Origin of the sequence: Streptomyces sp. NPDC051173 (assembly GCF_040689515.1) — a bacterium.
Lineage (GTDB): Bacteria > Actinomycetota > Actinomycetes > Streptomycetales > Streptomycetaceae > Streptomyces.
In genome coordinates, this window is record NZ_JBFBBD010000022.1 from 1 (window position 1) to 96,130 (window position 96,130).

The 96,130-nt window shown below is 72.5% G+C and carries 91 protein-coding genes, 1 pseudogene and 1 riboswitch; of the genes and pseudogenes, 30 read left to right on the forward strand and 62 right to left on the reverse strand.

The window, feature by feature from the left end:
* Positions 1-170: 170 nt before the first annotated feature.
* The 10 genes from lgt to hisI form a co-directional block, all read right to left on the reverse strand.
* Complete coding sequence (gene lgt / locus AB0435_RS14645; protein WP_366001981.1) at positions 171-1,049, reverse strand: prolipoprotein diacylglyceryl transferase; 879 nt, start codon at positions 1,047-1,049, stop codon at positions 171-173.
* 71 nt (positions 1,050-1,120) lie between these two features.
* Positions 1,121-1,903: a thioredoxin domain-containing protein gene (locus tag AB0435_RS14650; protein ID WP_366001980.1), complete on the reverse strand. Its 783-nt coding sequence runs from the start codon at positions 1,901-1,903 to the stop codon at positions 1,121-1,123.
* Positions 1,904-1,967: 64 nt separating this feature from the next.
* Positions 1,968-2,792 (reverse strand): tryptophan synthase subunit alpha, encoded by an 825-nt coding sequence (trpA, locus tag AB0435_RS14655; protein ID WP_366001979.1) that lies wholly within the window; start codon positions 2,790-2,792, stop codon positions 1,968-1,970.
* Positions 2,792-4,039, reverse strand: a complete 1,248-nt coding sequence (gene trpB, locus AB0435_RS14660; protein ID WP_366002178.1) for a tryptophan synthase subunit beta — start codon at positions 4,037-4,039, stop codon at positions 2,792-2,794. The genes trpA and trpB overlap by 1 nt, the downstream gene beginning before the upstream one ends.
* A 211-nt stretch (positions 4,040-4,250) precedes the next feature.
* Positions 4,251-5,060, reverse strand: coding sequence for an indole-3-glycerol phosphate synthase TrpC (trpC, locus tag AB0435_RS14665; RefSeq protein ID WP_366001978.1), 810 nt, complete (start codon positions 5,058-5,060; stop codon positions 4,251-4,253).
* Positions 5,061-5,239: 179 nt separating this feature from the next.
* Complete coding sequence (locus tag AB0435_RS14670; protein WP_366427180.1) at positions 5,240-5,674, reverse strand: DUF2752 domain-containing protein; 435 nt, start codon at positions 5,672-5,674, stop codon at positions 5,240-5,242.
* A gap of 136 nt (positions 5,675-5,810) precedes the next feature.
* Positions 5,811-6,041 carry an HGxxPAAW family protein gene (locus tag AB0435_RS14675; protein WP_361535860.1) on the reverse strand — a complete coding sequence of 77 codons (231 nt, stop codon included), beginning with the start codon at positions 6,039-6,041 and terminating at the stop codon, positions 5,811-5,813.
* A gap of 116 nt (positions 6,042-6,157) precedes the next feature.
* On the reverse strand, positions 6,158-6,859 hold the full coding sequence (locus AB0435_RS14680) for a TIGR02234 family membrane protein (protein ID WP_366001977.1): 702 nt from the start codon (positions 6,857-6,859) through the stop codon (positions 6,158-6,160).
* Positions 6,860-6,938: 79 nt separating this feature from the next.
* Positions 6,939-8,465, reverse strand: a complete 1,527-nt coding sequence (locus AB0435_RS14685; RefSeq protein WP_366001976.1) for an anthranilate synthase component I — start codon at positions 8,463-8,465, stop codon at positions 6,939-6,941.
* An 11-nt stretch (positions 8,466-8,476) separates the two neighbouring features.
* Complete coding sequence (gene hisI, locus AB0435_RS14690; RefSeq protein WP_366001975.1) at positions 8,477-8,848, reverse strand: phosphoribosyl-AMP cyclohydrolase; 372 nt, start codon at positions 8,846-8,848, stop codon at positions 8,477-8,479.
* A gap of 128 nt (positions 8,849-8,976) precedes the next feature.
* On the opposite strand from hisI, the gene AB0435_RS14695 reads away from it, so the two are divergent.
* Both AB0435_RS14695 and AB0435_RS14700 read left to right on the forward strand, forming a co-directional pair.
* Positions 8,977-9,816, forward strand: coding sequence for a hypothetical protein (locus tag AB0435_RS14695; protein ID WP_366001973.1), 840 nt, complete (start codon positions 8,977-8,979; stop codon positions 9,814-9,816).
* Between the two features lie 55 nt (positions 9,817-9,871).
* Entirely contained in the window at positions 9,872-10,504 is a 633-nt protein-coding gene (locus AB0435_RS14700; RefSeq protein ID WP_366001972.1) for a TIGR03085 family metal-binding protein, read from the forward strand.
* 177 nt (positions 10,505-10,681) lie between these two features.
* Here the strand turns inward: AB0435_RS14700 and hisF are convergent, their stop codons facing one another.
* From hisF to hisD, 8 genes are all read right to left on the reverse strand, one after another.
* Positions 10,682-11,437 carry an imidazole glycerol phosphate synthase subunit HisF gene (hisF, locus tag AB0435_RS14705; RefSeq protein ID WP_366001971.1) on the reverse strand — a complete coding sequence of 252 codons (756 nt, stop codon included), beginning with the start codon at positions 11,435-11,437 and terminating at the stop codon, positions 10,682-10,684.
* Positions 11,434-11,835, reverse strand: coding sequence for a Rid family hydrolase (locus AB0435_RS14710; protein WP_361529593.1), 402 nt, complete (start codon positions 11,833-11,835; stop codon positions 11,434-11,436). Before AB0435_RS14710 ends, hisF begins: the two co-directional genes overlap by 4 nt.
* The gene (gene priA, locus AB0435_RS14715; RefSeq protein WP_366002176.1) at positions 11,832-12,557 is read right to left on the reverse strand and encodes a bifunctional 1-(5-phosphoribosyl)-5-((5-phosphoribosylamino)methylideneamino)imidazole-4-carboxamide isomerase/phosphoribosylanthranilate isomerase PriA; all 726 of its coding nucleotides are present in this window, start codon (positions 12,555-12,557) and stop codon (positions 11,832-11,834) included. Before priA ends, AB0435_RS14710 begins: the two co-directional genes overlap by 4 nt.
* An 8-nt stretch (positions 12,558-12,565) precedes the next feature.
* Positions 12,566-13,207 carry an imidazole glycerol phosphate synthase subunit HisH gene (gene hisH / locus AB0435_RS14720; protein ID WP_366001970.1) on the reverse strand — a complete coding sequence of 214 codons (642 nt, stop codon included), beginning with the start codon at positions 13,205-13,207 and terminating at the stop codon, positions 12,566-12,568.
* Positions 13,204-13,368, reverse strand: a complete 165-nt coding sequence (locus AB0435_RS14725; protein ID WP_361529599.1) for a hypothetical protein — start codon at positions 13,366-13,368, stop codon at positions 13,204-13,206. Before AB0435_RS14725 ends, hisH begins: the two co-directional genes overlap by 4 nt.
* Positions 13,365-13,958, reverse strand: coding sequence for an imidazoleglycerol-phosphate dehydratase HisB (hisB, locus tag AB0435_RS14730; RefSeq protein WP_361529602.1), 594 nt, complete (start codon positions 13,956-13,958; stop codon positions 13,365-13,367). The genes AB0435_RS14725 and hisB overlap by 4 nt, the downstream gene beginning before the upstream one ends.
* Positions 13,959-14,070: 112 nt before the next feature.
* Positions 14,071-15,174 carry a histidinol-phosphate transaminase gene (locus tag AB0435_RS14735; protein WP_366001969.1) on the reverse strand — a complete coding sequence of 368 codons (1,104 nt, stop codon included), beginning with the start codon at positions 15,172-15,174 and terminating at the stop codon, positions 14,071-14,073.
* A complete protein-coding gene (hisD, locus tag AB0435_RS14740) occupies positions 15,171-16,484 on the reverse strand; it encodes a histidinol dehydrogenase (protein WP_366427161.1) in 1,314 nt (437 codons plus the stop codon). The genes AB0435_RS14735 and hisD overlap by 4 nt, the downstream gene beginning before the upstream one ends.
* A gap of 163 nt (positions 16,485-16,647) precedes the next feature.
* Here hisD and AB0435_RS14745 point away from each other — a divergent pair, with 163 nt between their 5' ends.
* The 3 genes from AB0435_RS14745 to ybaK all read left to right on the forward strand — a co-directional run bounded on the left by AB0435_RS14745 (position 16,648) and on the right by ybaK (position 19,656).
* Entirely contained in the window at positions 16,648-18,249 is a 1,602-nt protein-coding gene (locus AB0435_RS14745; protein WP_366001967.1) for an oxidoreductase, read from the forward strand.
* A gap of 147 nt (positions 18,250-18,396) precedes the next feature.
* Positions 18,397-19,134: an LON peptidase substrate-binding domain-containing protein gene (locus AB0435_RS14750; RefSeq protein ID WP_366001966.1), complete on the forward strand. Its 738-nt coding sequence runs from the start codon at positions 18,397-18,399 to the stop codon at positions 19,132-19,134.
* 18 nt (positions 19,135-19,152) lie between these two features.
* The gene (gene ybaK / locus AB0435_RS14755; protein ID WP_366001964.1) at positions 19,153-19,656 is read left to right on the forward strand and encodes a Cys-tRNA(Pro) deacylase; all 504 of its coding nucleotides are present in this window, start codon (positions 19,153-19,155) and stop codon (positions 19,654-19,656) included.
* A 43-nt stretch (positions 19,657-19,699) separates the two neighbouring features.
* Here the strand turns inward: ybaK and AB0435_RS14760 are convergent, their stop codons facing one another.
* The 4 genes from AB0435_RS14760 to AB0435_RS14775 all read right to left on the reverse strand — a co-directional run bounded on the left by AB0435_RS14760 (position 19,700) and on the right by AB0435_RS14775 (position 22,866).
* Positions 19,700-20,536 (reverse strand): thioredoxin domain-containing protein, encoded by an 837-nt coding sequence (locus AB0435_RS14760; RefSeq protein WP_366427162.1) that lies wholly within the window; start codon positions 20,534-20,536, stop codon positions 19,700-19,702.
* A gap of 38 nt (positions 20,537-20,574) precedes the next feature.
* Complete coding sequence (locus AB0435_RS14765; RefSeq protein ID WP_366427181.1) at positions 20,575-21,255, reverse strand: hypothetical protein; 681 nt, start codon at positions 21,253-21,255, stop codon at positions 20,575-20,577.
* Positions 21,256-21,354: 99 nt separating this feature from the next.
* Complete coding sequence (locus AB0435_RS14770; protein WP_366001962.1) at positions 21,355-22,179, reverse strand: thioredoxin domain-containing protein; 825 nt, start codon at positions 22,177-22,179, stop codon at positions 21,355-21,357.
* Positions 22,180-22,218: 39 nt separating this feature from the next.
* A complete protein-coding gene (locus AB0435_RS14775) occupies positions 22,219-22,866 on the reverse strand; it encodes a hypothetical protein (protein WP_366427163.1) in 648 nt (215 codons plus the stop codon).
* A gap of 125 nt (positions 22,867-22,991) precedes the next feature.
* On the opposite strand from AB0435_RS14775, the gene dnaE reads away from it, so the two are divergent.
* Positions 22,992-26,534 (forward strand): DNA polymerase III subunit alpha, encoded by a 3,543-nt coding sequence (dnaE, locus tag AB0435_RS14780; protein ID WP_366001960.1) that lies wholly within the window; start codon positions 22,992-22,994, stop codon positions 26,532-26,534.
* A gap of 99 nt (positions 26,535-26,633) precedes the next feature.
* Here the strand turns inward: dnaE and AB0435_RS14785 are convergent, their stop codons facing one another.
* Positions 26,634-26,804 carry a hypothetical protein gene (locus AB0435_RS14785; RefSeq protein WP_366001959.1) on the reverse strand — a complete coding sequence of 57 codons (171 nt, stop codon included), beginning with the start codon at positions 26,802-26,804 and terminating at the stop codon, positions 26,634-26,636.
* A gap of 253 nt (positions 26,805-27,057) precedes the next feature.
* On the opposite strand from AB0435_RS14785, the gene AB0435_RS14790 reads away from it, so the two are divergent.
* The 5 genes from AB0435_RS14790 to AB0435_RS14810 all read left to right on the forward strand — a co-directional run bounded on the left by AB0435_RS14790 (position 27,058) and on the right by AB0435_RS14810 (position 32,999).
* Positions 27,058-28,380: an NYN domain-containing protein gene (locus AB0435_RS14790; RefSeq protein WP_366427164.1), complete on the forward strand. Its 1,323-nt coding sequence runs from the start codon at positions 27,058-27,060 to the stop codon at positions 28,378-28,380.
* A gap of 83 nt (positions 28,381-28,463) precedes the next feature.
* Positions 28,464-29,474 (forward strand): ABC transporter ATP-binding protein, encoded by a 1,011-nt coding sequence (locus AB0435_RS14795; RefSeq protein ID WP_366427165.1) that lies wholly within the window; start codon positions 28,464-28,466, stop codon positions 29,472-29,474.
* Positions 29,475-29,541: 67 nt separating this feature from the next.
* Positions 29,542-30,378, forward strand: coding sequence for an ABC transporter permease (locus tag AB0435_RS14800; protein ID WP_366001956.1), 837 nt, complete (start codon positions 29,542-29,544; stop codon positions 30,376-30,378).
* A gap of 59 nt (positions 30,379-30,437) precedes the next feature.
* Positions 30,438-31,067, forward strand: coding sequence for a hypothetical protein (locus AB0435_RS14805; protein ID WP_366001955.1), 630 nt, complete (start codon positions 30,438-30,440; stop codon positions 31,065-31,067).
* A gap of 297 nt (positions 31,068-31,364) precedes the next feature.
* Positions 31,365-32,999 (forward strand): alkaline phosphatase D family protein, encoded by a 1,635-nt coding sequence (locus tag AB0435_RS14810; protein ID WP_366427166.1) that lies wholly within the window; start codon positions 31,365-31,367, stop codon positions 32,997-32,999.
* A gap of 136 nt (positions 33,000-33,135) precedes the next feature.
* Here the strand turns inward: AB0435_RS14810 and AB0435_RS14815 are convergent, their stop codons facing one another.
* Positions 33,136-33,762 (reverse strand): dienelactone hydrolase family protein, encoded by a 627-nt coding sequence (locus AB0435_RS14815; RefSeq protein ID WP_366427167.1) that lies wholly within the window; start codon positions 33,760-33,762, stop codon positions 33,136-33,138.
* A gap of 71 nt (positions 33,763-33,833) precedes the next feature.
* Here AB0435_RS14815 and AB0435_RS14820 point away from each other — a divergent pair, with 71 nt between their 5' ends.
* Entirely contained in the window at positions 33,834-34,898 is a 1,065-nt protein-coding gene (locus AB0435_RS14820; RefSeq protein WP_366001952.1) for a mechanosensitive ion channel domain-containing protein, read from the forward strand.
* 3 nt (positions 34,899-34,901) lie between these two features.
* On the opposite strand, the gene AB0435_RS14825 is transcribed toward AB0435_RS14820, so the two are convergent.
* The 5 genes from AB0435_RS14825 to AB0435_RS14845 all read right to left on the reverse strand — a co-directional run bounded on the left by AB0435_RS14825 (position 34,902) and on the right by AB0435_RS14845 (position 39,582).
* On the reverse strand, positions 34,902-36,491 hold the full coding sequence (locus tag AB0435_RS14825; protein ID WP_366001951.1) for a Na+/H+ antiporter: 1,590 nt from the start codon (positions 36,489-36,491) through the stop codon (positions 34,902-34,904).
* 211 nt (positions 36,492-36,702) lie between these two features.
* Positions 36,703-37,185, reverse strand: coding sequence for a GNAT family N-acetyltransferase (locus AB0435_RS14830; RefSeq protein WP_366001950.1), 483 nt, complete (start codon positions 37,183-37,185; stop codon positions 36,703-36,705).
* Positions 37,182-38,123 carry an RluA family pseudouridine synthase gene (locus AB0435_RS14835; protein ID WP_366001949.1) on the reverse strand — a complete coding sequence of 314 codons (942 nt, stop codon included), beginning with the start codon at positions 38,121-38,123 and terminating at the stop codon, positions 37,182-37,184. The genes AB0435_RS14830 and AB0435_RS14835 overlap by 4 nt, the downstream gene beginning before the upstream one ends.
* A gap of 61 nt (positions 38,124-38,184) precedes the next feature.
* Positions 38,185-38,742 (reverse strand): signal peptidase II, encoded by a 558-nt coding sequence (lspA, locus tag AB0435_RS14840; RefSeq protein ID WP_366001948.1) that lies wholly within the window; start codon positions 38,740-38,742, stop codon positions 38,185-38,187.
* An 87-nt stretch (positions 38,743-38,829) separates the two neighbouring features.
* Entirely contained in the window at positions 38,830-39,582 is a 753-nt protein-coding gene (locus tag AB0435_RS14845) for a TraR/DksA C4-type zinc finger protein (RefSeq protein ID WP_366427168.1), read from the reverse strand.
* A gap of 474 nt (positions 39,583-40,056) precedes the next feature.
* On the opposite strand from AB0435_RS14845, the gene ileS reads away from it, so the two are divergent.
* Positions 40,057-43,200, forward strand: a complete 3,144-nt coding sequence (gene ileS / locus AB0435_RS14850) for an isoleucine--tRNA ligase (protein ID WP_366427169.1) — start codon at positions 40,057-40,059, stop codon at positions 43,198-43,200.
* A 160-nt stretch (positions 43,201-43,360) separates the two neighbouring features.
* Here ileS and AB0435_RS14855 read toward each other — a convergent pair whose 3' ends face one another.
* From AB0435_RS14855 to rsmH, 16 genes are all read right to left on the reverse strand, one after another.
* Entirely contained in the window at positions 43,361-44,548 is a 1,188-nt protein-coding gene (locus AB0435_RS14855; protein WP_361533928.1) for a DivIVA domain-containing protein, read from the reverse strand.
* A 61-nt stretch (positions 44,549-44,609) separates the two neighbouring features.
* Complete coding sequence (locus AB0435_RS14860) at positions 44,610-44,894, reverse strand: YggT family protein (RefSeq protein WP_361533925.1); 285 nt, start codon at positions 44,892-44,894, stop codon at positions 44,610-44,612.
* 73 nt (positions 44,895-44,967) lie between these two features.
* A complete protein-coding gene (sepF, locus tag AB0435_RS14865) occupies positions 44,968-45,570 on the reverse strand; it encodes a cell division protein SepF (RefSeq protein WP_366005788.1) in 603 nt (200 codons plus the stop codon).
* 122 nt (positions 45,571-45,692) lie between these two features.
* Positions 45,693-46,412 carry a YggS family pyridoxal phosphate-dependent enzyme gene (locus tag AB0435_RS14870; RefSeq protein WP_366005789.1) on the reverse strand — a complete coding sequence of 240 codons (720 nt, stop codon included), beginning with the start codon at positions 46,410-46,412 and terminating at the stop codon, positions 45,693-45,695.
* Positions 46,409-47,152, reverse strand: coding sequence for a peptidoglycan editing factor PgeF (gene pgeF, locus AB0435_RS14875; RefSeq protein WP_366005790.1), 744 nt, complete (start codon positions 47,150-47,152; stop codon positions 46,409-46,411). The genes AB0435_RS14870 and pgeF overlap by 4 nt, the downstream gene beginning before the upstream one ends.
* Positions 47,153-47,197: 45 nt before the next feature.
* The gene (ftsZ, locus tag AB0435_RS14880) at positions 47,198-48,439 is read right to left on the reverse strand and encodes a cell division protein FtsZ (protein ID WP_366005791.1); all 1,242 of its coding nucleotides are present in this window, start codon (positions 48,437-48,439) and stop codon (positions 47,198-47,200) included.
* Between the two features lie 241 nt (positions 48,440-48,680).
* Positions 48,681-49,487, reverse strand: coding sequence for an FtsQ-type POTRA domain-containing protein (locus AB0435_RS14885; RefSeq protein WP_366005792.1), 807 nt, complete (start codon positions 49,485-49,487; stop codon positions 48,681-48,683).
* Positions 49,488-49,516: 29 nt separating this feature from the next.
* Entirely contained in the window at positions 49,517-50,611 is a 1,095-nt protein-coding gene (gene murG, locus AB0435_RS14890) for an undecaprenyldiphospho-muramoylpentapeptide beta-N-acetylglucosaminyltransferase (RefSeq protein ID WP_366005793.1), read from the reverse strand.
* A 6-nt stretch (positions 50,612-50,617) separates the two neighbouring features.
* Positions 50,618-52,012: a putative lipid II flippase FtsW gene (gene ftsW / locus AB0435_RS14895; protein ID WP_366005794.1), complete on the reverse strand. Its 1,395-nt coding sequence runs from the start codon at positions 52,010-52,012 to the stop codon at positions 50,618-50,620.
* A gap of 96 nt (positions 52,013-52,108) precedes the next feature.
* Positions 52,109-53,572 carry a UDP-N-acetylmuramoyl-L-alanine--D-glutamate ligase gene (gene murD, locus AB0435_RS14900; RefSeq protein WP_366427170.1) on the reverse strand — a complete coding sequence of 488 codons (1,464 nt, stop codon included), beginning with the start codon at positions 53,570-53,572 and terminating at the stop codon, positions 52,109-52,111.
* Positions 53,569-54,633: a phospho-N-acetylmuramoyl-pentapeptide-transferase gene (mraY, locus tag AB0435_RS14905; protein ID WP_361527074.1), complete on the reverse strand. Its 1,065-nt coding sequence runs from the start codon at positions 54,631-54,633 to the stop codon at positions 53,569-53,571. Before mraY ends, murD begins: the two co-directional genes overlap by 4 nt.
* Entirely contained in the window at positions 54,633-56,054 is a 1,422-nt protein-coding gene (murF, locus tag AB0435_RS14910) for a UDP-N-acetylmuramoyl-tripeptide--D-alanyl-D-alanine ligase (protein ID WP_366005797.1), read from the reverse strand. Before murF ends, mraY begins: the two co-directional genes overlap by 1 nt.
* A gap of 65 nt (positions 56,055-56,119) precedes the next feature.
* Positions 56,120-57,820: a UDP-N-acetylmuramoyl-L-alanyl-D-glutamate--2,6-diaminopimelate ligase gene (locus AB0435_RS14915; RefSeq protein WP_366005798.1), complete on the reverse strand. Its 1,701-nt coding sequence runs from the start codon at positions 57,818-57,820 to the stop codon at positions 56,120-56,122.
* A gap of 13 nt (positions 57,821-57,833) precedes the next feature.
* Positions 57,834-59,768: a penicillin-binding protein 2 gene (locus AB0435_RS14920; protein WP_366427171.1), complete on the reverse strand. Its 1,935-nt coding sequence runs from the start codon at positions 59,766-59,768 to the stop codon at positions 57,834-57,836.
* Between the two features lie 78 nt (positions 59,769-59,846).
* The gene (locus AB0435_RS14925; RefSeq protein WP_366427172.1) at positions 59,847-60,425 is read right to left on the reverse strand and encodes a septum formation initiator family protein; all 579 of its coding nucleotides are present in this window, start codon (positions 60,423-60,425) and stop codon (positions 59,847-59,849) included.
* Entirely contained in the window at positions 60,422-61,381 is a 960-nt protein-coding gene (rsmH, locus tag AB0435_RS14930; RefSeq protein WP_366005802.1) for a 16S rRNA (cytosine(1402)-N(4))-methyltransferase RsmH, read from the reverse strand. Before rsmH ends, AB0435_RS14925 begins: the two co-directional genes overlap by 4 nt.
* Before the next feature lie 427 nt (positions 61,382-61,808).
* Between rsmH and AB0435_RS14935 the strand changes: the two genes are divergently transcribed.
* The 4 genes from AB0435_RS14935 (at position 61,809) to AB0435_RS14950 (ending at position 67,511) form a co-directional block, all read left to right on the forward strand.
* On the forward strand, positions 61,809-62,369 hold the full coding sequence (locus tag AB0435_RS14935; RefSeq protein WP_366005803.1) for a carbonic anhydrase: 561 nt from the start codon (positions 61,809-61,811) through the stop codon (positions 62,367-62,369).
* A 149-nt stretch (positions 62,370-62,518) separates the two neighbouring features.
* Complete coding sequence (locus AB0435_RS14940; protein WP_366005804.1) at positions 62,519-63,544, forward strand: MoxR family ATPase; 1,026 nt, start codon at positions 62,519-62,521, stop codon at positions 63,542-63,544.
* Positions 63,544-65,055, forward strand: coding sequence for a DUF58 domain-containing protein (locus AB0435_RS14945; RefSeq protein WP_366427173.1), 1,512 nt, complete (start codon positions 63,544-63,546; stop codon positions 65,053-65,055). The genes AB0435_RS14940 and AB0435_RS14945 overlap by 1 nt, the downstream gene beginning before the upstream one ends.
* On the forward strand, positions 65,052-67,511 hold the full coding sequence (locus tag AB0435_RS14950) for a DUF3488 and transglutaminase-like domain-containing protein (protein WP_366427174.1): 2,460 nt from the start codon (positions 65,052-65,054) through the stop codon (positions 67,509-67,511). The genes AB0435_RS14945 and AB0435_RS14950 overlap by 4 nt, the downstream gene beginning before the upstream one ends.
* Positions 67,512-67,711: 200 nt before the next feature.
* Here AB0435_RS14950 and AB0435_RS14955 read toward each other — a convergent pair whose 3' ends face one another.
* Complete coding sequence (locus tag AB0435_RS14955) at positions 67,712-68,119, reverse strand: DUF3040 domain-containing protein (protein ID WP_116211259.1); 408 nt, start codon at positions 68,117-68,119, stop codon at positions 67,712-67,714.
* A gap of 235 nt (positions 68,120-68,354) precedes the next feature.
* A complete protein-coding gene (locus tag AB0435_RS14960) occupies positions 68,355-69,119 on the reverse strand; it encodes a methyltransferase (protein ID WP_366427175.1) in 765 nt (254 codons plus the stop codon).
* 280 nt (positions 69,120-69,399) lie between these two features.
* On the opposite strand from AB0435_RS14960, the gene AB0435_RS14965 reads away from it, so the two are divergent.
* From AB0435_RS14965 to AB0435_RS14975, 3 genes are all read left to right on the forward strand, one after another.
* A complete protein-coding gene (locus tag AB0435_RS14965) occupies positions 69,400-70,041 on the forward strand; it encodes a TetR/AcrR family transcriptional regulator (RefSeq protein WP_366005808.1) in 642 nt (213 codons plus the stop codon).
* A 320-nt stretch (positions 70,042-70,361) separates the two neighbouring features.
* Complete coding sequence (locus tag AB0435_RS14970) at positions 70,362-70,982, forward strand: DUF4126 domain-containing protein (RefSeq protein ID WP_366427176.1); 621 nt, start codon at positions 70,362-70,364, stop codon at positions 70,980-70,982.
* 44 nt (positions 70,983-71,026) lie between these two features.
* Positions 71,027-72,559 (forward strand): NAD(P)/FAD-dependent oxidoreductase, encoded by a 1,533-nt coding sequence (locus AB0435_RS14975; RefSeq protein ID WP_366005810.1) that lies wholly within the window; start codon positions 71,027-71,029, stop codon positions 72,557-72,559.
* Positions 72,560-72,619: 60 nt separating this feature from the next.
* Here AB0435_RS14975 and AB0435_RS14980 read toward each other — a convergent pair whose 3' ends face one another.
* From AB0435_RS14980 to AB0435_RS15000, 5 genes are all read right to left on the reverse strand, one after another.
* Positions 72,620-73,483 carry a hypothetical protein gene (locus AB0435_RS14980; protein WP_366005811.1) on the reverse strand — a complete coding sequence of 288 codons (864 nt, stop codon included), beginning with the start codon at positions 73,481-73,483 and terminating at the stop codon, positions 72,620-72,622.
* Between the two features lie 40 nt (positions 73,484-73,523).
* The gene (gene metF, locus AB0435_RS14985; RefSeq protein ID WP_366005812.1) at positions 73,524-74,441 is read right to left on the reverse strand and encodes a methylenetetrahydrofolate reductase [NAD(P)H]; all 918 of its coding nucleotides are present in this window, start codon (positions 74,439-74,441) and stop codon (positions 73,524-73,526) included.
* 174 nt (positions 74,442-74,615) lie between these two features.
* Complete coding sequence (gene thiE / locus AB0435_RS14990) at positions 74,616-75,269, reverse strand: thiamine phosphate synthase (protein WP_366005813.1); 654 nt, start codon at positions 75,267-75,269, stop codon at positions 74,616-74,618.
* Positions 75,270-75,371: 102 nt separating this feature from the next.
* Positions 75,372-75,740: an Rv2175c family DNA-binding protein gene (locus AB0435_RS14995; protein ID WP_366005814.1), complete on the reverse strand. Its 369-nt coding sequence runs from the start codon at positions 75,738-75,740 to the stop codon at positions 75,372-75,374.
* 118 nt (positions 75,741-75,858) lie between these two features.
* A complete protein-coding gene (locus AB0435_RS15000) occupies positions 75,859-77,028 on the reverse strand; it encodes an FAD-dependent oxidoreductase (RefSeq protein ID WP_366005835.1) in 1,170 nt (389 codons plus the stop codon).
* 232 nt (positions 77,029-77,260) lie between these two features.
* A riboswitch (TPP riboswitch) is annotated at positions 77,261-77,373 on the forward strand.
* Here AB0435_RS15000 and thiO point away from each other — a divergent pair.
* From thiO to AB0435_RS15025, 5 genes are all read left to right on the forward strand, one after another.
* Entirely contained in the window at positions 77,371-78,549 is a 1,179-nt protein-coding gene (gene thiO / locus AB0435_RS15005; protein WP_366005815.1) for a glycine oxidase ThiO, read from the forward strand. It overlaps the preceding riboswitch by 3 nt.
* Positions 78,546-78,785 (forward strand): sulfur carrier protein ThiS, encoded by a 240-nt coding sequence (gene thiS, locus AB0435_RS15010; protein WP_366005816.1) that lies wholly within the window; start codon positions 78,546-78,548, stop codon positions 78,783-78,785. Before thiO ends, thiS begins: the two co-directional genes overlap by 4 nt.
* A 9-nt stretch (positions 78,786-78,794) precedes the next feature.
* Positions 78,795-79,598, forward strand: a complete 804-nt coding sequence (locus tag AB0435_RS15015) for a thiazole synthase (RefSeq protein WP_366005817.1) — start codon at positions 78,795-78,797, stop codon at positions 79,596-79,598.
* Positions 79,599-79,903: 305 nt separating this feature from the next.
* The gene (gene pknB, locus AB0435_RS15020) at positions 79,904-81,859 is read left to right on the forward strand and encodes a Stk1 family PASTA domain-containing Ser/Thr kinase (RefSeq protein WP_366427177.1); all 1,956 of its coding nucleotides are present in this window, start codon (positions 79,904-79,906) and stop codon (positions 81,857-81,859) included.
* A gap of 2 nt (positions 81,860-81,861) precedes the next feature.
* A complete protein-coding gene (locus AB0435_RS15025; RefSeq protein ID WP_366005819.1) occupies positions 81,862-82,761 on the forward strand; it encodes a deoxyribonuclease IV in 900 nt (299 codons plus the stop codon).
* 19 nt (positions 82,762-82,780) lie between these two features.
* On the opposite strand, the gene AB0435_RS15030 is transcribed toward AB0435_RS15025, so the two are convergent.
* Positions 82,781-83,413, reverse strand: coding sequence for a sulfite oxidase-like oxidoreductase (locus tag AB0435_RS15030; protein WP_366005820.1), 633 nt, complete (start codon positions 83,411-83,413; stop codon positions 82,781-82,783).
* Between the two features lie 153 nt (positions 83,414-83,566).
* Between AB0435_RS15030 and bfr the strand changes: the two genes are divergently transcribed.
* Positions 83,567-84,055, forward strand: coding sequence for a bacterioferritin (bfr, locus tag AB0435_RS15035; RefSeq protein ID WP_366005821.1), 489 nt, complete (start codon positions 83,567-83,569; stop codon positions 84,053-84,055).
* A gap of 16 nt (positions 84,056-84,071) precedes the next feature.
* Here bfr and AB0435_RS15040 read toward each other — a convergent pair whose 3' ends face one another.
* Together AB0435_RS15040 and AB0435_RS15045 are read right to left on the reverse strand one after the other, a co-directional pair.
* A complete protein-coding gene (locus AB0435_RS15040; protein WP_366005822.1) occupies positions 84,072-84,341 on the reverse strand; it encodes a (2Fe-2S)-binding protein in 270 nt (89 codons plus the stop codon).
* 127 nt (positions 84,342-84,468) lie between these two features.
* Positions 84,469-85,818 carry a class II 3-deoxy-7-phosphoheptulonate synthase gene (locus tag AB0435_RS15045; protein ID WP_366005823.1) on the reverse strand — a complete coding sequence of 450 codons (1,350 nt, stop codon included), beginning with the start codon at positions 85,816-85,818 and terminating at the stop codon, positions 84,469-84,471.
* A 188-nt stretch (positions 85,819-86,006) separates the two neighbouring features.
* Here AB0435_RS15045 and AB0435_RS15050 point away from each other — a divergent pair, with 188 nt between their 5' ends.
* Together AB0435_RS15050 and AB0435_RS15055 are read left to right on the forward strand one after the other, a co-directional pair.
* Positions 86,007-86,063: a trp operon leader peptide gene (locus tag AB0435_RS15050; RefSeq protein WP_366005836.1), complete on the forward strand. Its 57-nt coding sequence runs from the start codon at positions 86,007-86,009 to the stop codon at positions 86,061-86,063.
* A 97-nt stretch (positions 86,064-86,160) separates the two neighbouring features.
* Positions 86,161-88,088: pseudogene (locus tag AB0435_RS15055) on the forward strand (anthranilate synthase family protein).
* 101 nt (positions 88,089-88,189) lie between these two features.
* Here AB0435_RS15055 and AB0435_RS15060 read toward each other — a convergent pair.
* The 4 genes from AB0435_RS15060 to AB0435_RS15075 are packed head-to-tail and all read right to left on the reverse strand — an operon-like array spanning position 88,190 to position 91,956.
* Positions 88,190-89,221 (reverse strand): 6-phosphofructokinase, encoded by a 1,032-nt coding sequence (locus tag AB0435_RS15060; protein ID WP_366005825.1) that lies wholly within the window; start codon positions 89,219-89,221, stop codon positions 88,190-88,192.
* A 43-nt stretch (positions 89,222-89,264) separates the two neighbouring features.
* Complete coding sequence (locus AB0435_RS15065; protein WP_366005826.1) at positions 89,265-89,936, reverse strand: response regulator transcription factor; 672 nt, start codon at positions 89,934-89,936, stop codon at positions 89,265-89,267.
* Positions 89,933-91,156, reverse strand: a complete 1,224-nt coding sequence (locus AB0435_RS15070) for a DUF5931 domain-containing protein (RefSeq protein WP_366005827.1) — start codon at positions 91,154-91,156, stop codon at positions 89,933-89,935. The genes AB0435_RS15065 and AB0435_RS15070 overlap by 4 nt, the downstream gene beginning before the upstream one ends.
* Before the next feature lie 26 nt (positions 91,157-91,182).
* Positions 91,183-91,956: a lysophospholipid acyltransferase family protein gene (locus tag AB0435_RS15075; protein WP_366427182.1), complete on the reverse strand. Its 774-nt coding sequence runs from the start codon at positions 91,954-91,956 to the stop codon at positions 91,183-91,185.
* 128 nt (positions 91,957-92,084) lie between these two features.
* Between AB0435_RS15075 and AB0435_RS15080 the strand changes: the two genes are divergently transcribed.
* Both AB0435_RS15080 and AB0435_RS15085 read left to right on the forward strand, forming a co-directional pair.
* Positions 92,085-92,864, forward strand: a complete 780-nt coding sequence (locus tag AB0435_RS15080) for an alpha/beta fold hydrolase (protein WP_366005828.1) — start codon at positions 92,085-92,087, stop codon at positions 92,862-92,864.
* Positions 92,857-93,450, forward strand: coding sequence for a hypothetical protein (locus AB0435_RS15085; RefSeq protein WP_366427178.1), 594 nt, complete (start codon positions 92,857-92,859; stop codon positions 93,448-93,450). The genes AB0435_RS15080 and AB0435_RS15085 overlap by 8 nt, the downstream gene beginning before the upstream one ends.
* Positions 93,451-93,658: 208 nt before the next feature.
* Here AB0435_RS15085 and AB0435_RS15090 read toward each other — a convergent pair whose 3' ends face one another.
* The 3 genes from AB0435_RS15090 to AB0435_RS15100 all read right to left on the reverse strand — a co-directional run bounded on the left by AB0435_RS15090 (position 93,659) and on the right by AB0435_RS15100 (position 95,989).
* Complete coding sequence (locus tag AB0435_RS15090) at positions 93,659-94,408, reverse strand: endonuclease/exonuclease/phosphatase family protein (protein ID WP_366427179.1); 750 nt, start codon at positions 94,406-94,408, stop codon at positions 93,659-93,661.
* A 123-nt stretch (positions 94,409-94,531) separates the two neighbouring features.
* Positions 94,532-95,473, reverse strand: coding sequence for an ROK family glucokinase (locus AB0435_RS15095; RefSeq protein ID WP_366005832.1), 942 nt, complete (start codon positions 95,471-95,473; stop codon positions 94,532-94,534).
* A gap of 57 nt (positions 95,474-95,530) precedes the next feature.
* Entirely contained in the window at positions 95,531-95,989 is a 459-nt protein-coding gene (locus AB0435_RS15100; RefSeq protein WP_366005833.1) for a DUF5304 domain-containing protein, read from the reverse strand.
* Positions 95,990-96,130 lie beyond the last annotated feature (141 nt).

Below are 96,130 nucleotides of genomic sequence, written 5' to 3' on the forward strand. Positions count from 1 at the left end.
GGCCGATCACCAGGAAGGTGTGGGGGCACCTCCCAGCGGTAGCTGGGGGAGTTTGAGGACAACGCGCGAAGCGTGTTGCGGGGGTCTGGGGCGCAGCCCCCCACGCGGCGGAGCCGCGCATCAGACGCAGCCGGGAAGGGGCGGGGCTGGGGAAAAGAAAGCGCCGTCGGTCAGACCTTCTTCGGGCTCTCCGAGCCATCAGGTTCCGCTGCCGTGCCCGCCTCCACGGCAGCGGCCGGTTCCACGACCTGCTCCCGGCCAGGGCACCGCTTCGCGGAGACGACCATGTAGGCCACCGCGGCGATGAAGACGACCATCGAGGTCCAGTCGTTGAGCCGCAGCCCCCACAGGTGGTGGGCGTCGTCGACGCGGAGGTATTCGAACCAGAAGCGCCCCACCGTGTACGCCGCGACGTAGAGCGCGAAGGCCCGGCCGTGTCCCAGCGTGAAGCGCCGGTCGGCCCAGATCACCAGGCCCGCGATGAGCAGGCACCACAGGGACTCGTAGAGGAACGTCGGGTGGTACGTCCCCGCGAGCCGCCCGATCGCCGGGTCCGCGTCGATCTTGAGGGCCCAGGGGAGGTCGGTCGGCTTGCCGTAGAGCTCCTGGTTGAACCAGTTGCCCCAGCGGCCGATGGCCTGGGCCACGGCGAGGCCGGGCGCGAGGGCGTCCGCCCAGGCGGGGAGGGGGATGCCACGGCGCCGGCAGCCGATCCACGCGCCGACCGCGCCGAGCGCGACCGCGCCCCAGATGCCGAGCCCGCCCTCCCAGATCTTGAAGGCGTTGACCCAGTCGCGCCCCGCACCGAAATACAGCTCGTAGTCGGTGATCACGTGATAGAGCCGGCCGCCGACGAGCCCGAACGGCACCGCCCACACGGCGATGTCGGCGACCGTCCCGGCCCGTCCGCCCCGTGCGATCCAGCGCCGGTTGCCGAGCCAGACGGCGACGAAGACGCCGATGATGATGCAGAAGGCATAGCCGCGCAACGGGATTGGTCCGAGATGGATCACTCCGGTGGACGGGCTGGGAATGTAAGCGATGTCCATGGCAGCACTGACGCTACCCTGCCGGGCCGCACGGACGGCAACCCACCCGGCACAACGGCTGCGTAACGCCCCTAGCCCTGGGCCGCCGCGACCATCTGCCGCAGCTTGTCCGGGGTCAGCGGATTGGCCTGGTCGCCGTAGACGCTCTTGCCGTCGAGGAGGATCGTCGGCGTCGCGTGGTAGGAGGACTTGCTGAAGGTCTCGTGGGACTTCTTGACCCAGCTGTCGTGGGTGCCGTCGTCGACGCACTTCTCGAAGGCGGGGCTCTTCAGCCCCTCGACCTGCCCGGCCAGCTCGATCAGGCGGGCCTTCTTGCCGTAGGCGTCGTCGGTCTCCTCCGGCTGGTTCTTGTAGAGCACGTCGTGGTACGCGGCGAACTTCCCGGCGTCCTGCGCGCACGCGGCCGCGTTGGCGGCGTTGAGGGAGCCCTTGCCGCCGAGGTTGTTGTCGATCAGGGTGACGAGGTGGTACTCGGCCTTCAGCTGGCCCTTGCCCTCCAGGTCGTGGACGGTGTCGCGGAAGGCGTTCTCGAACTGGCCGCAGCCTGGGCAGCGGAAGTCCTCGTAGACGGTCAGGGTGGCCTTCGCCGTGGACCTGCCGACCGGGATCATCACGTTGTCCTTGCCCATGGCGCCCTGGGGGGCGACCAGGGGACCCGCGGTCTCCTGCTTCTTGCCGCCCTTGCCGGAATGGGCCACCAGGGCGCCGATCCCGGCGCCCGCGCCGAGGACGGCGACCACGATCACGCCCGCGACGATGCCCCGCTTCCGTTTGGCGCGGGACTCCTCCCGCTGGCGCTGTTCCTGCAGCCGCTCACGGGCGCTGCGCTTCCCATCAGAGTTCTTCTGGCTCACGTCCCCGTAAACGAACCGGGGGCACGGCCTGCGCGCCCCCGGTCGTCCGGTTCCACCAAAAGTGTTAGCCGCGCTTGCGTACGCCCGCGGCCAGTTCACCCGCCAGGGTGCGCACGGCGGCGAGGCCCGCTTCGAGGTCGGGTGCCTCCAGCAGCCGCTTGACGAAGGCGGAGCCGACGATGACGCCGTCGGCGAACTGCGCGACCTCCTCCGCCTGCCGGGCGTCGGAGACGCCGAGCCCGACGCAGACGGGCAGTTCGGTGACCGCCCGGGTGCGCCGCACCAGCTCCTGCGCCTCCTGTCCGACGGACTCGCGGGTGCCGGTGACGCCCATCAGGGACGCCGCGTAGACGAAGCCGCTGCCCGCCGCCGTGATCTTGGCGAGCCGCTCGTCGCGGCTGCTCGGCGCGACCACGAAGACCGTGGCCAGGCCGTGCTGGTCGGCGGCCTTCCGCCAGACCTCGGACTCCTCGACCGGGAGGTCGGGCAGGATGCAGCCCGCTCCCCCGGCGGCGGCGAGATCGGCGGCGAAGCGCTCGACGCCGTAGGCGTCCACCGGGTTCCAGTAGGTCATGCACAGCACCGGGGCGCCTGTCGCGGCGTGCGCCTCGCGGACCGTGCGGATCACGTCGACGATCTTGACGCCGCCGCGCAGGGCGATGTCGTCTGCGGTCTGGATGACCGGGCCGTCCAGGACCGGGTCGCTGTGCGGCAGCCCGACCTCGACGATGTCGCAGCCGCCCTCGAGCATCGCGGTCACGGCCCGCACGCCGTCGTCGACGGTCGGGAAGCCGGCCGGGAGATAGCCGACGAGCGCGGCGCGGTTCTCCGCCCTGGCCGCCGTCAGCACCAAGCTCAGCAATTCGATGTTGCCCGCGTTGCCCGCCATCAGTTGGCCCCCTCGCCCGTCGCACCGTCGTACAGCCCGAAGTAGCGGGCCGCCGTGTCCATGTCCTTGTCGCCCCGCCCGGAGAGGTTGACCAGGAGCAGGCCGTCGGGGCCCAGCTCCTTGCCGATCTCCAGCGCGCCCGCGAGCGCGTGCGCGCTCTCGATCGCCGGGATGATGCCCTCGGTGCGCGAGAGCAGCCGCAGGGCCTGCATGGCCTGGTCGTCGGTGACGGCGCGGTACTCGGCGCGGCCGACGTCCTTCAGATAGGAGTGCTCCGGGCCGATGCCGGGGTAGTCGAGCCCGGCGGAGATGGAGTACGGCTCGGTGATCTGGCCGTCCTCGTCCTGGAGGACGTAGCTGCGCGAGCCGTGCAGGATGCCGGGGGTGCCCGCGGTGAGGGTGGCCGCGTGCTCGCCGCTGGCGACGCCGTGGCCGCCGGGCTCGCAGCCGATCAGGCGGACGCCGGTGTCGGGCAGGAAGGCGTGGAAGAGGCCGATGGCGTTGGAGCCGCCGCCGACACAGGCCACGGCGGCGTCGGGCAGCCGCCCGGCCCGCTCCAGGATCTGCCGCCGGGCCTCGACGCCGATCACCCGGTGGAAGTCGCGGACCAGCGCGGGGAAGGGGTGGGGGCCGGCGACCGTACCGAAGAGGTAGTGCGTGCGGTCGACGTTGGCGACCCAGTCGCGGAACGCCTCGTTGATGGCGTCCTTCAGGGTGCGGCTGCCGGACTTCACGGCGATGACCTCGGCGCCGAGCATCCGCATGCGGGCGACGTTCAGCGCCTGGCGCTGGGTGTCGACCTCGCCCATGTAGATGGTGCATTCGAGGCCGAAGAGCGCGCAGGCGGTGGCCGTGGCGACGCCGTGCTGGCCGGCGCCGGTCTCGGCGATGACGCGGGTCTTGCCCATGCGCTTGGTGAGCAGCGCCTGGCCCAGCACGTTGTTGATCTTGTGCGAGCCGGTGTGGTTGAGGTCCTCGCGCTTGAGGAACACGCGGGCGCCACCGGCGTGTTCGGCGAAGCGCGACACCTCGGTGAGGGCGCTGGGCCGGCCGGTGTAGTTGACCATCAGGTCGTTGAGCTCGGCCGCGAAGGCGGGGTCCGCCTTGGCCTTCTCGTATTCGACGGCGACCTCGTCCACCGCGGCGACGAGGGCCTCGGGGATGAACTTGCCGCCGAAGGCGCCGAAGTAGCCTTCGGCGTTCGGAACGTGACCCTCCGGGTCGGGGATGAAGAATCCGGAGGACAGATCGGAGGACATAGGGGTACTCCTCAGGCAGATGTGTGACGGTGCGAACGGTCAGGGCGCGCTCGCGCCGCACCATCGCATCCCGTTGATCTGCCCCGGCTCACAGCCGATGTGGTACCGCACGCGCCGGCCGAGGACGCGGCGCGCGGGCGCGCGGCAGCCCCGGGGACGGCATCCCCGGGCCAGGCGCGCGTACGTCCCCACGGTGCGGTCAGCTCCGCCCGTGCCGCAGGGCCGGGTGGGCGCCGGCGGCGACCAGGTCGGCCACCGCGCCCTTGGGGTCGCGCCCCGTCACCAGGGACTCCCCCACGAGCACCGCGTCGGCGCCGTCGTTGGCGTACGCGATGAGGTCGTGCGGGCCGCGGACACCGGACTCGGCGATCTTGATGATGTGGTCCGGGATCTCGGGCGCGACGCGGGCGAAGTTGCCGCGGTCGACCTCGAGGGTCTTGAGGTTGCGGGCGTTGACGCCGATGATCCGGGCGCCGGCGTCGACCGCGCGCTGGACCTCCTCCTCGTCGTGGACCTCCACGAGAGGGGTGAGGCCGATGGACTCGGCGCGCTCGATGAGGGAGACCAGGGCCTCCTGCTCCAGGGCCGCCACGATCAGCAGGACCAAGTCGGCGCCGTAGGCACGGGCCTCCCACAGCTGGTAGGCGGTGACGATGAAGTCCTTGCGCAGCACCGGGATGTCGACCTTGGCCCGGACGGCCTCCAGGTCGGCGAGCGAACCGCCGAAGCGGCGCTGCTCGGTGAGCACGCTGATGACGGCCGCGCCGCCCGCCTCGTAGTCCGCGGCGAGCCCCGCGGGGTCGGCGATCGCGGCGAGGGCGCCCTTGGAGGGGCTGGAGCGCTTGACCTCGCAGATCACGTTGACGTTCTCGCCGCTGAGGGCGGCCACCCCGTCCTTGGCCTGCGGAGCCTTGGCAGCCCGCTCCTTGAGCTCGTCGAGGGTGACGCGCGCCTGCCGCTCCGCGAGGTCGGCACGGACTCCGTCGATGATCTCGTCGAGCACACTCACGCGAGCGGCCCCCTTCCGGACTCGGATGGTCTGGGCTGGTGGGGCGGAATCTCCTCACCAGGCATTGTGATGGTACTTGCCACGGACCGAAGGATTCGCATCCGGTTGACGCCGGTGATGTCACATGGCGCGTTTCCCGCGTTTCCCTCGTTTCCCTTGTCTTCCCCCGGGCCCCTGCGCTAAGGCGCCAGCCAGGACCCGCAGGGCAGGTTCCGTACGGCAGTGAACGCCAGCAGGAGCGCGCCGACCGCCCACCAGTGGGGCGCGCGCAACGGCAGCCGTACGCCGTCCTGGCCCCGCAGGGCGGCGCGTACCCAGGCCAGCCACAGCAGGAGGAAGGCGGCGTACGCGGCCACGGCCGCCGCGTTCGCGCCCAGTGCCGCCGGGAGGTCGCCGTGGGCGAGCGCGTGGACGCCGCGCAGCCCGCCGCAGCCGGGGCAGTACAGACCGGTCCTGCGCAGCAGCGGGCAGGCGGGGTAGTGGCCGGGCTCGTTCGGGTCGACGGTGCCGATCCAGGCGAAGGCCGCGGCGATCCCGGCGGCGACACCGGCCGGGGCGGCGAGGCGGCGCACCGGGCCCGGGGGGCGCGGGGGCGCGGCCGCGTGGCCGTCCACGCGGCCGTCCGGCGGGCTGTCTGCGCGGGCGGTCACAGTCGCAGTCTGCGCCGGACAGCACGAAGGCGCAGCACGGGGCCGACGTCCTTGCGTCCGTACGGGCCCGGGCCGCGCCTCGGTGAGCGGGCGGGGTGGATCAGCCCTGGGTCTGGGGCTGTCCCTTCGCGCGGCCCTTGGGCTCCATGCCGTAGCCCATCAGGCGCATGATGCCGCCGACGACGCCGCCGAGCAGGACGATGCCGATGCCGGCCCAGAACCCGACCGGGTTGGCGATCACCATGAACGCACCGCCGACGCAGAAGCCGATGAACGAAATGATGACACCGGTCCAGGCGGCCGGGGTGTGTCCGTGGCTGCTACCCGCCATGACTATGACTCCTCGTTGCTGTGGCGCGCCCGCGGGCGCGGAGAACGCTCATGGTCATTGTCCCCGACGCCCGGGGGTGCCTTGAGTTGGGGGTGGGGCGTGTTCCCGGCCGTCTTTCACGGCCGCTTCCCCGGGCCGTCGCCGGGGGGAGTCGCGTGCTGTCCGCCGGGCTCGCCGGTGGGGTCCTCGCCGCGGTCGAGTGCCTTCCAGAGCTCCTCGGGGCGCTCGGGGTCGGGCGCGGTGCGGGGGCGGCGCGGGCGGGGGGTGCCGTCGCGCTCGTAGCGGCCGGACATCGCCGGCCAGTGCTGTCCGTAGCGCAGGGCGAGCAGCCCGGCGAGGAAGAGCAGGATCCCGCCCACGAGGGCGACCCACGGCCAGGGGGTGCGGCTGATGTGGTCGACGGCGGTGCTGGTCAGGCCCTGGGCCTTGGCGGCCTTCTCCTCCAGGGCGCTGGTGTCGCGGGCGCCGGTGGCGGCACCGGCGACGATCCCGGCGCCGCAGAGGGCGAGGACCGCGGCGACGACGGTGCGCCAGACGCCGCGGACGGCGAAGACGGCGACGAGCGTGGCGAGGCCGACGACGGCCAGCGCGCCGGGCAGGCCGTTGACGTCCTGGCCGCTGACCTGCTTGGAGACGGCGCTCTGGGCGATGTCGGCGGCCGCCGTGCCCTCGGCCCAGGTGCGGCCTCCGGCGAGGAGGACGAGCGTGGCTCCGGCCGCGCCCAGCAGCAGGGCGACGGCGACGCTGCGCCGCCGGGCGCCACCGGCGCGGGAGGCGGGCTCGGCATGGGGACGGGGGTGCGGTACGGCTGCGCTCACGGTTACCACTATCTCTTGTGTCGCCGGTCCGGGCGCCCGGGGGTCCCCCGAGGGGTTCCCCGGGCGGCAGGACCGCAGGTCAGGCGCGGGGGGCGAGCCGGTTGGCGGAGTGCACCGCGCGCAGGACGGCGGCGGCCTTGTTGCGGCACTCGGCGTCCTCGGCGGCGGGGTCGGAGTCGGCGACGACGCCGGCGCCCGCCTGGACGTAGGCGGTGCCGTCGCGGAGCACGGCGGTGCGGATCGCGATGGCGGTGTCGGAGTCCCCGGCGAAGTCGAGGTAGCCGACGCAGCCGCCGTACAGGCCGCGGCGCGTGGGCTCCAGCTCCTCGATGATCTGCATGGCGCGGGGCTTGGGCGCGCCGGAGAGGGTGCCGGCGGGGAAGCAGGCGGTGAGCACGTCGAAGGCGGTGCGGCCTTCGGCGAGGCGGCCGGTGACGGTGGAGACGATGTGCATGACGTGGCTGTAGCGCTCGACCGACATGAAGTCGACGACCTCGACGCTGCCGGGTTCGCAGACCCGGCCGAGGTCGTTGCGGCCGAGGTCGACGAGCATGAGGTGCTCGGCGCGCTCCTTGGGGTCGGCCATCAGCTCCTCGGCGAGGGCCGCGTCGGTCTGCGGGGTGGCGCCGCGCGGGCGGGTGCCGGCGATCGGGTGCACCATCGCGTGCCCGTCCTCGACCTTGACCAGCGCCTCGGGGCTGGAGCCGACGACGTCGAATCCGTCGAAGCGCAGCAGGTACATGTACGGGCTGGGGTTGGTCGCCCGCAGGACGCGGTAGACGTCGAGCGCGGAGGCGGCGCAGGGGGTCTCGAAGCGCTGGGAGGGCACGACCTGGAACGCCTCGCCCGCGCGGATGCGCTCCTTGATGTCGTCGACGGCCGCCATGTAGTCCGGGCCGCCCCAGCGCGCGGTGTACTCGGGGAGTTCGGAGGGCGGCAGGGCGGTGGGGTCGGTGGGGACCGGGCGGCACAGGTCGGCGGCCATGGCGTCGAGGCGGGCGACGGCGTCCGCGTAGGCCTCGTCGATGCCGGTGTCGAGGTCGTTGTGGTTGATCGCGTTGGCGATCAGCAGGACCGTGCCGTTCCAGTGGTCGAGCACGGCGAGGTCCGACGTGAGCAGCATGGTCAGTTCGGGCAGGCCGAGGGTGTCCTCGCCGTGCTCGCCGATCTTCTCCAGGCGGCGGACGATGTCGTAGCCGAGATAGCCCACCATGCCGCCGGTGAAGGGCGGCAGTCCGGTGCCCTCGATGAGGTCGCGGGGGGTGTGGAGGGCGTCGACGGTGGCGCGCAGGGCCTCCAGCGGGTCGCCGTCGGTGGGGACGCCCACGGGCGGGGTGCCGAGCCAGTGGGTCCGTCCGTCGCGCACGGTGAGGGTGGCGGCGCTGCGGACGCCGACGAAGGAGTAGCGGGACCAGGTGCGGCCGTTCTCGGCGGACTCCAGCAGGAAGGTGCCGGGGCGCTCCGCGGCGAGTTTGCGGTACAGGCCGACGGGGGTGTCCCCGTCGGCGAGGAAGCGCCTGGTCACCGGGATGACCCGGCGGTCCTTCGCGAGCGTACGGAAGGTGTCGGCGTCGGGCGTGATGTCACCCGTGGTCATGGCAGCCATGGCAGCGGAGCCTACTGGCCCAGCGGCAGGACATCGGCATCGAAGCAGGTGCGGTCGCCGGTGTGGCAGGCCGCGCCGACCTGGTCGACCTTCACGAGCAGGGTGTCGCCGTCGCAGTCGAGGGCCACGGACTTCACGTGCTGGACGTGGCCGGAAGTGTCGCCCTTGACCCAGTACTCCTGGCGGCTGCGGCTCCAGTAGGTGCAGCGGCCGGTGGTGAGGGTGCGGTGGAGGGCCTCGTCGTCCATCCAGCCGAGCATGAGCACCTCGCCGGTGTCGTACTGCTGGGCGATGGCGGGAACCAGTCCGTCGGCGCTGCGCTTGAGGCGCGCGGCGAGGGCGGGGTCGAGGTCGGTGGTGCGGGGGCGAGCGGTGCCGGTCATGGTGTCCATTCTCCTTCAGGTCCGCTTCCAGGTCGTGACCGTCCCGAAGAGCGGACGGGCCCGCCCGCCGCGGTCTTGATCCGGAGCCCGGCGGCGGGGGTGTCAGTGGCGTACGGCATGCTTCGACCATGACGTCTCCGCCGCCGCCCCATCCTCAGGAACCGCCCCGCGACGGCGGTGGGTTCGGCCCGCCCCAGGGCTTCGGGCCGCCCCAGGACCAGCCGCCCGTCCAGCCGCCCGCGCAGCCCCCCGCGCAGCCGTACGGGCCGCCGCAGGGTGGGCCGGGCTACGGCCCGCAGCAGGGTTTCGGCCAGTACGGGCAGCAATACGGACAGCAGTTCGCGCCGCCGCCCCCGCCGCCGTCGGGTGGCAACGGCGCGAAGGTGGCGGCGATCGTGGTCGCCGTCGTGCTGGTGGCGGGCCTGGTCGTCGGCGGGATCATCCTGACCGCCAAGGGCGACGGCGGTGACTCGAAGGCCAAGGGGAAGGGCTCGCCGAGCCCGTCGGTGACGTCGTCCGCGCCGTCGACGGCCGCGAGCGAGCCCGGTTCCGGCCTGTCGGACTCCACGCCCTCGGCGTCCTCGGCCCCGTCGCTGCCCTCGGATCAGCGGGTGCCGTACGTGGTGCTCAAGCCCGGCCAGTGCTTCGACCACCCGAGCCTGACCACCGGCATCTCCACGGTCGTCACGCGGCAGTGCGACGGCACGCACGACGGCGAGGTGATATCCAACGCGACGCTGTCGGGGTCGTTCGACACCGAGCAGGCGATCCAGGACAAGGCGAAGGACCTGTGCGAGTCCACCGCGCAGAAGCGGGTGGGTTCCATATCCGACGGCCGTACGTACTACTCGTACGTGCTGTATCCGGCGAAGCTCACCTACGACCGTGGCCAGAACCAGATCACGTGCGCGATCACGCGCAGCATCACGCCGGGCGGCGCGAAGCTGACGGCGCCGCTGCCGGACTGACGCGGCCCGTCGCGGCGCCGTGGCACGGGCGGGGTGACGGCCGTAGGGTGGCCGCATGTCGACCCACGCACAGCGCGAACGTCTGCTCCTGGCCGATCTGTTGGAGACCGTGGGCCCCGGCGCCCCGACGCTCTGCACCGGCTGGCAGGCCCGTGACCTCGCCGCCCATGTCGTCGTGCGGGAGCGCCGCTCCGACGCGGCGGCCGGTCTGGTGATCAAGGCGCTGGCCCCGCGCCTCGAGCGGGTGCAGGCCGAGTTCGCCGCCAAGCCGTACGAGGAGCTGCTCCAGCTCATCCGCACCGGGCCGCCGCGCATGTCGCCGTACGCCCTCAAACAGGTCGACGAGGCGGCCAACACGGTCGAATTCTTCGTGCACACGGAGGACGTCAGGCGCGCTCAGCCGGACTGGACGCCGCGCGAGCCGGACCCGGTGTTCTCGGACGCCCTGTGGGCCCGGCTGGAGCGGGTGGCCCGGATGCTCGGCCGGAAGTCGCCGGTGGGCCTGGTGCTGCGCCGCCCCGACGGCCGCACGGCGGTGGCCCACCGGGGCACGCCGGTGGTGACGGTGACGGGCGAGCCGGGAGAGCTGACCCTGTTCGCGTTCGGCCGCCAGGCGGCGGCCCGGGTCGAGCTGGACGGCGACGAGAACGTGGTGGCCAAACTTCAGCAGGCGGCGCTGGGGCTGTAGGTCTGCGGGTCCGTTGCCGCCTGCGGCGGGAGCGCCCTTCGGGCGCGTCCTCAAACGCCGGACAGGCTGGATTTGGCTGATGTGAGTGCGCAATTCAGCCCGTTGGGGGCACCTCCCAGCGGTAGCTGGGGGAGTTTGAGGACACCGCCGCGCAGCGGTGGTGCGCGCAGACGACACTCAGCGGACCTCGTGGCCCGCCTGCCGCAGGGAGTCCTTGACTTCGGCGATCTTCAGATCGCCGAAGTGGAAGACGGATGCCGCCAACACCGCGTCCGCCCCGGCCTCCACGGCCGGAGCGAAATGCTCCAGCCGTCCCGCGCCGCCGCTCGCGATCACCGGCACGGACACGTGCTTGCGCACGGCCGCGATCATCTCGGTGTCGTAGCCGTCCTTCGTGCCGTCGGCGTCCATGGAGTTCAGCAGGATCTCGCCCGCGCCCAGCTCCGCCGCGCGGTGGGCCCACTCGACGGCGTCGATGCCGGTGCCGCGGCGGCCGCCGTGGGTGGTGACCTCGAAGGAGCCCGAGGCGGTGCGCCGGGCGTCCACGGAGAGCACCAGCACCTGGCGGCCGAAGCGCTCGGCGATCTCCTGGATCAGCTCGGGCCGGGCGATGGCCGCGGTGTTGACGCCGACCTTGTCGGCACCGGCGCGCAGCAGCTTGTCGACGTCGCCCGCGGTGCGGACGCCACCGCCCACGGTCAGCGGGATGAAGACCTGCTCGGCGGTGCGGCGCACCACGTCGTAGGTCGTCTCACGGTCGCCGGAGGAGGCGGTGATGTCGAGGAAGGTGAGTTCGTCGGCGCCTTCCTGACCGTAGATCTTGGCCATTTCGACGGGGTCGCCGGCGTCGCGCAGGTTCTGGAAGTTGACGCCCTTGACCACCCGGCCGTTGTCCACGTCCAGGCAGGGGATGACTCGGACCGCGAGGGTCATGTGCTCGTTGCTCCTCGATACGCTTCCAGTTCCACTTCGACCAGCACGCGCGAGTCGACGAAGCCGGAGACGACCACGAGGGTCGCCACGGGCCGCACCGCGTCGAAGAACTCCTTGTGGGCGCGGCCGACCGCGTCCACGTCCCGCGCGTGGGTCAGATACATCCGGGTGCGGAGCACGGACCCGGGGCCGAGTCCGAACTGCTCCAGGGCGGCGAGGGCGTTGGCGAAGGCCGCCTTGGCCTGCTCGTAGGGATCGCCCTCGCCGTGCAGCACGGAGCCGTTGAACGGCAGGGTTCCGGCCACCAGGACCCGGTCGCCCGCCGCGACAGCGCGCGCACCGCCGAAGGTCTCTTCCCAGGGACTGTCGCTTCGCACGCGCTGCACGGCTTCGCTCATACGGACACTGCCTCCAGGGCCTCTTCCAAGGTGAACGCCTTGGCGTAGAGGGCCTTCCCCACGATGGCGCCTTCGACGCCCTCCGGTACCAGGTTGGCGATCGCGCGCAGATCGTCAAGGGAGGAGACACCGCCGGAGGCGACTACCGGCCGGTCTGTCGCGGCGCAGACGTTCCTCAGGAGCTCCAGGTTGGGGCCCTGGAGCGTGCCGTCCTTGGCGATGTCGGTGACGACGTAGCGGGCGCAGCCCTCGGCGTCGAGGCGGGCGAGGGTCTCGTAGAGGTCGCCGCCGTCGCGGGTCCAGCCGCGGCCGCGCAGGGTGGTGCCCTGGACGTCGAGGCCGACGGCGATCCGGTCGCCGTGCTCGGCGATGACATCGGCGACCCACTCGGGGGTCTCCAGGGCCGCGGTGCCGAGGTTGACGCGGGTGCAGCCGGTGGCGAGGGCCGCGGCGAGCGAGGCGTCGTCGCGGATGCCGCCGGACAGCTCGACCTTGATGTCCATGGAGCGGACGACCTCGGCGATCTGGGAGCGGTTGTCGCCGGTGCCGAAGGCGGCGTCGAGGTCGACGAGGTGCAGCCACTCGGCGCCGGCGCGCTGCCAGGCGAGGGCGGCGGAGAGCGGGTCGCCGTAGGAGGTCTCGGAGCCGGAGGCGCCGTGGACGAGGCGGACGGCCTGGCCGTAGCGGACGTCGACGGCGGGGAGGAGTTCGAGCTTCGGCATCACGGGGCTCACAGGGTCTCGATCCAGTTGGTCAGCAGCTGGGCGCCGGCGTCGCCGGACTTCTCGGGATGGAACTGCGTGGCGCACAGCGGCCCGTTCTCCACGGCGGCGACGAAGGGTTCGCCGTGGGTGGCCCAGGTGACCTGGGGCGGCCGGATGTGGTCCGCGGTGATCTCGAAGCCCCACTCGCGCACGGCGTAGGAGTGCACGAAGTAGTAGCGGGTCTCCGCGTCGAGGCCCGCGAAGAGCCGGGAGCCCTCGGCGGGGGTGACGGTGTTCCAGCCCATGTGCGGGACGACGGGCGCCTTGAGCGGCTCGACCGTGCCGGGCCACTCTTCGAGGCCCTCGGTCTCGACGCCGTGCTCGATGCCGCGCTCGAAGAGGATCTGCATGCCGACGCAGATGCCCATCACGGGGCGGCCGCCGGCGAGCCTGCGGCCGACGACCCAGTCGCCGCGGGCGGCGCGCAGGCCCTTCATGCAGGCTTCGAAGGCGCCGACGCCGGGGACGAGCAGCCCGTCGGCGTTCATGGCCGCGTCGTAGTCGCCGGTGATCTCGACGTCCGCGCCGACGTGGGCGAGGGCGCGCTCGGCGGAGCGGACGTTGCCGAAGCCGTAGTCGAAGACGACGACCTTCTTGCGGTCGCTCATGCCCAGACCTCCAGGCGCATCACTCCGGCCACCAGGCACATCGCGCAGCCGATGCCGAGCAGCACGATCACGCCCTTGGGCAGACCCTGCTTGTAGAAGGAGATCATGCCGCCGAGGAGGAAGAGCCCGACGACGATCAGGATGGTGGACAGGCCGGTCACAGGGCGCCCTTCGTGGAGGGAAGGATTCCGGCGGCGCGCGGGTCGCGCTCGCTGGCGTAGCGCAGCGCGCGGGCGAGGGCCTTGAACTGGCACTCGACGATGTGGTGGGCGTTGCGTCCGTACGGGACGTGCACGTGCAGGGCGATCTGGGCCTGCGCGACGAAGGACTCCAGGATGTGCCGGGTCATCGTCGTGTCGTAGGAGCCGATCATGGGCGCCATGTTCTCGGGCTCGGTGTGCACGAGGTAGGGGCGGCCGGAGAGGTCCACGGTGACCTGGGCGAGGGACTCGTCCAGGGGGACCGTGCAGTTGCCGAAGCGGTAGATGCCGACCTTGTCACCGAGGGCCTGCTTGAAGGCGGCACCGAGCGCGAGGGCGGTGTCCTCGATGGTGTGGTGGCTGTCGATGTGCAGGTCGCCGTCGGTCTTGACCGTGAGGTCGAAGAGCCCGTGCCGGCCGAGCTGGTCGAGCATGTGGTCGTAGAAGCCGACCCCGGTCGAGACGTCGACCTGTCCGCTGCCGTCGAGGTCTATCTCGACGAGGACGGAGGTCTCCTTGGTGGTGCGCTCTACGCGGCCCACGCGGTTCATCGGTTGGTCTCCTTGCAGATGTGCCGTTCGCGACGCGCGGCCCCCACGGCGTGGGTCCGGCCGGGGGTCCGGGGGTCGCCCCCCGGGAGATGCGGCACGCGGCCCACGCGGTTCATTGGTTCTCCTTGCGAATGGTGCGCACCGCGTCGAGGAAGGCGTCGTTCTCGGCGGGGGTGCCCGCGGTGACCCGCAGCCATCCCGGTACGCCGTTGTCCCGGACCAGGACGCCGTGGTCGAGGATCGCCTGCCACGCCTCGTGGCTGTCCGGGAAGCGGCCGAACTGGACGAAGTTCGCGTCGGACTCCGTCACCTCGAAGTCCATGGCCCGCAGCTCGGCGACGATGCGGTCGCGTTCCGCCTTGAGCTGTTCGACATAGGTGAGGAGCGTGTCCGTGTGCTCCAGCGCCGCGAGGGCGGTGGCCTGGGTGACGGAGGACAGGTGGTACGGCAGCCGTACGAGCTGCACGGCGTCGACCACCGCGGAGTGCGCGGCCAGATAGCCCAGCCGCAGCCCGGCGGCCCCGAAGGCCTTGGACATCGTGCGGGAGACGACGAGGTTCGGCCGGCCCTCGATGAGCGGCAGCAGCGAGGGGCGGTGGCTGAACTCGCCGTACGCCTCGTCGACCACGACCAGGGACGGCCTGGCCGCCTGTGCCGCCTCGTACAGCCGCAGGACGGTGTCCGCCTCGACGGCCGTGCCCGTGGGGTTGTTGGGCGAGCAGACGAAGACCACGTCGGGCCGCTGCTCGGCGATGGCGGTGACGGCCGCGTCGACGTCGATGGTGAAGTCGTCGCGGCGGGGTCCGGGGATCCAGCCGGTGCCGGTGCCGCGCGAGATCAGGGCGTGCATCGAATACGACGGCTCGAAGCCGATCGCGGTGCGGCCGGGCCCGCCGAAGGTCTGGAGCAGCTGCTGGATGATCTCGTTGGAGCCGTTGGCCGCCCAGACCTGGCCCATGGTGACCTCGTGGCCCGCGGTGCGGGTGAGGTACTTCGCGAGCTCGGTGCGCAGCTCGACCGCGTCCCGGTCGGGGTAGCGGTTGAGGTGCCGGGCGGCCTCCGCGACGCGCTCGGCGATGCGGGCGACGAGGGGCTCGGGCAGCGGGTAGGGGTTCTCGTTGGTGTTCAGGCGTACGGGCACGTCGAGCTGGGGCGCTCCGTACGGGGACTTGCCGCGCAGCTCGTCCCTGATGGGGAGATCGTCGATGCCTGTCACTTGACCGGCACCTTCCAGTCGAACCTCGCCTTGAGCGCGGCTCCGTGTGCGGGCAGGTCCTCGGCCTCGGCGAGCGTCACCACGTGGTGGGTGACCTCGGCGAGGGCGTCGCGGGTGTAGTCCACGACGTGGATGCCGCGCAGGAAGGACTGGACCGACAGGCCGGAGGAGTGGCAGGCGCAGCCGCCGGTGGGCAGCACGTGGTTGGACCCGGCGCAGTAGTCGCCGAGGGAGACCGGGGCGTACGGCCCGACGAAGATCGCTCCGGCGTTGCGGACGCGCGCGGCGACCTCGGCGGCGTTGGCAGTCTGGATCTCCAGGTGCTCGGCGCCGTAGGCGTTCACGACGGCGAGGCCGTGGTCGATGTCGTCGACCAGCACGATGCCGGACTGGCGGCCCGCGAGGGCGGGGACGATCCGGTCCTCGATGTGCTTGGTGGCGGCGACCTGGGTCTCCAGCTCCTTCTCGACGTCCTTCGCCAGCTCCTCGGAGTCGGTGACGAGCACGGCGGCGGCCAGCGGGTCGTGCTCGGCCTGGCTGATGAGGTCGGCGGCGACGTGCACGGGGTCGGCGGTCGCGTCCGCGAGGACGGCGATCTCGGTGGGGCCGGCCTCGGCGTCGATGCCGATACGGCCCTTGAGCAGCCGCTTGGCCGCGGCGACCCAGATGTTGCCGGGGCCGGTGACCATGTTGACCGGGCGGCAGTCCTCGGTGCCGTAGGCGAACATGGCAATGGCCTGGGCGCCGCCCGCGGCGTAGACCTCGTCGATGCCGAGCAGCGCGCAGGCCGCCAGGATCGTGGGGTGCGGCAGGCCGCCGAAGTCGGCCTGGGGCGGGGAGGCGACGGCCATCGAGCCGACACCCGCCTCCTGGGCGGGCACCACGTTCATGATCACGGACGAGGGGTAGACCGAGCGGCCGCCCGGGACGTAGAGCCCGACGCGGTCGACGGGGACCCAGCGCTCGGTGACGGTGCCGCCGGGCACCACGGTGACGGTCTTCTCGGTGCGCCGCTGCTCGCGGTGCACGATGCGGGCGCGGCGGATGGACTCCTCCAGCGCGGCCCGCACCTCGGGGTCGAGCTCCTGGAGCGCGGCGGTGATCTCCTCGGGCGCGACCCGCACCCGGTCGATGGTGACGCCGTCGAACCGCTCCGCGTAATCGATCAAGGCCGCGGTGCCGCGATGATGCACGTCCTCGCAGATGGGCCGCACCTTCTCCAGGGCGGCCTCGACGTCGAGTTCGGCTCGGGGCAGCAGGTCGCGGTCGACGCCGGAGGCGGTGCCGCGCAGATCGATTCGGGAGATCACAGGGTCAATTGTCTCAGACCCGTCCCGGCACACGGCTCCCTGTACCAATCAGTGATACGCGCCGCCGGCCGACGCGAACCTCTCACCACGGGTGTTCAATCGGTCACGCGACGGGAATGGGGACGGTACCGAGTGGTATGCGTGGCGGAAGGGGGCACGCTCCGTGACCGAACCGCACGACGGCGAACCACCCACCGGGCTGGATCTCTCGACCGCCGAATGGGGGATGTGGCAGGCCTTCCGGATGGGCAGCACCCACGACCTGCGCGCCCCGGAGCCCGAGCGCAACGACCCCGGCGGCCCGCACCCCTGGGGCCCGGAGCGCAGCGTGCGCGCCCGGATCGTCGCCCTGCTCCTCCTCGACGGGCCGCCCGCCCAGCCGGGCCGGGTGTCGGCCCTCAAGCTCAACGGCGTACGGATCACGGGCACGCTCGACCTCTCGGGCGGCACCGTCGTCCCGTACGTCGAGATGCTCAACTGCCGCTTCGACCGGCAGCTGCTGCTGCCGGAGTCGCACTTCACCACGCTGCGGCTGGTCGGCTGCACCATGCCCCGGCTGGAGGCCGCCAGGCTGCGGACGGAGGGCGATCTGCACCTGCCGCGCTGTGTCGTGCAGAACGGCATCCGCCTGACCGACGCCCGCATAGGGACGGACCTGCTGCTCAATCAGCTGGTGGTGCGCCGGGACCGGCGGGGGATGTCGATCGCCGCCGACGGCATGTCCGTCGGGCAGGACTTACAGGCGGAGCTGATGCGGTCGTACGGCGAGCTGAGCATGCGGGGCGCGACCATAGGGGTCTCGCTCAGCCTGCGCGGCAGCACCCTCAGCAATCCGTACGGGCGGCGGGCGCTGAACGCCCCGCAGATGACCGTCGAGCGCACGCTCTACCTGACGACGGCCGGGTACAGCAGCGCCGCCTTCGCGAGCGGTTTCACTCCTCCGTACGGCATCGTCACCACACCCGAGCGGGGCACCAGGACACAGCGCTTCGAGTGCCAGGGCGGGGTGCGGCTGGACGACGGGCGGTTCGGCGACGCGGTGGACTTCAGCCAGGCGCGCTTCGTGCTGGAGGCGGACCAGGAGCTGTCGCTGCGCCGGATCCAGACGCCCGAGCTGCGCTTCCTCGGCGAGTGGGCGCAGCGCGGCCGGGTCGTCCTGTCGGGCGCCCGGGTCGTCAATCTCGTCGACCGGGTGGAGAGCTGGCCGGGGCCCGGCGGGCTGGTGATGGCCGGTTTCTTCTACGAGAACCTGATACCGCTGGGCCACTTCCCCTTGAGCAGACGGCTGGAGTGGGTGGCCGCCGCGACCCCGGAGTACGCGCCGGAGCCGTACGAACGGCTGGCCGGCGCCCTGCGGGACAGCGGTGAGGACGCCGAGGCGCGGGAGGTGCTGCTGGCCAAGCAGCGCAGACGGCGGGAGACGCTGCCGCCGGCGGGCAAGGCGTGGGGGTACCTCCAGGACTGGACGGTGGCGTACGGCTACCGCCCGGGGCGGGCCGCGGTGTGGATGGTGGTGCTGTGGGCGGCGGCCACGGTCTATTTCACCTGCCACCCGCTGGAGCCGGTCAAGGAGCACGAGGGGCCCGCGTGGAATCCCGCGCTCTACGCCCTGGATCTCCTGCTGCCGGTCATCGACTTGGGCCAGGGGCAGTCCTGGCGGCCGACGGGGACGGCGCAGTGGGTGGTGGCGGCCCTGATCCTGCTGGGCTGGATCCTGGCGACGACGGTGGCGGCCGGGGCGTCCCGCCTGCTGCGCCGCCAGTGAGCGCGCGGGCCGGGAGGGCCGGGAGGGCCGGGAGGGCCGGAAAGGACGGGAGGGCCGGGAGGGCCGGAAAGGACGGGAGGGCCGGAAAGGACGGCAGCGGGGAAAACCCCCGACCGGCCGACCGCCCAGGCCATTAGGCTACGGGCTGTGACCACCGCTCGCCTCCCCCTGTTTCCCCTCAACACCGTGCTGTTCCCCGGCCTCGTCCTGCCGCTGAACGTCTTCGAGCAGCGCTACCGCGCTCTGATGCGCGATCTGTCGGAGCTGCCGGAGGACGAGCCGCGCCGCTTCGGGGTCGTCGCCATCCGCGACGGCCACGAGGTCGCGCCCACCGCGCCGGGCCTGCCGGAGGGGGCCAGGCCGGAGCCCGGGGCGGCGTCCGGTTTCGGCGCCGATCCGCTGAAGTCGTTCTACTCGGTCGGCTGTGCGGCGGAGGCGGCCACGATCCGCGAGCGCGCGGACGGCACCTTCGAGGTGCTCTCCTCCGGGACGAGCCGCTTCCGGCTGCTGTCCGTCGACGCCTCGGGCCCGTATCTGACGGGCGAGGTGGAGTATCTGGAGGAGGAGCAGGGCGACGAGGCGGGCGCGCTGGCCACCGGGGTCGTGCGGGCGTTCCGCGCGTACCAGAAGCGGCTGGCGGGCGCGGCGGAGAGTTCGCTCGCGGGGCAGGCGGATCTGCCCGGGGAGCCGTCCGTGCTGTCGTATCTGGTCGCGGCCGCGGCGATGCTCGACATCCCGGCGAAGCAGCGGCTGCTCCAGGCGCCCGACACCGCGAGCAGGCTCGCGGAGGAGCTGAAGGTGCTGCGGGCCGAGACCGCGGTGATCGCCAAGCTGCCGTCGCTGCCCGCGGTGGACCTCACCCAGCAGCCGACCAGCCCCAACTGAGCGCGGCCGGGGGGCGCGGTGAAGAAGCAGAAGAAGCAGCAGCAGTCCGGCGGGACCCCGGCGATCGTCGCCCTGGAGCGGGCGGGCGTGCCGTTCACGGTGCACGCGTACGCGCACGATCCCGCCGTGGCCTCCTACGGCGAGGAGGCGGCGGAGGCGCTGGGCGTCGATCCCGGGCAGGTCTTCAAGACGCTGGTGGCGGAGGTGGACGGCGCGCTGACCGTGGCGGTGGTGCCGGTGTCCGGTTCCCTCGACCTCAAGGCGCTGGCGACGGCGGTGGGCGGCAAGCGCGCGGCGATGGCCGACCCGGCGGCCGCCGAGCGCGCGACGGGGTACGTACGGGGCGGCATCTCGCCGCTGGGGCAGCGCAGGAGGCTGCCGACGGTGCTGGACGCGTCCGCGGAGTCGTACGCCACCGTCTGCGTCTCCGCGGGCCGCCGCGGCCTTGAGGTCGAGCTCTCCCCGGCCGGCCTGGCGGCCCTCACGGACGCGGTCCTCGCACCGGTGGCCCGGGGCCGGTAGCGGGAGGACGGGGCCCGGGTCCCGCCCTCCCGCCGGTGGTCCGCTACTTCTTCTTCGGGCCGAACTCCTTGTCGATCACCGAGGCGAAGTCCTCCTTGGCGATCGGCGGGTTCTGCGTGCCGGGGCTGGTCAGCTTCTTGTCGCCGTGCAGCAGCGTCGGCGTGCCGTTGATGCCGTTCTTGCCGAAGAGCTTGCCCATCTCCAGACCCCACTTGGCGTAGGTGTGGTCGTCGACGTTCTTCTCGAAGTCCTTGTTGCCCTTGAGGGCCGGGACCTGCTGGGCGACCTCGAGGAGCTTCTTGTTGTCGGCGTAGGCGTCGTCGGTCTCCTCGGGGTGGTTCTGCTTGGAGTAGAGCGCTTCCTTGTACTCGACGAACGCCTCGGGGCTGACGTTCAGCGCGGCACCGAGGGCGCTGACGGCGTTCTTCGAGCCGGAGCCGCCGGACGGGCCGTCGTCGATGAAGTTGACCATGACGAAGCGGACCTTGTAGCGGCCGTCCTTGACGTCCTGGCGCAGCTGCTCACCGGAGTTCTGCTCGAACATGGCGCACACGGGGCAGCGCACGTCCTCGAAGAGGGTGAGGGTCTCCTTGGCCTTGGGGTCGCCGATGACGATCTCGTTGCCGTTCTCACCGGTGGTGTTGGCGGGCTTGACGAGGTCCTTCTTCGCCATGGCCGCCCACTCGCCCGTGCCCGAGCCCTTGTCCTTCATGTTGGACACGGCGTAGCCGATGCCGCCCGCTATCGCGAGGACGACGACGATCGACCCGGCGACGAAGAACTGGCGGCGGCTCTTGTCCTTCTTGGCCTGGCGCTCCCGCTCGGCGCGCAGCCGCTCGCGGGCGGCCTGCTTGTTCTGGGGGTTGTTGCGGTTGCTCATGATGTCTTCTCCAGTGAGGTACGGGGGTGTGGGGACCGCTAGACGGCTGCTGCTGTGCAGCGGGGCGGTCCGCGCCGTACGACGGAGTGGACGAGGAGCGGGAGGGCGCGCGGGGGCAGGACGCGGCGGGCGGGGCGGCCCGGGGCCCGGTGGGGCCGGGTGCCGGCGGTGAGCGCGGCGACGGCCAGCAGCAGCGGGCGGAAGGCGAACGCGGCCACCGCGCGCAGCAGCCGGGCGAGAGCCACCTCGCCGCGCCGCAGCCAGGCGGCGGCCAGCAGACCCACGGTGATGTGGCAGGCGAGCAGCAGCCAGGGCAGGGCGGCGGAGTCCGCGCCGGTGGCGGGGCCGCCCTGGCCCGCCATGTGGGCGATCGGGGTGCCGAAGTCGCCGCCGCGGCAGACCAGGTCCACGCCGATGGAGTGCAGCGGGCCCGCTATCGGGCCGCCCGCCCGCCCGTAGCACGCCTGCTGGCCGGTGGTGAAGACGGTGTCGGCCGTCAGCTCCAGCGGGATGAGCAGGGAGGCGATCCGGCCGTAGCTGCGCTCACGGCCGGCCAGTGCGTAGGCGATCGCGAAGAACGCGGCGTACAGCACGGCGACGGTGGTCAGCGGCAGCGGTGCCCGCGAGAGCAGGACGTGGGAGGCGGCGGAGAGCGTGACGCAGAGCGCTGTGAAGAGCGTCGCACGCAACACCCTCAGTCGAACTCCCGTCCCCTCCATCATGAAGCGGAAGTTTGCCACGCTCTCGGGTAAGTGTCGTGTCAAGATTCGGCATCGGTGGCGGGGACGGGACGCCTGGGGCGCAAGGGGCCGAAGGGGTCAGGACTTCAGCTTCCCGTCGACCGCCTTGGCGAACTGGTCCGGGGTGATCGGGACGTTCTTGCCGTCCGGCGCGGTCAGCTTGTCGCCGTCGAGCTTGACGGTCGGGGTGCCGGTGACGTCCTTGTGGGTGTCGAAGGCGTCGGACACCTCCAGGGCCCACTTGTCGAAGGTGCCGTCCTTGACGTTCTTCTCGAAGTCGGCGTTGTTCTTGAGCGCCGGGACCTCGTCCGCGATCTTCAGCAGGACGTCGTCCTTGGCGTAGTCGTCCTTCGTCTCCTGCGGGTGGTTGTCCTTGGAGTAGAGGGCCTTGTTGTACGCGCTGAACGCCTCGGGGCTGACGTTCAGGGCGGCGCCGAGCGCGCTGAGGGCGTTCTTGGAGCCGACGCCGCCGAAGTTGCGGTCGAGGAAGGTCGCGACGTGGTACGAGACCTTGTACTTGCCGTCCTTGACGTCCTTCTCGATCGTCCCGCCGACGTTCTGCTCGAAGACCGAGCAGATCGGGCAGCGCATGTCCTGGAAGACGTCCAGGGTGTGCTTGGCCTTCTTGTCGCCGACGACGATCTCGGTGCCCTTGTCACCGGCGGTGTTGGCGGGCTTGACGAGGTCCTTCTTGGCGGCGGCCGTCCAGGTGGAGTCCGAGCCGCTCTTGCCCGTCTGCGAGACGGCGACGCCGATGCCCACGGCGACGGCGAGGATCGCGACGACCGAGCCGCCGACGACGAACTGGCGGCGCACCTTGTCCTTCTTGGCCTGGCGTTCGCGCTCGACGCGCAGCCGCTCGCGGGCGGCCTGCTTGTTCTGCTGGCTGTTGCGCTTGCTCATGGGTGACTTCTCCGTGTGGGTGCTGTGGTCCGTTTCTGCTCAGGCGGGGGCGGCGCCGAGCGGTGGACCACGGCGGACGACGGAGTGCGTCAGCCGGGGCGGGGTGCCGGGCACGCGCGCGTGGCGCACGGGCCGTACGCGCGCGCCGCCCTGCCGTACGGCAGGCGGGGTGGCGGCCGGCGGGAGGGGCCGGAAGGCGGCCGCGCCGGCGGCGGCCAGCAGCCGGACGAAGGCGGCCTCGCCGCGGCGCAGCCAGGCGGCGGCCAGCAGGCCCACGGCGACGTGCCCGGCGAGGAGCAGCCAGGAGGCGGCGTCCGGGCCGGTGACCGGCGCGAAGGGGCCTTCGATCGATCCCCCGCCGCAGAGCGCGGTGAGCGCTCCGGGGACGGGGTGGCCGTCCATGCCGAAGCAGGTGCGCTGTCCCGTGGTGAAGACGGCGTCGGCGGCCAGTTCCAGGGGGACGAGCAGGGCGGCGATGTGGCCGAAGCGGCGCTCGCGGCCCGCGAGGGCGTAGGCGAGCGCGAAGACGGCGGCCGAGGTCGCGGCGACGGCCGGCAGGGGCAGGGCGACGCCGGACAGCAGCACATGGGAGGCAGCGGACAGCAGCACGCACAGCGCCGTGAAGACCGCCGCCCGCGCCGCCCTCGGGGCCGCCGCCGAAATGTCCATGACTGCCGAGTCTGTCATGGGCCCCGGTAAACGTCGACTAAAGCTCCGGGGCGTCCCGGCGGGCCCTCCTTTGTCAGTGGGGGCCGGTAACCTTCAATGCTGTCTCCCCGCTGTCGCCGACCGTTCGCCGGAGGTCTTCCACCGTGACCAAGCCGCCCTTCACGCACCTGCACGTCCACACGCAGTACTCCCTGCTGGACGGTGCCGCGCGGCTCAAGGACATGTTCAACGCGTGCAACGAGATGGGCATGACCCACATCGCGATGTCCGACCACGGCAACCTCCACGGGGCGTACGACTTCTTCCATCAGGCCAAGAAGGCGGGCGTCACCCCGATCATCGGCATCGAGGCGTACGTGGCGCCCGAGTCCCGGCGCAACAAGCGGCGCATCCAGTGGGGCCAGCCGCACCAGAAGCGCGACGATGTGTCCGGTTCGGGTGGTTATACACATAAGACGATCTGGGCGTCGAACAAGACGGGTCTGCACAACCTCTTCCGGCTGTCCTCGGACGCCTACGCCGAGGGCTGGCTGACCAAGTGGCCCCGCATGGACAAGGAGACGATCTCCCAGTGGTCGGAGGGCCTGATCGCCTCCACCGGCTGCCCGTCCGGCGAGGTGCAGACCCGGCTGCGGCTCGGCCAGTTCGACGAGGCCGTGCAGGCCGCGAGCGACTACAAGGACATCTTCGGCGAGGGGAAGTACTTCCTGGAGCTGATGGACCACGGCATCGAGATCGAACGCCGGGTCCGCGACGGCCTGCTGGAGATCGGCAAGAAGCTCGGCATCCCGCCGCTGGTCACCAATGACTCGCACTACACCTACGCGCACGAGGCGACCGCCCACGACGCCCTGCTGTGCATCCAGACCGGCAAGAACCTCTCCGACCCGGACCGCTTCCGCTTCGACGGCACCGGTTACTACCTGAAGTCGACGGAGGAGATGTACGCCATCGACTCCTCCGACGCCTGGCAGGAGGGCTGCGCCAACACCCTCCTGGTCGCCCAGCAGATCGACACCGAGGGCTGGTTCCAGGAGCGGAACCTGATGCCGAAGTTCGACGTACCGGAGGGCTTCACCGAGGTCACCTGGTTCCGCGAGGAGACCATGCGCGGCATGGCCCGCCGCTACCCCGACGGCATCCCGGACGACCGCCTCAAGCAGGTCGAGTACGAGATGGACATCATCATCAAGATGGGGTTCCCGGGCTACTTCCTCGTGGTCGCCGACTTCATCATGTGGGCGAAGAACAACGGCATCGCGGTCGGCCCCGGCCGAGGCTCCGCGGCCGGCTCGATCGTCGCCTACGCCATGGGCATCACCGACCTCGACCCCATCGAGCACGGCCTGATCTTCGAGCGCTTCCTCAACCCCGAGCGCATCTCCATGCCCGATGTCGACATCGACTTCGACGAGCGCAGGCGCGCCGAGGTGATCCGCTATGTGACCGAGAAGTACGGCGCCGACAAGGTCGCCATGATCGGCACCTACGGCACCATCAAGGCCAAGAACGCGATCAAGGACTCGGCCCGCGTGCTGGGTTACCCGTACGCGATGGGCGACCGCCTCACCAAGGCGATGCCCGCCGACGTCCTCGGCAAGGGCATCCCGCTCTCCGGCATCCTCGACCCCGCCCACCCGCGCTACGGCGAGGCCGGCGAGATCCGCGGGATGTACGAGAACGAGCCGGACGTCAAGAAGGTCATCGACACCGCCCGCGGCGTCGAGGGCCTCGTCCGGCAGATGGGTGTGCACGCGGCCGGCGTGATCATGTCCAGCGAGACGATCACCGACCACGTCCCGGTCTGGGTCCGGGCCTCCGACGGTGTGACCATCACGCAGTGGGACTACCCGAGCTGTGAGTCGCTCGGCCTGCTGAAGATGGACTTCCTGGGCCTGCGCAACCTCACGATCATGGACGACGCCGTCAAGATGGTGAAGGCCAACAAGGGCGTCGAGCTGGACCTGCTGAAGATCCCGCTGGACGACCCGACGACGTACGAACTGCTCTGCCGCGGTGACACGCTCGGTGTCTTCCAGTTCGACGGCGGGCCGATGCGCTCGCTGCTGCGCCTGATGAAGCCCGACAACTTCGAGGACATCTCCGCCGTCTCGGCCCTCTACCGGCCGGGCCCGATGGGCATGAACTCGCACACCAACTACGCGCTGCGCAAGAACGGCCAGCAGGAGATCACGCCGATCCACCCGGAGCTGGAGGAGCCCCTCAAGGAGGTCCTCGGCGTCACCCACGGCCTGATCGTCTATCAGGAGCAGGTGCAGAAGGCCGCCCAGATCATCGCCGGGTACTCCCTGGGCGAGGCCGACATCCTCCGCCGCGTCATGGGCAAGAAGAAGCCCGACGAGCTGGCGAAGAACTTCGTCTTCTTCAAGGAGGGCGCGCAGAAGAAGGGCTTCTCGGAGCAGGCGATCCAGGCCCTGTGGGACGTCCTGGTGCCCTTCGCCGGCTACGCCTTCAACAAGGCCCACTCCTCCGCGTACGGCCTGGTCACCTACTGGACGGCCTTTCTCAAGGCCAACTACCCCGCCGAGTACATGTCGGCGCTGCTCACCTCGGTGCGCGACGACAAGGACAAGTCGGCGATCTATCTCAACGAGTGCCGCCGCATGGGCATCAAGGTGCTCCCGCCGAACGTCAACGAGTCCGAGGCCAACTTCGCGGCCCAGGGCGATGACGTGATCCTCTTCGGCCTCACCGCCGTCCGCAACGTCGGGCAGAACGTGGTGGACTCGATCATCCGCTGCCGCAAGTCCAAGGGGAAGTACAGCTCCTTCCCCGACTTCCTCGACAAGGTCGAGGCCGTCGTCTGCAACAAGCGCACCGTCGAATCGCTGATCAAGGCCGGCGCCTTCGACGAGATGGGCCACACCCGCAAGGGCCTCACCGCGCACTACGAACCGATGATCGACAACGTGGTGCAGGTCAAGCGCAAGGAGGCCGAGGGCCAGTTCGACCTCTTCGGCGGCATGGGCGACGAGAGCGCCGACGACGGCCCCGGCTTCGGCCTGGACGTGGAGTTCTCCGACATCGAGTGGGAGAAGGCGTATCTGCTGGCGCAGGAGCGCGAGATGCTCGGTCTCTATGTCTCCGACCACCCGCTCTTCGGCATCGAGCACGTCCTCAACGACAAGGCCGACGCCGCCATCTCGCAGCTCACCGGCGGTGAGCACGCGGACGGCGCAATCGTCACCATCGGCGGCATCATCTCGGGCCTCCAGCGCAAGATGACCAAGCAGGGCAACGCCTGGGCCATCGCCACCGTCGAGGATCTGGCCGGTTCCATCGACTGCATGTTCTTCCCGGCCACCTATCAGCTGGTCTCCACCCAGCTCGTCGAGGACGCCGTCGTCTTCGTCAAGGGCCGCCTGGACAAGCGCGAGGACATCCCGCGCCTGGTCGCCATGGAGCTGATGGTCCCCGACCTCTCCAACGCGGGCACCAACGCCCCCGTGGTGATCACCATCCCGACGGTGAAGGTCACCCCGCCCATGGTGGAGAAGCTGGGCCAGGTGCTCACCCACCACCGCGGCTCCACCGAGGTGCGCATCAAGCTCCAGGGCCCGCGCAAGACGACCGTGCTGCGCCTGGACCGGCACCGGGTCAACCCCGACCCGGCGCTCTTCGGTGACCTCAAGGTGCTGCTCGGCCCGTCCTGCCTGGCCGGCTGAGCGCGGTACCGCCCACGAGGGGCGCGCCCGGATGGTCCGGGCGCGCCCCTCGTGCTCCAAGGCGCCGGTGAGCGCCGTCCGTTATCGGTCAGGCGCCGCTCAGTTGTGACCGAAGCGCTTCTGCTTGCCCTTGCGCGCCATGTCGCCCGGGGTGACCTGCGTGGCCCGCTGCTCGCTCTGGGACTCGATCGAGGAGCTCTTGGCCTGCTGCTGCCCGCGCTCGGCCGCGCTCGAGGACTGCGGCTGCTTCCGGTTCTTGTTCTTGGCCATGCTGAAGTGCCTCCACTTCCGTACGACCCCCTGCCGTCACCCTCGCACGCACTGGCGAACCGTGCATTTCGGGTAATTACCGTGCGTGATAGGTGCACTTATCGCGGTCAGCCCGTATCCGCCACGCCGAAGATCCAGTTCGGACTGATAACCCCCGCACGGTCGGGCAGACTCCAGGAAAGCCAAGGAAAATCAGGGCACGGCAGTGCCGGGGGGCGACCGCACTTCTGGACGGACAGAAAGAGGGTGGAACGTGGACCGCTGCGTCGTCCTGGTGGACGCCGGTTATCTGCTGGGCGCCGCCGCGAGCCTGCTGGCGGGCGAGCCCGCCCGGTCCCGCATCACCGTGGACCACGCGACGCTCATCCAGGGGCTCCGAGAACGCGCCGAGGCCGAGACGGAACAGCCCCTGCTGCGGATCTACTGGTTCGACGGCGCCCCCGACCGGGTCCCCCAGCCCGAGCACCGCAGGCTGCGCGTGATGCCCCGGGTCACCGTCCGGCTGGGCGCCCTGACCCGCAGCGACGGCCGCTGGGCACAGAAGGGCGTGGACGCCGCGATGCACGCCGAGCTCACCGAGCTCGCCCGCAACCGCGCCTGTTCCGACATCGTCCTCGTCACCGGTGACGGCGACCTCCTGCCCGGCCTGATGTCGGCCAAGGAGCACGGAGTCGCCGTCCACCTGTGGGCCGTCCAGGCCGCCGACGGCGACTACAACCAGTCGGAGGACCTCGTCGCCGAGGCCGACGAGCGACGCGTCCTGGACCGTACGTGGATCACCCGGGCCGTCCGCGCCAAGGAGCTCACCGGCGCCTGCGCCCCCTCCCCCGCGCCCCGGCCCGAGATCGCCGCGATCCTCTCCGCGCCCCTGCCCGAGACGGCGGCGGCCGCCGCGGCCGCCGCCGCGACCCACCCCGCGGACCCCCGCCCCGCCGAGCGCAACGGCGCCCGGCCCGCCGCCTCCGCCCCGCCCTGCACCACCGAGCGCGGCCAGGAGAACGGCGAGACGCCCGCGGCCCGGGGCGTGCCCACCCCCAAGGACCTCGCGGGCCTCGCCCGCGGCCTCGCCGGCCAGTCCCAGGGCGCGCCCTCGGGCCAGCCCGCGGGCGCGGGCCAGCCGGGCGGCGGCACGTCCGGCCTGGCCCCCAGCGCCACCCTGCGCTGGTCCTCCGACAAGGGCTGGGTCGACCGCGGCGCGGGCACCGGGCTCGGCGAGCCGCCCGAAACGGCGTCCCTGCCGATGCTCGCCCAGCTGACCAGCGCCGAGCAGCGGTGGGCCGACCGCGAGGAGGACATCACCACCGTCGGCGGCGACCCCTTCGAGGTGGGCCAGGTCTTCGCCCGCCGCTGGGCCGAGCGCCTCACCGACGCCGTGCACCTCCAGCACCTCTCCACCGAATACCCGCGGATCCCGCACCGCATCGACGGCGAGCTGCTGCGCTACGCGGCGCGGTTCGGGCTGCTGGCGCACAAGGACGACCAGATCGACGAGCACGACCGCTATGCGATCAGGGCCGGGTTCTGGCGCGAGATCGACGCCCGGACCGCCGCGGAGCACGCGCCCGCCGGGGACTGACCCGGAACGGAAACGACGCCGGGCGCCGTGCCGCGCGGCCCCGAGCGCGAGGGGGCGCGGCCGAGCGCGTACCCTCATAGCTCGTGAGGACGGGTGCACCACAGGCGGCGACGGGCAGCGCGGTATGCACCGTGCGCGGCCTGGTCAAGACCTATCCTGCCGCGCGCGGCCGCCGCGGAGCGCCCGGAACGGCGGCCGTACGGGCCAGTGACGGCATCGACCTCGACGTCCGGCGCGGTGAGATCTTCGGGCTGCTCGGCCCCAACGGCGCGGGGAAGTCCACGCTCGTGCGCCAGCTCACCGGCCTGCTCCGCCCCGACGCGGGCAGCGTCGACCTCCTCGGCCACGACCTGGTGCGCCACCCCGAGCGCGCCTCCCGGCTGGTGGGCTATCTCGGCCAGGAGTCGACGGCCCTGGACGAGCTGACCGTCGCCCTCGCCGCCGAGACCACCGGCCGGCTGCGCGGGCTCGGCCTGCGCGCGGCCCGCACCGAGCGCGACGCCGTCATCGAGGAGCTCGGCCTCGGCCCGATCGCCGGGCGGCCGCTGAAGAAGCTCTCGGGCGGGCAGCGCCGGCTGGCCTGCTTCGCCGCGGTGCTGGTCGGCGAGCGCCCCGTCCTCGTCCTGGACGAGCCCACCACCGGCATGGACCCCGTGGCGCGCCGCGCCGTGTGGGCTGCCGTCGACCGCCGCCGCGCCGAGCGCGGTACGACGGTCGTGCTCGTCACCCACAACGTCATCGAGGCCGAGACCGTCCTGGACCGGGTCGCGGTGCTGGAACGGGGCCGGATCATCGCGTGCGACTCCCCCGCCGGGCTCAAGGAGCTGGTCGGCGACGAGGTGCGCGTCGAGCTGGTCTGGCGCTCCGAGCCGCCCCTGCACGTCCCCGAGGTCGCCGCGCTGCGCGACACGGCCCGGGCCACGGGCCGCCGCTGGTCGCTGCGGCTCGCCCCCGCCGAGGCTCGGGCGGCCGTCGCCGCCGTGACCGGCGGCCCCGCCTTCGCCGCGCTGGACGACTTCACGCTCGCCACCCCGAGCCTGGAGGATGTCTATCTGGCTCTCGGCGGCCGTACGGAAGGGCTGGTCAAGGCGTGAGTGCCCGCACACCGTCGGCGAGCCGCGCGGCCGGGCACCGGTCCGTACCGAAGAGGAGCATCGCGGCGTGACTGCTGTATCCGCAGAAGCGGCACCCGGGCAGGTCCGGGCGGAAGGACGGGCCCGCCCGCGCCCGGACGGCGAGGCGGCGGCCCCGCTCGCGCCGAGGGCGCGCCTGCTGCCGTCCCTGGCCGCGGTCTACCGCGCGCAGCTGTCCCGGGCCCGGGTGGCGCGGATACCGCTGCTGTTCGTGGCGACGTTCCAGTCCGTCGGCATCATGATCATGATGCGCGGTGTCGTCGACGGCGGTGACGAGGCGCGGGCCGTCGTGGCCGGCTCCAGCGTGCTGGTCGTCGCGTTCGTCGCGCTGAACCTCCTCGCCCAGTACTTCGGCCAGCTGCGCGCGAGCGGCGGCCTCGACCACTACGCGACGCTGCCGGTGCCGCCCGCGGCGGTGGTGCTGGGGGCGGCGGCCGCGTACGCGTCGTTCACCGTGCCCGGGACCGCCGTGACGGCGGTGGTGGGGAGCGTGCTGTTCAAGCTGCCGCTGGGACACCTGTGGATCCTTGTGGCGGTGGTCCCGCTGGCGGGGGCGGCGCTCGCCGGGCTCGGCGCGGCGCTGGGGCTGCTCGCGCCCCGGCAGGAACTGGCGACGCTGTGCGGCCAGTTGGGCATGTCCGCGGCGCTGCTGCTGGGCGTGCTGCCGGCCGCCCGGATGCCCGCGCCGATCTCCTACGCGCGTGATCTGCTGCCCTCCACCTACGGCGTGGAGGCGCTGGCCCACAGCTTCGACGCGCGGCCCGACTGGCTGTTGATCGCCGCGGATCTGGGGGTGTGCGCGGCCGTGGGCGTGGTCTCGCTGGCCGCCGCGACCTGGGCGTACCGCCGGGCGGCCGTGCGATGACGCGCCGCAGTGACGGTCCTGCCGCCGACGGCACGCCGTCCACCTGGCACGATGGCAAGGTGACCGCACCGCTGACGCCGCACGACCCACCGCCGCACGAGCCGCCGCACGGGCCCTTGGACCCGGAGCCGGCCGCCGACGAGCAGGATCCGGGGCTCCGCGCCGAGCTGCGGGAGGCCGCGGTCGTCGCCGCGGTGGTGGCGGTGGCCGGGGTGCTGCTGGGGCTGCTGTGGGTGTGGCTCGCGCCGCGCGTCCCGCTGATCTCGGACGGCAAGGCCGTCTATCTGAAGAACTCCGAGGGCGAGCAGGCGATCGGCGCGGACGGCACGTTCGCGCTGCTGGCGCTGGGCTTCGGCGTGCTGAGCTCGGCGGTGGTGTTCTGGTTCCGGCGCCGCGGCGGCATCCCGCTGGTCGCCGGGCTGGCGGCCGGTTCGCTCCTCGCCTCGCTGATCGGCTGGCGGCTGGGTGTCTGGCTCGGCCCCTCCTCCGACGTCGTCGCGACCGCGAAGTCCGTGGGCAAGGGCGTGGTCTTCGACGCCCCGCTGAAGCTGGGCGCCAAGGGTGTCCTGCTGGCGTGGCCGCTGGCGGCGATGGTCGTGCACCTGGGGCTGACGGCGGCGTTCGGGCCGCGCGACCCGGAGCCGGAGCCGCACTGGCCGGGCGTGGGCCCGGCCGCCGACGGGGGCTGAACGGGCCCCTGCCCACGCGAGCGCCTGACGGGCGGCCCGGCCGGTGGCCGGGCCGCCCGTCCCGCGTGACCCCTCTCCCCAGCGGTCAGGCGGGCCGTCGTCCGTGGTTGGCCTTGTTCTTCTTCAGGCGCCAGCGGCGCTTGCGGGTGCGCTTCGACATGGTCCCTCCCGGTGCGGGGCGCGCGAACGGCGGCCCGCACCTCGGTCGTAGCGGAACAGCCATCAACAGTCCATAGCCCGGACGAACTGTCAGGTTTCGTACGGCCTACGCCTTACCCGGAGGTAAGGTGATCGCCCGTGATCGACAACGACCGCATATCGCGCCGCACCGCCGTCACGGCCGTCGCCGCCTCCGCCGCGCTGCTCCCCTTCGCCACGGTCCCCTCGGCCCACGCGGCTGACAGCGGCCCGGCCTTCCTGCACGGTGTCGCCTCGGGCGACCCGCTCCCCGACGGCGTCCTGCTGTGGACGCGCGTCACCCCCACCCCGGACGCCGTCCCCGGCTCCGGGCTCGGGCCCGCCGTCGAGGTCGGCTGGGAGGTCGCCGAGGACACGTCGTTCGCCAGGGTCGTCGCCCGCGGCACCGCCACGGCCACGGCGGCGAGCGACCACACCGTCAAGGCCGACGTGCGCGGCCTGCGCCCGGCCACCACCTACTGGTTCCGCTTCGCCGTGGGCGAGGTGCGCTCCCCCGCCGCCCGTACGCGCACGGCGCCCGCGCGCGACGCGGCCGTCCCGGGCGTCCGCTTCGGCGTGGTGTCCTGCGCCAACTGGGAGTCGGGCTGGTTCTCGGCGTACCGCCACCTCGCCGCCCGCCGCGACCTGGACGCGGTGCTGCACCTCGGCGACTACATCTACGAGTACAAGTCCGGCGAATACCCGGCCGCGAAGTACGTCGTACGCCCGCACCGGCCCACCCACGAGATCGTCACGCTCGCCGACTACCGCACCCGGCACGGGCATTACAAGACCGACGCCGACCTCCAGGCGCTGCACCACACCCACCCGATCGTCGCGATCTGGGACGACCACGAGTTCGCGAACGACGCCTGGTCGGGCGGCGCCGAGAACCACACCCCGGGCACGGAGGGCGACTGGGCGCGGCGGGTCGCCGCGGCGAAGCAGGCGTACTTCGAGTGGATGCCCGTCAGGCCCTCCGTCGAGGGCACCACCTACCGGCGGCTGCGCTTCGGCAAGCTCGCCGACCTGCACCTGCTGGACCTGCGGTCCTTCCGCTCGCAGCAGGCCAAGGCGGGCAGCGGCGCGGTGGACGACGCGAACCGCACGCTCACCGGCCGCGCCCAGCTCGACTGGCTGAAGGAGGGCCTGGCGTCCTCCGACACCACATGGCGCCTCGTCGGCAACCCCGTGATGATGGCCCCCGTCGCCTTCGGCGCCCTGCCCGCGCACCTCCTGGAGCCGATAGCCAAGCTGCTGGGCCTGCCGGCGGGCGGCATCGCCGTCAACACCGACCAGTGGGACGGCTATACGCACGACCGGCGCGAGCTGCTGGACCACCTCTCGGACCGCGCCGTGCGCAACACCGTCTTCCTGACCGGCGACATCCACATGGCGTGGGCCAACGACGTGCCGAAGCAGGCCGCCACCTATCCCCTCTCGGCCTCCCTCGCCACCGAGTTCGTGGTGACCTCGGTGACCGCCGACAACTTCGACGAGACCCTGCACGTCCTGCCGCACACCGTCTCGCTCCCCGCCGCCGGCGCGATCAAGGCCGCCAACCGGCATGTGAAGTGGGTGGACATGGACTCCCACGGCTACGGCGTCCTCGACGTCACCGCCGAGCGGGCGCAGATGGACTACTACGTCCTGTCCGACAAACGGAAGCGGGACGCGACGACGTCCTGGACCCGCTCGTACCGGACCCTGTCGGGAACGCAGCGGGTGGAACGGGTGTCCAAGCCGGTGGCTTGACGGGGCGCGTCCTCATTCGCCGGGCAGGCTGATTGGCTGATGTGAGTGCGCAATCCAGCCCGTCCGGCGATTGAGGACACCGCGCGGAGCGCGGTCGGGGGTCTGGGGGCTTGCCCCCAGCTACAGGGCACGGACCCTAGCCCGCGACCTCCTCCAAGAAGGCCAGCGCCACCCGCCACGCCACCTCCGCCGCTTCCGCGTCGTAATCCGGCAGCTCCGGGTCCGTGAACAGATGCCCCGCGCCGGTGTAGCGGTGGACCTCCACCTCCGCCCCGGCCCGCCGCATCCGCAAGTACCACGCGTTGAGCCAGTCGTGCGGCTCGAAGGGGTCCGGGTCGGCGACGTGCAGCTGCACCGGCAGCTCGTCCACGGACGCGTCCTCGGCGAGGTCGGACGTGCCGTGCAGGAGGAGCAGCCCCCGCGCCTTCTCGTCGCCGAGGGCGAGGTTCTGCGCGATGGACCCGCCGAGCGAGAAGCCGGCGTAGACGAGCCCGCGGTCCGACAGGGGCGCCGCCGCCACGATGGCGCGCTTCAGCAGCTCCTCCTTGCCGATCTCGTCCTTGATCGCCATGCCCTCCTCGACGGTGTCCGCCGTCCGGCCGTCGTAGAGGTCCGGTACGTGCACCTCGTGCCCGGCGGCACGCAGTCGCTCCGCGGCGGCGTGCACTGCGGGCCGGAGGCCGTAGGCCGAATGAAAAAGGACAATCGTGGTAGAGGACGCCACTGGAGTCACTTCCTTACAGGTGGATCGCGTGCCCCCCATCGTGCCAGTTACGGTCGGGGGGAAACGCCCCACCGGTGAGCCGCGGCCGGCCGGAAGGAGCTGAGGTGTCCATGGAGGGCGTACTGCGTCCGCTGTCCGTCATCGGCGGTGCACTGGTCGTCACCGTGATCGTGGGGTGGATCGCGGACCAGGTGCTGCGCCGGATCGACGCCCGCAGACCGGACACTCCGCTGTGGGGTCTGCTGCGCCGCGCCCGGTTCCCCTTCCGGCTGGTGCTGTGCACGGCGCTGCTGCGCGCCAGCTACCCCTTCGCGGACCTCGGCGAGTGGCACCGGGCGGCGGTCGGCCAGGTGCTGAGCCTGGTGCTGATCGGGGCGTGCGCCTGGCTGGTCGTACGGCTGGCGGTGGCCGTGGTCGAGGCCATGTACGCGCGCTACGCCGCCGGGGCGCCCGATCCGGCGCGCGTGCGCCGGGTGCGTACGCAGGTGACGCTGATCGAGCGGATCGTCACCGCGGCCGTCTGCGTGGTGGCGGTGGCGGCGATGCTGCTGACGTTCCCGGACATGAAGACGGTGGGGACGTCGATGCTGGCCTCGGCCGGTCTCATCGGCATCGTGGCCGGTGTGGCCGCCCAGTCGACGCTGGGCAATCTCTTCGCGGGGCTCCAGATCGCCTTCGGCGACGTGGTGCGCATCGGCGACACGGTCGTGGTCGCCGGCGAGTGGGGCAAGGTCGAGGAGATCACGCTGACCTATCTGGTCGTGGCCACGTGGGACGAGCGGCGCCTGACCATGCCGGTCTCCTACTTCACGGGCAGACCGTTCGAGAACTGGTCGCGCAACAACCCCCGGATGACCGGCACGGTCTTCTTCCACCTCGACCACTCGGCCCCCGTGGACCTCATGCGCGACTATCTGCACCAGGTGCTCAAGGCGTCCCTGGAGTGGGACCAGCGGTCCTGGAGCCTGGTGGTCACCGACACCACGCCGACCACGATCCAGGTGCGGGCGCTGGTGACCGCGAAGGACGCGGACGACATATGGGCGCTGCGCTGCATCGTGCGGGAGCAGCTGATCGCATGGCTGCGGCGGGAGCACCCGTACGCGCTGCCACGGGTGAACACCGCGCCCGCGCCCGGCGCCGGGAGCGCCGCAGAGGGTCCCGGGGCGCCCTGAGCGTCAGCCGGGCAGGCTCCGTACGTCCAGGTGGCGCAGCACCCGGTCGACGATCTCCGGGTCGGCGCCGGGCTCGCTGCGGGCGGCGAGCACCTCGTGGCGGGCCGCGGAGAGCATCTCGCCCTGGATGCGCTGGACGGTGCGGATCCGCTCGACGCGCTTGGCGTGGGCCTCGCGCCGTTCCTCGTCGAGGATGTCGGGGCTGATGCGGGCGCCGACGTCGAAGGCGCGCCGGCTGAGCTGTTCGACGAGGTCCTCGGGGAGTTCCTCGGCCTGCTCGATCTCCTTGAGCCGGAGCTTGGCGGCCTTGGCGGCGCGGATCGCGAGCTGCCGGGCGAGCTCCCGGTCGGCGTCGGTGTCCGAGCGCACGCCCAGCAGCCGGACCAGCCAGGGCAGGGTCAGGCCCTGGACGACGAGGGTGGCCATGATCACGGCGAAGGCGATGAAGAGGATCTCGTCGCGGCCGGGGAAGGGCGAGCCGTCGTCCATGCGGAGCGGGATCGCGAGGGCGAGCGCCACGGAGGCGACCCCGCGCATCCCCGACCACCACATGATCACGGTCTCGCGCCAGCTCAGGGGGATGTCCTCGTCGATGTCCCGGCGGCTGTGCAGCTGCTTCGCCAGCCAGGCGGCGGGCAGCAGCCACAGCAGCCGTACGCCCACGACGACGCCGATGACGGCGGCGCTGATCTTCAGCATCTCGCCCCACCGGCCGGCGCCGGTGCCGAGGACGTTGTGGAGTTCGAGGCCGATGAGCCCGAACGCGACGCCGGTGACGAGGGTGTCGACGATCTCCCAGAAGGTGTGCCCGGCGAGCCGCCCGAGGACGTCGTCGGCGTCCATGGCGTACTCGGCGAGGAAGAGCGCGGTGGTGAGCACCGCGAGCACGCCGGAGCCCTTGAACTCCTCGGCCAGGACGTAGGAGACGAAGGGGACCAGCAGCGTCAGGCCGATCTGGAGCGTGGCGTCGCCGAGGATGTCCATCAGCCGTTTGGCCGCCCAGCCGAGCGCCAGCCCGACGGCCACGGCCACGACGGCGGACAGCACCAGTTCCCCGAAGGCCCTGGGCAGGGAGAAGCTGCCGGTCACGGCCGCGGCGATGGCCACGTGGTAGAGCACGATGGCGGTGACGTCGTTGAAGAGCCCCTCGCCCTCCAGGATCGACACCAGGCGGCGCGGCAGCCCCAGCGAGCCCGCGACGGCGGTGGCGGCGACCGGGTCGGGCGGGGCGATGAGCGCGCCGAGCGCGACGGCCGCGGCCACGGAGATGCCGGGCACGACGGCGTTGGCCACGACGGCGACGGCCGCGGTGGTCACGAAGACGAGCGCGACCGCGAGCAGCAGGATCGGCCGCACATTGGCCGCGAACTGCCGCCAGGAGGTGCGCTGCACGGAGGCGTAGAGCAGGGGCGGGAGCACCAGCGGGAGAATGAACTCCGGCGGTACGTCCACATTGGGGACGAAGGGCAGCAGCGCGAGGACGATGCCGCCCAGGGTCATCAGCACCGGCGACGGCAGCCCCAGCCGGTCCGCGCACGGCACCATGACGACGGCACCGATGAGCAGGACGAAGAGCAGGGCGAGCTGGTCCAAGAGGGCCCTCCGGTGAGCTTGACCGAACTTCGATCAAGCGTGCCACCTGGGCTCGGTTTCAGCCCGTGGGGGCACCTCCCAGCGGTAGCTGGGGGAGTTTGAGGACACCGCGCGAAGCGTGGTTCGGGGTCCGGGGCGGAGCCCCGGTCGGGAAGGGGCGGGGAGGGGAAAGCCCGCCGCAGGCGCCCCATCCCAGGAGGCACCCGCAGGGTCAGAGCGCCTTCGTCATCGCCTGGTGCGGAATCCCACTGCCTTCGTCGAAGACAGGCCCGTGCGCCGCGTACCCCAGCCGCTCGTAGAAGCGGAGCGCATGCGTCTGCGCCTCCAGATAGACCCGGGTGAGACCCAGCCGCCGGGCCTCCTCCTCCACGGCCCGGACGAGGGTCACCCCGAGCCCGGTGCCGCGCGCGGCACGGCTGACCGCGAGCCGGCCGAGGACGGCGGTGGCGTCGTCGGTCACGCCCGCGTGGCCGTACTTCTTCCGGGCGGGCGCGCCGTGCAGGAAGCGGACCGTGCCCACGGGCCCGGCCGGGCCGGACGCCAGGAAGTGGACGGCGAGCGCGTCGTACGCGTCCATCTCCTCGGCCTCCGGGACGCCCTGCTCCGCCACGAAGACCTCACGGCGCACCGCGTGGCAGCCGGTCAGGTCGTCGGGGGCGACGACGCGGACCGTGACGGGCGCCGCCCCGGTCATGCGCTCTCGGCCCGGATGATCTCCAGGGCGTGCCGCAGGTCCGCCGGGTACTCGCTCTCGAACTCCACCCAGCGCCCGTCCTCGGGGTGCTCGAAGCCCAGCCGGACGGCGTGCAGCCACTGGCGGGTCAGCTTCAGCCGCTTGGCGAGGGTCGGGTCGGCGCCGTAGGTGAGGTCGCCGACGCAGGGGTGCCGGTGCGCGGCCATGTGCACGCGGATCTGGTGCGTGCGGCCGGTCTCCAGCTTGACGTCGAGCAGGCTGGCGGCGCGGAATGCCTCGATGAGGTCGTAGTGCGTCACCGACGGCTTGCCGTCGGCGGTGACCGCCCACTTGTAGTCGTGGTTGGGGTGGCGGCCGATGGGGGCGTCGATGGTGCCGCTCATCGGGTCCGGGTGGCCCTGGACCAGCGTGTGGTAGCGCTTGTCGACGGTGCGCTCGCGGAACTGCTGCTTGAGCAGGGTGTAGGCGCGCTCGGACTTCGCGACGACCATCAGGCCGGAGGTGCCGACGTCCAGGCGGTGCACGATGCCCTGCCGCTCGGCGGCGCCCGAGGTGGAGATGCGGTAGCCCGCGGCGGCGAGGCCGCCGATGACGGTGGGGCCGGTCCAGCCGGGGCTGGGGTGCGCGGCCACGCCGACGGGCTTGACGATCACGAGGATGTCGTCGTCGTCATGGATGATCTCCATGCCCTCGACGGGCTCGGCGACGATCTGCACGGGCGCGGGGGCGGCCGGCATCTCGACCTCCAGCCAGGCCCCGCCGGTCACCCGGTCGGACTTCCCGGCCACGGCCCCGTCGAGCTGGACCTTCCCCGCGGCCGCCAGCTCGGCCGCCTTGGTGCGGGAGAAGCCGAACATACGGGCGATGGCGGCGTCGACTCGCTCGCCTTCCAGGCCATCGGGTACGGGCAGGGCGCGGATCTCGGGAATGGTGCTCACCCGTCGAGTATGACGGACGGCCCGGACGGCCCCGCACGGCAGCGTCCGGTCCGGGCCGTTCTCAGTCGTTGTGGACCGTGCCGTCCGGGTCCAGGCCGCGGAAGGAGAGGATCACGATCAGGAAGCCGCCGCAGACGATCGCGGAGTCCGCGAGGTTGAAGACCGCGAAGTGCGGGGTGGCGATGAAGTCCACCACGCCGCCCTGGAAGCCGCCGGGCGAGCGGAAGAGCCGGTCGGTGAGGTTGCCGAGCGCGCCGCCGAGGAGCAGGCCGAGCGCGATGGCCCAGGGCAGGCTGTAGAGCTTGCGGGCGATCCGGGCGATGACGACGATCACGGCGGTCGCGATGACGGTGAAGACGATCGTCATGGCCTCGCCGATGCCGAAGGCCGCGCCGCGGTTGCGGATCACCTCGAACTGGAGCCAGGTGCCGACGACCTCGATGGCGTCGTGGTGCTCCAGATTGGCGACCACGAGCAGCTTGCTGCCCAGGTCGAGGAGGTAGGCGAAGGCGGCCACCACGAGGAGGACGGCGATGCGCCGCTTGCCCCTGACCCCGCCCGGCGCCTCGGCCGCCGTCCCGCTGCCGGGTGTGCCGGTGGTCTGTTCCGCCTCTGTCACGTGAGTCCTTCGACGTCGTCCCGCGCTCGATGGGTGTCAGGGCCGCCCTGACTGAGGACGAGGGTACGGCACGCGCGCGGGCGCGGGTCAGCGGCGTTCCTGGCGCTGCTTGCACTCCACACACAGGGTGGCCCGGGGGAACGCCTGCATGCGGGCCTTGCCGATGGGCTCCCCGCAGTTCTCGCAGAGCCCGTACGTACCGGCGTCGAGCCGCTCCAGGGCGCGCTCGGTCTGGAGCAGCATCTCCTGGGCGTTGGCGGCCAGTGCCAGCTCGTGCTCCCGGGTGATGTTCTTGGTGCCGGTGTCCGCCTGGTCGTCACCGGCGCCGTCGCCCGAGTCGCGCATCAGCCCGCTGATCGCCTCCTCCGAGGCGGCGATCTCGGCGCGCAGCCGCAGCACCTCGCTCTGCAGCTCCGTGCGCGCCTCCGTCACCTCCGCGGGCGACCAGGGCTCCTCCCCGGGCCGGACGGCGAGTTCGCCGGGGGCGGCCGCCGATGCCGCGGGCCTGCCGGCCGGTGCCGCCTTCGCGGCCTTCTTGGCGGCGGGCGCGGCGGGCTTCTCGGACGGCGCGGCCTTGGCCGGAGCCTTGGCCGGAGCCTTGGCAGGGGCCTTCGCCGCGGCCTTGGCGGGAGCCTTCTTCTTGCTCGCCGCCTTGGCGGGCGCGGCGGCCTTCTCCGCCTTCGCAGGCTCCGGCTTTCCCGCGGCCGCGGTCTTCCCGGCCGTCGTCGCCTTCTTCGCCGAGGCAGTCTTCCTGGCAGGTGCGGTCTTCTCCGCGGACGCGGCCTCGGCCGCCTTCACCGGGGCGGCCTTTTTCGCCGGAGCGGTCTTCTTCGCCACCATGGCCGCGACCCCTTCACATTTTATGATCTAGCGCGCGAATCGTGCCGGAACGATAAGTCTCCATCGGGCACGCGGCAACGGGGCACGCCGGTCTCCACCGTTGTGCCCCGCCCCCGGCCCTGTAATCGGCGCCCGCACGGCCCCCGTCGATATCCGGTGGGCCGCGCCCGCCACGGGCCCGTACACTGGGCGCAGCGAGAGGCGTGGATGGGACGAGTAGCGCCGCACGCAGCCAGGAGCGAATCGGGGACGGTGGGAGCCCGAGGGTGTGCGCGGTGTCGAAGATCAGCCCTGAGCCGCCGGAAGAACGCCCCGGGTGTCGCCCGGCAGGTCAGTAGAACCGGCATCGCGGCCCAATGAGGGGGCCACAGGCACCGCCTGCGGCCAAGGAGGGTGGTACCGCGGGAGCACCGTGCAACGGCTCTCGTCCCTCCGACGGACAGCGCAATGACGTCCCGCCGGAGGAAGCACCCGATGAGTCCGCAGCCGCAGTACCGCCAGGTACCCGCTCAGGTGGACCTGCCCGCGCTCGAGCACGCCGTGCTCGATTTCTGGCGCGAGAGCAAGGTTTTCGCCCGTAGCCTCGAAGAGTCCGAGGGCCGCCCCGAGTGGGTGTTCTACGAGGGCCCCCCGACCGCCAACGGCATGCCCGGTGCCCACCACATCGAGGCCCGCGTCTTCAAGGACGTCTTCCCCCGCTTCCGCACGATGCAGGGCTACCACGTCGGCCGCAAGGCCGGCTGGGACTGCCACGGCCTGCCGGTCGAGCTCGCGGTCGAGAAGGAGCTGGGCTTCAACGGCAAGCAGGACATCGAGAAGTACGGCATCGCGGAGTTCAACGCCAAGTGCCGCGAGTCGGTGACCCGGCACACGGACGCCTTCGCCGAGCTCACCACCCGCATGGGCTATTGGGTCGACCTCGACGACGCGTACCGCACGATGGACCCGGAGTACGTCCAGTCCGTGTGGTGGTCGCTGAAGGAGATCTTCGACAAGGGGCTGCTGGTCCAGGACCACCGCGTCGCCCCCTGGTGCCCGCGCTGCGGCACCGGCCTCTCCGACCACGAGCTGGCGCAGGGCTACGAGACGGTCGTCGACCCGTCCGTCTACGTCCGCCTGCCGCTGACCTCCGGCCCGCTCGCGGGCGAGGCCGCGCTCCTCGTCTGGACGACCACCCCCTGGACCCTGGTCTCCAACACCGCGGTCGCCGCGCACCCCGACGTCCGCTACGTCGTCGCGACGGACGGCACGGAGAAGCTGGTCGTCGCCGAGCCGCTGCTGGAGAAGGCCCTGGGCGAGGGCTGGACCGCGACGGGCGAGTCGTTCACCGGCCGTGAGATGGAGCGCTGGGCCTACCGCCGCCCGTTCGACCTGGTCGAGCTGGAGGGCGCCAACTTCGTCGTCAACGCCGAGTACGTGACGACCGAGGACGGCACCGGTCTGGTCCACCAGGCGCCCGCCTTCGGTGAGGACGACCTCCGCACCTGCCGCGGCTACGGCCTGCCGGTCGTCAACCCGGTCCGCCCGGACGGCACCTTCGAGGAGGGCCTCGCCCTCGTCGGCGGGCAGTTCTTCAAGAAGGCCGACGAGGCGCTGGTCGAGGACCTGTCCGCGCGCGGCCTGCTCTTCAAGCACGTGGCGTACGAGCACAGCTACCCGCACTGCTGGCGCTGCCACACCGCGCTCCTCTACTACGCGCAGCCGTCCTGGTACATCCGCACCACGGCCGTCAAGGACCGTCTGCTCGCGGAGAACGAGAAGACCAACTGGTTCCCGGAGTCCGTCAAGCACGGCCGCTTCGGCGACTGGCTGAACAACAACATCGACTGGGCGCTCTCCCGCAACCGCTACTGGGGCACCCCGCTGCCCATCTGGCGCTGCGAGGACGACCACCTCACCTGCGTCGGCTCGCTGGCCGAGCTCGGCGAGCTCACCGGCAGCGACCAGAGCGGCCTGGACCCCCACCGCCCGTACATCGACGACGTCACCTTCACCTGCTCCGCCGACGGCTGCGCGCACACCGCCGTCCGCGTGCCGGAGGTCATCGACGCCTGGTACGACTCGGGTTCCATGCCCTTCGCGCAGTGGGGCTACCCGTACAAGAACAAGGAGCTCTTCGAGAAGCGCTATCCCGCGCAGTTCATCTCGGAGGCCATCGACCAGACCCGCGGCTGGTTCTACACCCTGATGGCCGTGGGCACCCTCGTCTTCGACAAGTCGGCGTACGAGAACGTGGTCTGCCTCGGGCACATCCTGGCCGAGGACGGCCGGAAGATGTCCAAGCACCTGGGCAACATCCTCCAGCCGATCCCGCTGATGGACCAGCACGGCGCCGACGCCGTCCGCTGGTTCATGGCCGCCGGCGGCTCCCCGTGGGCCGCGCGCCGCGTCGGGCACGGCACGATCCAGGAGGTCGTCCGCAAGACGCTCCTCACCTACTGGAACACGGTCGCCTTCCAGGCGCTCTACGCCCGTACGTCCGGCTGGGCGCCCTCCGCGTCCGACCCGGCCCCGGCCGACCGGCCGCTGATCGACCGCTGGCTGCTCAGCGAGCTCAACGCGCTGACCGACCAGGTCACCCAGGCGCTGGAGGCGTACGACACCCAGCGCGCGGGCAAGCTGCTGTCCTCCTTCGTGGACGACCTGTCGAACTGGTACGTGCGGCGCTGCCGTCGCCGGTTCTGGCAGGGTGACGCGGCCGCGCTGCGCACGCTGCACGAGGTCGTCGAGACGGTCACCCGCCTGATGGCGCCCCTGGTGCCGTTCATCACCGAGCGCGTCTGGCAGGACCTCGTGGTCCCGGTGGACCCGGAGGCGCCCGAGTCGGTGCACCTGGCGACCTGGCCCCAGGCCGACACCACCCTGATCGACCCCGAGCTCTCCCGGCAGATGCTGCTCGTGCGCCGGCTGGTCGAGCTGGGCCGCGCCACCCGCGCGGAGTCCGGCGTCAAGACCCGCCAGCCGCTGTCCCGCGCGCTGGTCGCGGCCGCCGGCTTCGAGGACCTGGGCCCGGAGCTGCGTGCCCAGATCACCGAGGAGCTGAACGTCTCCTCGCTCGCCTCCCTCTCGGAGGTCGGGGGCTCGCTGGTCGACACCACCGCGAAGGCCAACTTCCGGGCGCTCGGCCGCAGGTTCGGCAAGGGCGTCCAGGCCGTGGCCAAGGCCGTCGCCGAGGCGGACGCCGCGGAGCTGTCGCTGGCTCTGCGCGCGGGCACCGCGTCCGTGACCGTGGACGGCGAGAGCGTCGCGCTCTCCCCGGACGAGGTCATCATCACCGAAACGCCCCGCGAGGGCTGGTCGGTGGCCTCCGACTCGGGCGCGACGGTGGCGCTCGACCTGGAGATCACCCCGGAGCTGCGCCGCGCGGGCCTGGCCCGTGACGCGATCCGGCTGATCCAGGAGGCCCGTAAGAACAGCGGCCTCGACGTCGCCGACCGGATCGCGCTGCGCTGGCGGTCCACGGACGACGAGACCACCACGGCACTGGCCGAGCACTCCGGCCTCATCGCGGACGAGGTGCTCGCCACGGACTTCGGTTCGAGCGAGGCCGACGACTCCTACGGCGAGCCGTTCGAGGACGAGGGCCTCGGTCTGACGTTCCGCCTCCGCAAGGCGTAACGACCCGGCCGTACGGCCAAGAGCCGGTGGTCCAGGAGCTCCTGGACCACCGGCTCTTTCCGTATGCCCGCTGTCGGGCCACCGGGCCCACGGAAACGGGCCGGGCCCGGGACTGATGTCCCGGGCCCGGCCCGCTGATTGCCGACGGCGGCGCCGCGGTCTAGTTGTCGTCCTCGTCGATCAGGAAGCCGCGCATCGGCGACGGCGCCTGCTGCATCGGCTGCTGGCCCTGCGGCCGGACCGGTGCCATCGGCTGGGTCATCGCCGGGGACATCTGCTGCTGGCCGCCGTACGACGGGGCACCCATCGAGGTGTTGCCACCCATGGAGGTGTTACCGCCCATGGACGGGTTGCCGCCCATGCTGTGGCCACCCATGCCCGCACCTGCCGAGGCCATGGACCCGCTCATCGAGGGGGCCGCGGGCAGCGACGGGGTGTTGGGGTTGCGCGGGGGGGCCAGCGAGTCGTCCGCCTGGTTCTCCAGCTGACGCAGCTGGCTCTCCAGGTAGGACTTCAGACGCGTGCGGTACTCGCGCTCGAAGCCGCGCAGGTCCTCGACCTTGCGCTCCAGCGTGGCGCGGGCGGACTCCAGGGAGCCCATCGCGACACGGTGCTTCTCCTGCGCGTCCCGCTCCAGGGCGTCGGCCTTGGCGCGGGCGTCCCGCTCCAGACCCTCGGCCCGGCTGCGCGCCTCGCCGACGATCTTGTTGGCCTCGGAACGGGCCTCCGCGATCGCCTGGTCGGCGGTCTGCTGAGCGAGCGACAGCACACGCGCGGCGCTGTCACCGCCCGGTCCCTGACCCGGCTGGGGCAGCTGGGGGCCGGGGCCGCCCATCGGACCGTTCTGACCCATGGGGTTCTGCCCCATGGGGCCGTTCTGGCCCATGCCGTTCTGACCCATCGGGCCGTTCTGTCCCATGGGGCCGCCCATCGGGCCACCCATCGGACCGTTCTGTCCCATCGGGCCGGGACCGTGCGGGCCCTGGGGACCGTGGCCGTGACCGCCGGGGCCTGCCGGAAGCTGCGGGGCACCGCCCGGCAGCTGCGGCGGGCCGCCCATCTGCTGTTGCTGCGGCACCGGCTGCGGTCCGGATATGGCAGCGGGCACCGGCGCGCCGGGTCGTTGGTCCTGCTGCTCCGGCTTGCGCATTCCTTGCTGCTGGTTCTGCGCGGCGGCACGCGTGGCGGCGGCCAGCTTGGCGCGCAGGTCCTCGTTCTCCCGGAGCAGTCGGGTCAGTTCGGCCTCGACCTCGTCCAGAAAGGCATCGACCTCGTCCTCGTCGTAGCCTTCTCGGAGACGGACGGTCGTGAACTGCTTGTTCCGCACGTCCTCGGGGGTCAACGGCATCTCTTCTTCACCTCAACGTAGTCGTCGGCAATCGGCAAGACCGTATCGTTCACAGCCGCGTTCACAGCCGGCTCACGACGGTGATCAGGATGTAGACGATGATCATCAGTACGAAGAAGGACAGGTCGAGCGCCACGCCCCCGAGACGCAGCGGCGGGATGACCCGCCGCAGAAGCTTGAGTGGCGGATCGGTGACAGTGTAGGTGGCCTCAAGGACGACCACCATCGCCTTACCGGGTTGCCATGAGCGTGCGAACTGGAAGACGTAATCCATCACCAGCCGGAAGATGAGTACGAACAGGAAGCAGTACAACGCGATGTAGATCACCTGTAGTGCGATGCTCATCCCGCGCTTCCCTCTCCCCTTCGTACCCGGCCTGTCGGGCCGTCATTCATCCGGCAATGACCGGTTTTGCGTCTCAGCTCTGATTGAAGAACCCACCCTCTGCGATGCGGGCCTTGTCCTCCGCCGTGACATCGACGTTAGCAGGAGACAGCAGGAACACCTTCTGCGTCACCCGCTCGATGCTGCCGTGGAGTCCGAAGACCAGACCGGCGGCGAAGTCGACAAGTCGCTTCGCGTCCGTGTCGTCCATCTCCGTGAGATTCATGATCACCGGGGTGCCCTCGCGGAAGTGTTCCCCGATGGTACGGGCCTCGTTGTAGGTCCGCGGGTGCAACGTCGTGATGCGGTAGGGCTCCCGCTCGGACACAACCTTGGGCATGATCACCGGTGCGTTCTTCTCCAGAGAGTGGCGTTCGGGTGTGATGGACGCCACGGGGGCGATTCGGGCGGGTCGTCCCGTTTCCGCTACGAGCGGAGCGGGTTCACGCTGGGCCGGCGGCTGGGCGACTCGAACCGGTTCGTCCGATTGCGTCTGTTGGGACTGATGCTGCTGCCTGCGTCGGTCGGGCTCCGGCTCGGGCTCGAACTCGTCATCGGGGTCGAACCCCGGGCCGTCGTACCCATCGTCCTCCACGAGGCCGAGGTAGACCGCCATCTTGCGCATCGCGCCGGCCATTCTCTGCGTCCTCCGCTCTGTGGTGGATCGGCTCCGTCAACGGCGCCTTGGATCCACTTGGTCTGCCCGCCTTTTGGTGGGATTGACCATATTTTCTGCTGTGGTCCGACTTCTTGGCGACGTTACCCGAGCCCGGGTCGGACTCCGAGTACCGCCGATCCGACACGTACATGTGTCGCCCCGGCTGCCACGGCGTCATCCAGGTCCGCGCTCATCCCTGCTGACACCATGTTCGCAGCAGGATGGGCCGCGCGCAGGCCCGTTGAGATTTCCATCAGCCGGTCGAATGCCGCCCGGGGCCGTCCCGCGTAAGGGCCGGCGAGCGGAGCGACCGTCATCAGACCGGCGGGGCGCAGCCCTTCGGCCGCCGCCATCGCGTGGGCGAGTTCGGCGACCCCGTCGGGTGCGACACCGCCACGCTCCCCGCGCTCTCCCGACTCCGCGTCAAGGGCCACCTGGATCAGGCAGTCCAGCTCGCGCCCGGCGCGGACGGCGGCCGCGGAGAGGGCGGTGACCAGTCTGATTCGGTCGACGGAGTGCACCACATCGGCATAACTCACCACCGAACGGACCTTGTTCGTCTGCAATTGTCCGACGAAGTGCCAGGTCAGTGGCAGATCCGCGCACTCGGCGGCCTTGGGGGCGGCGTCCTGGTCGCGGTTCTCCGCGACGTGCCGGACCCCCAGCTCCGCGAGGAGGCGCACATCACTCGCGGGGTAGGTCTTGGTGACCACGACGAGGGTCACCTCTTCGCGCTCGCGCCCGGCCGCGGCGCACGCCGCGGAGATACGTTCCTCCACGCGCGCCAGGTTCGCGGCCAGTTCCGTCTTGCGGTCCGTCACAGCTCTGCGTCCAACCAGACATAGCTCGCGAGCCGCCCCGTGGTGTGCTCGCGCCGGTACGAGAAGTGGTCTGCCGACTCCAGCGTGCAAATGTGAGATTGTCCGCTGACATTCACGCCGGCTCGGTGCAACTGGGCACAAACCCCTGCGGCGACGTCCACCGCCGGAGTGCCCTTGCGGGTGGTGGCCCAGGCCTCGGGCACGGCCGCGGCGACCTCGGCGCGCATGGCCTCGGGCACCTCGTAGCAGAAGCCGCAGACCGAGGGGCCGGTGTGGGCGATGATCCGGGCGGGGTCGGCGCCGAGCCCGACCATCGCCTCGACGGTGGCGGGGACGACCCCGGCGACCAGCCCCGGGCGGCCGGCGTGGGCCGCGCCCGCGACCCCGGCGACCGGGTCGGCCAGCAGCACCGGGGTGCAGTCCGCGGTCAGCACCGCGAGGGCGAGACCCCGACGGGCCGTCACCACCGCGTCGACGGCGGGGATCTCCGCGGTGCCGCTGGTGTCCCACGGCCCGTCGACCACGGCCACGTCCCGGCCGTGCACCTGGTTCATCCAGACGACCGCCGCCGGGTCCAGGCCGAGCGACTTGGCCGCCCGCTCCCGGTTGGTGCGCACGGCGGCGGGGTCGTCACCGACCGCGCCGCCCAGGTTGAGCTCGTCATACGGAGCGGCGCTCACCCCGCCCCACCTGTCGGTGAAGGCGAAGTGCGCGCCGCTCGCGTGCTGTTCGGATGTCACTGCGTGCTGATGCCCTATCACTTTGGGCCGCTCACTCGCGGGGTCCTACTTGAGGAAGTCCGGGACGTCGAGTTCCTCGGCGGTCGAGTCCTGGTACGGCCGGGCCGGCGGGACCTGCGGGGAGGAGACCGGCGGCGGGGGCACCTCGCCGACCGGCGACGGGTCGGTGGCCGGGGGCTCCTCGGTGCGCGGCGTCACGTTGCCGAGACCGCCGAAGGAGGAGCGGACCGGCTCGGCCGGGGCGCTCTGGCGCGGAGCCCCGGCCGACGCGCCGCTCTCCTCGCGGCCGTTGCCGTAGGAGGAGCCGAGCACCTTGTCGCGGCTGCCCTTGGCCGGCGGCTGCCCGCCGTCGAAGCCGGCGGCGATGACCGTGACCCGGACCTCGTCGCCGAGGGCGTCGTCGATGACCGCGCCGAAGATGATGTTGGCCTCGGGGTGGGCCGCCTCGCTGACCAGCTGCGCCGCCTCGTTGATCTCGAAGAGACCGAGGTCGGAGCCGCCGGAGATGGAGAGCAGCACACCGCGGGCGCCGTCGATGGACGCCTCCAGGAGCGGCGAGGAGATCGCCATCTCCGCGGCGGCCACGGCGCGGTCGTCGCCGCGGGCCGAGCCGATGCCCATGAGCGCCGATCCGGCCTCGGACATCACGGACTTGACGTCCGCGAAGTCGAGGTTGATCAGGCCGGGGGTGGTGATGAGGTCGGTGATGCCCTGGACGCCCGACAGCAGCACCTGGTCCGCCGACTTGAACGCGTCGAGCACGCTCACCTGACGGTCCGAGATGGACAGGAGCCGGTCATTGGGGATCACGATGAGGGTGTCGACCTCGTCGCGCAGACCCGCGATGCCGTCCTCCGCCTGGTTCGCGCGGCGGCGGCCCTCGAAGGTGAACGGCCGGGTGACCACACCGATCGTCAGGGCGCCCAGCGAGCGGGCGATGTTGGCGACGACGGGGGCGCCACCGGTGCCGGTGCCGCCGCCCTCGCCCGCGGTCACGAAGACCATGTCGGCCCCCTTGAGGACCTCCTCGATCTCCTCGCGGTGGTCCTCGGCCGCCTTGCGGCCGACATCGGGGTTGGCGCCGGCGCCGAGGCCGCGGGTGAGCTCCCGGCCGACGTCGAGCTTGACGTCGGCGTCGCTCATCAGCAGGGCCTGCGCATCGGTATTGATCGCGATGAACTCGACGCCCTTGAGACCGACCTCGATCATCCGGTTGATGGCGTTCACGCCACCGCCGCCGATTCCGACGACCTTGATGACTGCGAGGTAGTTCTGCGGTGCTGCCACGTCGAAGGCCTCTCGCCTCGAGTTACGTATGCCTGGGGGACGGTTCTCAATGCCGACCCGAACCCTCAACGTGAAGTTTAGGGTTACCGGTGCCGCTGTTCGCTGGGGTTCTCCGAACAGGACACTAAGTCGACAAGTGGCGCGTGTTCAACGAACACGCCGAACCTCCCGTTTTTCTTTTCACCCTATGTGATCACCCATAGCCGTAGCCAGTCAGGGTGCTGGCCGACCCTTCGGCCCATCAACTCCCCGATGCCGCCGGAGCGCTGGGGGCGCTCACATCGAAGTGGTCGGCACCCCGCGCCGCCTTCAGCAATGCCGTGAGCGTACGGGCTTTCGCGTCGCCCCGCTCGCCGCTCCCCCAGACCACCGTCCGACCGCCCGTCAGATCGAGGGTGATGGAGTCGTACGAGCGTACGTGGACGACGCGGGTGTCCGCGCGCACGGCGGCGGGCAGCGACTCGGCCACGCGCACGCCCTCGCGCTCCAGGCGGCCGGTGCCGAACCGCCGCAGGCTCGGCGAGTCCGCGGCCTCCAGGGACAGCCGCGGGACACCCTGGGGTGCGTGATCGACTGTGGCGAAGCGCACGCCCGTACCGTCGATCTCGATGTACTTTCCGCCCTTTTCGACGATCGCCCTGGGTTGCCGCTCGACCACTTTCAGGCCGATCGTGTGCGGCCAGGACCGTTCGACGGTGACGGTGTCGATCCTCGGCAGCGCCTCGCGCAGCCGGTCGGCGATCGCGTCGGTGTCCACGGAGATCAGGGGTTCGCCGAGCGGGACCTCGGCCGCCGCGCGCACCTCCTCGGGGGTCAGCACGCGCGCGCCGCCGACGTCCACCCGCGACGCGCGCAGCCAGCTGGAGCCGTAGAGCGCCCAGGCGGCGGCGGACACGACGAGCGTGGCCGCGACCACCCAGAAGAGGATCCTGCGGCGGCGCGGGGGGCGCTTGGCGGCGGGCCGGGAGGGGCCGGACCGCACCGGCCTCCCGCTCTTCGCGTTCTTGCTCTTCGAGCCACCGCGCTGAGCGGTCGTCGGTCCGGCCACGCTCCCCTAGCCTCCTGCTCCCGCGGGCCTCAGCCCGCTCTGCGTGCGGCAATCGCCTCGTAGACCATGCCGACGAGCAGCTCGTCGGCGTCGCGCCGCCCGAACTCGGAGGCGGCGCGGGACATCGCGTACAGCCGGTGCGGGTCGGCGAGCACCGGGAGCACCTGGCTCTGCACCCATTCGGGGCTCAGCTCGGCGTCGTCGACCAGCAGGCCGCCGCCCGCCTTGACCACCGGCTGGGCGTTGAGCCGCTGTTCGCCGTTGCCGATGGGCAGCGGGACGTAGGCGGCCGGCAGCCCGACGGCGGACAGCTCGGCGACGGTCATCGCACCCGCGCGGCAGAGCATCATGTCGGCCGCGGCGTACGCGAGATCCATCCGGTCCACGTACGGTACCGGGATGTAAGGCGGCATACCGGGCATGTTGTCCGCGCGCGGCACGTCGTTCTTCGGGCCGACCGCGTGCAGGATCTGGATGCCGGAGCGCTGGAGCGCCGGGGCGACGGCCTGGACGACCTCGTTCAGCCTGCGGGCGCCCTGCGAACCGCCGGAGACCAGCAGCGTGGGCAGGTTGGGGTCGAGCCCGAAGTACGCCCGCGCCTCCGGCCGGGCCGCGCCGCGGTCGAGGGTGGCGATGGTGCGGCGCAGCGGGATGCCCACGTAGCGGGCGTTGCGCAGCTTGCTGTCCGGCGTGGAGACCGCGACCCCGGCGGCGTAGCGTGAGCCGATCTTGTTGGCCAGGCCGGGGCGCGCGTTGGCCTCGTGCACGATGATCGGCACGCCGAGCCGCTTGGCGGCCAGGTAGCCGGGCAGCGCCACGTAGCCGCCGAAGCCGACCACGCAGTCCGCCTTGGTCCGCTCCAGGATCTGCTCGGCGGCCTTGATCGTGCCGCGCAGCCGCCCGGGGACGGTGATCAGCTCGGGTGTGGGCTTGCGCGGCAGGGGTACGGCGGGGATCAGGCCCAGCTCATAGCCCCGCTCGGGCACGAGCCGGGTCTCCAGGCCCCGCTCCGTGCCGAGCGCCGTGATCCCCACGGTCGGGTCCTGCCTGCGCAGGGCGTCCGCGAGGGCGAGCGCGGGCTCGATGTGGCCGGCGGTCCCCCCGCCGGCGAGTACGACATGCACCGAAATTCACCGCTCTCCGGACGGTCGCTTCTTGACGCGCCGTCTCATCGTCTTCCATCTCACCCCAGGCTGCCGCATGGCCAGTGCCGCCCGCGCACCGGGTTCGTCGCGCGCGAAGGCGATCAGCAGTCCGATGGCGAACATGGTCGGCAGCAGGGCGGACCCTCCGTAGGAGAACAGCGGCAGGGGGACACCGGCGATCGGCAGCAGGCCGAGCACCGCACCGATGTTGACCACGGCCTGAGCCATGATCCAGGTGGTCACACCTCCCGCGGCGTACCTCACGAAGGGGTCCTCCGTGCGTCCGGCCACGCGGATACCCGCATAGCCTAGAGCCGCGAAGAGGGCGAGCACGGACAGCGTCCCCGCCAGACCGAGCTCCTCGCCGGTGATGGCGAAGATGAAGTCGGTGTGGGGTTCCGGTAGTTCGCCCCATTTCTCCACACTCGCACCGAGGCCCGCACCGAACCAGCCGCCGTTGGCCAGCGCGTAGATTCCGTGCACGGCCTGCCAGCACTGGTCGTTGGTGCCGGGGTCGGTGGCGCCGATGCAGGCGAGGCGGGACATCCGGTTGGCGCTGGTCTTGATGAACAGCACCGCGAGCAGGGCGGTGACGACGAACACCCCGGAGAAGAGCCGGGTGGGGGCGCCCGCGATCCACAGCAGCCCCAGCAGCACCGCGGTGAGGACGACGGTGGTCCCCATGTCACCGCCCAGCATGATGAGCCCGAGCAGCACGAAGGTGACGGGCACCAGGGGCACGAGCAGGTGCTTCCACTGGGTGAGCAGCTTCTTGGCCTGTTTGCGGGCGAGCAGGTCGGCGCCCCACAGCACCAGCGCCAGCTTGGCGAACTCACTGGGCTGTATCTGGAAGGGACCCCCCAGGGCGATCCAGTTGGTGTTGCCGTTGATGGTCTCGCCGATGCCGGGCACCTGGACCAGGCAGAGCAGGAAGAGCGAGCCGGCGAGCGCGGGGTAGGCGAAGGCCCGCAGCAGCTTCACGGGCATCCGCGCGGCCGCGAGCAGCAGCACGGCGCCGATGGCGGCGGCAAGCAGCTGCTTGCGGAAGAAGAAGCTGGGGGGCAGGCCGTTCTGCAGCGCCTTGATCTGGGATGCGGAATAGACCATCACCAGGCCGAGGACGATGATCAGCAGGGAGCCGCCGAGGACGAGGTAATACGCCGTCAGGGGGCGGTCCCAGGCCCGCTTCGCGCGGCCGTGGAGGGTCCGCAGACCGCCCAGCAGGGTGCCGCGGGGCGGCCGGGGCCCGCGGGGGCCGCCCGTGCGCCCACGGCCCGCAGCGGGGCGCGGGCGGGCCGTCCCCGCGGTGCGGGAGCGCGCGACGGGGCCGCGCAGGGCCGTCCAGGCGCCGGGCGGCCTCGCGATGTCGTCCGCGTGCATCCGGGTGTCCCCTTCGCTGGTCTCCGGCGCCGCCCGGTCACGCCGCCGGGGCCCGGACCGGCCCGGGGCCGGTGCCGGGCCGTGGGGACCGTGCGGCTACTGCTCCGTGCCGCGGTCCGGCTCCGGGCCCGACAGGGCCCGGACCGCCTCGGCGAATGCCTCGCCGCGCTTGTTGTAGTTGACGAACATATCCATCGAGGCGCAGGCCGGGGCCATGAGTACGGTGTCCCCCGGGCCGGCGAGCCGCGCGGCCTCCTGGACCGCCGCGGCCATCGCCCCAGTGTCGGTCCGGTCGAGGTCGACCACCGGCACATCCGGGGCGTGTCGCGCCAGCGCTTGCGCGATCAGGGCCCGGTCGGCGCCGATGAGGACGACGCCGCGCAGCCGCTCGGCGGACCCGGCGACGAGGTCGTCGAAGGTGGCGCCCTTGGCGAGACCGCCCGCGATCCACACGATCGAGTCGTAGGCCGCCAGGGACGCCTGGGCGGCGTGGGTGTTGGTGGCCTTGGAGTCGTCCACGTAGGCGACGCCGTCGACGTCGGCGACGTGGGCGATGCGGTGGGCGTCCGGACGGAAGGCGCGCAGCCCGTCCCGTACGGCAGCGGGCTCGACGCCGAAGGCGCGGGCGAGGGCGGCGGCCGCGAGGGCGTTGGCGATGTTGTGCGGGGCCGCCGGCTTGATGTCGGAGACCTCGGCGAGCTCCTGGGCGTTCTTCTGCCGGTCCGCGACGAAGGCCCGGTCGACGAGGATGCCGTCGACGACGCCGAGCATGGACAGGCCGGGCGGGCCGAGGGTGAAGCCGATGGCGCGGCAGCCCTCCTCGACATCCGCCTCGACCACCAGCTGCTCGGTGCGGGGGTCGGCCACGTTGTAGACGCAGGCGACCTGGTTGCCCTCGTAGACGCGGCCCTTGTCGGCGGCGTACGCCTGCATGGAGCCGTGCCAGTCGAGGTGGTCGGGCGCGAGGTTGAGTACGGCCGCGGAGTGGGCGCGCACCGAGGGTGCCCAGTGCAGCTGGTAGCTGGAGAGCTCGACGGCGAGGACGTCGTAGGGCTCGGCCCCCTCGTCCCCCTGGGCGAGCACCACGTCGATGATCGGCGTGCCGATGTTGCCCACGGCCGCGGTGCGCAGGCCGGCGGCCTCCAGGATGGAGGCCAGCATCTGGACGGTCGTGGTCTTGCCGTTGGTGCCGGTGACCGCGAGCCACGGCGCGGCGTCCTCGCCGCGCAGCCGCCAGGCGATCTCGACGTCGCCGACCACGTCGACGCCCGCCGCGGCCGCGGCCGCGAAGAGCGGGCTGTCGGGCTTCCAGCCGGGCGAGGTGACGACCAGTCCGGTGCCCTCGGGCAGGGTGGTGGCGTCCGCGAGGCGGACGGTGATGCCCTGCCCCTCCAGCTCGGCGGCGCGCTCGCGCAGCGCCTCGCTGTCGCCGCCGTCCACGACGGTCACCCGGGCGCCGAGGCCGGCCAGGGCGCGGGCGGCGCTGACGCCGCTCACGCCGAGGCCGGCGACGGTGATGTGCTCGCCGGTCCAGGCGGTGCTGTTCGGGGCGGGGGTCACTTGATGGCCAACCATCCGGCGTAGAAGATTCCGAGTCCGACGGCGACGCACAGGCCCTGGATGATCCAGAACCTGACCACCACAAGGACTTCGCTCCACCCCTTGAGTTCGAAGTGGTGCTGGAGCGGGGCCATGCGGAAGACGCGCTTCCCGGTCATGCGGAAGGAGCCGACCTGGATCACGACGGACATGGTGATGAGGACGAACAGGCCGCCCAGGAGGGCCAGCAGCAGCTCGGTGCGGGAGCAGATCGCGAGGCCGGCGAGCGCGCCGCCGAGGGCGAGCGAGCCGGTGTCACCCATGAAGATCTTGGCCGGTGAGGTGTTCCACCACAGGAAGCCGAAGCAGGAGCCCATCAGGGCCGAGGCGACGACGGCCAGGTCGAGCGGGTCGCGCACCTCGTAACAGGCCGCGTCGGCGGTCACCGAGTTGCCGCACCACTGGCCGTGCTGCCAGGTGCCGATGAAGACGTACGCGCCGAAGACCATCACGGAGGCGCCGGTGGCGAGGCCGTCGAGGCCGTCGGTGAGGTTCACGCCGTTCGACATCGCGAGGATCATGAACAGCGCCCACACCACGAAGATGACCGGGCCGATGGACCAGCCGAAGTCCTGGGTGAAGGAGAGCCGGGTGGAGGCCGGGGTCTGGCCGCGGGTGTCCGCGAACTGGAGCGCCAGCACGGCGAAGGCGATGCCGACGATCAGCTGGCCGGCCATCTTCGCCTTGGCGCGCAGACCCAGGCTCCGCTGCTTGACGATCTTGATGTAGTCGTCGAGGAAACCGACGAGGCCCATGCCCGCCGTCAGGAACAGCACCAGCAGACCCGACGTCGTCGGCTCCTTGCTGGTGATGACCTTGGTGACGGCGTACGCGATGAGCGTGGCCAGGATGAAGGCGATGCCACCCATGGTGGGCGTGCCCTTCTTCCCGGCGTGGCCGCGCGGGCCGTCGTCACGGATGAACTGGCCGTAGCCCTTGCGCGCCAGGAACTTGATCAGCAGCGGGGTGCCGACCAGGGTCAGGAAGAGACCGATGACACCCGCGAAGAGGATCTGGTTCATCAGCGGGCACCCTCGCCCTCGCCGGCGAGCAGCGCCGCGGCGACCCGCTCCAGCCCCGCCGACCTGGACGCCTTCAACAGCACGACGTCACCCGGTCGCAGCTCGCTGCGCAACAGGTCGACCGCCGCCTGCGCGTCGGACACGTGCACCGACTCCTCACCCCACGAACCCTCGTTATAGGCGCCCAGCTGCAGCCAGGCCGCTTCCCTGCCCCCGACTGCGACGAGCTTGCTGACGTTGAGCCGGACGGCGAGCCGTCCGACCGCGTCGTGCTCGGCGAGCGCGTCGTCACCGAGCTCGGCCATCTGACCGAGCACGGCCCACGTGCGGCCCCCCTTCGCCGTGGCGGCCTGTCCCATGGCGGCCAGCGCGCGCAGCGCGGCTCGCATGGATTCGGGGTTCGCGTTGTAGGCGTCGTTGACGATCGTCACGCCGTCCGCACGCTCGGTGACCTCCATCCGCCAGCGGGAGAGCTGGCCGGCCTCGGAAAGCGCGGTGGCGATCCGGTGCGCGGGCATGCCCAGCTCATGGGCGACGGCGGCGGCGGCGAGCGCGTTCGACACGTGGTGCTCACCGTACAGCCGCATGGTCACGTCCCCGCACCCGGTGGGTGTGTGAAGCGTGAAGGCGGGCTGTCCGGTCGCGGTGAGACGGACGTCCTCGGCGCGGATGTCCGCGTCGGCGGCCTCGCCGAAGAGGACGACGCGGGCCTTGGTGCGGCTGCTCATGGCGCGGACCAGCGGGTCGTCGGCGTTGAGCACGGCGACGCCGCCCTCCGCGGCCGGCGGCAGCACCTCGACCAGCTCGCCCTTGGCCTGGGCGATCTGCTCCCGGCCGCCGAACTCGCCGATGTGGGCGGTGCCGACGTTGAGGACGAGACCGATGCGCGGCGGGGTGAGCTCGGCGAGGTAGCGGATGTGGCCGATGCCGCGGGCGCCCATCTCCAGGACGAGGTGGCGGGTGTCCTCGTCCGCGCGCAGCGCGGTGAGGGGCAGGCCGATCTCGTTGTTGAAGTTGCCGGGCGGGCCGACGGTGGGGCCGAGGCGCTCCAGGAGCTGCGCGATGAGGTCCTTGGTGCTGGTCTTGCCCGCGGAGCCGGTGAGGGCGACGACGGTGGCGTCGAGCCGCTCCACGACGGCGCGCGCGAGCGTGCCCAGGGCGGCCACCACGTCGTCGACGACGATGGCGGGGACGCCGACGGGGCGGGCGGCCAGGACGGCCACGGCGCCCGCGGCGACCGCGCGCTCGGCGAAGTCGTGGCCGTCGACGTTGTCGCCGGGCAGGGCGGCGAAGAGACTGCCGGGGCGTACCTCACGGGAGTCGATCACGACCGGGCCGTCGGCCGTGCGGCCCGGGTCCGGTATGTCGTGCTGCTGCCCGCCGACAATGGCGGCGATCTCGGCGAGGGACAGAGCGATCACTGGGAATTACCTCCGTCCGTTCGGGAGTGCTGCCGGGGGGAGGTTTGTGCGCGCATGGCGGTCTGTCATCCCTGGTCGTTCCGGTGCGTGGGGGCCGCGTCGCGGCGCTCGATGGCCTCGCGCAGCACCAGGCGGTCGTCGAAGGGCCGGACGACTCCGGCGATGTCCTGGCCCTGTTCGTGGCCCTTGCCCAGGACGAGGACGGTGTCGCCGGGTTCGGCGCGGGCGACCGCGGCGGCGATGGCGTCGGCGCGCTCCTCCGCGAGGAGGACCGTGCCGCGCTCGTGGGCGGGCACCTCGGCGGCGCCCGCGAGCATGGTGGCGAGGATCGCGAGGGGATCCTCGGAGCGGGGGTTGTCCGAGGTCAGCACGGCGGTGTCGGCGAGCCGGGCCAGCGCGGCGCCCATGGGGGCGCGCTTGGTGGTGTCGCGGTCGCCGCCGCAGCCGAGCACGGCGTGGATCCGGCCGGTGCCGACCTTGCGCAGGGCGCGGAGAACCGATTCGACGGCGTCCGTCTTGTGCGCGTAGTCGACGACGGCCAGATACGGCTGGCCCGCGTCGACGCGCTCCAGGCGGCCGGGGACGCCGGGCACGGCGGCGACGCCGTCGGCGGCGGCCTGCGGGTCGACCCCGGCGGCGACGAGCGCGGTGACGGCGGCGAGGGCGTTGGCGACGTTGAACGGGCCGGCCAGCGGGGACCGGGCCCGTACGGACTCGCCGTTCGGTCCGAGGACGGTGAAGACCGAGTCGAAGGGGCCGATCTCGACGTCGGCGGCGCGCCAGTCCGCGTCGGGGTGCCCCTCGGCGGAGAAGGTGACCACGGGCACCTCGGAGGCGCCCTCGGCGAGGCGGCGGCCGTACTCGTCGTCGAGGTTGACGACGCCGGCGCGGCTGCGGGCCTTGGTGAAGAGCTCCGCCTTGGCCTGGAAGTAGTCCTCCATGCCGGAGTGGAACTCCATGTGCTCCGGGCTGAGGTTGTTGAAGACCGCGACGTCGAAGACGCAGCCGTCGACCCGGCCGAGCACCAGGGCGTGGCTGGACACCTCCATGGCGACCGAGCGGACGCCGCGCTCGCGCATCACCGCGAAGAGCGCCTGGAGGTCGGTGGCCTCGGGCGTGGTGCGCTCGGACTTGATGCGCTCGTCACCGATGCGGGACTCCACCGTGCCGATGAGGCCGGTGAGGCCGCCGAGGGCCTTGAGGCCGCCTTCGATGAGGTACGCGGTGGTGGTCTTGCCGGAGGTGCCGGTGATGCCGATCTGGAGCAGATCGTGGCCCGGCTGTCCGTAGATCGTCGCCGCGAGCTCACCCATCCGGCCGCGCGGGTCGTCCACGGTGAGGACGGGCAGGCCGGTGGCGGCGGCGCGCTCGGCGCCCGCCGGGTCGGTCAGCACGGCCGCCGCGCCGAGGCCGGCGGCCTGGGCGGCGAAGTCCGCGCCGTGGAAGCGGGCGCCGGGCAGGGCGGCGTAGACGTCGCCCTGGCGCACGGCCCGCGAGTCGTGGGTGATGCCGGTGACGGCCGCGCCGGGGGCCTCGGGAGCGGGGATGCCCAGCTGACCGGCCAGCTCCGCGAGGGGCACGGGGCGGACCTGGGTCGGGCGGGGCGCTCCCGGCTGTACGGGCTGTACGGCGGGGGCGTCCTTGGGGCTGGTGTGGGACTGATCAGCGTGGGGCACGGCGGTGAGCGTACCGGGCGCACCCGCCCCGTCGCGAAGTGAGGGGCGTACCGCGCCGCGGTTCCCGTGATCGGTAGTGATCGTCGTCACGCCGGGCTCCGGGTCACTGGCCGTCGTAGCTCACCGGCAGCCGCGGGGGCTCGGTGCCGGAGGGCGGTACCTGGAGGGTCTTGAGCGCGAACTCCATCACCTGCTTGTAGACGGGACCGCAGATCTGGCCGCCGAAGTAACTGCCCTTGGTGGGGTTCTGGATGGCGCAGTAGACGGTGATCCGGGGCTGGTCGGCGGGGGCGAAGCCGGCGAAGGACGCGGTGTAGCCGTGGTAGCGGCCGGTCTGCGGATCCACCCGGTTGGAGGTGCCGGTCTTGCCCGCGACGCGGTAGCCGGGGATCTTCGCCTTGGTTCCGGTGCCCTCCCGGTCGTCGACGACGGACTCCAGCATGGTGGTCAGCTCCCGGGCGGTCTTCTCGCTGACGACGCGGGTCCGGTCCGGTGCCGGGGCGGGGGTGAAGCGGCCGTCGGGGCCCTTGGTGCCGCGGACGAGGGTGGGCTGCACGCGCTGGCCGCCGCCCGCGATCGTGGAGTAGACGGAGGCGGCCTGGACGGCGTTCAGGGACAGGCCCTGGCCGAACGGGATCGTGTACTGCTGGGAATCGCTCCACTTGCCCGGCTTCGCCAGGATGCCCGGGGTCTCGCCGGGGAAGCCGAGGCCGGTGGGCGCCCCGATGCCGAACTTCCGCAGGTAGGAGTCGAGCACCTCGTTGGCCTGCGCCTGGGTGGTGCCGAGCCGCTCGGAGGCGAGGATCGTGCCGATGTTGCTGGACTTGGCGAGCACGCCGTTGAGCGTGAGGTGCCAGGTGGCGTGGTCGATGTCGTCGGCGAAGGACCGGTCGGCGCGCAGCAGCCGGTTGGGCACCTCCACACGGGTGTCCGGGGTGGCCTTGCCCTCCTCCAGGACGGCCGCCATGGTCATCACCTTGCTGACGCTGCCCGGTTCGTAGGCGTCTTGGAGGGCGGCGTTGCCGAGGGCGGCGCGGTCGGCGTGGGTGAGGTCGTTGGGGTCGTAGCCGGGGGCGTTGGCCATCGCCAGGATCTCGCCGGTGCGGGTGTCCTGGACGACGACGTAGCCGCGGTCCGCCTGCGACTCCTGCACCTGCTGGGCGATGGCGTTCTGCGCCGCCCACTGGATGTCCCGGTCGATGGTCAGCTCGATGTCGGAGCCGGGCACGGCGGGCTGTTCCTTGACGTCGCCGGTGGGCACCTGGCGGCCGCCGGACTGGGCGTAGACGAGCTTGCCGTCCCGGCCGGCGAGCTCCTTGTCGAGCTGCGCCTCGATGCCGCCGCCGCCCCGGCCCCCGGCGTTGACGAAGCCCAGTATCCCGGCGGCGAGGGGGCCGTTGGGATAGACGCGCTTGCTGTGGGGCTCGCGGTTGATGCCCGCGAGGACGTCGGCGCCCTTCTTCTTCGCCGCCTGCTGCGCGGAGGTCTTCTTCAGCTCCTTGATCCGGTTCCAGACCTGGGGGCTCTGCTGGCGGGCGAGGACGACGTACTTCGAGCGGGGGTTGGCGGTGAGCTTCTGCTCCAGGACCGCGGGGCGCTCGTCGAGAACCGGGGCGAGCAGTCCCGCGGCCTTCCGGGCGGCGCCGTCGGCCTTGATCCGCTCGGGGGTCAGCAGGTCGGGCGCGGCCGTGATGTCGTACGCGTCGACGGTGGTGGCCAGGTCCACCCCGGTGCGGTCGGTGATGGCACCGCGCTCGGCGGCCAAGGTGACGGGGATGTAGCGATTGACGTTGGCGCGGGCCGCGTACGCGCTCGCGTCTACGGCCTGCACCTGGAGGAGCCGCACGGTGAAGGCGAGCAGGACGAACGTGAGTCCGAAGCCGACCAGCCGCAGCCGGGGGCGCGGGCTGCCGAGCCGCAGCGACTGCGCACCGGCGCGGGGGCGCGGCGGCCGGGCGGCGGGGCGCGCGGGGCCGGGCACGCCCCGGCGGGCGGCACCGGACTGCCGGGGCGGTCTGGGGTTCTTGGGGGCGGTCATGACGCACCGGCCACGGCTCGGGCCCGCGCCGGCTGCGGGATGCGCGGGGGCAGGCCCCCGGGGGTAAGCGGCACAGCGTCACCTGCCGGTGGTCGGAGCGGTCTTCTCTGCCGTGGGGGCGGGGGGCGCGGGCAGGGGCCCGGCGCCGAGGAGGTCCGGAGCGTGCGGCGGCGTGCCCGGCCCGGGGGCCGGGGCGGCGGCAGGGGCGGGCTTCGGGCCGGGGGCCGCGACCGGTGCGGGAGCGGGCGCGGGGCGGGGCCCGGGGGCCAGCTGGGTGGTGAGGTTCGCGGGGTCCTCCTGGCCGGCCGGGGCGGGCGAGCCGCGGACGGTGCCGTCCGGGCCGAGGAAGGCGGGCGTGCCGCCGGGGATCATTCCGAGCTTCCGGGCGCGGCGCTCCAGGGCGTCGGGGGCGGCGAGCCGGTCGACCTCCTGCTGGAGCGCCTGCTGCTCGTCGGTGAGCTCGGTGGTCTTGCGCTGGAGCTTGGTGAGCTCGAAGGAGCCCTGATTGAGCGCGGAGTTGAGCACCAGGAGCGAGATGAGCCCGGAGCCGAGCAGCACCACCACGAGGAAGACGAACGGGGTGCGTTTCGCCCCGGCCGGGCCCACTGCCCGCAGCCGGCCGAGCCGGGTGCCCCGGCCGCGGGCGGCGGGCGTCACGGGGCGTCCTCCCTGATGCGTTCGGCGCCCCGCAGCCGGGCGGGGGCGGCGCGCCGGTTCTCGGCGATCTCCTCCTCCGTCGGCAGTTCCGCGCCGCGGGTGAGCAGCTTCAGGCGGGGCTGGTAGCGCTCGGGCACCACGGGCAGCCCGGGGGGCGCGGTGGTGGCGGCGCCGGCCGCGAAGACCTGCTTCACGATCCGGTCCTCCAGCGACTGGTAGGACAGCACGGCGACGCGCCCGCCGACCGCGAGGGCCGCGACGGCGGCCGGGATGGCCTCCTCGACGCTGGCCAGCTCGGCGTTGACCTCGATCCGCAGGGCCTGGAAGGTGCGCTTGGCGGGGTTGCCTCCGGTGCGCTTGGCGGCCTGCGGCAGCGCGTCGCGGATCAGCTCGACGAGCCGGGCGCTGTTGCTGAACGGCTCCTTCTCGCGCTCCCGGACGACGGCCGAGACGATCCGCTTGGCCTGCTTCTCCTCGCCGTACGCGCGCAGGATGCGCACCAGTTCACCGGGCGCGTAGGTGTTGAGGACCTCGGCGGCGCTGATGCCCGTCGTCTGGTCCATGCGCATGTCCAGCGGCGCGTCCTGCGCGTAGGCGAAGCCGCGGTCGGCCTCGTCGAGCTGCATGGAGGAGACGCCGAGGTCGAAGAGGACGCCCTGGACCTTCGGGATGCCGAGCCGCTTCAGCACGTCGGGCAGCTCGTGGTAGACGGCGCGGACGAGGGTGGCGCGGTCGCCGTAGGGGGCCAGCCGCTCGCCGGCGAGGGCGAGGGCGGTGGGGTCGCGGTCGAGGGCGACGAGGCGGACCTCGGGGAACCGCGCGAGCAGCGCCTCGCTGTGCCCGCCGGCCCCGAGGGTGCAGTCGACGACGACGGCCCCGGGCTCGGTGAGGGCTGGGGCGAGCATGTCCAGGCAGCGCTGGAGCATGACGGGGACGTGTCGCGCGTTGCTGCTCATGCGCCCTTCTGAGAATTCGGCGGGCCCGGGCACGGGCGTACGTACCGCCGGGTCCCCACCCGCCCCAAGGGGAAGCGGCCGGATCCGGCACCGGGGAAGTGGCGCCGGACGACCGGGGAGCGGGAGGAGGCCGGGAGGTACGTTCGCGTCGCGCCGTTGCGGGTATTCGGTTCCAAGGGGAGCATCGGGCCTCCCACTTCGCGCCACTTTAGTCCACTCGTCCCCCTGGTCAATCAACCGGCCAGCGCGTCCCGGCAGCGGTCCGCGGGTGCCGCGAAGAGGCCGGTGGATCATGGCGGCCGGCCCTCTCACCCGTATGGCGGCACGGTCGGCGACCTTGTGGCTTACCTCACAGAAGGGCATGTCAGCGGCCTTTTTACCAAAGCGGGGCGGGCCTGCGGGCCATTGGCCGACTACCGTCGTTCACATGTCGATATCCGCGTCCCAGCCGACGCCCCGGAGCTCCGCCGGTGTCCGTGCCCACGAACCGGGCACCGTCACCGATCGCCTCGTTCAGGCCAACGCCGAGTACGCCTCCGCCTTCACGGACCCCGGGATGGACGCCCGCCCGGTCCTCAAGGTCGCGGTCGTCGCCTGCATGGACGCCCGCCTCGACCTGCACGCCGCGCTCGGCCTGGAGCTCGGCGACTGCCACACCATCCGCAACGCCGGCGGCGTGGTCACCGACGACATCATCCGCTCGCTGACGATCAGCCAGCGCGCCCTCGGCACCCGTTCGGTGGTGCTGATCCACCACACCAACTGCGGCCTGCTGACCCTCACCGAGGACTTCCGGCACGAGATCGAGGCCGAGGTCGGCCAGCGGCCCGCGTGGGCGGTGGAGGCGTTCAAGGACCTGGACCAGGACGTCCGCCAGTCCATGCAGCGCGTGCGGACCTCGCCGTTCCTGCCGCACACCGACGACGTGCGGGGCTTCGTCTTCGACGTGACGACGGGTCTGCTACGGGAGATCGACCCACGGCACTGAGTTATCCACAGGCGGTGACGGATCGCCGCCGGGACGGCCAGAATGCCTACATGGAAGCCGCCTCCGCACCACGGGCGCGGTGACCGCATGTCGGGGTGGGCCGGGTCCGGGGTCGGGCGCGGCCCACGGGACGGGCCGAGGAGGGCCGGGTGACGACCTATGAAGAGCGAGCGAGCCTCAGCGATCTGACCACCACCGCCGAGCGGGTGCACCGGGCGGTCGAGGGTGTGATCGAGGGCAAGCCGGAGGTCGTACGGCTCTCGCTGACCGTGCTGCTCGCCGAGGGGCACCTGCTGATCGAGGATGTGCCGGGGGTGGGCAAGACCATGCTCGCCAAGGCGCTCGCCCGGTCGATCGACTGCTCGGTCCGGCGCATCCAGTTCACGCCGGACCTGCTCCCGTCCGACATCACGGGCGTGAGCGTCTTCGACCAGCAGCGGCGGGACTTCGAGTTCAAGCCGGGCGCGATCTTCGCCCAGATCGTCATCGGCGACGAGATCAACCGCGCCTCCCCCAAGACCCAGTCGGCGCTGCTGGAGTCGATGGAGGAGCGGCAGGTCACGGTCGACGGGCACACCTATGAGCTGCCGGCCCCCTTCATGGTGGTGGCCACGCAGAATCCGGTCGAGATGGAGGGCACCTATCCGCTGCCCGAGGCGCAGCGCGACCGCTTCATGGCCCGGGTCTCGATGGGCTATCCGAGCCCGGAGGCCGAGCTGCGGATGCTGGACACCCACGGCGTGCTGCCCCCGCTCGACGACCTCCAGCCCGTCGCGCACGCCCACGACATCATCAAGCTCGTCGACGCCGTCCGCACGGTGCACGTCGCCGACCCCGTCCGGCGGTACGCGGTCGACCTGGTCACCGCGACCCGGCACCACCCCGACCTCAGACTCGGCGCCTCCCCGAGAGCGACGCTGCACCTGGTGCGAGCGGCGAAGGCGGCGGCCGCCATGGCCGGCCGGGAGTTCGTCCTCCCCGACGACGTGCAGGCCCTGGCCGTGGCGGTGCTCGCGCACCGGCTGCTGCCCACCGCCCAGGCCCAGCTGAACCGGCGCACGGCCGAGCAGGTCGTCTTCGAGATCCTCCAGCGCACCCCGGTGCCCGACCCGTCCGCGCAGGCGTGGCGGCAGCAGCCGCACGGCCTTCATCAGCCGGGCGCGCGGAGGCTGTGATGGCCTCGGGGGAAGCGGGCCCGCCGTCCGGCGGCGGGGGCGGGCTGTGGGTGTCCCTCGGCGGGCTGACCACCCGTGGCCGCTCCTTCCTGGCCGCGGGCATCGCTGCGGCGGCCTGCTCCTACGTCCTGGGCCAGTCCGACCTGCTGCGGGTCGGGCTGCTGCTGACGGCGCTGCCGCTGGTGTGCGTGATCGTGCTGCACGGCACCCGCCACCGGGTCACCGGCAGCCGGGGGCTGTCACCGTCCCGGGTGCACGCCGGGTCCGAGGCCCGGGTGCACCTGCGTGTCGACAACGTCTCCCGGCTGCCCACCGGCCTGCTGATGCTCCAGGACCGGGTGCCGTACGCCCTGGGGCCGCGCCCCCGCTTCGTGCTGGACAGGGTGGAGCCGGGCGGGCGCCGCGAGGTGTCCTACCGCATCCGGTCCGACCTGCGCGGCCGCTATCCGCTCGGGCCGTTGCAGCTGCGGCTGTCGGACCCCTTCGGGATGTGCGAGCTGACCCGTGGCTTCAGTGCCTCGGACACGCTGACCGTGGTGCCGCGTGTCGTTCCCCTGCCGCCGGTGCGCCTCGGCGGCGAGGCCACGGGCTACGGCGACGGCCGCCGCCGGTCCCCGGCCCTGGCCGGTGCGGACGACATCATCCCGCGTGGCTACCGCCACGGCGACGACCTGCGCCGGGTGCACTGGCGCTCCACCGCGCGCTACGGCGAGCTGATGGTGCGCCGCGAGGAGCAGCCCCAGCGGGCCCACTGCACGGTGCTGCTGGACACCCGGGGCGGCGCCTTCGACGGCGCGGGGCCCGACTCGCCCTTCGAGTGGGCCGTGTCCGGGGCGGCCTCCGCCGCGGTGCACCTGATGGAGCGCGGGTTCTCGGTGCGGCTGCTCACCGATGCCGGCAGCGCGCTGCCGGACGGCATGGGCGGGCACTCCGGCTCCTCCCACGACTCTGCGGAGGCGGTCGGTCTGCTGCTCGACACCCTGGCCGTGGTGGACCACTCCGACGGCGAGAGCCTCGCCCCGGCCCATGAGGCGCTGCGGGGCGACGGCGGAGGGCTGCTCGTGGCGTTCTTCGGCGACCTGGACGAGCGTCAGACGGCGCTGGCCGGGCAGATGCGCCGCAGCGGCGGCACGGCGGTCGCCTTCGTGCTGGACCGCTCCGCGTGGCCGCAGGACGCCCGCTCCCCGCGGCGGCCCGCGTACAGCGCCGAGCAGCGGCTGCGCGCACTGCGCGAGGCGGGCTGGACGGCGCTGGCGGTGACCCCTGGCGCGTCACTACCGGAGCTGTGGCGCACGGCGGGCGGGCGCGGGGCCGGGAGCGCTCCGGCGGGCTCCCCGTACGGCGCGCCCCACATGCCTCACAGCGGTACGGCCGGGCAGCCGGGCGGCATCACGGCGGCCGCCCCCGCCGGGGCCGCCGGACCGCCCGTGCCATCCGTGCCATCCGTGCCGCCCGTGCCCGCGGTGCCGCCCTGGCCTTCCGGGCCGCCGTCGGCAGGGGGGCACCCATGAGTGGCGGCGCGCGGCTCGCCGTGTGCGGGGTCGTGGCGACGCTGGCGTCCACGTGCGCGCTGCTGCCGCTGATCGACACCACCACATGGATGGTCCAGGCCGCGATCCTGCTCACCGTCCAGAGCGCGGTGGGCGCGCTCGCCCGCCGGGTGCCGCTCTCCAGGCCCCTGACGGTGACCGTGCAGGCGCTGGTCACGCTCGTGCTGCTCACCCTGGTCTTCGCACGCTCGCAGGCGCTCGGCGGGCTGCTGCCGGGCCCGGACGTCTTCCGGGAGTTCGGGCAGCTGCTCCAGGAGGGCGCGGACGACGTCGGGCGGTACGCCATCCCGGCGCCGGCGACGACCGGCATCCGGCTGATGCTGGTCGGCGGCCTGCTGGTGGTCGGCCTGGCCGTGGACGCGGTCGCGGTGACCTGGCGCAGCGCCGCGCCCGCCGGGCTGCCGCTGCTCGCGCTCTACTCCATCGCGGCCGGGCTGGCCCAGAGCGGCAGGGACTGGCTGTGGTTCCTGGTGGCGGCGGCCGGCTATCTGCTGCTGCTCCTGGCCGAGGGCCGCGACCGGCTCGCCCGGTGGGGCCGGGTCTTCGGCGGCGGCGCCCGGTCGCCCTCCCGCGGGTTCCTGGCGCCGGGCTCCGGCCCCGCGCTCGCGCCGGTGCGCACCGGCCGCAGGATCGGCGCGCTCGCGCTCGGCATCGCGCTGGCGGTGCCCGCCGTGCTGCCGACGATGGAGGGCGGGCTGCTGGAGCCGCGCGGCCGGGCGGCCGGCCCCGACCGGGACGACAGCTCCGGCTTCGACGCCGTCCGCCCCCTGGTCACGCTGCGGGACAGCCTGAACCAGCCGGAGAACCGCGAGGTCATGCGCTACCGCACGTCCACGGAGAGCACCCGGGAGATGTATCTGCGCATCGTCGCGCTCGACCGGTTCGACGGCGCGTCGTGGCAGCCGTCCGAGCACCGCCTCACGGACCTCCCGGAGGTGCTGCCCACCCCCGCGGGCCTCGCCCCCGGGGTGCGCGCGGACGCGGTGAACACCTCGGTGGCCGCCGCCGGTTCGTACGCGCAGAATTACTTGCCGCTCCCCTATCCCGCCGAGCGCGTCCGTGTGGACGGCCACTGGCGGTACGAGCCGGAGGGCCGCACCGTCGCCGGTGAGCGCGGGCAGACCACCCGGGGCGTCCGCTATCAGGTGTCGAGCCTGCTGGTGCAGCCGACGGCCGCGCAGCTCGCGGGAGCGCCGGCGCCGCGCGAGGAGGTGCTGCGGGAGTACACCAAGGTGCCGGGGTCGCTGCCGGGGGTGGTGGGGGCGACGGCCCGGAAGGTGACCGCCGGGTCGGCGAACGCGTACGAGCAGGCCGTCAAGCTCCAGGACTGGTTCGCGGCCGACGGCGGCTTCAGCTATGACACGGAGGTCGCGTCGGGCGGCGGCAGCGACGCCATCGCGAAGTTCCTGGAGGCCAAGCGGGGCTTCTGCATCCACTTCTCCTTCTCCATGGCGGCCATGGCGCGGACGCTGGGCATCCCCGCCCGGGTGGCGGTCGGCTTCACCCCGGGCACCCCGCTGCCGGACGGCTCGATGTCGGTCGGCTCCAAGGACGCGCACGCCTGGCCGGAGCTGTATTTCGAGGGGGTCGGCTGGACCCGCTTCGAGCCGACGCCGAGCCGGGGCACGGCCCCCGACTACACCGCCGCACAGGAGCCGTCCGCAGCCGACCCGGGGGTGCCCGCGCCGCTGCCCGACCGGAGCACCGCGCCGTCGGCGCGGCCGCCCTCCGCGGGCGACTGCACCCCGCAGTTGAAGCGGCTGGGCGAGTGCCCGCCGGTCGCCCAGCAGGCCTCGGCGGGCGGCGGTCCCGGCGGTGGACTGTCGCCAGGGGCGGTGGCGGGCATCGCGGCGGGCGGCGTGGCCCTGCTGGTGCTGCCCACGCTGCCGCTGCTGTGGCGGCGAAGGCTGCGGGCCCGGCGCCTCGCGGACCCCGGACAGCACGCACCGAGCGCACCCGAGGGATCCGGCACGCCGCCCGGGCCGGGTGTGGAGCACACACTCGCCGCCTGGGCCGAACTGACCGACTCCGCCTGGGATTACGGCGTCCTGCCCGACGAATCGCGGACGCCCCGCAGCGCTGCGGCGCGCATCGTGCGGCTCGGCGGGCTGACCGGCGCGGCCGAGGAGTCGGCGCACCGGGTCGCCACGGCGGTGGAGCAGGTGCTGTACGCGCCGCAGCCACGGCCACCTGCTGGCCTGGTGGACGACGTCGAGCGCGTACGGGCGGGGCTGCGCTCCTCGGCGCGGCGGCCGGCGCGGCTGCGGGCCGTGCTCGCACCGCGTTCCGCCGCCCGCCTGGTGTGGGGTCTCGCCCGGCGCCGCAGGGCGGCGGGAGAGCGGTTGCGGTCGGGACGGCTGGGCACGGCCTGGCGCCGCGCGGGCGGAGCGCTCCGTACGACCCTCGGCCGGACTTGACGGTTCGTCAAGATCCGGGGGGCGAGGGCCCGTAGAGAGCCCTCGCCCCCGGGATCCGCTCAAGACCCCTCGGCGAGGCGGCCCGTGGCCGGGCGACGGCCCAGCGACCAGCGACCAGCGACCAGCGACCAGCCGGGCAACGACAAAGGGCCAGGACGATCGTCCTGGCCCCACATCACGCCGTTCGGCGGAAGAGTCTCTCAGTGGCCCTGCTCATCGCGGCGGCGCTGCCACCGCTGCTCGATGCGGTCCATCACGGTGCGACGCTGCCGGGCCTGGCCGCGGCCGCCCATGCCCCCCGCCGGGCCGACACCACCTGGCTGAGCACCGGGCCGGGGCGCCTTGCGCCAGCCGGTGACGGCCAGTGCCGCGCAGCCCAGCATGACGAGGAAACCCACCACGCTGATCCAGTACTGTCCCGGAATCATCACGCCGGCCATCAGGAGCGCGATGCCCACCAGAAACCCGGCGACCGCCTGGTATACCCGTCGCCGGGTGTACGTGCGCAGGCCGCTGCCCTCGAGCGCTGTCGCGAACTTGGGATCTTCGGCGTACAGCGCTCGCTCCATCTGCTCGAGCATGCGCTGCTCGTGCTCCGAGAGCGGCACGGAGTCCTCCTACTCGTCGGTCGCGGGGGGCGACCGGGGTGCGGCCCTTTCAGGATAGGCAGGGAATCGCCCCCATGAAACCCGCCCCTCTGCGCCAATTCGCCCACCGTCAGTGTGGCGATCGGTGGTGTCGGGACGTACATTCCCTCTCCGCCGATGCGCCATGCCGGACGGTGTCCCCCGATCATACGGGGCGAAGCGGCTGATCGGGTGGCCGGTCACCTACCGCTTGCGGTCAGCCACGCTCGGCCAGGACGTGCAGCTGGGTGGCCACCGAGTGGAAGGCGGGAAGCTCGGCCGCGGCCGCCTCCAGCTGGAGCAGCGCGTCCATGGCGCCGGGCTCGGCGTCCAGCAGCACGCCGGGCACCAGGTCGGCGAAGACGCGCACACCGTGCACCGCCCCGACCTCCAGTCCGGCCGCGGTGACCAGCTCGGAGAGCTGCTCGGCGGTGAACCGGCGGCGGACCGGGTCACCGGCGCCCCACTGTCCCGCGGGGTCGGCGAGCACTTGGCGGGCCTCGGTGAAGTGGCCGGCGAGGGCCCGGCCCAGCACGGCACCGCCGAGGCCGGCGGCCAGCAGGCTGAGGGTGCCGGAGGGGCGGAGCGCCTCGACGACGTTGCGGACGCCTTCCGCCGGGTCGTCGACGTACTCCAGCACGCCGTGGCACAGGACGGCGTCGTAGGCCCCGCGCTCGACCACGTCGAAGAGGCCGTGGGTGTCGCCCTGGACACCGCGCACCCGGTCGGCCACCCCGGCCTCGGCGGCCCGGCGCTCCAGCGCGAACAGGGCGTTGGGGCTGGGGTCGACGACGGTGACCCGGTGGCCCAGGCGGGCGACGGGCACGGCGAAGTTGCCGGAGCCGCCACCGGTGTCGAGGACCTCCAGGACGCCCGCGTCCTCCCGCCCGGCGGCCTTGACCCGGCGGTCCAGGGCGTCCCGCAGGACCTCCCAGACCACGGCGGTACGGAGGGACGCCCGGGGGCGCAGCGGGTCTGACACGGCGGGTGGCTCCTCGGCGGTGACGACGGCAAAAGGACGACAAGAGGGGGACAAGAGGGGCCCAGTGGTTCTGGGTGCCTCCAGCCTAGGGCCTGTCCAGGAGTTCCCTCCGCCACGACCCCCGCGCCGCCCGGACGGGCCCCCGCCGCCCCGGAAGCGACGGCTCCGGGTGAACACGGCGCTCCGTCCCACCAGTTCCGGCCGGCGGCGGGGCGCACGGGCGGGCGGAAGGTCGGCGGCGCCCTCCGGCGGCCGGGCGGGGGCAGGGAGAATCTTGTGCATGGACAGCAGCGACAGCAGCAGTACGCGCCGTCGGAACACCCGGCGAAAGCTCTTCGAAGCCGCGGTCACCCTCATCGCCGAACAGGGCTTCTCCTCCACCACCGTGGACGAGATCGCCGAACGTGCCGGAGTCGCGAAGGGCACGGTCTACTACAACTTCGCCAGCAAGACGGTCCTCTTCGAGGAGCTGCTGCGGCACGGCATGGAGCTGCTGAGCGACGCTCTGCGCCGGGCCGCCGACGCGACCGCCGCGCGCGGGGGCGGCAGGGTCGAGGCACTGGACGCGATGGTCCGCGCGGGCCTGGACTTCATCTCCGGGTATCCGGCGCTGGCCCAGCTGTACGCGGCCGAGCTGTGGCGCACCAACCGGGCCTGGCAGCCGACGCTGGCGCGGGTGCGCGAGCAGGCGCTCGCGGTGATCGAGGGGGTCCTCGCGGAGGCGGTGGAGGCGGGCGAGCTGAGCACGGAGCTCGATGTCCCGCTGACGGCGGCCGCGTTGTTCGGGATGGTGCTGGTGGCGGCGCTGGACTGGCAGTCGTTCCAGCCCGAGCGGTCGGTCGAGGAGGTGCACGCGGCACTCTCCCAGCTGTTGCAGGGCCGGGTGGGCGGCGGCGTCCGCCAGCCGCAGGGCGGCAACTGAGCGCGCGGGCCGTGGAACGGCGCTGCTCCGGCGCCGGCCGATCCCCCTCGGCCCGCACCGGAGCAGTGTTCCCCCGTAACTTCCCCCGAGCCCCCGTACTCCGTCCGGGAGCCCCCATACCCCCCGGTCACGTCAGGGTCGCCGCACCGTTCCGCCGCCCCGTGTCGGCGGTGCGGCGCGGACGCCCCTTCCGTGAACACCACTCTTCCTTGTCTCCGGGGCATGCCCCATCCGCGCGGCTACTCATCTCCTCCTCTGAGTACGTGTACTCACCCGTGAGCGTTCAGGCCCGGCCACGGGCCCCGGATACGATCATTGGCGTGTCGGTACTTCCTCTGGTGTTCACGAGTGGCTGGGCGAGCGGCGTCAACGCCTACGCCGTGGTCCTCCTGCTCGGCGTGCTGGGCGCGACCGGCGTCAGCGATCAGGTGCCGGACGCGTTGCAGCGTCCTGACGTCCTGATCGCGGCGGGCGTGCTCTTCCTCTGCGAGGCCGTCGCCGACAAGATCCCGTACGTGGACTCGGCCTGGGACGCCGTGCACACGGTCGTCAGGCCGGTCGCCGGTGCGGTGGTCGGGGCGCTGCTGGCCGGGCAGAGCGGCTCGCTGTCGGACCTCGCCGCGGGCGCGGTGGGCGGCTCGACCGCGCTGGTGAGCCACCTGGTCAAGGCGGGCACCAGGGCGGTGGTCAACACCTCGCCGGAGCCCGCGAGCAACATCGTCCTGAGCACCCTGGAGGATCTGGGCGTCGCCGGGATCGTCGTCTTCGCGCTGTTCCACCCGCTGGCCGCCGCGATCATCGCGGCGGTACTGCTGGGGCTGGGGATCGCGCTGGTGGTGTTCTTCTGGAGGCGGATCCGCCGCTTCTGGCAGCGCAGGCGGCAGCAGCGCGCCGAGAAGCGCGCGGCCTGGCCGGACGGGGCCCGGCGGCCGTCGGCCTGAGCTGTCCGTCCGGGCTGTCGGTGCCGCCGGATACAGTCGTTCCCATGGCACGGATTGCGGTGATCGGCGCCGGGATGGGCGCGATGGCGGCTGCTGCCCGGCTGGCCGTCGCGGGCCACCGGGTGGTGGTGTACGAACGGGCGGCGACGCACGGCGGCGGCGTCGGAAGGCTGACGAGGGACGGCTTCGCCTTCGACACGGGACCGGGGCTGCTGCATCTGCCCGCCGTCTACCGCGACTTGTTCGTGAAGACGGGCAAGGAGCCGCTGGAGCGGTGCGTCGACCTCGTGCAGGTCGACCCGGCGAGCAGCCACGTCTTCGCCGACGGCACGGTCCTCCCGCTGCCCAACGCCTCGCGTGCCGGTGTGGTCCAGGCGCTGGACGAGGCGGTCGGCGCGGGCGCGGGCGAGCGCTGGAGCGATCTGGTCAACCGGGCGCGCGAGGTGTGGGACGCCACGCGGCGGCCGCTGCTGGAGGAGCCGCTGCGCGCGGACCCGGCGGCGCGCGAGCCGCTGGGGCGCGACCCCTATCCGGCCGTCCGCAAGCGCGGGTTGTTCCGGCGCAGCGCCCCGGTCACGCTCGCCTCCGTCGCGGAGCGGGAGTTGAAGGATCCCCGGCTGGTTGCGCTCCTGGAGAGCCATGCCCTGGCGTACGGGCTGGACCCCCGGGAGGCACCCGCGAGCGCGACGGTGCTGCCGTACATGGAGCAGACCTTCGGCAGTTGGTACGTGCGCGGGGGCCTGCGGGCGCTCGCCGACGCGCTGTACGAGCGGTGCGTGGCCCGCAAGGTGGAGTTCCGTTTCGGTGAGGAGGTCGTGGGCCTCCTCGAGAAGGACGGCCGCGCCGCCGGTGTGGAGCTGGCCGGTGGCTCGGTGGCCGAGGCGGACATGGTGGTCGCCGGGGTCTCCCCCGGGCGGCTCGCCTCGATCGCGCCGGGCGCGGCCGAGCGGGACGGAGGCCCCGGACGGCCGGTGCCGCCCGGCAGGTTCACGGTCTGCCTCGCGCTGCGGGGTGCCCGGCCCGCGGCGGCGGCCCACCGCACGGTGGTCCACGCGCCGGACCGCGGCGCGGAGTTGGCCGAGGTCTTCCCCGCGGGCGGCGGGGTCCGTGGGCCCGGCCCGTGGCGCTACCGCCCGACGGTGACCGTGCTGCGGCCGGACGACCCCGCCACCCGTCCCGACGAAGGGCACGAAGCGGTCACCCTGACCGCCACGGTGGCCCCGCACGGGCGGGTCGACTGGAGCGACGAGGAGACGGCCGAGAGCTTCGCGGACCGGATGGCCGACGCCGCGGAAGCGGTGCTGCCGGGGCTGCGGGAGCGGGTGCTGTGGCGTGAGGTCCGCACTCCGGCCGACGTCGAGGCGGCGACCGGCGTGGAAGGGGGCGGTGTCCCCGCGCCCGTACTGGCGGGCGCGGACGGCTCGTTCCTGCGCCCCGGGAACGCGACGCGCGTGCCGAACCTGTATCTCGTCGGCGGGTTCGCCCACCCCGGCGGAGGGCTGGCCCACGCGGGGATGTCGGGCGCGATGGTGGCGGGGCTGATCGTCTCGGGGGCGGACTGGCGCGGCTCGGAGTAGCGCCGCCCTCACGCGCGTGGGGCGGACCGGAGGAACCCGGCCCGCCCCACGCGTGAGAGGTCAGTAGCGGTACTGCTGCCCGTCGTGGCCCGGCCCGTGCCCCGGCAGGGGCGGCTGAGGCGGTGCGTCGGTGTCCCGCTGCTGGGGGACCCACACGCCGCCCGGCGGGGTGTCCATGTCGTACTGCTGCGTCGGGGCGTACGCCTCCGCGGAGTACGCGCCCGTTCCGTACTGCTGCTGGGGATAGGACCCGTACTGCGGCTGCCCGTACGCGTCGTACTGCTCCTGCGCCGGCGGGCGGCTGCCGATGTAGGGGTCGGAGTAGGCGGCGTACTGCCCCTGCCCGTAGTCGAATTGACCGTCGTGGGACGGCGCGCCCTGGGTGCCGTAGGTGTTCTCGTACGGGGTGAAACCGCCCGCGTCCTGGCCCGGGGGCACGGGCGGGAGGTACGCCGTCTCGTCGTAGCCGCCGTACGGCGGGGCGGGCTGGTGGGCCGCGTTGGGGAGCAGGTCCGGGGTGTCGTCGGACTCCGGGATCCGCGGCATCGTGGCCGTCTCGGCGGCGGGCTCGGGGAGCGGCGCGGCCTGGGGCTTCCGGCCGGCCTTGCGGCGCCGCCCGGCGCGGCCCTTCTCCTCGGCGGCGGGCCGCCCGCCGGACTCGGCGTCCTTGTCGCGGCGGATCGCCCAGCCCGCGGAGAACCCGCGCCGGAAGGAGAGCGTCACATAGGTCTGGCCGATCGCGAAGGCGACCGCGCCCACCGCGATGACCGGCACGGACGAGAGGACCACGCCCGCGACGACGCCGAGGAAGCCGACGAAGGCCAGCAGCCTCCAGCGCAGTCGCGCCTTGTACTGGAGCAGCACCTCGCCCAGCAGCCAGAGCGCGACGACGCCGAACGCGATGTAGAGGACCGTCCAGCCCATTTACGCCCCTCTCGTGCGGCTGTCGCCAGGGGAACAGCCGTCAGGACCGCTGGTGCAGTCCCAGATTCTCGTAGATTTCCAGCGTCGCCGTGGAGTGGTTCAGGGTAATGAAGTGCAGACCCGGGATCCCCTCGGCCATCAGCCGTGAGCACAGCTCGGTGGCGTACTCGATCCCGATCGAGCGTACAGCGGCCGGATCGTCCTTCACCGCGAGGATCCGCTCGGCCAGCTCGGGCGGGAAGGCGGCGTTGCTGAGCTGGGCGAACCGCTCGATCTGCCGGATGTTGGTGACCGGCATGATCTCGGGGATGATCGGGGTCTCGCAGCCCGCCGCCGCGACCCGGTCGCGCAGCCGCAGATAGTCCTCCGGACAGAAGAACATCTGGGTGATCGCGAAGTCCGCGCCCGCCCGGCATTTGTCCACGAAGTGACCGATGTCGGTTTCCCAGTCGGTGGAGCGCGGGTGCATCTCGGGGAACGCGGCGACGCCGACGCAGAAGTCGCCGGACTCCTTGATGAGCCGGACGAGGTCGGCGGCGTAGCCGACGCCCTCGGGGTGGCGCACCCACTCGCCCATGGGGTCGCCGGGCGGATCGCCGCGCACGGCCAGCATGTTGCGGATCCCGGCGTCGGCGTACTGGCCGATGACGTTGCGCAGTTCGGCCAGCGAGTGGTTGACGGCGGTCAGGTGCGCGACGGGCGTCAGCGTGGTGTCCGTGGCGATCCGCTCGGTCGCCCGCACGGTGCCCTCACGGGAGGAGCCTCCCGCGCCGTAGGTCACGGAGACGAAGGTGGGTCCGACGGCCTCGATCCGCCGGATGGCGTTCCACAGGGTCCGCTCGCCCTTCTCGGACTTCGGGGCCGCGAACTCGAACGAATAGGACTGCTCACCGGAGGCGAGCAGCTCACGCACCGTGCGGGCGTGGTCTGTCCTGGTGGAGGCTGTACCAAGGGCCATACCGGCAAGTTAACCAGCGGTTCCGCGCAGCCCCAACCCTCATTTGCGATATGACCGATTAGCCGGTCTCTCGTCCACTTTCTGGACAGTCTCTTCATGTCCCGTTGACATTTGACCGGCCATTCTCTGACCGTTCCGTGACGGGGCGTGCCGGCGGCGTCACACCGCCGGGGGTCACGCTCCGTACGCGCGGACGCGCTTCGCGAGCCGGGCCGCGGCCTCGGCGGGGTCGTCGGCCTCGGTGATCGCGCGGACGACGACGACCCGGCGGGCGCCCGCCTCCAGCGCCTCGTCCAGATTGGCCGCGTCGATGCCGCCGATGGCGAACCAGGGCCGCGCGGGCTTCAGCGCGGCGGCGTAGCGCACCAGGGACAGGCCCGGGGCGTGCCGGCCCGGCTTGGTCGGGGTGGGCCAGCAGGGGCCGGTGCAGAAGTAGTCCACACCCGGCTCGGCGACGGCGGCGTCCACCTCCGCCTCGGCGTGGGTCGAGCGCCCGATCAGCACCTCGTCGCCGAGGATCGCGCGGGCGGCGGGCACGGGGAGGTCGCCCTGGCCCAGGTGCAGCACCTGGGAGCCGATGGCATGGGCGACGTCCGCGCGGTCGTTGACCGCGAGGAGCTTGCCGTGGCGGCGGGCCGCGTCGGCGAAGACGGCGAGGTGCTCCAGCTCCTCCCCCGCCTCCATGCCCTTGTCGCGCAGCTGCACGACGTCCACCCCGGCGGCGAGGACCGCGTCCAGGAATTCCGGCAGGTCGCCCTGGCGCCTGCGGGCGTCGGTGCACAGATACAGCCGGGCGTCGGCGAGCCGCTCGCGCGCGGTGACGGACATCGGGTGGGTCCCCCCGGGTCGGCGGTGTGCGGGCGGGGGCACGGGGCCCCCGCCCGCACACCGGACGGTTCTCTCTCGGCGTCTACAGCGCCTGCGGACGGGTCAGACGGCGAGCGCCTGGGCGCGGCGCTTCACCTCCGTGCCACGATTCTCGCGCAGGGCCTGCGCCGGGGTGCCGGGCAGGGTCGGGTCCGGAGTGAAGAGCCACTCCAGCATTTCCTCGTCGCTGAAGCCGTCGTCCTTCAGCAGCGTCAAGGTGCCGGCGAGGCCCTTGATCACCTTGCCGTCGCCGCCGATGAACTCGGCGGGCACCTGGAGCACTCGGTTCTCGCCACGGCGCACCGCGATCAGCTGGCCCTCCTTGACCAGCTGCCGGACACGCGTCACCTCGACATCGAGCATTTCCGCGATGTCGGGGAGGTTGAGCCAGGCGGGGACGAGAGCATCGATCTTTGCGTCAATCTCGGTCACGGGACAAGCCTGCCATCTGGGACTGACAGTCGGTAGCCAGGTTGACCCGACCTTGTCGGCGGCGCGTCGTGCGGACCCCCGCGGGCGGGCCCGCCGGGGCCCGCGCCGTCAGGGGTCCTCACACCTCCGCCGCCTTCAGCTGGACCGAGGCGTCCGCCGCCCGTTCCCGGTCGATGACCGCGCCGCGCTCGATGAGCTTGCGGCCCTGGGCCAGGTCGCGCGGGCGGCCGACGGCCAGGAGGGCGACGAGGACCTCGCCGCGCACCCAGCACACCGTCCAGGCGGCGCCCGTCGGGTCGCCGCGCCAGATGAGCTCGTCGCCCTCGACGTGGTGGCCCGCGTACTGCACGAACCTCCCGAACTGCTCGGACCAGAAATACGGCACCGGGTCGTAGACCGGCCCCTCGGCCGTGCCGTGCACGATGTTCCCGGCGACCGTGCGCGGGCCCTGGAGGGCGTTGTCCCAGTGGTGGACCAGGAGCCGCTCGCCGTAGCGGGCGGACGGGAAGGACGCGCAGTCGCCGACCGCGTAGACACCGGGCACGGAGGTGCGCAGCCGGTCGTCGGTGAGCACCGAGCGGTCGGCGGCCAGCTCGACGCCCGAGCCCTCCAGCCACTCCGTCGCCGGGCGGGCGCCGATGCCGACGAGCACGGCGTCCGCGGGCAGCCGGGTGCCGTCGGCCAGCACCACGGCGCCGGGCTCCACGGCGGCCACGCGCGCGCCGGTGAGCAGGCGGGCGCCGCTGTCGGCGTACCAGGCGGCCATGTGGGCGGCGACCTCGGCGGGCAGGGCTCCGGCCAGCGGCCGGTCCGCTGCCTCGACGACGGTCACCCGGCAGCCCGCCTCGCGCGCGGCGGTGGCGAACTCCGCGCCGATCCACCCGGCGCCGACCGCCACCACGTCGCGCTGCCCGGCGAGCACCGGGCGCAGCCGCTCCGCGTCGTCCAGGGTGCGCAGCAGGTGCACGCCCGGCATGCCCGCGCTGCCGGGCAGTTCGACGGGCTGCGCGCCGGTGGCGATGACCAGCACGTCGTACGGGACGGGCCCCTCGGAGGTGTCCAGCAGGTGCTCGTCGGCCCGCAGCCGGGTGACCTCCCGGCCGAGTTCGAGGTCTATGCCGAGGGAGGCGAAGTCCACCTCGAAGGCGGACCCCTCCGCCTTGCCCAGCAGCACGGCCTTGGAGAGCGGCGGCCTGTCGTAGGGCCGGTGGGGCTCGGCGCCCAACAGGGTGATCGTGCCGGTCCAGCCCTGCTCGCGCAGGGCGACGGCGGTCTGCACCCCGGCCATTCCGGCGCCGACGATGACGGCGCGCCGGTCACTGGTGGTCTGCGGTTCGTTCCGGTGCTCGCTCACCCGATCAACTCTAGGGCGGCGGCCGGTCCTGACCGGAGCACCGCGTAGCGAGACCTCTGACACAACGTCATGGTGTTTGGCGCGCCCCGGCGCCGCGCACGCCCCCCTCGGCCGCCTCCGTCCGGCCTTCCGGACGGTTCGCGGCGCGTACTAGGGTGGCCGCTGTACAAGCACTCGCGGGAGCCCGGACGGACCGGGCTGAGAGGGAGGCTGGCCGGCCTCCGACCGTACGAACCTGATCCGGGTCATGCCGGCGAAGGGAGGGGCTGGACGCCCATGCACGCGTCTTCAACAGCGTCACCGGGGACGTACGACGTCCTCGTGGTCGGCGGCGGTGTCATCGGTCTGGTCACGGCGTGGCGTGCCGCGCAGCGTGGCCTGCGCACCGCCGTCGCGGATCCCGCGCCGGGCGGCGGCGCGGCCGGGGTGGCGGCCGGGATGCTGGCCGCGGTGACCGAGCTGCACTACGGCGAGCAGGAGCTGCTCGCGCTCAACCTGGCGTCCGCGCGGCGCTACCCGGACTTCACGGCGGAGCTGGAGGAGGCGAGCGGCCAGGACACCGGCTACCGCGCCTGCGGGACCCTCGCCGTCGCCCTCGACGCCGACGACCGGGCCCACCTGCGGGAGCTGCACGCCCTGCAGCAGCGGTGCGGGCTGGACGCCCAGTGGCTGTCGGGGCGCGAGTGCCGCCGGCTGGAGCCGATGCTCGCACCGGGCGTGCGCGGCGGCGTGCGCGTGGACGGCGACCACCAGACCGACCCCCGGCGGCTCGCCGGGGCCCTGCTGACGGCCTGCGGACGGGCGGGGGTCACCTTCCACCGCACGGAGGCCGTACGGCTGCTGCTCTCCGGCGACCGGGCCACCGGCGCCGAGCTCGCCGACGGCACCCGCCTACGGGCCGGCCGGACCGTGCTCGCGGCGGGCAGCCGCAGCGGTGCCCTCGCGGGCGTGCCCGAGCACGTCCTGCCGCCGGTGCGCCCGGTCAAGGGCCAGGTCCTGCGGCTGCGCGTGCCCGACGCCTACGCGCCCTTCCTGTCGCGGACCGTGCGGGCGGTCGTGCGCGGCGGCCACGTCTATCTGGTGCCGCGCGAGAACGGCGAGCTGGTCGTCGGCGCGACCACCGAGGAGCTCGGCTGGGACACCACCGTCACCGCAGGCGGCGTCTACGAGTTGCTGCGCGACGCCCATGAGCTGGTGCCCGGCATCACCGAGCTGCCCCTGGTGGAGACACGCGCCGGGCTGCGCCCAGGCTCGCCCGACAACGCCCCGCTGCTGGGCCCCACGGCCCTGCCCGGCCTGCTCGTCGCCACCGGCCACTACCGCAACGGCGTGCTCCTCACGCCGCTGACCGGCGACGTGATGGCCGAGGCGCTGACCACCGGACGGCTGTCGGACGAGGCCCGCCCGTTCTCTCCCCTCCGCTTCTCGCACACGCTCCAGGAGCTGCCCGTATGAACCCCATGGACCCCACCGACAGCCCCGAGGCCCACATCGGCATCAGCCTCAACGGCGAGAGCCGCTCGGTGCCCCGGGGCCTGACCCTCGACATCCTGGTGGGCACTCTGACCACCGCGCACAGCGGCGTCGCGGCCGCCCTCAACGAGGCCGTCGTACCGCGCGGCCAGTGGCCCGGCACCACGCTCGGCGAGGGCGACCGCGTCGAGGTCCTCACCGCGGTGCAGGGAGGCTGATCAGTCCTCATGGCAGACGATCTGCTCACCATCGCCGGCACGGCCTTCACGTCCCGCCTGATCATGGGCACGGGCGGCGCGCCCAGCCTGGACGTCCTGGAGCGCGCGCTGCTCGCCTCCGGCACGGAGCTCACCACCGTCGCGATGCGCCGGCTGGCCACGAACGTACGGGGCTCGGTGCTGTCGCTGCTGGCCCGGCACGACATCCGGGTCCTGCCGAACACTGCGGGCTGCTACACCGCCGGGGAGGCCGTGCTCACCGCCCGCCTGGCCCGGGAGGCGCTCGGCACCGACTGGGTCAAGCTCGAAGTGATCGCCGACGAGCGCACGCTGCTGCCCGACCCGGTCGAGCTGCTGGAAGCGGCGGAGATCCTGGTCGACGACGGCTTCACGGTCCTGCCGTACACCAACGACGACCCGGTGCTCGCCCGCCGTCTGGAGGACGTCGGCTGCGCCGCGATCATGCCGCTGGGCTCGCCCATCGGCTCCGGCCTGGGCATCCGCAACCCGCACAACTTCCAGCTGATCACCGAGCGGGCGGGGGTGCCGGTGATCCTGGACGCGGGCGCGGGCACGGCGTCGGACGCGGCGATCGCGATGGAGCTCGGCTGCTCGGCGGTGATGCTCGCCTCGGCGGTCACCCGGGCGCAGGACCCGGCGCTGATGGCGGAGGCGATGCGGCATGCGGTCGAGGGGGGGCGGTTGGCGTACCGGGCGGGGCGCATTCCGCGGCGGCACTTCGCGGAGGCGTCTTCTCCTGCGGAGGGCATGGCGTCCTTCGACCCGGAGCGGCCCGCGTTCGGCGGCGCGTAGACCCTGCCGGGGGCTTTCCCCGACCCGCCCCTTCCCGGCTGCGTCTGATGTGCGGCTCCGCCGCGTGAGGGGGCTACGCCCCAGACCCCGAAGCACGCTTCGCGCGCTGTCCTCAAACGCCGGACGGGCTGATTTTCCGGACCGTGGCTCGTGATCTGCGGGCCGCAAGCTACGGACTACGTCCATACATCCAGCCCGTCCGGCGTTTGAGGACGCTCCCCGCAGGGAGCCCCGCCGAAGGCGGTGGACAACCCGCGGAACAAGGCCGCTAGGGGGCACCCAGGAACGGCTCATAGACTCCTAGCGTGGATACGACGCTAGGAGACCCACTTGTCGGGCACGTGCTGGACGGCCGCTACCGGGTCGAGGCCCGGATCGCCGTCGGTGGCATGGCCACGGTCTACCGCGCCCTGGACACGCGGCTCGACCGGGTGCTCGCCCTGAAGGTGATGCACCCGGGGCTCGCCGCCGACGAGGTCTTCGTGGAACGCTTCATCCGCGAGGCCAAGTCCGTGGCCCGGCTCGACCACCCGAACGTGGTGGGCGTCTTCGACCAGGGCACGGACGGCACGTACGTCTATCTCGCGATGGAGTACGTGGCCGGATGCACCCTGCGTGACGTGCTGCGCGAGCGCGGAGCGCTCCAGCCGCGCGCCGCGCTCGACATCGCGGAGCCGGTGCTCGCGGCGCTCGGTGCGGCCCACCTCGCGGGGCTCGTCCACCGGGACATGAAGCCGGAGAACGTGCTGATCGGGGACGACGGCCGGGTGAAGGTCGCCGACTTCGGGCTCGTACGGGCCGTGGACACCAACTCCACGGCGTCCACCGGCTCGGTCCTGGGCACGGTGTCGTATCTGGCCCCCGAGCAGATGGAACACGGCACGGCCGACACCCGCGTGGACGTCTACGCCAGCGGTGTCGTCCTCTACGAGATGCTCACCGGCGCCAAGCCGCACACCGGCAGCACCCCGGCGCAGATCCTCTACCAGCACCTTCACGAGGACGTGCCGCCGCCGTCGGCGGCCGTCCCGGGGCTGGCCGCGCGGCTGGACGAGCTGGTGGCCCAGGCCACCGCGCGCGACCCGCAGCGGCGCCCGGCCGACGCGGTGGGCCTGCTGGCCCTGGTCCGCGCCACCCGCGAGGCACTGTCCGACGAGCAGCTGGACGCCGTGCCCCCGCTGGCACGGACGCCGGAGCAGAGGGCGGCGAGCGGTTCCGAGGACCGTACGAGCGTGATCCCGCGGCCCGTCGCGGCCCGGCCGCTGCCGGCCGCGGAGGACGAGCAGCTCAACCGCACGACGCGGCTGGAGCAGCCGCCCGCTCCCCCGGCCCCGCCGGCCGCCGCGGCGGCACGGTCCGGCCTGCCCCGGCGCAGGCCCAGCCGCACCCTGCTCGCGGTGCTCGCGGCCGTCCTGCTGGCCTTGGTGGGCACGGGCGTCTGGTACATCAGCTCCGGCCAGTTCACGACCGTCCCGGCCGTCCTGGACATGACCCAGGACAAGGCCGAGCAGTCGCTCCACAAGGCCGGGCTCGGGATGCGGACCAAGCAGGACTTCAGCGACACCGTCGAGCGGGGTCACGTCATCTCGACGGACCCCGGCCCCGGCGGCCGCGTCCGCAACACCGGCAAGGTGACGGTCACCCTGTCGAAGGGCCCGGCGCGGGCCGAGGTGCCCAATGTCGCCGGCATGACCCTCGACGAGGCGAAGCGGAAGATCGAGGGCGCGGGCCTGACGGTCGGCGAGGTCGGCAAGCAGTTCAGCGGCGAGACCCCGCAGGGCTCGGTGCTGGCCACCGACCCCAAGCCGGGGATGGAGCGCAGGCCCGACACGCCGGTCGCGCTGACCGTGAGCAAGGGCGCGGCCCTGAGCGTGCCGAAGGTGCAGGGCATGACCGTCGCGGCGGCCACCTCGGCGCTGGCGGACAAGGGGCTGAAGGTGGAGGTCTCGGACTCCCAGGTCTACTCCGACGTCCCCAAGGGCTCGGTGGCGGCGCAGTCGCCGGGCGACGGTGAGCAGCTGGCCAAGGGCGACACGGTCACGCTCACGGTGTCCAAGGGCAAGGAGATGGTGACGGTCCCGGACGTCACCGGAAAGAGTGAGGCGGACGCCAAGCAGGCCCTCACGTCCGCGGGTTTCAAGGTCAGCGTGGACCGGCCGTTCTTCTTCCCGCGCGACTCGGTCGACAGCCAGTCCGTCAAGGGCGGCGACCAGGCGGCCAAGGGCGACACCATCACCATCCGGATGAAGAGCGGGCTGTAGGGATGACCGAGCCTTCGAGCCTCCTTCCGGCCCCGCGCGTCCGCAACCCCGTCGGCGGGCACATCCCCGTCGCCGGGGGCCTCGCGAAGACCGGGCTGCCGTACGCGCGGACGATGGGCGCCGAGACGGTGCAGGTCTTCGTCGCCAACCCGCGCGGCTGGGCGACGCCCACCGGTGACCGGCGGCAGGACGAGGAGTTCCGGGCGGCCTGTGAGCAGGAGTCGCTGCCGGTCTGGGTGCACGCCCCGTACCTGATCAACTTCGGGTCGCACACCGAGGCGACGGTCGAGCTGTCCGGGGAGTCCCTGCGGCACTCGCTGCGCCGCGGGCGGGCGATCGGTGCCCTCGGTGTCGTCGTCCACACGGGCTCGGCGACCGGTGGCCGCCCGCGCCGGGAGGCGCTGGCGCAGGTCCACGAGCGGCTGCTGCCGCTGCTGGACGAGCTGACCCACGACGACGACCCGTGGCTGCTGCTGGAGCCGACGGCCGGGCAGGGCGCGTCGCTCTGCTCGCTGGTCGAGGACCTCGGCCCGTACTTCGACGCGCTGGAGCGGCACCCGAGGCTCGGCGTGTGCCTGGACACCTGCCATGTGTTCGCGGCGGGCCACGACCTCGCCGAGCCTGGCGGGACGAAGCGGACGCTCGACGAGCTGGTGGACGTGGTGGGCGAGGGGCGGCTCCGGCTGATCCACGCGAACGACTCCAAGGAGGGCGTCGGCGCGCACCGGGACCGGCACGAGAACATCGGCTCCGGCCATATCGGGTCCGGGCCCTTCGCGGAGCTCTTCGGCCATCCCGCGACGGCGGGTGTGCCGCTGATCATCGAGACCCCCGGCGGGCCGGAGGGGCACGCGGCCGACGTGGCGCGGCTGAAGGGGCTGCGGGACGGCCCGGCGGTCTGACGGGTCCCGTCCGGCCGCCTCAGACCTCCGGTCCGTCGCCCGGTTCCTCCTGGTAGGAATAGCGCTGTTCCTGCCAGGGGTCACCCACGTTGTGGTATCCGCGCTCTTCCCAGAAACCCCGGCGGTCGGCCGTCATGTACTCCACGCCGCGCACCCATTTGGGCCCCTTCCACGCATAGAGGTGCGGGACCACCAGGCGTACGGGAAAGCCGTGCTCGGCGGTGAGGAGCTCGCCGTCCTTATGGGTCGCGAAAATGCTCTGCTCGGCCGCGAAATCGGACAGCCGGAGATTTGAGCAGAAGCCGTATTCCGCCCACACCATGACGTGGGTGACCTCGGGTGCGGGCGGGGCGAGTTCGAGGATCGTCCGCGCGGGGACACCGCCCCATTCGGCGTCCAGCATGCTGTATTTCGTGACGCAGTGCAGGTCGGCCACCACCGTCGAATACGGCAGGGCGGAGAACTCCTCGTGCGTCCAGCAGTGCTTGTCGCCGTCGGCGGTCGACCCGAAGACACGGAACTCCCAGCGCTCCGGCCTGAACTTCGGGACGGGACCGTAGTGCGTCACCGGCCATCCGCGCTGGAGGCGCTGCCCCGGAGGCAACTCGAGTTGCGCCCCTTTGCGGCTTTCGGTGTCTTTCGAGGGCCCCATGCCCCCATGGTGTCAGACCCCGGGCAGTGCTGATGACCAGGGGTTCCGCTATCGGGGCAACTCCCACTAAGTGTGCACTTACTGGACGCTTCCGGGGGGCGGTGCGAGGATGCGCGCAACCTGCCAGTCACCCTCTTGGAAGGAGCCTCTGCAATGCAGGGCGACCCCGAGGTCATCGAATTTCTCAATGAACAGCTGACTGCCGAGCTGACCGCCATCAATCAATACTTCCTGCACGCGAAAATGCAGGAGCACCTCGGCTGGACGAAGATCGCCGCGCACACCCGCGCCGAGTCGTTCGACGAGATGCGCCACGCGGAGGTGCTGACCGACCGCATCCTCTTCCTGGAGGGGCTGCCCAACTACCAGCGGCTCTTCCATGTGCGGATCGGGCAGTCGATCGTCGAGATGTTCCAGGCCGACCGGCAGGTCGAGGTCGAAGCGATCGACCGGCTCAAGCGGGGCGTGGAGGTCATGCGGGCCAAGGGCGACATCACCTCGGCCAACATCTTCGAGTCGATCCTCGCCGACGAGGAGGAGCACATCGACTACCTCGACACGCAGCTGGAGCTGATCGAGAAGCTCGGCGAGCCGCTCTACCTCGCCCAGTTCATCGAGCAGTCGAACGGCGGGGCGGAGTGACCCCTGGCCGGTCCGGTCAGGCCGCCCGGGCCTCGGCGGTCACGCGGGGCAGCACCTGCGCCATCCGCGGCACCTCGGCGCCCAGCACATCCTGCCCGCCCTGATCGGCCAGCTCACGGCGCGGGCACGCGCCACGGCCGAGCAGGGACTGGATGCGGCGCACACAGCTGCCGCAGTCGGTGCCGGCCTTGCTCGCGGAGGCTATCTGGCGGGGCGTGCACGCCCCCTTGTCCGCGTGCTCACGCACCTGCTGCTCGGTGATGCCGAAGCAAGAGCAGACGTACACGCGGGTCACCGCCCTACCGGGTTGATCAATAAGGTAACCCTTACCTTACCCGGCCCGGCGGGCGGATGACAACGACGTGGGGCGCGGATCGAGGTGATCCGCGCCCCACGTCGTACGTCAGGGATTCCTACTGGTCGCGGTACATCTCCGCGACCAGGAACGCCAGGTCCAGCGACTGGCTGCGGTTGAGCCGCGGGTCGCAGGCCGTCTCGTAGCGCTGGTGCAGGTCGTCGACGAAGATCTCGTCGCCGCCGCCCACGCACTCGGTGACGTCGTCACCGGTCAGCTCGACGTGGATGCCGCCCGGGTGGGTGCCGAGGCCCTTGTGGACCTCGAAGAAGCCCTTGACCTCGTCCAGCACGTCGTCGAAGCGGCGGGTCTTGTGGCCCGAGGCCGCCTCGAAGGTGTTGCCGTGCATCGGGTCGCAGATCCACGCCACCTGGGCACCGGACGCCGTGACCTTCTCGACCAGGGTCGGGAGCTTGTCCCGCACCTTGTCGGCACCCATGCGGGTGATGAAGGTGAGCCGGCCGGGCTCGCGCTCCGGGTCGAGCCGCTCGATCAGCGTCAGCGCGTCCTCGGGCGTGGTCGTCGGGCCGAGCTTCACCCCGATCGGGTTGCGGATCTTCGACGCGAACTCGATGTGCGCGCCGTCCAGCTGGCGGGTGCGCTCACCGATCCAGACCATGTGGCCCGAGACGTCGTAGAGGTCGCCGGTCCGCGAGTCGACGCGGGTCAGCGCCGATTCGTAGTCGAGGACGAGCGCCTCGTGGGAGGCGTAGAACTCGACGGTCTTGAACTCCTCCGGGTCCACCCCGCAGGCGTTCATGAAGTTCATCGCCCGGTCGATCTCGCGGGCGAGGGCCTCGTAGCGCTGCCCGGACGGGGAGGACTTCACGAAGTCCTGGTTCCAGGCGTGCACCTGGCGCAGGTCCGCGTAGCCACCGGTGGTGAAGGCGCGGACGAGGTTCAGCGTGGACGCCGACGCCTGGTACATCCGCTTCAGCCGCTGCGGGTCCGGCGTGCGGGCCTCGGGGGTGAAGGCGAAGCCGTTGACGGAGTCACCGCGGTAGGTCGGCAGGGTCACGCCGTCGCGGGTCTCGGTCGGCTTCGAGCGCGGCTTGCTGTACTGACCGGCGATCCGGCCCACCTTCACGACGGGCACGGAACCCGCGTAGGTCAGCACGGCGCCCATCTGGAGCAGCGTCTTGAGCTTGTTGCGGATCTGGTCGGCGCCGACGGCGTCGAAGGCCTCGGCGCAGTCGCCGCCCTGGAGCAGGAACGCCTCACCACGGGCGACGGCTCCCAGGCGCTGGCGCAGCTGGTCGCACTCGCCGGCGAAGACCAGGGGGGGATAGGACTCGAGCTCGGCGATCACATCGCGCAGAGCCTCTTGGTCCGGCCACTCAGGCTGCTGCGCCGCGGGAAGGGAGCGCCAGGTGTTGCCACCGGCGTGGAGTTCAGCGTTCACGGTCACGCTCCAACCCTACGGGGTCGGCGACGGCGGTCCATCCGCCGGACCGCACTGTGAGACGAGTCATGGGCGGCGGGACCTGCGGAAGAGCACCTTCCCCGGCGTGCCGCACCGGCCCGCGCCCCGGTGCGCGCTTCCCCGCCGCCCGCGGGATCTGCCACGCCCCCGGCCCGTCCGGTAAGGTGCGCAGCATGTACGCACCGACCAACCAGAACTGGTGGTGGACCGTCCGACCGGCGGCCCACTGATCGCGCGTACACCGAAAGACACACCGCGAAGGCCGCCCGGAGGGGCGGCCTTCCGTGTTTCCCGGGCCGTTCCTCTCCTCACCGGAAGGAACCCCAGATGACCGGCCACACCCAGGCCCTCCTCGCACGGCTGACCGATCCCGCCTGCCCGCCCTTCGCCCTGCTGCACCGCCGCACCCCCGGCCGGCCGGACGACACCGTCGAGCTGCTGACCGGCACCGTGGAGGAGGTCGAGCGGCTGGCCGGCATCCCCCTGCCGGACGGGCCGCCCGACGGCGGCGGCCCGGTCCTGGACGCGCTCGCACTCATCCCGTTCCGGCAGATCCGCGAGCGCGGCTTCGACGTCCGCGACGACGGCACCCCGCTGGCGGTGCTGCGGCCGGAGGAGGCGCACGAGCTGCCCCTGGCCGAGGTCCTGGCCGCGCTGCCCGCGCACCAGGTGCGGGTGGAGGGCGGGGCGTTCGACGTGGGGGACGAGGAGTACGCGCGGATCGTCCGGCGGGTGATCGAGGACGAGATCGGGTCCGGCGAGGGCGCCAACTTCGTCATCCGGCGGACCTTCGAGGGCGAGATCGAAGGCTTCACCGCGGCCGACGCCCTGGCGCTGTTCCGGCGGCTGCTGGCGGGCGAGCGCGGCGCGTACTGGACGTACGTCGTGCACACCGGCGACCGGACGCTGGTCGGCGCCAGCCCGGAGGTGCACGTGCGGATGGCCGGGAACACCGTCGTGATGAACCCGATCAGCGGCACCTACCGCTATCCCGCCGACGGCCCGGACCGGGCCGGGCTGCTGGCCTTCCTGCACGACCGCAAGGAGGTGGAGGAGCTGTCCATGGTCGTGGACGAGGAGCTGAAGATGATGTGCACGGTGGGCGACATGGGCGGTGTCGTCGTCGGGCCGCGGCTCAAGGAGATGGCCCACCTCGCGCACACCGAGTACGAGCTGCGCGGGCGCTCCTCGCTGGACGTGCGGGAGGTGCTGCGGGAGACGATGTTCGCGGCGACCGTGACCGGGTCGCCGGTGCAGAACGCGTGCCGGGTCATCGAGCGGTACGAGCCGGAGGGGCCGGGCGGCCGCGGGCGCGGCTATTACGCGGGCGCGCTCGCGCTCATCGGGCGGGACGCGGGCGGCGGCCGGACGCTCGACTCGCCGATCCTGATCCGCACCGCCGACATCGACCGGCGGGGCGGCTGCGGCTCGCCGTCGGGGCCACCCTCGTGCGTCACTCCGACCCCCGCGGCGAGGTCGCCGAGACGCACGCGAAGGCGGCGGGCGTGCTGGCCGCGCTCGGTGTGCGGACCGCGCGCCGCGGCGGGCCGGCCCCGGCGGCGCGGTTCGAGGACGACCCCGAGGTACGGGCCGCTCTCGACGCGCGCCGCGAGGACCTGGCCCCCTTCTGGCTGCGGATGCAGAGCCCGACGTCGACGGCACGGCTCAGCGGGCACGCGCTCGTCGTCGACGGCGAGGACACCTTCACGGCGATGCTGGCGCATCTGCTGCGGACGTCGGGGCTGACGGTCACCGTGCGGCGCTACGACGAACCCGGGCTGCGGGAGGCCGCCCTGGCGCACGAGGGCCCGGTGGTGCTGGGCCCCGGCCCCGGCGACCCCTCCGACACGGCCGACCCCAAGATGCGGCTGCTGCGCGGCCTGACGGCGGAACTGCTGCGCGGGCACCGGCAGGGCCTGCTGGGGGTGTGCCTCGGGCACGAGCTGATCGCGGCGGAGCTGGGCCTGGAGATCGTACGCAAGGACGTGCCGTACCAGGGGGCGCAGGAGCGGATCGACTTCTTCGGGCGGGCGGAGACGGTGGGGTTCTACAACACGTTCACCGCGCGGTGCACGGATTCCGCGGAGGCGGAGCTGGCGATGCACCGGGTGGAGGTGAGCCGTGATGTGGCGAGCGGGGATGTGCATGCTTTGCGCGGGCCCGGCTTCGCCGGTGTGCAGTTCCATCCGGAGTCGATCCTGACGCTGTCGGGGGCGACACTGGTGGCCGAGCTGCTGGCGCGGGTGCTGGTCTGATTTTTTCCCACCACGCTTCGCGCGGTGTCCTCAAGCGCCGGACGGGCTGATTTCAGCCCGTCCGGCGCTTGAGGACGCGGCCGCAGGGGAACAACCCGCCGTCAGCCGAAGAACGTGCGGGCCTCCTCGTACAAAGACTCCGGCACCGTCTTCAGGCGAGCCGTCGCCTCGCGCAGCGGAACCCGCACGATGTCCGTGCCCCGCAGCGCCACCATCCGTCCGAAGTCGCCGTCCCGCACGGCGGCGATCGCGTGCAGACCGAAGCGCGTGGCCAGCCACCGGTCGAACGCGCTCGGCGTCCCTCCACGCTGCACGTGCCCCAGCACGATCGTGCGGGCCTCCTTGCCCGTGCGCCGCTCGATCTCCTTGGCCAGCCACTCGCCCACTCCGGACAGCCGGACGTGGCCGAAGGAGTCGTGCGCGGCGGCGCCCTTCAGCACGAGGTCGCCGTCCTTCGGCATGGCGCCCTCCGCGACGACCACGATCGGGGCGTAGCTGGCGCGGAAGCGGGAGGTGACCCAGCCGCAGACCTCTTCGAGGTCGAAGCGCCGCTCGGGGACGAGGATGACGTTGGCGCCCCCGGCGAGGCCGGAGTGGAGGGCGATCCAGCCGGCGTGCCGGCCCATGACCTCGACGACGAGGACCCGCATGTGGGACTCGGCGGTGGTGTGCAGCCGGTCGATGGCCTCGGTGGCGATGTTGACGGCGGTGTCGAAGCCGAAGGTGTAGTCCGTGGCGGAGAGGTCGTTGTCGATGGTCTTGGGCACGCCGACGCACCGGACGCCGTGCTCCTCGTGGAGCCGGGCGGCGACGCCGAGGGTGTCCTCCCCGCCGATGGCGATGAGGGCGTCGACGTCGTCCTTGGCGAGGTTCTCCAGGATCCGGCGGACGCCCTCCGGTTCCTTGAAGGGGTTGGTGCGCGAGGAGCCGAGCACCGTGCCGCCCCGGGGCAGGATGCCGCGTACGGCGGGGATGCCGAGCGGCACGGTGTTGCCCTGGATCAGCCCCCGCCAGCCGTCGCGGAAGCCGATGAACTCGTGACCGTAGTCCTGGACGCCCTTGCGGACGGCGGCGCGGATGACCGCGTTGAGCCCGGGGCAGTCACCGCCGCCGGTCAGCATTCCGACCCGCATGACAATCTCCCTTCAGCCGGGTACGCCGCCCGGCCGGGAACGGTCAGGCGCCGTCGAGACCTCGCTCTATCGCGTAGCGCACGAGCTCCACGCGGTTGTGCAACTGGAGTTTGCCCAAGGTGTTCTGAACATGGTTCTGCACCGTCCGGTGGGAAATAACCAGCCGTTCGGCGATTTGCTTGTACGAGAGGCCCTTGGCGACGAGCCGCAGCACCTCGGTCTCGCGGTCGGTCAGCCGGGGCGCCTTGGGCTCGTCGGGGGCGGCGGGGGCCGGGTCGGCGGCCAGCCTGCGGTACTCCCCGAGGACGAGTCCGGCCAGGCCGGGGGTGAACACCGGGTCCCCTTCCGCGGTCCGGCGGACGGCGTCGAGCAGTTCCCCGGTGCTGGCCGACTTCAGGAGATAGCCGGTCGCGCCGGACTTCACGGCCTCCAGGACGTCCGCGTGCTCGCCGCTCGCGGAGAGCACCAGGACGCGCAGCGCGGGGTTCTCGCCGACCAGTTCCTTGCACACGGCGACGCCGGGCAGGCCGGGCAGGTTGAGGTCCAGGACCAGCACGTCGGGTGCGGCGGCCCGGGCCCGGCGCACCGCCTGGGGGCCGTCACCGGCCGTCGCCACCACGTCGAACCCGGCGGCGGCCAGGTCGCGGGCGACGGCGTCGCGCCACATGGGGTGGTCGTCGACCACCATGACCTTCACGCTCTGCTCGTCACTCATTTCCCGGCCTCGCTCCCCCGTGGAACTCTCAATTCGACTTCTGTGCCCTGGCCGGGCACGGACAGCAGCTCGGCGCTGCCGCCCAGGTCCCGCAGCCTGCCGCGGATCGACAGGGCGACGCCCATCCGCCCTTCCCGTTCGGCCGCCGCCAGCCGGCCCTCGGCGATGCCGGGCCCGTCGTCCCGCACGGTGACGATCACGGCGTCCGGCTCGTCCTCCAGCAGGATCCAGGCCCGCGCGCCGTCCCCGGCGTGCTCGCGGACATTGTCCAGCGCGGCGCCGACTGCGGCCGCCAGCTCCGCCGCCGCGGCCGCCTCCAGCAGGACGGGCGTGCCGGGTCCGGCGTAGGAGACGGCGGCGCCCGCGTGCGGTGCGAGCAGCGCGCCCACGTCGCAGGGCCCCTCCGGGGGCCGCGGCGGGGCGCCCGCGGACCGTACGAGCTCCGCGTCCTCGGCGAGCTGCCGCGGCGTGCCCTGCGGGGGCAGCAGGCCCCCGGCGACGAGGGTGCGCAGGGCGATCTCCTGCTCGCCGGCCATCCGGCCGAGCTCGGCGGCCTCGCCGCCCAGCGCGGCGCCCCGGCGCTGCACCATGGCGAGCACCTGGAGGACGCTGTCGTGGATGTCGCGGGCGAGCCGTTCGCGCTCGCGGGTGGCCGCCTCGATCTGGAGGGCGCGGGCGAGCGTGCGCTCACTGGCCCGGGCGACCTCCACGATGTAGCCGATGGCGACGCTGGAGACCCAGACCAGCAGCACGTTGTGGACGGTGTCGCGGGCCATGCCGCCGCGCTCGGCGAGGTTGGCGGCGGCCACCAGGGTGGAGCCGACGACCGCCCAGCGCCAGCCGCCCTTGATGGCACAGCCCAGCACGGCGCCGCCCGCCCAGATGGACGGCAGGGTGGCCGCTCCGCCGTCGATGCGCTCGGCGGAGTCGACGACGGAGGTGAGCAGGATCCCGCCCAGCGCGATGGCCAGGTCGGCGACGAGGAACCGCTTGGTGCAGCGCTCGGGCGAGGTGACCCGGTTCCAGGTCAGCAGCATCCAGAGGGTCAGTACGCCCATGTAGAGCGCGGCCCCGGGCGGATGGGCGTACTCGCGGTAGTTCAGGAGGAACAGCGCGAGGGCGTAGCCCAGCGTCAGGATGCGGTAGCCGGTCAGCGCGCGCCACAGCGGCAGCTCCACCGACATCCGTACGACGCGCGGCTGTGTGCTGCGCGGTGTCATCGACCCAACCCCCCGGTCCGGGCGTGCTACGCCTCGGGCCGCTTGTCCGCCTTGTCGGGCCTGCCGAGCTCGTCGAGCTTGTCGAGTCCGGCGGCCTTGGCCGCCTTCTCCTCCTCGGCCTTGCGCTTCGCCTCGTCCGCGATCTGCCGCTTGGCGGCGGTCGCGTAGATGTCGACGTACTCCTGGCCGGACAGCTCCATGATCTTGTACATGACCTCGTCGGTCACCGAGCGGAGGATGAAGCGGTCGCCGTCCATGCCGTGGTAGCGGCTGAAGTCCAGCGGTTCGCCGATCCGGATGCCCGGCCTGATCATCTTCGGCAGGACCTTGCCCGGGGGCTGCACCTTCTCGGTGTCGATCATGGCGACGGGGATCACGGGGGCGCCGGACAGCAGCGCCACCCGGGCCAGGCCGCCGGGCTTGCCGCGGTAGAGGCGGCCGTCCGGGGAGCGGGTGCCCTCCGGGTAGATGCCGAACAGCTCACCGCGCTCCAGCACCTCAAGACCGCTCTTGATCGCCGCTTCGCCGGCGCCGCGACCGCCCGAACGGTCGACGGGCAGCTGGCCCACGCCCTTGAAGAAGGCGGCCGTCAGCTTTCCCTTGACACCCGGGGAGGTGAAGTATTCCTGCTTCGCGATAAAGGTGATCTTGCGGTCCAGGACCGCGGGGAGGAAGAAGGAGTCCGAGAACGACAGGTGGTTGCTCGCCAGGATGGCGGGCCCTTCGGCCGGGATGTTCTCCAAGCCCTCCACCCACGGCCGGAAGGCAAGCTTCAGCGACCCGCCGATGGACAGCTTCATAGCGCCGTAGAACAACCGAGAACCTCCTGTAGTGACGAGGAGACCTTAACCTGCCTACCCGCCGTGCGGCGCTCCGCGTACGCTGAGGGCCAGACCCCTTTTTCCCGTTCCACCGATCGGAGATTCCGGTGCCGCTCCTCCCCGGCGCCGAGCCGTTCCGCCACGACGGCGGAGAGGTCGGCGTCCTCGTGTGCCACGGCTTCACCGGTTCCCCTCAGTCCGTACGGCCCTGGGCCGGGTATCTCGCGGAGCGCGGACTGACCGTCTCGCTGCCGCTGCTGCCCGGGCACGGCACCCGCTGGCAGGACATGCAGCTCACCGGCTGGCAGGACTGGTACGCGGAGGTCGACCGGGCGCTGGGCGAGCTGCGGGAGCGCTGCTCCGAGGTCTTCGTCTGCGGCCTGTCCATGGGCGGGGCGCTGGCCCTGCGGCTGGCGGCCCGGCACGGTGACACGGTCAAGGGCGTCGTCGTGGTCAACCCGGCCAACAAGGTGCACGGCCTCGGCGCGAAGGCGCTGCCGGTGGTGCGCCATCTGGTCCCCTCGCGCAGGGGCATCGCCAGCGACATCGCCAAGCCGGGCAGCGAGGAGACCGGCTACGACCGGGTGCCGCTGCACGCGGCGCACTCCTTCCGCCGGTTCCTGCGGATGCTGGACGGCGAACTGCCGCAGGTGACCCAGCCGTTGCTGCTGATGCACAGCCCCGAGGACCATGTGGTGCCGCCCGTGGACTCGGCGCGCATCCTGGCCCGGGTCTCCTCGCGCGATGTCACCGAGCGGCTGCTGGAGCGCAGCTATCACGTGGCGACCCTGGACCACGACGCCGAGCTGATCTTCGAGGAGACGTTCGCGTTCATCAGCCGGCTCTCCGCGGGCGTCGGCGAAGCCGGGGCGGCCTCCCGTGGCTGAGCGCGACGCGGACCGCGACCGCGACCGCGACGAGAGCCGCGACCCCCTGGACGAGGACGCCGCGTGGGCGGAGCTCGTCGCCGCGTACGGCGAGCAGCCGGACCCCGAGGCGGGCCGCTGGCCCGCCTCCGGTGACCTCACCGACCCCCCGCCCGGCCCGGCCGAGGGCGAGGAGGCCCCCGGCACGGCCCCGGAGGGGGTCACCAAGACACCGCAGGCGCCACCGGAGACCCCGGACCGGCCGGTGGGCAGCTTCGTCGTCTACGCCCCCGGGGTCGGCCCCCGCGACTGGGACACCCCGGGCCCGTCGGGCGACGACGACCTCGACGAGCCGGACGAGGGCCACTTCGTGCCCCCGGAGCCGCCGCCGCTCCCCACCGGCGACGTCACCGCCCGCTTCGCATGGATCGCGGTGCTGGGCGGGCCGCTGCTCCTGCTGCTGATGGTGCTCTTCCGGCAGGAGCTGACGTGGTGGGTCACCACGCTCGGCGTCGGCGGCTTCCTCGGCGGCTTCGCCACGCTGGTCCTGCGCATGAAGGACTCCGACGAGGAGGACGACGACCCGGGCCGCGGTGCGGTGGTTTAGGGCGGGGGGGGCGTGCGTACTCCCGGCTGTTGACTGCGGGCCGTCTTGCCGCCTGCGGCGGGAACGCCCTCCGGGCGTGTCCTCAAACGCCGGACGGGCTTGATGTGGCTGATGTGGGTGCGCAGTTCAGCCCGTTCCGGGCAACAAATCAGCCCGTCCGGCGATTGAGGACACCGCCGCGCAGCGGTGGTGCGGGCACGACACCGGCCTAAAACGCCGGCACCCGCAACGCGGCAAGCACCGGCAGGTGATCCGTGGCTGCCCGCAGATCCCGCTCAGCCACCCCCGGCAACCCCATGGGCACGCCGCAGCCCAGCACTTCGACACCCTCCGTGGCGAAGACCGCGTCGATGCGCTGGAGCGGGTCGCCCAGCCGGGTCGTGTGCTCACGACCCCACCGCTTCGTGGCCCAGCCGTCCTGGAGCGCGTCCGCGAGGAGGCCGAACGTCCGGCCGTCGGGGCGGTCGTTGAGGTCCCCGGCGGCGACCGCGTGCGGGACGTCCAGGCCGGCCAGCGTGTCGAGCAGCAGCTTCCCCTGCCCGTACCGCTCCTCGTCCTTGATGCTCAAGTGGCAGCTGAGGACGCCGAGCCGGGCCCGGCCGAAGCGCAGCACGGCGGTCGCGAAGCCGCGTTGGTGCAGCCCCGGTGTCCGGGGCAGCAGGATGTCCTCCGTGCGCTCCACGGTGGCCCGCAGCGAGGACAGGATCATGGGCCCGGAGGCCGTGGCCCCGCCGGTGACGTACACGAGCTCGGACGTACGGGCCAGCCGGGCCGCAGCCTTGCGCCAGCGGAAGAAGCGCGGCGCCTCCTGGACGCAGACGACGTCGGGGGCGCAGGCCCGGATGACCCGGGCCAGCGCCCCCACGTCGTCACGCATGGACCGGACGTTGTAACTGAGCACGCGGACGACGGCCGAGCCGTCGGACTCCGTGTGCGACGGGGGCAGATCCGCGAGCATCAACACTCCTCGGTGCTACGACGTCCGTGCTTCGACATCCGTGCTGCGACAACCGTGCTGCGACAACCGTGCTCTGACAACCGTGCCACGACGTCCGGAAGGAGGCCCCGGCGGGCCCCGGTGTCAGCCCTGGCGGGCCAGGTCCGCCGCGCCCACGAGACCGGCCTTGCCGCCCAGTTGGGCGGCCAGCACCTGGGCGTGCGGGCGCCACTGGCCGCCGACCAGCCAGCGGCGGAAGGACTTGCGGATCGGGTCGAGGACGAGGTCTCCCTCGTCGGAGACGCCGCCGCCGACGATGAACGCCGAGGGGTCGAAGAGCGAGGCGAGGTCGGCGAGGCCCGCGCCGGCCCAACGGGCCAGCTCCCGGAAGGAGTCGACGGCCACGGCGTCGCCCTGCCGGGCCGCGTCGCTGATGTGCTTGCCCTGGATGCCCTCGGGGGTGCCGTCGCCGAGGCCGAGGAGGATCTCGGCGTTCTCCGGGGTGGCCTGGGCGCGCTGGCGGGCGTAGCGGACGAGGGCGCGCCCGGAGGCGTACTGCTCCCAGCAGCCCTGGCTGCCGCAGCCGCACAGCAGGCCGTCCGGCACGACCCGGATGTGGCCGAACTCGGCGGCCACGCCGAAGCGGCCGCGGCGCAGCTTGTTGCCGATGATGATGCCGCCGCCGAGGCCGGTGCCCAGCGTGATGCAGATGACGTCGTCGTGGCCCTGGCCGGCGCCGAAGCGGTATTCGCCCCAGGCCGCGGCGTTGGCGTCGTTCTCCACGACGACCGGGAGGCCGACGCGCTGCTCGACCTTGTCCTTCAGCGCCTCGTGACGCCAGTTGATGTTGGGGGCGAAGAGGACCGTGGCCCGCTTCTCGTCCACATAACCGGCGGCGCCGATGCCGACCGCCTCGACCTTGTGGTCGGCGCTGACCGTGCGTACCGCGTCCGCGATGGCGTCGATGACGCCCTCCGGGGTCGACGGGGTCGGTACCTTGCACGTCGCGAGGATGTTGCCCTCCTCGTCGACCACGCCGGCCGCGATCTTCGTGCCGCCGATGTCGACGCCGATGGTGAGTCCCATGTGTCCCTCAGTTATTCGCTCGAACCCCGCCGCGACCCACCGTACCGGAGCCCCAGGTCAGTCGAGGTCGATGCGCTCGGCACCGCCCGTTCCGGCATCGCCCCGGCCGGGTCCGCCGGGCCCCTCGGCGGGCTTCGCCGCACCCTCGCCGCGCGTCCAGCGGGCCTCCTGGCCCTGGACGGCCGCGCGGTAGGCGGCGAGGAGCTCGGAGCCGGCGGAGGCGAGGTGGTCGAAGACGTCGGGGTTGCGCTCGATGACCGGTTCGACGGCGGCCTTCGCCTGGGCGATGACCTGCTGCACGACCTCCTGGGCGGCCATGCCCGCCAGCGGCAGCTGGAGGGCGGAGACCTTCTCGGTCACGGCGTCGACGAGCTTGCGCAGCTCCTCGGCGGCGGTGCCGGGCTGCTCATGACGGCGGCGGGCCCGCTCCGCGGCGAGGTCCTCGGCGCACGCCTGCTCCCAGGCATCGGGGTCGGCGGCCGCGTCGGGTGCGGGGCGCTCGGTGGCATCGCTCATGGCGGACTCCTGCGACGGGGGTTTCCTCCGACGTTACCTGAACGGTTTGACGTGCTCCCTGGCCTAAAGTCCAGGGATTCCGGCCTGGGCCGTCTGACCCTTCCGGGGGCTTCCTGCTTCACCGCGCTGTGCGGGCACGGG

Bases quoted from the DNA above. Each gene is read 5' to 3' on its own strand.
- AB0435_RS14980 (WP_366005811.1), bottom strand. From the start codon at position 73,483: ATGGGCTGGACGGTCCTCTACATCGCGTTCGGCGTCGTCGCGCTCTGG.
- AB0435_RS14685 (WP_366001976.1), bottom strand. From the start codon at position 8,465: ATGGCTGCCATGACCACGGGTGACATCACGCCCGACGCCGACACCTTC.
- AB0435_RS14920 (WP_366427171.1), bottom strand. From the start codon at position 59,768: ATGACCGCCCCCAAGAACCCCAGACCGCCCCGGCAGTCCGGTGCCGCC.
- hisF (WP_366001971.1), bottom strand. From the start codon at position 11,437: ATGACCCTCGCGGTCCGAGTCATCCCCTGCCTGGACGTGGACAACGGC.
- thiE (WP_366005813.1), bottom strand. From the start codon at position 75,269: ATGTCCGTCACCGCGCGCGAGCGGCTCGCCGACGCCCGGCTGTATCTG.
- AB0435_RS14950 (WP_366427174.1), top strand. From the start codon at position 65,052: ATGAGTGGCGGCGCGCGGCTCGCCGTGTGCGGGGTCGTGGCGACGCTG.
- AB0435_RS14945 (WP_366427173.1), top strand. From the start codon at position 63,544: ATGGCCTCGGGGGAAGCGGGCCCGCCGTCCGGCGGCGGGGGCGGGCTG.
- AB0435_RS14820 (WP_366001952.1), top strand. From the start codon at position 33,834: ATGGAGGGCGTACTGCGTCCGCTGTCCGTCATCGGCGGTGCACTGGTC.
- AB0435_RS14830 (WP_366001950.1), bottom strand. From the start codon at position 37,185: ATGACCGGGGCGGCGCCCGTCACGGTCCGCGTCGTCGCCCCCGACGAC.
- AB0435_RS14785 (WP_366001959.1), bottom strand. From the start codon at position 26,804: ATGGCCAAGAACAAGAACCGGAAGCAGCCGCAGTCCTCGAGCGCGGCC.
- AB0435_RS15065 (WP_366005826.1), bottom strand. From the start codon at position 89,936: ATGAGTGACGAGCAGAGCGTGAAGGTCATGGTGGTCGACGACCACCCC.
- AB0435_RS14965 (WP_366005808.1), top strand. From the start codon at position 69,400: ATGGACAGCAGCGACAGCAGCAGTACGCGCCGTCGGAACACCCGGCGA.
- mraY (WP_361527074.1), bottom strand. From the start codon at position 54,633: ATGAACCAGATCCTCTTCGCGGGTGTCATCGGTCTCTTCCTGACCCTG.
- AB0435_RS14855 (WP_361533928.1), bottom strand. From the start codon at position 44,548: ATGCCGTTGACCCCCGAGGACGTGCGGAACAAGCAGTTCACGACCGTC.
- AB0435_RS15025 (WP_366005819.1), top strand. From the start codon at position 81,862: ATGACCGAGCCTTCGAGCCTCCTTCCGGCCCCGCGCGTCCGCAACCCC.
- AB0435_RS14675 (WP_361535860.1), bottom strand. From the start codon at position 6,041: ATGGCGGGTAGCAGCCACGGACACACCCCGGCCGCCTGGACCGGTGTC.
- metF (WP_366005812.1), bottom strand. From the start codon at position 74,441: ATGGCCCTTGGTACAGCCTCCACCAGGACAGACCACGCCCGCACGGTG.
- bfr (WP_366005821.1), top strand. From the start codon at position 83,567: ATGCAGGGCGACCCCGAGGTCATCGAATTTCTCAATGAACAGCTGACT.
- AB0435_RS15075 (WP_366427182.1), bottom strand. From the start codon at position 91,956: ATGAAGCTGTCCATCGGCGGGTCGCTGAAGCTTGCCTTCCGGCCGTGG.
- thiO (WP_366005815.1), top strand. From the start codon at position 77,371: ATGCACGCGTCTTCAACAGCGTCACCGGGGACGTACGACGTCCTCGTG.
- trpA (WP_366001979.1), bottom strand. From the start codon at position 2,792: ATGGCGGGCAACGCGGGCAACATCGAATTGCTGAGCTTGGTGCTGACG.
- AB0435_RS14695 (WP_366001973.1), top strand. From the start codon at position 8,977: ATGACGTCTCCGCCGCCGCCCCATCCTCAGGAACCGCCCCGCGACGGC.
- hisI (WP_366001975.1), bottom strand. From the start codon at position 8,848: ATGACCGGCACCGCTCGCCCCCGCACCACCGACCTCGACCCCGCCCTC.
- ftsW (WP_366005794.1), bottom strand. From the start codon at position 52,012: ATGCACGCGGACGACATCGCGAGGCCGCCCGGCGCCTGGACGGCCCTG.
- AB0435_RS15015 (WP_366005817.1), top strand. From the start codon at position 78,795: ATGGCAGACGATCTGCTCACCATCGCCGGCACGGCCTTCACGTCCCGC.
- AB0435_RS15100 (WP_366005833.1), bottom strand. From the start codon at position 95,989: ATGAGCGATGCCACCGAGCGCCCCGCACCCGACGCGGCCGCCGACCCC.
- rsmH (WP_366005802.1), bottom strand. From the start codon at position 61,381: ATGAGCAGCAACGCGCGACACGTCCCCGTCATGCTCCAGCGCTGCCTG.
- AB0435_RS15095 (WP_366005832.1), bottom strand. From the start codon at position 95,473: ATGGGACTCACCATCGGCGTCGACATCGGCGGCACGAAGATCGCGGCC.
- AB0435_RS14765 (WP_366427181.1), bottom strand. From the start codon at position 21,255: ATGGAGGGGACGGGAGTTCGACTGAGGGTGTTGCGTGCGACGCTCTTC.
- AB0435_RS14760 (WP_366427162.1), bottom strand. From the start codon at position 20,536: ATGAGCAACCGCAACAACCCCCAGAACAAGCAGGCCGCCCGCGAGCGG.
- AB0435_RS14935 (WP_366005803.1), top strand. From the start codon at position 61,809: ATGTCGATATCCGCGTCCCAGCCGACGCCCCGGAGCTCCGCCGGTGTC.
- ileS (WP_366427169.1), top strand. From the start codon at position 40,057: ATGAGTCCGCAGCCGCAGTACCGCCAGGTACCCGCTCAGGTGGACCTG.
- thiS (WP_366005816.1), top strand. From the start codon at position 78,546: ATGAACCCCATGGACCCCACCGACAGCCCCGAGGCCCACATCGGCATC.
- AB0435_RS14845 (WP_366427168.1), bottom strand. From the start codon at position 39,582: ATGGTGGCGAAGAAGACCGCTCCGGCGAAAAAGGCCGCCCCGGTGAAG.
- AB0435_RS14710 (WP_361529593.1), bottom strand. From the start codon at position 11,835: ATGAGCGAAGCCGTGCAGCGCGTGCGAAGCGACAGTCCCTGGGAAGAG.
- AB0435_RS14975 (WP_366005810.1), top strand. From the start codon at position 71,027: ATGGCACGGATTGCGGTGATCGGCGCCGGGATGGGCGCGATGGCGGCT.
- sepF (WP_366005788.1), bottom strand. From the start codon at position 45,570: ATGGCCGGCGCGATGCGCAAGATGGCGGTCTACCTCGGCCTCGTGGAG.
- lgt (WP_366001981.1), bottom strand. From the start codon at position 1,049: ATGGACATCGCTTACATTCCCAGCCCGTCCACCGGAGTGATCCATCTC.
- AB0435_RS14775 (WP_366427163.1), bottom strand. From the start codon at position 22,866: ATGACAGACTCGGCAGTCATGGACATTTCGGCGGCGGCCCCGAGGGCG.
- hisB (WP_361529602.1), bottom strand. From the start codon at position 13,958: ATGAACCGCGTGGGCCGCGTAGAGCGCACCACCAAGGAGACCTCCGTC.
- AB0435_RS15030 (WP_366005820.1), bottom strand. From the start codon at position 83,413: ATGGGGCCCTCGAAAGACACCGAAAGCCGCAAAGGGGCGCAACTCGAG.
- AB0435_RS14815 (WP_366427167.1), bottom strand. From the start codon at position 33,762: ATGGGGGGCACGCGATCCACCTGTAAGGAAGTGACTCCAGTGGCGTCC.
- AB0435_RS15070 (WP_366005827.1), bottom strand. From the start codon at position 91,156: ATGACACCGCGCAGCACACAGCCGCGCGTCGTACGGATGTCGGTGGAG.
- hisH (WP_366001970.1), bottom strand. From the start codon at position 13,207: ATGAGCGACCGCAAGAAGGTCGTCGTCTTCGACTACGGCTTCGGCAAC.
- AB0435_RS15060 (WP_366005825.1), bottom strand. From the start codon at position 89,221: ATGCGGGTCGGAATGCTGACCGGCGGCGGTGACTGCCCCGGGCTCAAC.
- AB0435_RS14860 (WP_361533925.1), bottom strand. From the start codon at position 44,894: ATGAGCATCGCACTACAGGTGATCTACATCGCGTTGTACTGCTTCCTG.
- AB0435_RS15000 (WP_366005835.1), bottom strand. From the start codon at position 77,028: ATGGCCGGGGTGCAGACCGCCGTCGCCCTGCGCGAGCAGGGCTGGACC.
- AB0435_RS14770 (WP_366001962.1), bottom strand. From the start codon at position 22,179: ATGAGCAAGCGCAACAGCCAGCAGAACAAGCAGGCCGCCCGCGAGCGG.
- AB0435_RS14700 (WP_366001972.1), top strand. From the start codon at position 9,872: ATGTCGACCCACGCACAGCGCGAACGTCTGCTCCTGGCCGATCTGTTG.
- AB0435_RS15090 (WP_366427179.1), bottom strand. From the start codon at position 94,408: ATGCTCGCGGATCTGCCCCCGTCGCACACGGAGTCCGACGGCTCGGCC.
- priA (WP_366002176.1), bottom strand. From the start codon at position 12,557: ATGCCGAAGCTCGAACTCCTCCCCGCCGTCGACGTCCGCTACGGCCAG.